General features: G+C 29.0%; 94 protein-coding genes and 1 riboswitch (2 of these 95 cut by a window edge). Of the genes, 10 read left to right on the top strand and 84 right to left on the bottom strand.

Annotation, left to right across the window (positions count from 1 at the left end; genetic code table 11):
- Nucleotides 1-538, top strand: partial view of a threonine/serine exporter family protein gene (locus tag IR151_RS10680; RefSeq protein WP_227434512.1) — the 3' portion only. It extends 251 nt beyond the left edge of the window; only the last 538 of its 789 coding nucleotides appear in the window; its start codon lies beyond the left edge, outside the window; its stop codon occupies nt 536-538.
- Nucleotides 538-1,011, top strand: a complete 474-nt coding sequence (locus tag IR151_RS10675; RefSeq protein WP_227434511.1) for a threonine/serine exporter family protein — start codon at nt 538-540, stop codon at nt 1,009-1,011. The genes IR151_RS10680 and IR151_RS10675 overlap by 1 nt, the downstream gene beginning before the upstream one ends.
- A gap of 88 nt (nt 1,012-1,099) precedes the next feature.
- Here IR151_RS10675 and IR151_RS10670 read toward each other — a convergent pair whose 3' ends face one another.
- The 6 genes from IR151_RS10670 to IR151_RS10645 all read right to left on the bottom strand — a co-directional run bounded on the left by IR151_RS10670 (nt 1,100) and on the right by IR151_RS10645 (nt 6,463).
- Complete coding sequence (locus tag IR151_RS10670; protein WP_227434510.1) at nt 1,100-1,540, bottom strand: SoxR reducing system RseC family protein; 441 nt, start codon at nt 1,538-1,540, stop codon at nt 1,100-1,102.
- Nucleotides 1,541-1,554: 14 nt separating this feature from the next.
- A complete protein-coding gene (locus IR151_RS10665; RefSeq protein ID WP_227434509.1) occupies nt 1,555-1,848 on the bottom strand; it encodes a metal-sensitive transcriptional regulator in 294 nt (97 codons plus the stop codon).
- 42 nt (nt 1,849-1,890) lie between these two features.
- Nucleotides 1,891-2,292: a hypothetical protein gene (locus IR151_RS10660; protein WP_227434508.1), complete on the bottom strand. Its 402-nt coding sequence runs from the start codon at nt 2,290-2,292 to the stop codon at nt 1,891-1,893.
- 373 nt (nt 2,293-2,665) lie between these two features.
- On the bottom strand, nt 2,666-4,093 hold the full coding sequence (locus tag IR151_RS10655; protein WP_227434507.1) for a cell wall-binding repeat-containing protein: 1,428 nt from the start codon (nt 4,091-4,093) through the stop codon (nt 2,666-2,668).
- Nucleotides 4,094-4,202: 109 nt separating this feature from the next.
- A complete protein-coding gene (locus IR151_RS10650; RefSeq protein ID WP_227434506.1) occupies nt 4,203-5,138 on the bottom strand; it encodes a DUF1177 domain-containing protein in 936 nt (311 codons plus the stop codon).
- Between the two features lie 263 nt (nt 5,139-5,401).
- Complete coding sequence (locus IR151_RS10645; protein WP_227434505.1) at nt 5,402-6,463, bottom strand: DUF917 domain-containing protein; 1,062 nt, start codon at nt 6,461-6,463, stop codon at nt 5,402-5,404.
- Between the two features lie 171 nt (nt 6,464-6,634).
- Here IR151_RS10645 and IR151_RS10640 point away from each other — a divergent pair, with 171 nt between their 5' ends.
- On the top strand, nt 6,635-7,504 hold the full coding sequence (locus IR151_RS10640; protein ID WP_227434504.1) for a LysR family transcriptional regulator: 870 nt from the start codon (nt 6,635-6,637) through the stop codon (nt 7,502-7,504).
- A 122-nt stretch (nt 7,505-7,626) separates the two neighbouring features.
- Here the strand turns inward: IR151_RS10640 and IR151_RS10635 are convergent, their stop codons facing one another.
- Entirely contained in the window at nt 7,627-8,433 is an 807-nt protein-coding gene (locus IR151_RS10635; protein ID WP_227434503.1) for a nitrilase-related carbon-nitrogen hydrolase, read from the bottom strand.
- Between the two features lie 13 nt (nt 8,434-8,446).
- On the bottom strand, nt 8,447-9,679 hold the full coding sequence (locus IR151_RS10630) for a cytosine permease (protein WP_227434502.1): 1,233 nt from the start codon (nt 9,677-9,679) through the stop codon (nt 8,447-8,449).
- Nucleotides 9,680-10,184: 505 nt separating this feature from the next.
- On the opposite strand from IR151_RS10630, the gene IR151_RS10625 reads away from it, so the two are divergent.
- On the top strand, nt 10,185-10,382 hold the full coding sequence (locus IR151_RS10625) for a hypothetical protein (protein WP_227434501.1): 198 nt from the start codon (nt 10,185-10,187) through the stop codon (nt 10,380-10,382).
- 6 nt (nt 10,383-10,388) lie between these two features.
- Here IR151_RS10625 and IR151_RS10620 read toward each other — a convergent pair whose 3' ends face one another.
- The 20 genes from IR151_RS10620 to IR151_RS10525 all read right to left on the bottom strand — a co-directional run bounded on the left by IR151_RS10620 (nt 10,389) and on the right by IR151_RS10525 (nt 32,587).
- Nucleotides 10,389-11,231 (bottom strand): PTS system mannose/fructose/sorbose family transporter subunit IID, encoded by an 843-nt coding sequence (locus tag IR151_RS10620; RefSeq protein WP_227434500.1) that lies wholly within the window; start codon nt 11,229-11,231, stop codon nt 10,389-10,391.
- Nucleotides 11,215-11,973, bottom strand: coding sequence for a PTS mannose/fructose/sorbose/N-acetylgalactosamine transporter subunit IIC (locus IR151_RS10615; protein WP_227434499.1), 759 nt, complete (start codon nt 11,971-11,973; stop codon nt 11,215-11,217). Before IR151_RS10615 ends, IR151_RS10620 begins: the two co-directional genes overlap by 17 nt.
- A 16-nt stretch (nt 11,974-11,989) precedes the next feature.
- Nucleotides 11,990-12,460, bottom strand: a complete 471-nt coding sequence (locus IR151_RS10610; protein ID WP_227434498.1) for a PTS sugar transporter subunit IIB — start codon at nt 12,458-12,460, stop codon at nt 11,990-11,992.
- Nucleotides 12,460-13,203 carry a BtpA/SgcQ family protein gene (locus IR151_RS10605; RefSeq protein ID WP_227434497.1) on the bottom strand — a complete coding sequence of 248 codons (744 nt, stop codon included), beginning with the start codon at nt 13,201-13,203 and terminating at the stop codon, nt 12,460-12,462. Before IR151_RS10605 ends, IR151_RS10610 begins: the two co-directional genes overlap by 1 nt.
- 3 nt (nt 13,204-13,206) lie before the next feature.
- Nucleotides 13,207-13,620 carry a PTS sugar transporter subunit IIA gene (locus IR151_RS10600; protein ID WP_227434496.1) on the bottom strand — a complete coding sequence of 138 codons (414 nt, stop codon included), beginning with the start codon at nt 13,618-13,620 and terminating at the stop codon, nt 13,207-13,209.
- 24 nt (nt 13,621-13,644) lie between these two features.
- A complete protein-coding gene (locus tag IR151_RS10595; protein ID WP_227434495.1) occupies nt 13,645-14,397 on the bottom strand; it encodes a GntR family transcriptional regulator in 753 nt (250 codons plus the stop codon).
- A gap of 333 nt (nt 14,398-14,730) precedes the next feature.
- Nucleotides 14,731-16,518 carry an aspartate--tRNA ligase gene (gene aspS, locus IR151_RS10590; protein ID WP_227434494.1) on the bottom strand — a complete coding sequence of 596 codons (1,788 nt, stop codon included), beginning with the start codon at nt 16,516-16,518 and terminating at the stop codon, nt 14,731-14,733.
- 73 nt (nt 16,519-16,591) lie between these two features.
- Complete coding sequence (gene hisS / locus IR151_RS10585; protein ID WP_227434493.1) at nt 16,592-17,854, bottom strand: histidine--tRNA ligase; 1,263 nt, start codon at nt 17,852-17,854, stop codon at nt 16,592-16,594.
- Complete coding sequence (locus IR151_RS10580) at nt 17,844-19,403, bottom strand: coproporphyrinogen III oxidase (protein WP_227434492.1); 1,560 nt, start codon at nt 19,401-19,403, stop codon at nt 17,844-17,846. The genes hisS and IR151_RS10580 overlap by 11 nt, the downstream gene beginning before the upstream one ends.
- Before the next feature lie 92 nt (nt 19,404-19,495).
- A complete protein-coding gene (locus tag IR151_RS10575; protein WP_227434491.1) occupies nt 19,496-20,110 on the bottom strand; it encodes an MBL fold metallo-hydrolase in 615 nt (204 codons plus the stop codon).
- 14 nt (nt 20,111-20,124) lie between these two features.
- The gene (gene dtd, locus IR151_RS10570) at nt 20,125-20,574 is read right to left on the bottom strand and encodes a D-aminoacyl-tRNA deacylase (RefSeq protein WP_227434490.1); all 450 of its coding nucleotides are present in this window, start codon (nt 20,572-20,574) and stop codon (nt 20,125-20,127) included.
- Between the two features lie 24 nt (nt 20,575-20,598).
- The gene (locus IR151_RS10565) at nt 20,599-22,806 is read right to left on the bottom strand and encodes a RelA/SpoT family protein (protein WP_227434489.1); all 2,208 of its coding nucleotides are present in this window, start codon (nt 22,804-22,806) and stop codon (nt 20,599-20,601) included.
- 73 nt (nt 22,807-22,879) lie between these two features.
- Complete coding sequence (locus tag IR151_RS10560) at nt 22,880-23,392, bottom strand: adenine phosphoribosyltransferase (RefSeq protein WP_227434488.1); 513 nt, start codon at nt 23,390-23,392, stop codon at nt 22,880-22,882.
- Nucleotides 23,393-23,404: 12 nt separating this feature from the next.
- Complete coding sequence (recJ, locus tag IR151_RS10555) at nt 23,405-25,855, bottom strand: single-stranded-DNA-specific exonuclease RecJ (protein ID WP_227434487.1); 2,451 nt, start codon at nt 25,853-25,855, stop codon at nt 23,405-23,407.
- A 12-nt stretch (nt 25,856-25,867) separates the two neighbouring features.
- Nucleotides 25,868-27,532 carry an ABC1 kinase family protein gene (locus IR151_RS10550; protein WP_227434486.1) on the bottom strand — a complete coding sequence of 555 codons (1,665 nt, stop codon included), beginning with the start codon at nt 27,530-27,532 and terminating at the stop codon, nt 25,868-25,870.
- Between the two features lie 301 nt (nt 27,533-27,833).
- Nucleotides 27,834-28,328, bottom strand: a complete 495-nt coding sequence (locus tag IR151_RS10545; protein WP_227434485.1) for a gamma carbonic anhydrase family protein — start codon at nt 28,326-28,328, stop codon at nt 27,834-27,836.
- Between the two features lie 28 nt (nt 28,329-28,356).
- A complete protein-coding gene (scfB, locus tag IR151_RS10540) occupies nt 28,357-29,736 on the bottom strand; it encodes a thioether cross-link-forming SCIFF peptide maturase (protein ID WP_227434484.1) in 1,380 nt (459 codons plus the stop codon).
- A 356-nt stretch (nt 29,737-30,092) separates the two neighbouring features.
- Nucleotides 30,093-30,239, bottom strand: a complete 147-nt coding sequence (locus tag IR151_RS10535) for a cyclic lactone autoinducer peptide (protein ID WP_227434483.1) — start codon at nt 30,237-30,239, stop codon at nt 30,093-30,095.
- A gap of 3 nt (nt 30,240-30,242) precedes the next feature.
- Nucleotides 30,243-30,851: an accessory gene regulator ArgB-like protein gene (locus tag IR151_RS10530; protein ID WP_227434482.1), complete on the bottom strand. Its 609-nt coding sequence runs from the start codon at nt 30,849-30,851 to the stop codon at nt 30,243-30,245.
- 305 nt (nt 30,852-31,156) lie between these two features.
- Entirely contained in the window at nt 31,157-32,587 is a 1,431-nt protein-coding gene (locus tag IR151_RS10525) for a DUF4116 domain-containing protein (protein WP_227434481.1), read from the bottom strand.
- A 343-nt stretch (nt 32,588-32,930) separates the two neighbouring features.
- Here IR151_RS10525 and IR151_RS10520 point away from each other — a divergent pair, with 343 nt between their 5' ends.
- Nucleotides 32,931-33,596: a hypothetical protein gene (locus IR151_RS10520; protein WP_227434480.1), complete on the top strand. Its 666-nt coding sequence runs from the start codon at nt 32,931-32,933 to the stop codon at nt 33,594-33,596.
- Between the two features lie 441 nt (nt 33,597-34,037).
- Here the strand turns inward: IR151_RS10520 and IR151_RS10515 are convergent, their stop codons facing one another.
- From IR151_RS10515 to IR151_RS10465, 11 genes are all read right to left on the bottom strand, one after another.
- Nucleotides 34,038-34,250 (bottom strand): hypothetical protein, encoded by a 213-nt coding sequence (locus IR151_RS10515; RefSeq protein ID WP_227434479.1) that lies wholly within the window; start codon nt 34,248-34,250, stop codon nt 34,038-34,040.
- 119 nt (nt 34,251-34,369) lie between these two features.
- Entirely contained in the window at nt 34,370-35,473 is a 1,104-nt protein-coding gene (gene tnpB / locus IR151_RS10510; RefSeq protein ID WP_413927358.1) for an IS200/IS605 family element RNA-guided endonuclease TnpB, read from the bottom strand.
- 31 nt (nt 35,474-35,504) lie between these two features.
- Entirely contained in the window at nt 35,505-35,843 is a 339-nt protein-coding gene (gene tnpA / locus IR151_RS10505; protein WP_227434478.1) for an IS200/IS605 family transposase, read from the bottom strand.
- A gap of 471 nt (nt 35,844-36,314) precedes the next feature.
- Nucleotides 36,315-38,027, bottom strand: coding sequence for a phosphoenolpyruvate--protein phosphotransferase (ptsP, locus tag IR151_RS10500; RefSeq protein ID WP_227434477.1), 1,713 nt, complete (start codon nt 38,025-38,027; stop codon nt 36,315-36,317).
- 261 nt (nt 38,028-38,288) lie between these two features.
- Complete coding sequence (locus IR151_RS10495) at nt 38,289-38,549, bottom strand: HPr family phosphocarrier protein (protein WP_003422895.1); 261 nt, start codon at nt 38,547-38,549, stop codon at nt 38,289-38,291.
- Between the two features lie 191 nt (nt 38,550-38,740).
- Entirely contained in the window at nt 38,741-39,952 is a 1,212-nt protein-coding gene (locus IR151_RS10490) for a patatin-like phospholipase family protein (RefSeq protein WP_227434476.1), read from the bottom strand.
- A 230-nt stretch (nt 39,953-40,182) separates the two neighbouring features.
- On the bottom strand, nt 40,183-41,916 hold the full coding sequence (locus IR151_RS10485; protein WP_227434475.1) for an Eco57I restriction-modification methylase domain-containing protein: 1,734 nt from the start codon (nt 41,914-41,916) through the stop codon (nt 40,183-40,185).
- A 39-nt stretch (nt 41,917-41,955) separates the two neighbouring features.
- Complete coding sequence (locus tag IR151_RS10480; RefSeq protein WP_227434474.1) at nt 41,956-42,354, bottom strand: RrF2 family transcriptional regulator; 399 nt, start codon at nt 42,352-42,354, stop codon at nt 41,956-41,958.
- Nucleotides 42,354-43,904, bottom strand: a complete 1,551-nt coding sequence (locus tag IR151_RS10475) for a GGDEF domain-containing phosphodiesterase (protein ID WP_227434473.1) — start codon at nt 43,902-43,904, stop codon at nt 42,354-42,356. Before IR151_RS10475 ends, IR151_RS10480 begins: the two co-directional genes overlap by 1 nt.
- 325 nt (nt 43,905-44,229) lie before the next feature.
- Nucleotides 44,230-45,054, bottom strand: a complete 825-nt coding sequence (locus tag IR151_RS10470; protein WP_227434472.1) for an N-acetylmuramoyl-L-alanine amidase — start codon at nt 45,052-45,054, stop codon at nt 44,230-44,232.
- A gap of 123 nt (nt 45,055-45,177) precedes the next feature.
- Nucleotides 45,178-45,822, bottom strand: coding sequence for an undecaprenyl diphosphate synthase family protein (locus tag IR151_RS10465; protein WP_227434471.1), 645 nt, complete (start codon nt 45,820-45,822; stop codon nt 45,178-45,180).
- A 138-nt stretch (nt 45,823-45,960) separates the two neighbouring features.
- Here IR151_RS10465 and IR151_RS10460 point away from each other — a divergent pair, with 138 nt between their 5' ends.
- Nucleotides 45,961-46,431: a DUF4358 domain-containing protein gene (locus IR151_RS10460; RefSeq protein WP_227434470.1), complete on the top strand. Its 471-nt coding sequence runs from the start codon at nt 45,961-45,963 to the stop codon at nt 46,429-46,431.
- Between the two features lie 205 nt (nt 46,432-46,636).
- Here the strand turns inward: IR151_RS10460 and IR151_RS20200 are convergent, their stop codons facing one another.
- Both IR151_RS20200 and IR151_RS10455 read right to left on the bottom strand, forming a co-directional pair.
- Nucleotides 46,637-46,768 carry a hypothetical protein gene (locus IR151_RS20200; protein WP_255621576.1) on the bottom strand — a complete coding sequence of 44 codons (132 nt, stop codon included), beginning with the start codon at nt 46,766-46,768 and terminating at the stop codon, nt 46,637-46,639.
- Nucleotides 46,769-46,789: 21 nt separating this feature from the next.
- Nucleotides 46,790-47,578, bottom strand: coding sequence for an HAD family hydrolase (locus tag IR151_RS10455; protein WP_227434469.1), 789 nt, complete (start codon nt 47,576-47,578; stop codon nt 46,790-46,792).
- A 368-nt stretch (nt 47,579-47,946) separates the two neighbouring features.
- Between IR151_RS10455 and IR151_RS10450 the strand changes: the two genes are divergently transcribed.
- Nucleotides 47,947-48,903 (top strand): LCP family protein, encoded by a 957-nt coding sequence (locus tag IR151_RS10450; protein ID WP_227434468.1) that lies wholly within the window; start codon nt 47,947-47,949, stop codon nt 48,901-48,903.
- Between the two features lie 335 nt (nt 48,904-49,238).
- Nucleotides 49,239-50,204: an LCP family protein gene (locus tag IR151_RS10445; protein WP_227434467.1), complete on the top strand. Its 966-nt coding sequence runs from the start codon at nt 49,239-49,241 to the stop codon at nt 50,202-50,204.
- A 241-nt stretch (nt 50,205-50,445) separates the two neighbouring features.
- Here the strand turns inward: IR151_RS10445 and IR151_RS10440 are convergent, their stop codons facing one another.
- From IR151_RS10440 to IR151_RS10340, 21 genes are all read right to left on the bottom strand, one after another.
- Nucleotides 50,446-52,560: a cell wall-binding glycosyl-hydrolase Cwp19 gene (locus IR151_RS10440; RefSeq protein WP_227434466.1), complete on the bottom strand. Its 2,115-nt coding sequence runs from the start codon at nt 52,558-52,560 to the stop codon at nt 50,446-50,448.
- Between the two features lie 299 nt (nt 52,561-52,859).
- A complete protein-coding gene (locus IR151_RS10435) occupies nt 52,860-53,564 on the bottom strand; it encodes an SH3 domain-containing C40 family peptidase (RefSeq protein ID WP_227434465.1) in 705 nt (234 codons plus the stop codon).
- A gap of 201 nt (nt 53,565-53,765) precedes the next feature.
- Nucleotides 53,766-55,679 carry a polysaccharide biosynthesis protein gene (locus tag IR151_RS10430; protein WP_227434464.1) on the bottom strand — a complete coding sequence of 638 codons (1,914 nt, stop codon included), beginning with the start codon at nt 55,677-55,679 and terminating at the stop codon, nt 53,766-53,768.
- A gap of 84 nt (nt 55,680-55,763) precedes the next feature.
- Nucleotides 55,764-56,855 carry a glycosyltransferase family 4 protein gene (locus IR151_RS10425; RefSeq protein WP_227434463.1) on the bottom strand — a complete coding sequence of 364 codons (1,092 nt, stop codon included), beginning with the start codon at nt 56,853-56,855 and terminating at the stop codon, nt 55,764-55,766.
- A gap of 5 nt (nt 56,856-56,860) precedes the next feature.
- Nucleotides 56,861-58,228, bottom strand: coding sequence for a UDP-glucose dehydrogenase family protein (locus tag IR151_RS10420; protein WP_413926633.1), 1,368 nt, complete (start codon nt 58,226-58,228; stop codon nt 56,861-56,863).
- A complete protein-coding gene (locus tag IR151_RS10415) occupies nt 58,182-58,934 on the bottom strand; it encodes a glycosyltransferase family 2 protein (RefSeq protein WP_227434461.1) in 753 nt (250 codons plus the stop codon). Before IR151_RS10415 ends, IR151_RS10420 begins: the two co-directional genes overlap by 47 nt.
- Nucleotides 58,935-58,981: 47 nt before the next feature.
- Nucleotides 58,982-59,890, bottom strand: a complete 909-nt coding sequence (locus tag IR151_RS10410) for a glycosyltransferase family A protein (protein ID WP_227434460.1) — start codon at nt 59,888-59,890, stop codon at nt 58,982-58,984.
- 21 nt (nt 59,891-59,911) lie between these two features.
- Nucleotides 59,912-60,661 (bottom strand): glycosyltransferase family 2 protein, encoded by a 750-nt coding sequence (locus tag IR151_RS10405; protein ID WP_227434459.1) that lies wholly within the window; start codon nt 60,659-60,661, stop codon nt 59,912-59,914.
- Between the two features lie 28 nt (nt 60,662-60,689).
- Nucleotides 60,690-61,865: a CDP-glycerol glycerophosphotransferase family protein gene (locus IR151_RS10400; RefSeq protein WP_227434458.1), complete on the bottom strand. Its 1,176-nt coding sequence runs from the start codon at nt 61,863-61,865 to the stop codon at nt 60,690-60,692.
- Nucleotides 61,866-61,879: 14 nt separating this feature from the next.
- Complete coding sequence (locus IR151_RS10395) at nt 61,880-62,719, bottom strand: glycosyltransferase family 2 protein (protein ID WP_227434457.1); 840 nt, start codon at nt 62,717-62,719, stop codon at nt 61,880-61,882.
- Nucleotides 62,720-62,721: 2 nt separating this feature from the next.
- A complete protein-coding gene (locus IR151_RS10390) occupies nt 62,722-63,879 on the bottom strand; it encodes a polysaccharide polymerase (RefSeq protein WP_227434456.1) in 1,158 nt (385 codons plus the stop codon).
- Nucleotides 63,880-63,894: 15 nt separating this feature from the next.
- Nucleotides 63,895-64,617 carry a glycosyltransferase gene (locus tag IR151_RS10385; protein WP_227434455.1) on the bottom strand — a complete coding sequence of 241 codons (723 nt, stop codon included), beginning with the start codon at nt 64,615-64,617 and terminating at the stop codon, nt 63,895-63,897.
- Between the two features lie 11 nt (nt 64,618-64,628).
- A complete protein-coding gene (locus IR151_RS10380; RefSeq protein WP_227434454.1) occupies nt 64,629-65,702 on the bottom strand; it encodes a mannose-1-phosphate guanylyltransferase in 1,074 nt (357 codons plus the stop codon).
- Between the two features lie 21 nt (nt 65,703-65,723).
- Nucleotides 65,724-67,430 carry a phospho-sugar mutase gene (locus IR151_RS10375; protein WP_227434453.1) on the bottom strand — a complete coding sequence of 569 codons (1,707 nt, stop codon included), beginning with the start codon at nt 67,428-67,430 and terminating at the stop codon, nt 65,724-65,726.
- A gap of 45 nt (nt 67,431-67,475) precedes the next feature.
- On the bottom strand, nt 67,476-69,032 hold the full coding sequence (murJ, locus tag IR151_RS10370) for a murein biosynthesis integral membrane protein MurJ (protein ID WP_227434452.1): 1,557 nt from the start codon (nt 69,030-69,032) through the stop codon (nt 67,476-67,478).
- Between the two features lie 115 nt (nt 69,033-69,147).
- Nucleotides 69,148-70,203, bottom strand: a complete 1,056-nt coding sequence (locus tag IR151_RS10365) for a cell wall-binding repeat-containing protein (RefSeq protein ID WP_227434451.1) — start codon at nt 70,201-70,203, stop codon at nt 69,148-69,150.
- Nucleotides 70,204-70,297: 94 nt separating this feature from the next.
- Nucleotides 70,298-70,984, bottom strand: a complete 687-nt coding sequence (locus tag IR151_RS10360) for a sugar transferase (protein ID WP_227434450.1) — start codon at nt 70,982-70,984, stop codon at nt 70,298-70,300.
- A gap of 219 nt (nt 70,985-71,203) precedes the next feature.
- On the bottom strand, nt 71,204-73,228 hold the full coding sequence (locus IR151_RS10355) for an N-acetylmuramoyl-L-alanine amidase (protein ID WP_227434449.1): 2,025 nt from the start codon (nt 73,226-73,228) through the stop codon (nt 71,204-71,206).
- 259 nt (nt 73,229-73,487) lie between these two features.
- Entirely contained in the window at nt 73,488-74,639 is a 1,152-nt protein-coding gene (locus IR151_RS10350; RefSeq protein ID WP_227434448.1) for a DUF5009 domain-containing protein, read from the bottom strand.
- A 108-nt stretch (nt 74,640-74,747) separates the two neighbouring features.
- Entirely contained in the window at nt 74,748-76,325 is a 1,578-nt protein-coding gene (locus IR151_RS10345) for a cell wall-binding repeat-containing protein (RefSeq protein WP_227434447.1), read from the bottom strand.
- 209 nt (nt 76,326-76,534) lie between these two features.
- Complete coding sequence (locus tag IR151_RS10340; RefSeq protein ID WP_227434446.1) at nt 76,535-78,946, bottom strand: cell wall-binding cysteine protease Cwp84; 2,412 nt, start codon at nt 78,944-78,946, stop codon at nt 76,535-76,537.
- A gap of 231 nt (nt 78,947-79,177) precedes the next feature.
- Between IR151_RS10340 and IR151_RS10335 the strand changes: the two genes are divergently transcribed.
- On the top strand, nt 79,178-79,576 hold the full coding sequence (locus IR151_RS10335; protein ID WP_227434445.1) for a GtrA family protein: 399 nt from the start codon (nt 79,178-79,180) through the stop codon (nt 79,574-79,576).
- Between the two features lie 35 nt (nt 79,577-79,611).
- Here the strand turns inward: IR151_RS10335 and IR151_RS10330 are convergent, their stop codons facing one another.
- The 22 genes from IR151_RS10330 to IR151_RS10225 all read right to left on the bottom strand — a co-directional run bounded on the left by IR151_RS10330 (nt 79,612) and on the right by IR151_RS10225 (nt 114,840).
- Nucleotides 79,612-81,756 (bottom strand): cell wall-binding repeat-containing protein, encoded by a 2,145-nt coding sequence (locus IR151_RS10330; protein ID WP_285894942.1) that lies wholly within the window; start codon nt 81,754-81,756, stop codon nt 79,612-79,614.
- Between the two features lie 32 nt (nt 81,757-81,788).
- Entirely contained in the window at nt 81,789-82,496 is a 708-nt protein-coding gene (locus IR151_RS10325) for a PIG-L family deacetylase (RefSeq protein ID WP_227434444.1), read from the bottom strand.
- A gap of 106 nt (nt 82,497-82,602) precedes the next feature.
- Nucleotides 82,603-84,474 carry a cell wall-binding repeat-containing protein gene (locus IR151_RS10320; RefSeq protein ID WP_227434443.1) on the bottom strand — a complete coding sequence of 624 codons (1,872 nt, stop codon included), beginning with the start codon at nt 84,472-84,474 and terminating at the stop codon, nt 82,603-82,605.
- Nucleotides 84,475-84,867: 393 nt separating this feature from the next.
- Complete coding sequence (secA, locus tag IR151_RS10315; protein ID WP_227434442.1) at nt 84,868-87,213, bottom strand: preprotein translocase subunit SecA; 2,346 nt, start codon at nt 87,211-87,213, stop codon at nt 84,868-84,870.
- A 264-nt stretch (nt 87,214-87,477) separates the two neighbouring features.
- On the bottom strand, nt 87,478-89,616 hold the full coding sequence (gene slpA, locus IR151_RS10310) for an S-layer protein SlpA (RefSeq protein ID WP_227434441.1): 2,139 nt from the start codon (nt 89,614-89,616) through the stop codon (nt 87,478-87,480).
- Between the two features lie 212 nt (nt 89,617-89,828).
- Entirely contained in the window at nt 89,829-91,418 is a 1,590-nt protein-coding gene (locus tag IR151_RS10305) for a cell wall-binding repeat-containing protein (protein WP_227434440.1), read from the bottom strand.
- A 216-nt stretch (nt 91,419-91,634) separates the two neighbouring features.
- Nucleotides 91,635-93,236 (bottom strand): cell wall-binding repeat-containing protein, encoded by a 1,602-nt coding sequence (locus IR151_RS10300; protein WP_227434439.1) that lies wholly within the window; start codon nt 93,234-93,236, stop codon nt 91,635-91,637.
- A gap of 368 nt (nt 93,237-93,604) precedes the next feature.
- On the bottom strand, nt 93,605-95,491 hold the full coding sequence (locus IR151_RS10295) for a cell wall-binding repeat-containing protein (protein WP_227434438.1): 1,887 nt from the start codon (nt 95,489-95,491) through the stop codon (nt 93,605-93,607).
- Between the two features lie 212 nt (nt 95,492-95,703).
- Nucleotides 95,704-101,634 carry a M60 family metallopeptidase gene (locus IR151_RS10290; protein ID WP_227434437.1) on the bottom strand — a complete coding sequence of 1,977 codons (5,931 nt, stop codon included), beginning with the start codon at nt 101,632-101,634 and terminating at the stop codon, nt 95,704-95,706.
- 122 nt (nt 101,635-101,756) lie between these two features.
- A riboswitch (cyclic di-GMP riboswitch) is annotated at nt 101,757-101,842 on the bottom strand.
- Nucleotides 101,843-102,046: 204 nt separating this feature from the next.
- A complete protein-coding gene (locus IR151_RS10285; protein WP_227434436.1) occupies nt 102,047-103,450 on the bottom strand; it encodes a cell wall-binding protein Cwp9 in 1,404 nt (467 codons plus the stop codon).
- A gap of 475 nt (nt 103,451-103,925) precedes the next feature.
- Nucleotides 103,926-105,815, bottom strand: a complete 1,890-nt coding sequence (locus IR151_RS10280; RefSeq protein ID WP_227434435.1) for a cell wall-binding protein Cwp8 — start codon at nt 105,813-105,815, stop codon at nt 103,926-103,928.
- Between the two features lie 312 nt (nt 105,816-106,127).
- Nucleotides 106,128-106,271, bottom strand: a complete 144-nt coding sequence (scfA, locus tag IR151_RS10275) for a six-cysteine ranthipeptide SCIFF (protein WP_009891067.1) — start codon at nt 106,269-106,271, stop codon at nt 106,128-106,130.
- Nucleotides 106,272-106,336: 65 nt separating this feature from the next.
- On the bottom strand, nt 106,337-106,699 hold the full coding sequence (locus tag IR151_RS10270) for a TIGR04086 family membrane protein (RefSeq protein ID WP_227434434.1): 363 nt from the start codon (nt 106,697-106,699) through the stop codon (nt 106,337-106,339).
- A 57-nt stretch (nt 106,700-106,756) separates the two neighbouring features.
- Complete coding sequence (yajC, locus tag IR151_RS10265) at nt 106,757-107,050, bottom strand: preprotein translocase subunit YajC (RefSeq protein ID WP_227434433.1); 294 nt, start codon at nt 107,048-107,050, stop codon at nt 106,757-106,759.
- Nucleotides 107,051-107,183: 133 nt separating this feature from the next.
- The gene (gene tgt / locus IR151_RS10260; RefSeq protein ID WP_227434432.1) at nt 107,184-108,305 is read right to left on the bottom strand and encodes a tRNA guanosine(34) transglycosylase Tgt; all 1,122 of its coding nucleotides are present in this window, start codon (nt 108,303-108,305) and stop codon (nt 107,184-107,186) included.
- Nucleotides 108,306-108,382: 77 nt separating this feature from the next.
- Nucleotides 108,383-108,868 (bottom strand): phosphate-starvation-inducible PsiE family protein, encoded by a 486-nt coding sequence (locus IR151_RS10255; RefSeq protein WP_227434431.1) that lies wholly within the window; start codon nt 108,866-108,868, stop codon nt 108,383-108,385.
- An 11-nt stretch (nt 108,869-108,879) separates the two neighbouring features.
- Entirely contained in the window at nt 108,880-109,905 is a 1,026-nt protein-coding gene (gene queA, locus IR151_RS10250) for a tRNA preQ1(34) S-adenosylmethionine ribosyltransferase-isomerase QueA (RefSeq protein WP_227434430.1), read from the bottom strand.
- Nucleotides 109,906-110,221: 316 nt separating this feature from the next.
- Nucleotides 110,222-111,241 carry a Holliday junction branch migration DNA helicase RuvB gene (gene ruvB / locus IR151_RS10245; protein ID WP_227434429.1) on the bottom strand — a complete coding sequence of 340 codons (1,020 nt, stop codon included), beginning with the start codon at nt 111,239-111,241 and terminating at the stop codon, nt 110,222-110,224.
- A 72-nt stretch (nt 111,242-111,313) separates the two neighbouring features.
- Nucleotides 111,314-111,916 (bottom strand): Holliday junction branch migration protein RuvA, encoded by a 603-nt coding sequence (gene ruvA / locus IR151_RS10240; protein WP_227434428.1) that lies wholly within the window; start codon nt 111,914-111,916, stop codon nt 111,314-111,316.
- On the bottom strand, nt 111,909-112,418 hold the full coding sequence (gene ruvC, locus IR151_RS10235) for a crossover junction endodeoxyribonuclease RuvC (RefSeq protein WP_227434427.1): 510 nt from the start codon (nt 112,416-112,418) through the stop codon (nt 111,909-111,911). The genes ruvA and ruvC overlap by 8 nt, the downstream gene beginning before the upstream one ends.
- Before the next feature lie 129 nt (nt 112,419-112,547).
- On the bottom strand, nt 112,548-113,798 hold the full coding sequence (locus IR151_RS10230) for a transposase (protein WP_227434426.1): 1,251 nt from the start codon (nt 113,796-113,798) through the stop codon (nt 112,548-112,550).
- A gap of 412 nt (nt 113,799-114,210) precedes the next feature.
- Nucleotides 114,211-114,840: a BofC C-terminal domain-containing protein gene (locus tag IR151_RS10225; RefSeq protein WP_227434425.1), complete on the bottom strand. Its 630-nt coding sequence runs from the start codon at nt 114,838-114,840 to the stop codon at nt 114,211-114,213.
- 202 nt (nt 114,841-115,042) lie between these two features.
- Here IR151_RS10225 and IR151_RS10220 point away from each other — a divergent pair, with 202 nt between their 5' ends.
- Nucleotides 115,043-115,343: the 5' portion of a DUF1540 domain-containing protein gene (locus tag IR151_RS10220; protein WP_227434424.1), read on the top strand. 23 nt of this gene lie beyond the right edge of the window; the window shows 301 of its 324 coding nt (coding positions 1-301); its start codon is at nt 115,043-115,045; its stop codon lies off the right edge, out of view.

Below are 115,343 nucleotides of genomic sequence, written 5' to 3'. Positions count from 1 at the left end.
GATTTCCTTATTAAACAGTTTTTCTCGAGAATTTGTAAATGATAAAGAATATGATATTGATACTGCTATTGCACGTCTTTATGAAATTCAAGAGGTAAAACCTTATCCTTTATGGTTGTTTTACTCTTGTACAGGAATTGCATCTGCTTGCTTTGCTTGCTTGCTTGGAGGGAATTATATATTAAATTTTATTCTTACATTTATAATAGCAATATTTGCTGCAATTACTTATGATAAAACCATGAAGATAAGTGCAATATCTGCATTTTCATGTTTAGTATCTTCTTTTTTAATAGCACTTTCAGGAGTTTTACTAGTTGAAATAGGTATTTTGAATGACCCTAAAATGCTTATAGTTGGAGCAATAATGCCACTACTCCCAGGAGTTGCTTTTATAAAAGCCATCAGAGATTTAATATCAGGTAATTTAATATCAGGAATTTCTCGTGCTTTCGATGCTGCTATGATTATTATTGCAATTGCTTCTGGAGTCGGTTTTGTCCTTGATACATGGTATAGAATTGGAGGTCCTTTCTAATGACTGATATGTCAATGATTTTACATTTTTTATTTTCAGGCATTGCAACTGCTGGATTTGCTGTTTTTTTTAATGCACCACTTTATCTACTTCTTCCAGCTGGAATAACTGGTGGAGTTGGTTGGATTGTGTATGTATATTTATTTAATTTCACTACAAACTCAATTTTTGCGGGTTTTATAGCTGCCGCTTTGGTTTCAGCATGTAGTGAGATATTGGCTAGAAAACTAAAGCAACCAGCTATTGTATTTGTAATTCCAGGTATTCTTCCTCTGATACCAGGAATTGGATTATACAATACAATGTTATCTTTAATTCAAAAAAATTATGATTTAGCTATGTCAAAAGGTACTGATGCACTATTTTTAAGTGCTGCAATATCGCTTGGTGTATTGGTTGTAACTTCTTTTGTAAGAACATTAAACCTTTTAAAAATACGAAAGAACTTTATTCCTCAAAGAAAATCAAAATAAAAATATAAAAATAGCAATGTACCCAAATCCTATAAATATACATTAAGTGTTTATAAGAGTACATTGCTATTTTTAAATTATAATCATTTTAAAGGTCAATTAAGATTCTTGTGATTACTGGTATAAATTCTCTACTATCTCTAAATTTTTTATCATTTTTCTTTAAATACAAATAACAAATTATTGTAAGACAAATCCCAACTAATCCACTTATCGCTTCAACGCCAGATGTCATGCCAATTGCTCCCAATATATAGTATGTTCCTATTGTTCCAACAAGAAGTGCTACAAGAGGTATTATATAAGCCATCACAGCTGCTTTTAATACATTCATGTTATCCATACTTACTTCTACATGGTCACCAACCTTCGCACCAATTGTATTGTCTACCTCTACTAATATCTCTTTTGACTCTGATGAGTCAGCAGTAGCACATTTTCCACAAGCAGCACAAGCTGAGTGTCTTTGCATTTTTAATTTTGCAGTTCTATCATCAACAATCTCCATAATAAATCCTTGTTGATTCATACCTAACCGCCCCCTTATTTTGTAAATTTATTTATGGTATCCATAAGTTCTTTTATCATCTCTTCAGTTTTTTCACTATCATCATGTTTGATACTTTCTGCTACACATCCTTTTATATGATTTTCCAAAATAATTGTACCCACTCTATTTATAGCAGACCTTATAGCAGATATTTGAACTAATATATCAACACAATAACGCTCCTCTTCTACCATCTTTTGTATCCCTTTAACTTGACCCTCTATTCTTTTTAATCTTTTTATAAGAGCTTCTCGCTCATTGTTTGGTGCTAATTTTCTTTCTTCCATAAACTCACCTCATACTCTTATGATGTTCTATACAATTATGATTTACTTACCAATTTGCTTAAAATATAATACAGTTATTACTATTATAAATGCTAAAATTGATATTGCTATAGACCTGCTCTGATGCTTAGTTTGCTCCATACTTAATTTACCATTCATCTTAAACCCTGCTAATGGAAATAAAAATATAACTAATGCGTCAATTCCAAGTACAATTTGGGCTGCAATAGTCCATTTGCTCAAAAAGCAAAATATTCCACCTACACCTAAAAGAACCTCCAATATATTTATAAACTTATAAGTAGGTTTTTTTATTATATATTCTTCAATTTTTTCCTTACATTCTGTACGGCATGGATATATATTGGTATTGTCATCGTATTTTATAGCCAATTTATTATTTGGTGACTTTATATCCCTATTACAGTAAAGACATTTTTTCATTTTATGTTCTCCTCATAGTATTTCTCTTAAGAAATTTTATCTAAATTATTATATGTTTCAATACTATTATACCAAATAGATACAAAAAACAAAAATAAAAGGACTCATTTTAGCTATTTCTTTTATATTACTACTTAATTTATAATAATAATTAGATAAAATTATTTATATTTAAATTATCTCATCATATTAATATGCAATTTTGGTATTAAGCATCGGATTTTAAGTATTTATATATTAATAATATCTACAATAATAACTTCTAAAGTTAGGTTATCAAAATATAAATCATTATTAAAATCTACATTTCATAACAATAAAGAGACTGTCATTAATATTAAGACAGTCTCTTTATTGTTTATTATCTATAAGTTTAGATAACTGGTGTATCAGATAGGTAATCATTACTTACATAACCATATCCACTATTGTATTTTATTTTTACCCATCCAGTAGCAAACATTTCTACAGTTTCTACCTTACTTCCATATGGAAGTTGTCCTATTTTTTCATCTTCCGTACTTGGTCCTTTTCTAACATTTAGACCATCTTTTTCTTTTACATATTTTATCTTAACATTCTCACTGCTGTTATTAGGTTTATTACTTGTTAGATAAGATCCACTGACATATCCAATATCGTCATTGTATTTTATCTTAACCCATCCCGTTTTTAGTACTTCTAAAACTTCTACTTCATCACCATTGTTTAGATAACCCACTACAGAAGCTTCTATTGTAGCATCACTTCTTACATTTACTTTATCTGTATTAGCTACATACATTACTTTCTTACCAGTACTACTCCCTTGTAAATCTTTTAGTTCTGCAAATGCATTTTCATTTCCACCACTACCAACTTGAGTTATAGCAGTCGCCTTTTTATTTGTAAATATACTCTTTTGAGTTGCACTCAATTTATCTCCTACTATAAGTACTGGAGAATTTTCTTTTGATGCCAATACACCTACTGCTAGAGCATCTATAAGTTGATTTTGTTTTTTCATTCCATCTTTAGCTACAAATACATTATCTAAGTCATTTGATGTATAAAATTTTTCTATTACCTTTCCATTTGTTTCATTTCTATCTGCTCCACCTATTCTTTCTGAATTTGGTAGACTTTGTTTTATTTTATCTGATACAGCATTAGTAGAGCCTATTATGTATGACTTACTTATATTTTTAGAAGCTATAAAATCCTTAAAACTAGACACTCCAGATGCATCAGAAACCGGAAGTATAACCATACCATTAGTAGCAGCTACAGAAGCTATACTAACTGCATCTGCAAGACCTGTATATCCATTTATCACAGCTATTTCTGATATGTCTTTTAAACCTTCTATCTTTTTAGCTATGTTTAAAGCTGTCTGATGTCTGTCACTACCACCAATTCTATCAACTGTTAAGTTATTAGATTCTAGTTGTTTTTCTACATTATCTGATACAGAACCAGATAGTCCAATTATATAGACTTTTTTAACACCTAATCTTTCTAATTCTTTCTTTGTTTGTAAATTTAAATTATTTTTTTCTGTAAGTAGTATTGGAGCATTCTTTAATTTAGCAAATGGTGTAACAGATAATGCATCTACAATAGATTCACTATTCACTATTACAGCTTCATTTGCGCTACTCCAACCCTCTTTACTTACTTCAATAGCTGTTTGATATCTATCTTTACCTATTAAAGTATTTTCTGTTGCCGTTCTACCCACTTCATTTGCATATGATATTGATGATAAACTTAAAACTAGAGATAAACACAATACTGATGATATTGATTTTGTTGATTTCATATTAACTCCCCCTAAAATTATTATATCTACAATTTTTATTTACTCTAAATATTATATCACAATAATTTAGCCTATATCATCCATTCTAAAACATCAATAAAAGACAACTTTATTCTTCTCCAAAAGTTTGAAACTTATCTAAGCTTCCATATCTATTCATTAAAATATTCCATTCATGTTCATCATAAAACTCACAATTTCCACCACAATAGTGTTTTGCTACTTCAACAACAAATCTTCCTGCACTCTCTAAATCAGAATAATTACTTGCTCCAGTTGCACATCCAGCAACTGTTGTCTCAGTTGTTATAGCAACTCCTACTACAGGTGCTTTTGTAGCTACAGCAGGCTGAAGAATACTATTTATATGGTATAAACCATTTCCATATGGAGTTATATCTTGTATTGACACTGGAAATACGTAAGGAAGTCTTCCTGTAGTAGTCTGCATTATGTCTAATAAATCATTACTTGTTTTTAGAATATACCCTTCTTTTATTGTGGGAGATATAGCAAAACCTCTTGTATTTATAACTCTATTCCCTTTAGTTGTATCTATTGATAATATAGCATCACAGCTTAAATCAACTTCATTTTCATTCATAGTTCTCATATCAATTGGAGAATCCATAAATGGAACTGGTTTATGTTCTTTAGTAGGTGCATCTGGACATATGTGAGTTGAAACTATTACATCTCCATCAATAAAATCTCCCTTATTCTGCATGTCCAATAATTTTGCTCCTACTGCTATTGCTACTAAAGCTCCATCAGCGTCAGAAACCATACCTATCATTTCTGGTCTTGCTCCAATTCCTCCTAGTCTTCCTAAAACACCTAATGTCTTAGCTGTTCCTCCTGATGATTTTCCATTTTTTCCTGGTATTGTAAGCTTTACTAAGTCAGTAGACCCTTTTTCCGTACCTAAAGTTTTTACTAATATATTCTTCCCACCATAGCTTTCCAAATATTTTTTTACACATTCTCCATCTACTTCTGCGCTATCAATAATATCATAAACTTCCAAAACTTGTTTTAACATCATATTTGCTCACCATCCAATTTTATTTCTTTTATTTATAGTTTTTGTTTAAATATTTTTACTTTTATTTTTATAAATATTACAGCATTTTTTATTTTATCTATATTTTTATAAACTTTTTCTTATTATCTTTCATATCTTATTTATTTTTTTATTTTTATAAACTTTTTCCTAAGTATTTGTTTTATTTATAGTTTTATAGGTATTATATTGCTCATTAAATTTAATCAATTTTAATTCTTCAATCAATCAAATTACTACATATCCTAATTAACTCCAATTATTTTTTTATTTAATATATCTTCTATATCTTTTAATAATTCTTCTTGTGTCATTGTTATTGAAAGTTTTAAATTTTCTTTAGAAGTTTTTATTAAAACTATCTCTTGCCCTTCTCTGATTTCTGCTGATGTAACAGGCATGCCTGTGTTTTTATCAAAAGTCATAATTAAGTCTGGAAATGTTGCTATTCTATTATTCTCTTTTTCTATTGTCATATATTCATTCCAAAAAGTTACCTCATAACCATTTACAATCAATTTACCTACATCAAATCCACCTGTAGTTTCTAACTCTAAAATTTCTATTGTTCCTTCTGAAACTACATCTCCATTCAAAAATTCGACAACGTTGTTTATTGCTTTATCTTTTGATATTTCTAAACCTAAGTAAAACTCTCTACCCAAATCTATTGCATGGCTTATACCTCCTATAGCAGCATTTTCTTTTACAACAGATGCTTTTACAGGATTTCTAGCTACAGCAACTAAACCTTCTGCTGCTACAGCACACTGTCTAACAAGTCCTGCTGTCTTATTTAAAGAACCCTCTACAAATCCCTCTATATGATTATCAAGTTCTGGATTTCCACCAGACACAGCTTGATAAGACTTATATGTTTTATCTCTATGTAATCCAAGGCTCCCCATCAGGCCTGTTGGATGGGCTCTACCATTGCAAGGTGCATCTATTAGTGGTATTTTAAGTACAGAAGACTGAATCCATCCATTTATTGTTGCACATCCTCCATTTTCATTTGTAATAATACCTTGTATATCTAATCCTAGTTTATCAATAAATATCTTGACTGTATTTATATAATCATCATTATCAGCATACTTGAGTGGTGCTGCTGGAGCTCCTACTGCTGATACATTTAAGACAATTGCATCATCATGTAATTCATCTATACTTATTAGATTTGGAAATCCATGTTGTAAGGCATATTCCCCCATCTCTCTTCCACTTTCCTTTGCACCACCACCTCCTCCACCTAAAATTGTACCTCCTATTAAAGCATATTCTAATATTTCCTTAGTTAATTTCATATTAAATATCTCCTTTATTAGTTAGATTATGTAAATGTATTAGTAAATATTTACATAACTTTATGCCATATTATAGTTTATTATACAAGCTTTGTATTATAATGTATAATATATAATTAATTATCAAATTTATATAATTCAAGTTATATTAAAAGAGGTGTATTTTATATTATGGATTTATTGCATCTTAAGTATTTTCAAACTGTCGCTAGAATGGAACACATAACAAAAGCATCACAAAAACTAAATATAGCACAACCAGCTTTAAGTAAAACCATATCTTCTTTAGAAAAAGAACTTGGAGTTCAGTTGTTTGATAGAAAAGGAAGATATATTGTACTAAATGAGTATGGTAGATTATTTCTAAAAAGGGTGGATAGTATTTTAGATTTAGTAGAAATGTCAAAAAAAGAATTACAAGATATTTCCTTAGAAAACTCTGGTGAAGTAAAAATATTAGCTACAGCAGCTGCTAATGTATTACCGCCACTTTTGAGCAACTTTAGAAAACTATATCCTAATATTACCTTTAATGTTTCACATACTCTACCATCGTCTTATAAGAAAAGTGATTTTGATTTGTATATATCTTCTTCATTTACAAAATTAAACTCAGAAAATAATATAACATTAACCTGCGAGGAAATATTATTAGGAGTTTCAATAAACCACTCTCTATCCTTAAAAGATGAGGTTTATCTAAATGAAGTTTCAGATGAAAATTTTATAGTTATAACTAAAGGTGAGAACTACAGAGAAATAATAGATATATTATGTGAATCAGCTAATTTCAAGCCAAAAATAGCCTTTGAATCCGATTCTCCATATACAATCTATGCTCTTATAAAATCACTTCAAGGAGTTGGATTTATATGTGGAAAATCATGGGGCTTATCTCGAGACCCTGAAATTAAACTATTACATATAAAAGATATTGAATTTAAAAGATATTTAAATCTTTCATGGTTTAGTGAGAATTATGCATCTAAAGCAGTCTTATTATTCAAAGACTTTCTTATGAACTATTTCAAAAATCTTTAAACCAAAGCTGGTATTATTAAAGAGGATATATCAAACAGAGTTAATAACTTTATCTTTAGCGTTTGACATATCCTCCTATTTTTATTTTTTATCAAAATTGTACCTTAACATATAATGTAAAATTATATATTGTAACAATTTTTTCTGTCTTTTAAGTATGGAATATCGTTCCTATATTTTTCTATTTCATCTAGGTCAATCTCTGCTAATATATATTTTTCTCTATATGTATCTAATTGACTTATTATAGTTCCTCTAGGATTGCATATTTTACTCTTTCCAAACAGTATCAAATTAGGGTCATTACTTACTAAATTTACTCCTACTGTATACACAGTATTTTCTAAAGCTCTTTGAGATACGTTTAAATCCCACATATCTTCATCTTGTATTCTCCATGCAGAAGGTATAAATATTATTTCAGAGCCTTTTAATGTCAACTCTCTAGCCACTTCTGGGAATCCTGCATCATAGCATATCATTACACCAAATTTACCAAAATCAGCATCATATACATCTACTTTTTCCCCTGCTTTAAAGTATACTGCTTCTAATGACCATAGGTGATTTTTACAGTATTCTCCCATCATATTACCTTGTCTATCGAATATAACAGCTGAGTTGAAAACATGTGTAGAGTCCTTTTCTAAAGTTCCATATGGAGATATTAGGTATACATTATTTCTTTTAGCTGCTTCTGACATTGATTCTTCTATGTATTTGTTATGTTCTCTTATTAGGTCTAATGTTTTAATTCCACCTAAATATTCTAAGTTATATCCTGTAGCAAATAATTCTGGCAAACAAATAATATCTGCACCTTGATTTCCCAAATCATCTATCATCTCTACTGCTTTTTCTATATTTTTTTTAACATCTCCAAGTACACTATGCTGTTGAATTATACCTATTTTCACTTTACGACTCATACAAATTCCCCCTTTATTTATCCTTACTTCCAAAACATTTCATTAGTATATAATAAAGAATCATACTTACTACAATTCCATTTATTGGTGGTATTAAGAAACTTATTTTTGAAGTATAATATGATGCTGCAAAACCAATTAACCAACTTATTACTGCAATCCAATTTATTCCTTCTCTGTGTTTATAAGTTCTTCCTTGTATAAAATAATATTCACACCACATAATTCCTGCTATAGCTGGAACTGCTATTCCTAAGAAAGATAAGAACGATTGGAATTTGAATATTATACCAGTAGCTGCTATTGTTGTACCTATTAGACCTGCAACTAAAGTTAATACATTTCTCTTTACATTTGGAAAAATAGTTTTTAGTGCCAATCCACCAGAATAGGCATTTGATACATTGGTTGACCAAGATGCAAGTATTAAAATAACAAATGCTATCCATCCAAATCCTAAATTAGCCAATACTTCTGTTATATCCCAAGTAGGAGCACCCATAGACATTACACCTGCTGCAACTTGTTGGAACAATGAAATAATACCTAATCCTAAAAAACCAATTATCCAAATATCTTTTACTCCCCTTGTATATCTTAATTGGTCAGGTGATATAATCGCACCAACTATGATAAGACCAACAACCATATTTAATCCTTCAACCATGCTCATTGTTGTTTGAGGAGTGTAATTGTAGATAGCTTCAACTCCATAAGTAGAAAAAGCTTTAAAAACTCCCCAAGCCATTAATATTATAAGTGGTGGTATAACTAAGTAATTAAACTTAGCCATTGCCTTAAAACCATACAAAGCGAAAACTACCATTAATAATCCAAGTATAACTGTGACTAGAGTTAAGTTTACACTTGGAAATATTTTTTGTACTGATAATCCCGCAACTCCTGCTTGTACACCAAACCAACCAAAGCTAGTTATTCCAAGCAATAGAGATATTAGATATTTTCCACCTATCTCTCCAAATGCCCCCTTAGCTAATACATATGTATTTAACCCTTCTTTACAACCAATATAACCTTGTATCATAATAATTGCGACTAATATTAAGTTCCCTATAATTGATGTAATAATCATATTGGAAAGAGTCATTCCTAAAATTAAGGTTCCTCCAACCATTAATTCTGATATGGCTATATTAGAGCCAAGCATATTAAATAATGGAGCTAACCATCCAACTCTTTCCTCTTTTGGAACTGGATTTAAAACTAATTCTTCTCTCTCTTGCAAGATTATCCCTCCCTTTCTTTGTAAAAGAATCTTTTCTACTTTTTTCTACATTTTTTTCACCCTTGATAGTTTTTTTTCTTTCTATAATTATAATTCTACTCTACAAAAAAGTATAATATATAGTTTATTATCAATTTGATATAATTTAAGTTATAGATAGATAAATAGTCTAAAATTATTATTTAAATTTAGACTATTCACACATATTTTAAATTTATTTCAGTTTTATTAGAATTATACTTATTTTATTAAAATTTTATAGTGTATAATTTATTCCCAAATATTTTTTATGAGGCTTATAAATACTTCAATTTTCACCTATTCTAACTTATTTTTAGTGAATTTATTACAACTTTACTAATCAAATTTAGTCTAAATTTTCTGATTATTATTATAAAAATAGTTTTTAAAACAAAATTTACTTAAAAACGAATTCATGATAAAATTTTAAAATACAGTATTTTTATTATATTGAATATGAATACAAAGGAGGATGTGTAAGATTATGGCTAGAAGACCAAAGATAAAGATAACTTTAATGGATAAAAAAGAAAAAGGTGCTTGCCACTATGGGCATAAAATTGGTGATTTATTTGAACTTAGTATTTACTTTTTATTCAAAAGGGGAATCGCCTATTTTTTAGTACGCCCCCCCTTTATATATTTCAATTGTAGAAAAGATTATCAAAAATCATATTCATAATTTTACTTATACTACCCCAATTGCAGCTAATATTATACAAATAATCATAACTGAAATTAATATCGTAGTTGTCTTGACTTTTTTTCCTAATAACCAATACATAATTCCAAATATCATAGCTGGAAGCATACATGGCATTATTTGGTCTAAGTAAGTTTGAATAGGCTCTGCCCATTCTCCACTCCCCACATTAACACTAAGTTTTAGTATTACATTAGAGGCGGTCATCCCTCCAATTACCATAAGTCCTAGCATTGATGCTGCTTCCATAACTTTTGAGACTATATTTGAACCACTTACATCTTTAAAAAATTGAGTTCCATACTTAAATCCTTTATCTAAACATATATAACGAATAATAAAGTGAGGAATATTTATTATTAGAAGGAATAAAATTGGACCCATTATATTCCCCTGAGAAGCTAAAGCTATACCAACTCCAGCTGCTATAAGCTTTAATGTTCCCCAGAAAAATGAATCTCCTATTCCAGAAACTGGACCCATTAAACTTGACTTAACAGCATTTATACTCTTTGCATCAAATTCTTCATTTTTTGCATTTTCTTCTTCCATAGCTCCAGATATACCAACTAAAAGAGTACTTATATGAGGTGTAACTGACATAAATTCAAGATGTCTTTTTAAAGCTTGAGATTTTTTTTCTTTATCATTTTTATATAATCTACGGATTATTGGTGCCATCGTATATGCATATGCTATATTTTGCATACGTTCATAGTTCCAAGATGAATCTAATGTTAAAGACCTTCTAAAACATTTCCAAAAGTCTTTTCTTGTTATTTTGCTATCTGGCGAAATTGTTTCTAATTTCTTAGAATTCGTTGTCATCTACTACTACCTCCTTTTCTCCTAAAAAGTTAACATATATTAAAGCTACTGCTAATCCAAATAATGCAACTCCTGTTACTGTTATTTTTAAATAAGCAACCATTATAAAACCTAATAATAAGAATGCTATCGTTTTCTTATTAAGCATCATTCTAGCTAACATGGCAAAACCTATTGCTGGTATCACGCCTGCTGCAACATCCATACCATGAATTACATATGATGGTATAAATGAAAGTATTTTTTCTATTACTGGAACACCTAATGAGAATCCTGTACCTACTATTATTGCTAGTATTAATTTATTGCCTATACCAAATAATAATTGTATACGTTCTACGCCTTCAATGTTACCATCTTCTGCATAACGGTCAGCAAGATGAGCTCCCCATGTAAGTACTACTGTCATTAAGAAGTTGTCTATAAGTAATACTAAAGTTGCTATAGGAACTGCAAGTACAACTGCTGCTGATACATCTTGACCAGTTAATATTACAAATGCTGTAGCAATAATAGAACCAGATACAAAGTCAGGAGGATTACTTGCTCCAACTGGGAATGCACCCATAAATACTAGTTCTAATGTTGACCCTATTACTATACCTGTACGTAAATCTCCTAGTGCTAAACCAACAAGTGGTGCAACAACTATAGGTCTATTATGCATTGTAGAACCTACAAAACAATGCATATATGCAAAGAATGCAATTAGAGTTATTAGAATAACTTGTGTAAATTCCATTTTTATCCCCCTAAAATTATATTAGTTTCATTACATTTGTAGCATCATCATCAGGAACTAATTGTACGAATACATTTACACCTTCTGAATCTAATTCTTTAATCATGTTTATATCATCCTTTGATACATGAACTGCTTTAGATATATTTTCACGATTATCATCTGATTTTGTTCCACCAAGGTTTATTGATTTAATAGATTTAACTTCTTTAGATAGTCTATAAACATCTTCTACAGATTCACAAAGTATCAAAAGATTGTATTTATCAGTTACACCTGAATTAAGTGCTTTTATAGAATCTGCTATACTTTTCATTACAAGTTTGACATTAGATGGCTTAGCCATTTTAAGCCCTGCCATTCTTAAATCATCCTTTAATAGTTCATCACTTGCTATTAATATACAATCTGTATTTAAAAACTTTGTCCATGTAAATGCTACTTGTCCATGTATAAGTCTGTGGTCTACCCTTACTAATTTAATCATTATAATTCCTCCCTAATTTTTTTTATTTCATCCATAAATGTTTTTACGTGTTCTGCACTAACATCTCCAAAGTCTTGGTAATTATCTTTGAAGTAACTTCCTATTATTGCCATATCCCCTATCTCAAGCTGCTTTTTTGCATTTTCTAATGTAACTCCAGCTGCAATAACTAAAGGGAAATCTCCTACATTTTTGCGGAATAATTCTATTTTTTCCATTGATGTTTCTTGCCCTGTAGCATTTTCTGTAACTGCTATAGCATCACATCTTGTCATTCCTATCTTTAAATCTTCTTCAACAGTATTTTCTGATAAAACTGGTTGATACTTAAAACGTACCCCTCCAATTAAATAAGCTTGACATTTTGAGCGGTGTAATTTGAAAAATTCTTCTAAAGTAGCCTCATCTCTAGGTTTGACATGACCTACTACAGAGTCAACTTGTACATAGCTTGCATTATATCTTGTTGCTAGTTCAAATCCCATAGTATCAACATTTAAGCAATTTACTCCATATGGTATTGACAAATTAGATTTAGATACATATTCAAGTATTCTTTCTAAATCATAGTAATTGCCATAGTAATTTTCTAACATTATTCCATCTACACCATTTGCTTCTAAGATACTAATTTCTTTTTTAGCTCTTTCAAAAATATCATCTGAAGTATCTCCCTTTAGGTGTATCATTGCTATAATTGGCTTTTTGTTTTTAAAAACTGATAATATTCCCTTATTGTCCATAAACTAAAATACCTCTTCTTCTTCATTTATTTGTAATGTTACATTTTGTATTCCCATTCTAGATTCTTTTGCTAACTGTTCTGCATCTTCAGTTGTTAATTTATCAGAAAATCTTGTAAGAAGCTCTAATACCATATTTAAATTCATTCCTGAAAATAGCTTAACATTATGTAACTTAGTTAACCTTAACATAGCAGTACATACACTTGCTCCGTATAAATCAGATAAAATTATATATTCACATTCTTTATCTTCTACTATTGTTTTTTCTAACTCTAAAGCAAAATCTGAAGCGCTTTGTCCAGGATATAAACTGTATGAATTAACGCAATTTGCTAAATCTCCTACTATCATTTTTACTGAATCTAAAAGCCCTTTTGAAAAGTCTCCATGAGACGCTAATATTATTTTTCTCATATTTATTCCTCTCCTAAGTGTAAATTATATTTCTGCTGATACTGCATATTTATACTTATCACTTCTTATAAATTGTTCATTGTAATATAAAACATCATTATTCTCTGTATATACTAATTGTCTTACTTTTAATAATGCCATATTGCTTGCACATTTAAGGTGGTCAGAATATTCTTTGTTTGAGTGTTTTACTTCAAATATATTTTCCACACGATTAGGTAGTGTACTTATATTATTAGATATAACTTCCATTAAAGACTTATCTTCCAGCTCTTCTTTTAATAAAAACATGTAATCTATTCTAAAGTAATCAACTTCAAAAATAACAGGTACTTCATCTATTAATCGAAGTCTTTTAATACATATTATCTTCTCTTCTAGTTCAATATTTAAAGCTTCAGCCACCTGCTTATCAGCTTTTTTTATCAAAATAGAGATTATCTTAGTACTTGGTTTTGCATTAATACGATGACAAGAATTAGTAAAACTATTTCCTGCACATGTTGCTTCTATTCTCTCTGGAATAGTTACATAAGTTCCTTTTCCACGCTTTTTACATAATATATCTTCTTTTACAAGTTCATTAAGCGCATTTCTCACAGTTATACGACTTATATTAAACTCCTTACATAGGTCTACTTCAGATGGAAGTTTATCTCCTGGCTTATATATACCAGCTGCTATTTGTTTTTTTATGTTGTCATATAGTTGTTGGTACAAAGGAATAAATGAATTTACCTCTAAGTCCATTTCTTTTTTTTGCTTTTTTTCATCCATTTTACTCACCCCCTCATGTAGTATTTTTATAACATTATATAACAAGTTCTTTATTACATATTATAACAACTCGAAATCGTTGTCAATTTATTTTTAAATAATTTTTAATTTGGTAATTTTTTAATTTTTTTGTCTAATATAGTATTTTATTGTTTGTAGTATCAGGTAGGAATAGTTTGGATTATTAATCTAACAGAATTCTTTTTTAGAATTGTGTAAATAATAATTAATGTTACTTTTAATTGACAATTATTACTATTAAATAGTACAAAAAAAAGACGTCACCCTATTTTTAGTGCGACAGTCTTTTATATATTATTTCTTATTCATATATTATTCTTTATCTTTTATATCAACTTTTATACTTAATTCATCCAATTGCTCATCATCTGCTACTGTAGGAGCATTTGTCATAGGACAAACAGCATTTTGATTTTTAGGGAATGCAATAACTTCTCTTATATTTTCAGCTCCCGCAAGCAACATAACAAGTCTATCAAGCCCAAAAGCTAGACCAGCATGAGGAGGAGTTCCATATTTGAATGCTTCTAATAAGTAACCAAACTTCTCATTAGCTCTTTCTTCTGTAAACCCAAGTGCCTTAAACATTCTTGATTGAACATCTGAATTTGATATTCTAACACTTCCTCCACCTATTTCATATCCATTTAATACAATGTCATAAGCTTTAGCTCTTAAAGATGCTTTATCTCCATCTTCTAGTTTATCTAAATCTTCATCCATAGGTGATGTAAATGGGTGATGCATTGCTGCAAACTTACCTGTTTCTTCATCTTCTTCAAAAACAGGGAATTCAGTTACCCATAATAAATTATATACATTCTTATCTAATATATTAAGTCTATTTGCCACTTCAAGTCTAACTTGTCCTAAAGCATCAAATACTACTGAGTTTTTATCAGCTACAAATAAAAGTAAATCTCCTGCTTCTGCATTCATTCTTGTAAGTATAGCATTCATTTCATCTTCGCTAAAGAATTTTGCTATTGGAGAAGTTACTCCATCTTGACCTACTTTCATCCAAGCAAGCCCTTTTGCTCTATATGTTTTAGCATGTTCTTCTAATGATGATATTTGTTTTCTAGTAAAATCGTCAGCTTTTCCTTTTACATTTATACCTCTAACGCTTTTTCCTGGTTGTGTAGCATCAGCAAACACCTTAAATCCACAATTACAAACGACATCAGATATATCTGTTAGTTCATAACCAAATCTAGTGTCTGGTTTGTCTGAACCATATCTAGCCATAGCTTCTGCATAAGTCATTTTAGGAAGTGGAAGTGTCAATTCTACATTTAAAACTTCTTTAAATATAACTTCAAGTAATCCTTCAATCATACTCATAACATCTTCTTGTTCAACAAAAGACATTTCACAGTCTATTTGTGTAAATTCTGGTTGTCTATCAGCTCTTAGGTCTTCATCTCTAAAACACTTAACAATTTGGAAATATCTATCCATACCACTTACCATTAATAATTGTTTGTATAATTGTGGTGATTGTGGTAATGCATAAAATTTACCTGGATTAACTCTACTTGGTACAAGATAATCCCTTGCTCCTTCTGGTGTTGGAGCAATTAAAAATGGTGTTTCTATTTCACAAAATCTATTATTTGATAAGTAATTTCTTGTAATATTCATTACTTTATGTCTTAACTTTAAATTTCTTTGCATAGATGATTTTCTCAAGTCTAAGTATCTATATTTTAGTCTTAGTGCTTCTGAAACATCATCATCATCTTTTATATAAATAGGTGGAGTTTCTGATTTATTTAAAAGTCTAAGTTCAGTTGCAAATATCTCTATGTCCCCAGTTGGCATGTTAGGGTTTTTAGACTGTCTTTCGCATACTTTTCCTTTTACTGCTATTACAAACTCAGCACCTAATTTTTCAGCTTTTTCAAAAGCTTCTTTATCTACATCTGTATCAAAAACTATTTGGCATAATCCACTTGTATCTCTTAAATCAACAAATACAAGTCCTCCTAAGTTTCTTTTTTTCTGTACCCATCCCATAAGTACAACTTCTTCATTTATGTTTTTTTCTCTCAACTCTCCACAGTAGTGAGTTCTCTTTAAACCCTTTAAAGTTTCCAAGATACTACCTCCATTTTATTTAATTTTAATGCTATATATTTATCTAATACACAAAACATCATACTTTCTTATTTTACAGCTTTTGCTTTAATTCTTCAACTAATGTACTTAATTTTACAGTAGTTTGCTCTGATGTTTTCATATTTTTTAATGTTGCAGTGTCATTTTTTAGCTCGTCATCACCAATTACTATTGTAAATTTTGAATTTATTTTATCTGAATACTTAAATTGTGCTTTTACACTTCTTTCTATATGGTCTTTATCCGCACTTATATGATTTTGTCTTAAATCTTTCAACAATTTAAAGCTTCTTGTATTTGCTTCTTCACCTATAGTTACTATAAATATGTCTGTAGATTGAGGGTTTTCTATTTCAATTCCATTACCTTCAAGTGTAAGTAAAAGTCTTTCAATCCCTAGTCCAAATCCAATTCCACTTATACCTTTTGGACCACCTAGTTGTTCAACAAGACCATCATATCTGCCTCCACCACATACAGTACTTTGAGCACCTATATCATTAGATATAATTTCAAAAGCAGTTTTTCTATAGTAATCTAACCCTCTAACTATTGTTTTATCAATTACAAAGTTTATATTCATTTCCTTTAAGTATTCTTGAAGTTTATCAAAGTGAACTTTACAATCATCACACAAATGGTCTGCAATAAATGGTATATCTTTGATATTTTCTTTACATGTAGGGTTTTTACAGTCTATAACCCTCATTGGATTTTTTTCTCTTCTCTCATTACAAGTTTCACATAATATATCTGCTTTTGAATCAAGATATTCTTTTAATAAAGCATTGTACTCTTTTCTACAAACTGGACAACCCACTGAATTTATACTCACTACCAAATCATTTAATCCAACTTCATTAAAAAATTGAACAGCTAGTGCTATTATTTCAGCATCCATTGAAGGAGTATCACTTCCAAGTGCTTCTATACCAAATTGATGAAATTGTCTCTGTCTACCAGCTTGTGGTCTTTCGTATCTAAAACAAGGTGTAACATAAAATAATTTTGTTGGTTGAGTATCTGCATATAATTTATTCTCTATAAATGCTCTTACTACACCAGCTGTACCTTCTGGCTTTAGAGTAATTTCTCTATCCCCTTTATCTTTAAAAGAATACATTTCTTTTTGAACTATATCTGTAGTATCTCCAACACTTCTCTTAAAAAGTTCTGTATGTTCAAATATAGGAGTTACCATTTCCTCATACCCATATAAAGCACATATTTCTCTAAATTTATTTTCTACATAACGCCATTTATAAGCCTCTTTTGGAGTTATGTCTTTAGTTCCTCTAGGAGCTTTAGTCAACATTTTTATATACCTCTTCTTTCTTCCTTTTTATCATTTCATCTACTCTATCAATGTATTGTTCAACATTCTTTACATTTTCTACTCTTTCAATTCTATCTTCATCTACATAGACAAATTTTGATATAGCACCTGCACCCAAGGCATAGTTGCTTTGTTTTTCCTCCATAATTTGTATATTGTAAATACACTCATATCCTTCTTTAGCATAACCTATATTTTCTAAGTTACCTAGCATATGTTTTTGTCTGTACATATAATATGGATTAAGTCCCATATCCTTGGCATATTTCATTGATAAATCTATCATTTTTATCATTTCTTCATACTGAGTTAAATGTTCTTTGTACTTATCCATATTTATATTTAGGTTAGAAGCTCTTTTTATAGCTAATGTATGAACTGTAAGACTTTCAGGAGAAAGCTTTTTTATTTCCTCTAATGTATTTCTTACCATGTCTAAGTCTTCATCTATAAGACCTAAAATTATATCCATATTTATATTGTCAAATCCCATATTTCGAGCCATATTAAAACATTCTACTAAATCAGAAACTTTATGTTCTCTTCCAATTTTAACTAAAGTATCATCATTCATAGTTTGAGGATTTATACTAATTCTACTTACATTGTGTTTTTTTAATACACTTAATTTTTCTTTGGTAATAGTATCTGGTCTACCTGCTTCTACCGTAAATTCTTTAATTTTGCTTAAGTCCAATTCTCTAAAGAGAGCATTTATAAGTAAATCCAATTCTTCCTCATCCAATGTAGTAGGAGTTCCACCACCGATATATAGAGTTTCAATTTCTTTATTAGTATCCTCAATAACTTTGGCAAACCCTTTAATTTCTTCAATCAATTTATAGACATATTCTCTTTTTAAATGGCCAAATTGCTTTAACGAGTTTGAAGGAAATGAACAGTATACACATCTAGTTGGGCAGAATGGAATACTTACATAAAGAGAAATTTTATTTTTGTCTATCGGATACATAAATAAGCGTTCTCTTTTAGCTATTTCAAGAGCTAAATCTATTTTCTCATCCATTATAAAATAGTTCTCTTTTAGAATAGTTCTTATACTATCATCATCTAGTTTTTCATCCATCAGATTGTGGACAATTTTGACTGGTCTGATACCAGTCAAAATGCCCCATGGAACATAAGAATTAAATATTTGTTTAAGTACTATAAACATACTTTTTTTAATACTTTCTTTGCATAATTTTCTAATCTTTCTCTTACTTTCACTGTCTAGTCTATCTAAAAACTCTTCAATCGTATTATTATTACAAAATCCATTTAAAAACTCCGTATTTATATCTTTGATATTTTGTATTGATTCATACTTTAAGTTACCACCTTCATAATATTCAGTAATTGAAAGTAAAGTATCATTTTCACAAATCAATCTATTTATTAAATATCTTGACTCTATACTATTGCTACAATCAGCAAAGTCATTAAATTTAAATTCACTAGTAAACAATTTTATAAGTTCTGCTACTTCATACTTATAATCATGTCCTTTTAAAAAAACATCCAACATCAACTTAACTCCTTCTATTTAAACACTAGAAGAACCCCATCACTGATACATTTATTAAATATTTGATACTATTTTTAAATATTAATATAAAATTACATGTAAGGATTTGTCTTCTTTTCAACACCTAAAGTACTAGTTGGCCCATGACCAGGATATACTCTAACAGCATCTTCATATTTACATAATTTTTTAAGTGATTTCTCCATTTGGTGGAAATCTCCACTATATAAATCAGTTCTACCAATACTTCCAGCAAACAAAGTATCTCCTGTGAACATGTCATCTTCAACTCTTATACACATACATCCTTGTGTATGACCTGGTGTATGCAAGAAAGTCATTTTTAATTCACCAAGTTCCATTTTATCTTTATCATTTACATATATATCTGCATCAAATTCTTGTGCGCCACATCTCATTGTGTAACTTAAGTTTTTATTTTTATCATTTAATAATTCTTTTTCATCAGTATGTGCAACTACCTTAGCACCAGTCTTATCTTTAATATCTTTAACATACCCTATATGGTCACCATGTCCATGAGTAAGAATTATATATTCAACATTCAATCCATTTTCTTTGACAAAGCTTAATGTATCTACTAAACTTCCTCCTGGGTCTATAACTGCACATTTTTTAGTTTTTTCATCACCTAACACATAAGTGTTTACTCCAAAATAACTGTCTACAAATTTTTTTATAACCATTAAAGTTTTCCCCCTTAAAAAGATTTACTTGAGTCTAATAGTATTGTTACTGGTCCATCATTAGTTAATTCTACCATCATATGAGCTGCAAATTGACCTGTACCTACTGTTACACCTTTATCTTTGGCTTTTTTTACAAATTCTTCATACAAATCATTTGCAAGTTCTGGTCTAGCTGCGTTACTAAATCCAGGTCTTCTTCCTTTTCTACAGTCTCCATATAAAGTAAATTGAGATACTACTAAAAGTTCTCCACCTATGTCCATTAGAGATAAATTCATCTTATCATTTTCATCTTCAAAAATTCTTAGGTTTAATATTTTATCAATCATGTAGTCTACATCACTTGATTTATCATCATGAGTCACTCCCAACAGTACTAGCAACCCCTTATTTACTTGACCTATAATGTTTTCATCTACTGTAACTTTAGATGAAGATACTCTTTGTACTACTGCTCTCATATTTTCCTCCCTATTATTTTAACTCTAATTTGTCATTCTATAAATACTTTCTACACCAGGAATTGCTTTTAATTTTTTCATTAGAATTTTCAATTCCTCAGTGTCATTAACTTCTACAAGTAGATTTATACTTACAATACTATCTTTTCCTTTTCTTGCATTTATTCCATTTAAGCTAAGTTTATCCATTGCAACAATATGAGTTATTTCATTAACAATTCCTCTTCTGTCGACAGCCTTTATTTGAATCTCTGCTTCAAACTTGCCTTTACCTGCTGAACTCCATGACACTTCCACTAATCTATTTTGGAAGAAGTCTCCATTGTTATTTGCATTTGGGCAATCCGCTCTGTGTATAGCTACACCTCTACCTTTAGTGATATATCCTACAATCTCATCTCCTGGAAGTGGATTACAACATTTAGCAAACCTTACTAAGATATTATCAAGTCCTTTTACTACAATACCTTGTGATGAATTTTTCTTTCTCTTTTTGCTGTATTCTGTTTCGCTCATATTGTGTTTATTTAAATCTTCTTCTTGCATCTGTTGTTCTTTTTTTACTTTTTTAATTTCTTTTAAATACAAGTCTTTTACTTTAGATACAACTTGAGATGACATTATACCACCATAACCCACAGTGGCAACTAAGTCTTCAACACTTGGCTGATTAAACTTCTTGGCAACTAATGCCATGTATTTTTCAACAAGAGGGTCTTTCTGTGGTATATCATGTTTCTTAAACTCTCTTTCTAATATGGTATTCCCACGGTCAACATTTTCTTCTCTTCTTTCTTTTTTGAAAAATTGTCTAATTCTACTTTTTGCATTTGGTGTTTTTACTATGTTAAGCCAGTCTCTACTTGGACCATTAGAATTAGATGATGTAAGTACTTCAACAATGTTACCATTTTGAAGCTTATAATCAATAGGTACTATTCTTCCATCAATTTTTGCTCCAACACATTTATTTCCTACATTTGTATGGACTCTATAGGCAAAATCTATAGGAGTTGATTCTGCTGGTAATTCAATTACATCTCCTCGTGGAGTAAATACATAAACCTGACTATTAAATACATCTTCTTTAAGTGCATCCATAAATTCTTGTGGGTCTTTTAAATCTTTTTCCCACTCCATCATTTGTCTTAACCACTGAAGCTTTTCTTCAACTTTTACTTCTTTGCCAGAAATACCTTCTTTATATTTCCAGTGTGCTGCAATACCATTTTCTGCTATATTATGCATTTCATGAGTCCTTATTTGTATCTCTAAAGGCTCTCCATCAGGCCCTACAACAGTAGTGTGTAATGATTGGTACATATTTGGCTTTGGCATTGCTATATAGTCTTTAAATCTGCCTGGGATAGGTCTCCATAATGTATGAACTATACCAAGTACAGCATAACAGTCTTTTACATTATCTACCAGTATTCTTACAGCCGTTAAATCAAAAATTTCTTCAAAAGTCTTATGTTTTTTCTGCATCTTTCTATAAATACTGTAAAAATGCTTCGGTCTACCATATACATCACATGGTATACTTAAATCTTTAAACTTATCTTTAAGAAGCTCAACAATCCCTTGTATATAGTCTTCTCTTTGACTTCTCTTCATTGACACTCTATCAACTAATTCATAGTACCCTTCTGGGTCCATAAACCTTAATGCTCTGTCTTCTAATTCCCACTTTATCTTAGATATACCTAATCTGTGGGCTATACCTCCATAAATCTCTAAAGTTTCTTTTGCTTTATACTTTGCTTTTTCTGGAGGCATGTATTTTAACGTTCTCATATTATGCAATCTATCAGCAAGCTTTATAAGTATAACCCTTATATCTTTTGCCATTGCTAGAAACATTTTTCTTAAATTTTCAGATTGAGTTTCTTCTTTTGAACGATATTTTATCTGACCAAGTTTTGTTACTCCATCAACTAAATCCGCTACTTCTTTTCCAAATTCTTTTGTTATGTCTTCATAGGTATATTCTGTATCTTCTACAACATCGTGAAGCAAACCTGCTGTTATAGTTTCAATATCTAATTCCATCTCTATTAAAATATTTGCCACTGCCAATGGATGAATAAAGTATGGTTCCCCAGATTTTCTATATTGTCCATCATGCGCTTTTTTTGCAAGATTGTAGGCTTTTTCAACCTTTTCAAAATTTGCATTAGGTGCATAAACTTTTATCTTTTCAATTATTTCTTGTAATTCTTTATCATGCATATAACCACCTATTTTGTATAAAATTTTAATATATATGAAAATAGTTGGTGCTATACCAACTATTGTAAAAGTACTAGTATTTTATAAGAGAATTAACATCATAGTTAGATAACTTTTCTCTCCCATTTAAGAATTCTAGCTCAATTAAAAATTGCATAGAAACTACTTCTCCACCTAATTTTTCTACAAGCTTAGCAGCAGCTTCCATAGTTCCACCAGTAGCCAATAAATCGTCTACTATTGCCACTTTTTGACCTTTTTTAATTGCATCTTTATGTATTTCTAAAGTATCCGTACCATACTCTAATCCATACTCATAACTCTCAACTTCTCCTGGTAACTTTCCAGGTTTTCTAATTGGAACAAATCCTACTCCTAGTGCATATGCTACAGGTGTACCCATCAAAAATCCTCTTGCTTCTGGACCTACTACTAAATCCACACCCTTGCTTTTCAATTCTTCAGCCATAGAATCTACTGCATATTTAAATGCCTCGCCGTCTTTAAATAGAGTTGTAACATCTTTAAAATCTATACCTGGCTTTGGGAAATCATCAATATTCCTTATAAAGTTTTTTAAATCCATGGGAAACGCCTCCTAATAACTGCTATTGTATTGTTTTTCTAATTTTTTTAAATTATTGAGTATTAAACTCTCATTTAAGTCTAATTTTTTCTGTGGTTTTGGCAATATTCTTATGAGTACAGAATTTTTTTCATAATTTAAATTAAAGTCAAGTAAATTTAATTCTCTAAACACATTCAATATCGTAAAAAACTTTAATGGAATTACATTAAAAGTTCCCTTTATATTTACCATATCCAAATCAATTTCTTTTTTTATAAGTGCTTGTTTATAAATTGTTATAAATTCATCTCTTGATGGAACTATATTACTAACTACATTCTTTAAATATAATAGGTCTGTTTCATTATAATATTTTATAATTTCACTTTCTTCTCTTTTATTCTCATATATATACGAATATTCGCCTTTATTGTATAAATAATCATAAAGAATAATATTATTATATCTTTTTAAGTCTATTTTATCAATATTAGGAGAAAATATAAGCTCTAATTTATCAGTATTTTTGTTAATATCTTCAATAATATTGTAATTTATGTTAAAATCCAAATCTATAAGTGATACATCTGATATTGCTCTATAGAATCCATTTATAGAATTAGATATTATCAATGTCTCTTTTTCAAAATAATCAAATATATTTATATCTGTATTTCCATCAAATAATTCAAAACCAGACTCAGATATATTATACAAGCTTTGTGAATCTTTTGGTATTATTTTTGACATTAATTTTAGCGAAAGTTTGTCATTACTTGCACTTTTAGGTCGAGCTAATCTAATATCTTTAAGTAGAAACTGCACTTTTCTATTTCCCATATAGTTGTTCTCATCTAGTTGGAACAATACATCTACTTTATCTCCTACCTTGAATAATGATTTTAAATGACTCATGTTAAATCCTATACATTCATAGCACTTTTCATTTTCTATGCTTAATTTCAAATGTTGTTGATTTTTACCTATGATTTTTAAGTCTTTTAGAATATAGTTCCTAACTATAAATCTAGGATTAGGATTATTTAATCCAAATGGTTCTAACTTATGTAATTCCTCCACAAGATTTAAACTTATTACATTTTCTTGTAGTTCAAATTCAACATTTACATTTTCTATCATATCATCTTCAGTCAAATTATAATCTGCAAACTTATTTATTTCATTAGCCAAAGCTTCCACATTTTCTGAATTTAAAGACAATCCAGCTGCTTGCTCATGTCCACCAAACCTAGTCATTAAGTCTTTGCACTTTACAAGAGCCTCAAATATATTAAATCCTTTTATTGACCTTGCTGAGCCAGTAGCTTCTCCACCTTCTACACCTAAAAGAATCGTTGGTTTATAGTATTTTTCAGTCAACTTAGATGCTACAATTCCTATTATCCCATGTTGCCAACCTTCTTTAGCTAAAACCAATACTTTATCTTCATTATATCTACTATTGGACTTTAATATTTCCTCAGCTTCATGATACATCTGAGCCTCAATCATCTGTCTTTCATTATTTTTTTCTTCCAATATATTAGCTATTTCAACAGCTTCATCTTTAGATTGAGTAGTAAATAACTCAACACCCAAATAAGAATATCCTAAACGTCCTGATGCATTTATTCTAGGCCCAATTGCAAAGCCTATATGAGAAGAACCTATTTTTTCACTTTCTACACCACAAACTTTTATAAGCTCTCTTAATCCAATATTTTTGCCTTCTTTCATTAATTTTAAACCATTTTTTACAATTATTCTATTTTCATCCACAAGTGGAACAATATCACAAATAGTTGCCAATGTTACTATTTCTAAATAATCATACATACTAGTCTTAAAATCTTCTTCTGGAGTAAGTGCTTGTATCATTTTAAAGGCTACACCACATCCACATAATGCATCAAATGGATAGTTACAATCTTCTTGCTTTGGATTTATTACTGCAAAAGCTGAGGGAATTTCATTTTGGCATTCATGATGGTCTGTTATTATAACATCTATACCCAAATTATTTGCTAGGTTAACCTCAGATACTGATGTAATTCCACAATCAACACTTATAATCAAGTCACATCCCCTAGAGCTTATAAGCTTTATAGCCTCTTCATTTATACCATAGCCTTCTTCTAGTCTATTTGGAATATAGTAATCCACATGATATCCTATACTATTAAAATATAAGCATAAAATAGAAGTAGAAGATACACCATCAACATCATAATCTCCATAAATCCAAATTTTTTCTTTTTTATCAATAGCTGACTTTATTCTATCTACAGCCTTTTGCATATCTTTCATTAATAAAGGGTCTCTTAAATAGTCTAAAGATGGATTCATGAATATTTCTGAATCTTTTTCAGTATATATACCTCTATTTTTTAAAATTTGGCAGATTTCCGGGGAAATATTAAGTTTTTTGCTAAATTCACTTTCCTCTATCTTCCCTTTATATTTCAGTGTCCATTTTTTCAAATTTAATTCCCCCTAATCTTTTTTGTATTTTGACCTAATACTTCTTATAACTAAGCATAGCCCTATTATAAAAGAAATAAAGAACCCTGCTATAGCAGTAAATTTTATCCATATATTATTTTCTATATTTGGTGATGCAATTATAAGTGAAGAACCTACTATGATGGATGCTAATACTAAACTTAATGACATTTGAGAAGTTAATTCTGTTATACAAATTTCTAATTTTGTCATTTTAACATCTTCAATTTGCATTTTTATATTATTTCTTTCTACATTTCTTAAGATTGCTTTTAACTGTTTTGGAATAGTTTTTACATCAAGCAATATCTCTTCCACATTTTGTCTTGAATTTAAAACTACATTCTTAGGATTGAATTTACTTTTATAATGATGCTTCATAAACTCTTTTCCCATAGAGCCAAGAGAAAAATCTGTATTCAAGGTTCTACTTGTACCCTCTAATGTTATAATAGTCTTTGCAAGTGTTACAAACTGTGCAGGCATAATTATCTTATACTGTCTAAAAAATCTAAACAATTCATTTAATATATCTGTCACATTTATCTTTTCTATAGAGATATCATAGTAGTAATGTATTAGATACAGTAAATCCTGTCTAAGACCTTTAACATCAGCTTCTCCATTTAATGCATCCATTTCTATTAATAAGTAAATTATTTTATCAACATTTTTTTCTACACCTGCTAATGCAATTTCATTTAATTGGTTCAAAGTTCTATTATCAATAATTCCAATCATTCCAAAGTCTATATATGCTATCTTGTTTCTGCCAACTATAAATATATTACCTGGATGTGGGTCTGCATGAAAAAAACCATGTGACAATACCTGTATAAAAAAAGACCTAACACCTATTTCGACAATAGTTTTTGTATTGTAGCCTAATTTTCTTATTTTTTCTACATCACTTAACTTTGTGCCATTAACTTTCTCCATTACTAAAATTCTCTTACTGTTATATTCTGAATATACTTTTGGTATATATACTTCATCACTATTTTTAAATATCCTAGAAAATTTAGTTGCATTTATAGATTCAAAATTGTAGTCAAGTTCTCTCATTAATTGAGTTTGAAATTCTTCTATCATTTGCTCTAAATCTAAATTAAAATCTTTTTTTAAGTCTTTTAATGTATGTGCAATAGTTCTAAGAATCTCCAAGTCAGATTTTATTATCTTCTCTATATTTGGCCTTTGAATTTTTACAATCACTTCTTCTCCTGTTTTAAGTATTCCTTCATAAACTTGACCAATTGAAGCTGCTGCTATTGGTTCTTCTTTAAATTCTGAGAATACTTCTTCTATGCTTAAGCCTACTTGTTCTTTAAATATTTCAATGGCTATATTTGAATCAAATTTTTCTACATCATCTCTAAGCTTTGATATTTCATCAATTATATCTTGGTCTAACAAGTCTTTTCTTGTACTCAATATTTGACCTATTTTTACATATGTAGGTCCTAGTTCTTCTAAGACTCTTTTCATTCTCTCACCAGTTGTCATATTTTTTATTTCTTCTGGTGGGTCAAATAGTGGTATTTTATATGCTATGCCCTCTATATTTAATCTTTCTACAATAAAACTAAAACCATACTTTATCAAAATATATCCAATTTCTCTATATCTCTTTAAATTCCTATAACTTATTCTCAAATTTTTTCACTCCTAGAATAGGTATACCCAAAAACTTACACCTTAATTTATCTCTGTCTACGACATTATTTTACTAATTGATACTCTAATATCTTATATCCTCTTTAATATTTAATTTTATCACATATACTAGTAATTTTATTAAATTTCTTTAACTCAGTTAATTTTTATTTTTGACATTTCATACCTATTCTAAACAACTGCTTTCTCAAAATTAAAATACCAACTAACCTAATAAAATAAATTAGTGGTTGCCTCAAAACAAATTTAAGCATGTTTTGAAACAACCACTCTTTAATTGTTATTTTTGATTTTGTGCTGCTTCTAAATACCATTGATATGACTCATCAATATATTTTTTATCTTCTTCAGTAAGTTCTCTAACTACTTTTCCGGGAGAGCCCATTATTAAAACTCCTGGTGGGAACTTTTTATTGGATGTAATTAATGTACCTGCTCCAATTAAAGTGTATTCTCCTATTTCAGCATTATCTAGTATTATTGAACCCATTCCAATTAAAACATTGTCACTAATTTTGCAACCGTGAACTATTGACCTATGCCCTACTGTTACATTATTCCCAATTACAGTATTTTCATCTCCATGTACTATTGAACAGTCTTGTATATTAGTATTTTCTCCAATAGTTATTGGTCCTTCATCTCCTCTAACTACTGCATTGTACCATACACTTGAATCTTTACCGATTTTAACATTTCCAATTATATCTGCTGATTTTGCTACAAAGACACTTTCATCAATTAAAGGTTTATCTTCTAAATACTCTCTAATCATATATAAACAACTCCTTTAAGATATAAATTTAATTATTTGCTCCTTCTAACATTAATTTTGCTTGTATCATAATAGAACATTCTGTACGCTTTCTTTGCATTTCACAGCCCAACTCATATGGTTTTGATATATCATTGTTGAAGTTTATTGCATTTGCATGACATCCACCTGAACAATAGAACTTATTCCAACATTTTTTACACTCTTCCTTAGTATATACATGAGCTTCTCTAAATGTATTTTTTAACTTTTCTGGAAGTACAATTTCTTTATCCAATATATTTGCCATTTTAAATTCTTCATTTCCAACAAATTGATGACATGGGTATATGTCTCCACTTGGTGTTACAGAAAGATACTCATTTCCAGCACCACATCCAGTTATTCTCTTTATTACGCATGGTCCTTGATTTAAATCTATCATAAAATGGAAAAATTTAAATCCATCTCCTTGTAACTGTCTATCTGCATACTCCACCGCAAATTTTTCATATTCATCAAATATTTTTGGTAAATCTTCCTCTCTAAGTGCATATGGATTACTTTCATCTCCAACAACTGGCTCTACAGATGTTAATTTAAACCCTAAATCTGCAAAATGCATAACATCTTTAGAAAAATCTAAGTTATCTCTTGTGAATGTACCTCTTATATAGTAATACTTATCTTTTGCTCTTCCTTCTACAAGTTTTTTAAATCTTGGCAATGTAATATCATAACTACCTTTGTCATTTAAAGTTGGTCTCATATTATCATTGACTTCTTTTCTTCCATCTAAACTTAAAACTACATTATGCATATTTTCATTTATATAATCTATAATTTCATCATTTAACAGAACACCATTTGTAGTTATTGTAAATCTTATATTTTTATTATAATCCTTTTCAATACTTTTTCCATATTCAACTAATTGCTTTACAACTTCAAAGTTCATTAGAGGCTCTCCACCAAAGAAATCTATCTCTAAGTTTTTTCTACTTCCAGAATTGGCAATCAAATAATCTATTGCTGCTTTACCGACTTCAAAACTCATAAGTTCTTTTTCTCCACCAAAATCCCCTTGAGCTGCAAAGCAATACTTACATTTCAAATTACAATCATGTGCTACATTTAAACATAATGCTTTTACTACAGGCTCTCTATGTACAAAGCTTGGATGATATTGATATGTATCTTCTGTATATAAAAGACCTTCTTTTTCTAAATTTAATATTTCTTCATATGCTTCATTTATTTTTTCTTCTTGATATTTAGATTTTAATATATCTAGTACTTCTTCTTTACTTTTTTCTTTATAAAAATCTAATAAATCGTATGCAACATCATCTAATACATGAACAGCTCCTCCATTCACATCTAAAACGATATTATATCCATTCATAGAAAATTTATGTATTATACTCATAACCTACCTCCTAAACTACTATCTATACTAAAGTTTTTTACTGTTTTAATTAAACTTTACCCTTCATTATATCATACAGTTTGCTTAAAATACATACAATACAAAAATGACTTACTACTCGTAAGTCATTTCAATGGATACACTATATCCCCCTAAATTAGCACACTTATACATTAAAAAATAAAGTATATTATGTACTCATAAAATAAAATTTTTGTATCTAATTACTTATTTTATATTTATTAAAAGTATAATAAGTTCTTTTTATAATAATTCTATATAAATAATTTGCTTATTTTGTATTTATTAAACCATAATATTTCTTATAATTATTTCATATAAATAATTGCTTGTTTTTAATTTATCTTTTTTAAATTCTTAATTTCTTTTGGTACCTTGGGTTGATGTATAATCCATGGACAAGTGCTATTTGCTGACAAAATTGCAGTACTCAGTGCTAATGAACTAGCACACTTCATAATTTTCACAATAAACTTTTTCATAATTTAATTCTCCCTCGTACACATTTTACTTATATTCTTTTTAGATTTTAATTTACCTAATACTAGCATTATACAAATCCAAAACATTGCAAAAGCACTATATATAAAGTAATCCATAAATACATTTGATGAAAAACTTGAAACTGTCATTAACAAGACTACTGTAGACATAGATATAGCAATTTTTTTATAAGTTAACTTTTCTATCTCACTTATAGGATTACTTTTATGCTCTACTGGACACATGATGCAAATTCCAATCCAACTAATACTAGCAATAATCATAATAATATTTTTAAATAAATATACATTTAGATTTTCTATAATAAATATTGTAGATAAGATTATAAAAATAAAGGTTAATAGACATCTAAAATAGTTATTTGCATGATACCCTCCAGAAAATTGCCTTATTGGACAGTAACATATTAAAAAAAATAATATATATGTAAATTTCCCAAATAAAAAACCTAAGAGTAGTATGGTCGTTATATTAACTATAAAAGCAATTAATATTTCAAATCCATAAGAATACACCCTAGATTCATGGTTATCTATCATGTTGTTATAAATTAAAACAGATGTCATTTTATCAGCATATCTCTTAAACATTATAACCTCCAGAAAAAAATTTTACATATATAGAATAGCGTCTTTTTTGAGAAAATTCAATATATTTTTCAAAACTAGTTATTGAAATTGTAAAACTGGTCAAAAAAAGACCTATATAATCATTTTGTTATTTTTTATATAATAAAAAAGTTATAATAAAAGAGTTTTATTAAGCTTTATATGCATAAAAGCACATAACTTATAGCATATAAGTTATGTGCTTTTATTTTTATTATAAATCCTTAATTTTATATTTATTTTTATGATATACCTTAGTTTTGCTTTTATTTTCGTAATATATATGTTTAACTTTGTTTTTGCTTCACATATTGAAGTGCTTTTCTATTCTGTTTTACTGCCTCTAAACAAACTTTTTCTGTTTGATTTTCTACATATTCCAAAGCTCTATAATTCTGTTTTACTGCTTCTAAACATATCTTTTCTGTTTGATTTTTAACATATTTTATCATTCTATAATCTTGTCTTACTGCCCTTAAACAAATATCCTCTGTTTGTTCTTTTACATATTTAAGTGCCTCAAAACTTTGATTTACTGCTTCCAAACAAACCTTTTCTGTTTGCTCTTTTACATATTGTATAGCACTGTAATTTTCTTTTACCGCCTCTATACACATTGATTCTGTTTGCTCTTCTATATATTTAAGAATATTTCCATTTTGCTTTACTGCCTCTAAACATACTTTTTCTGTTAGTATCTTTATATAGGTCAATATTTCTTTTATTTCAAAATCTTTAAATGAGCCCCTTATAGCTTCTATACATATTTCTTCTGTCTGTTTCTTTACATATTGTAATACTTTCCCATTTTGTCTTACTGCCTCTAAACAAATATTCTCTGTCTGCTCTTTTACATATTGTAGTGCTCTTCCATCATTTCTTACTGCCTCTAAACAGATTTCTTCCGTCTGCTTATTTACATATTGAAGAGCCATATAACTTCGTCTTACTGCTTCTATACATATTTTTTCTGTCTGTTCATTTACATAATACAAGGCAAAATCATTTTGCTTTACTGCTTCTATACATATTTCTTCTGTCTGTTCTCCTACACAAGGCAATGCACTGTAGTTTTCCTTTACTGCTTCTAAACATATACTATTATTTTGTTCCTTAACATAAGCTAAAGACTTTCCATCTTTTTTTACTGCTTCTAAGCATATTGTTGGAGTCTGTTCTTTTATATCCTTTAATATTTCTGCCACATCATTTTTTGATGCCCTTTCTATTAATTCTAAGCATACCTCTTCTGTCTGCTCTTCAACAAATCTAAAAACTTCCATAACATCATGAGTTGATGCACTTCTTATAGCTTCAATTAATATATTTTCTGTCTTGTCGTTTACATAATATAAGGCTCTATAATTCTGTTTTACAGCTTCTATACATATAGCTTCGGTTTGATTTGTTATGTATTTGAGAGCTTTATAAGTCTGCTTTACTGCCTCCATGCACACCCTATCATTCTTATCTTTTACAAATTCTATTATTGTACCATCTTGCCTTACTGCTAGTAAACACATTTCTTCAGTTTGATTTTCTATGTCTTTTAATTCTCTATAGTCATATTTCACTCTGCTTAAGTCATTTAAATGTACATTATTATCTTCTTCTGAATTATCCTCATTAATTTTTATATCATCCTCAAATTCTTCATCATCTAAATAGTCATCTTTATCTGGCAAAAACATAGATTTAATTTTATTTTTTATATCCATAAAATTAACCTCCTTTAATACGATTTTATCATTAAAGTAAATCATTTTTAAGTATTTATTTAATTAATTTTATATTAAGTTCTTTTAAAAGTCCATTCATTGTCGATAGATTCTATTTTATATTAATAATTTAATTATAAACATGCGGGGTAATAAAGTTAATAGTGGACATTTTTCATCCCATTAGTATATACTATTTATATTTAATACTCATTTATAGTTATTTTTTTCAATTTTTTCATCATTTACTATATCATATTCATTTAATTTATGATATTATTTAAGTATAATATAAGTTTTATAAAGTATATTAAATATATTATAAGATGGAGGTTGAGTAATTTTGAAAGGAAACATAGTACAATATAATTTTGCAGATATAGAGGAAGAAGTATATTCATTGGATTATGCTATAGCATGGAATATAGACGAGGAAAACGTAAACATTATACCATTTACAAATAAATTCTGTAAAGAATCTATAGAATCTTTTTGTTTAGGTAAAATTGACAACTTTGTTGAAATATTAAATGAAGGCTTTGTTGAAAATCATCATTATGTACATTTGGATAAGATGGTAAGTGTTCCTAAGAAAAAAGTTAATTTAGTATATCAACAAGACACATATGGTTCTCTTTTAAGAGATAGCAATAGTAATCTTATTCCTGTAAAAATAACTTCAGAACAATCTAAGTCTATATCAAATAAGGTTGATTTATTTTGTGCTGGTGAAGAAAAATGTTTAATTAATATATTACTAAAGGCTGACCCATCATATGTTTTGGATGTAGATAGCATAAAAGATAAAAACATCTTAAATTTAGGTTATGAATCTATTGATAGATACAAAGAATATAACTTTGATGATGATAAGATTTTAATATTTTTTATAAATAAAAAGCGTTATTCTGTAATTATGAAAAAAACAAATAATTCTAATGGAGATTTAGCTACTAGAAACAATGTTATTAAGGAGTTATTTGCTAATAAAGCAGGAAATATCAACTAATCTTAGGATTTTAATGTGATAATTTTTGATTAAATAATAATATACAAAGTGGGAGTAGAAAAATCTACTCCCACTTATTTATAATAAACAAATAAATCCCTGAATCTATTGAGTGATTATAATTTTTAGATTGTACTAGCTTACATTTTTAAATTTACATTTTAAAATTTAAGGTGCACTTTCTACTCTAAACTTTAATCTCTACATCAATATCATCAACTGTAACACTTACAATTAAATCTTTAATAATCAAACCTTAGACCATATATATTAAAACTCAAATTAAATTCAGGATTTATCTGGATATCACATTAGAATTATACATTCATATTCAATATCTTAAGTTCTTAATTTATTTTACCCTTAATTCTATTATTAAATACTTTTAATTATTTTTCAATACAATATCAAATTTTAACATTAATAATTTTAAGTTTAAATTTATTTCGTAAATCCAGATACTTTCCACACTCCACCATCATTTATAACATCAATATTAATGTCAGAAAAACCTAATTTTCCACCAGCCTTTTCTACCCCATCATTGGCAAATATTACATTATAACTTCTTTTATCTTTTTCTTCTTCTTCTCCTAAATCCATTTTTTCTATATATACAATTGTATCGCTATTAATATAATCTGGTAAATTCATTTCAAATCTAGTATCAGTGAACTACCATCCACTTAACTACCTACGGTAATGTTTGAAGTGGTGGCTTCTTGGTCAAGATAACTATTGTTATCAGTATCTCCAAGCTATTGGGCTAGTTCCTAACCCTTATGATTACCATTTATATGGCTAAGTTTAGTAGATTGATACTTGCTATCTCTATCGTGGAATGCTCCACACTCTGGACATTCCCATTCTCTTAGTCCTAAGTTCTTCACTAATGGATTTTTATATCCACATTTAGAACATAATTGACTAGATGCGAAATTCTTATCTGCTACTATTATTTCTCTACCATACCAATTAGCTTTATATTCTAACATTCTTCTGAACTCCGACCAACTTGCTTCGCTTATAGCTTTCGCTAACTTATGATTTTTCACCATATTCTTTACCTTCAAGTCCTCAATAACTATAACTTGGTTTTCGTGTATTAGTTTAGTTGATAACTTATTTAGGAAATCTGCTCTTTGGTCTGATATCTTTTGATGCAACCTTGCTACCTTCAATCTTGCTTTATATCTATTATTGCTTCCTTTTTGTTTTCTTGATAAGTCCTTTTGTAGTTTAGTTAATCTTTTCTCTGATTTTCTAAAGTGTTTAGGATTATCTACTCTAAATCCATCGCTACATATTGCAAATTCTTTCAATCCAACATCTACACCTATTTTCTTATCAATAGTTTTTAGTTTCTCTATTTCAGTTTCTGCTAATATAGAAATATAATATCTATTACCTGGTGTTCTCGATATAGTACAACTCTTTATTTCTCCATCAAACATTCTATGTTGTTTTATCCTAACCATCGATTTTAGTTTAGGTAATTTTATATATCCATTTTCAATCCTTACAGTACCTTTTTGGTTGTTAGTAGTATAACTATGGTAGTTTATTTTCTTAGATTTGAATTTAGGAAAACCTACTGATTTATCTCTAAAAAAGTTTTTATAGGCTTTATCTAAATTCATTTGTTCATTTGCTAGTGCTAAACTATCAACTTCTTTTAGGAACTCATATTCCTTTTTGTAATGTGCAGGTGTAGGATATTTTATTTTTTTAATATCTAAGTCCTTGTTTTCCTCATATGCTTTAATCCTATAGGATAACATAAGATTATATATAAGTCTGCTACATCCAAAAGTTTTAGCAAAATATTCTTTTTGTTCGCTATTTGGATATAATCTATATTTATATGCTCTTAGCATATTATCCCTACTTTCCTTGATTTTCTATGTATTATTTTACAACATCCAATGGAGCTCCACCAGTTGTTACTAGACAATAATTTTTGCTCCAAAAGTATTCTTTCCATAAGGACTTACGAATACTTAGAAATTCATTCTTTATTCTTCTACTTGATGCTGATTTATAAGCATTTAGGAGTTTAGATATCTCTGTATTTGGTTTTGCTTTGAATAACAAGTGCACATGGTCAATATCATGATTCCATTCTAGCAACTCCACTCCATAATTTGGGGAGATATCTACAAATATATCTTTTAGTCTATCTGATATAGAGTTATCTATTACTTTTCTTCTATATTTTATACACATAACTAAGTGATAGTGTAACAAAAATACTTAATGATTATTACTATCTAATTTCATTGTAGTTACTTCCTTTCAGTTTTTACTACTGATTTTATAATACAATACATTTTTTGAAAATCAAGTAAAATAAATAACCTATCGGTTAGGCTTACATCCTCCATCTCCTATGACGAGGAAGAGGAATTTCGCCATAGGAGGTTAAATATATACTCTTTAAACCATTCACCCTTAATATATATTACCATATTTCAAAAGTACATCCACATAACATTAATACATATTCAGGTGCAATTACCTAAAAAATAAGTCTACAAAAAACACAAACTATAATTAAAGTATTATAAATTTTAATTTATAATAATAAAAAAGCCATAGCGTATAAAATAAACTATGGCTTTTCTTTACTTATTGAGTTATTCATATTATTTATAACATATCTACATGGATATTTTATATAATATAAGTTTGTAAATTACATATTATATATTTTATAAATTACATGTTAAAAGTTGTTTCAATATATCTTTTTATTTCTTCCGCAGTACCCATATTAAGTACTTCATCAGCTAATTTTTTCATATCCGCTTCTTTAACTGAAGTTATTAATTTTCTAGCAGGAAGTATTGATATTGGAGACATAGAAAACTCGTCTAATCCCATACCTAAAAGTATTGGTATCATTTTTTGGTCTCCAGCAGATTCTCCACACATACCTGCCCATTTACCTTCTTTATGTGCATTATCTATAACTGTCTTTATAAGTCTTAAAACAGCTGGATTAAATTGATTGTAAAGATAGCTTATCTTTTGATTCATTCTATCAACTGCACAAGTATATTGTATTAAATCATTAGTTCCTATTGAGAAGAAATCTACATGTTTAGCAAGTATATCAGATATTACAGCAGCAGATGGCACTTCTATCATCATACCGATTTCTACATCTTTAGCATAAGCTATACCTTCAGAATCAAGTTCTGCTAAAACTTCTTTTACAACTTCTTTAGCTTGTAATAATTCTTCTAAAGATGAAATCATAGGGAACATTATTCTCAATCTTCCATGAACACTTGCTCTATATAAAGCTCTTAATTGAGTCTTAAATATATCTGTTCTATCTAAACAAAGTCTTATTGCTCTGTAACCTAAAAATGGATTCATTTCAGGTTCCATAGTCAAGTAACTTAACTCTTTATCTCCACCTATATCTAATGTTCTTATAACTATAGGTTTACCTTCCATTCCTTCTAATACAGCTTTATAAGCTTCATATTGTATTTCCTCAGTTGGGAAAGAATCTCTATCCATATATAAAAATTCTGTTCTATAAAGACCAACACCTTCAGCATCATTCTTTATTAGACCTTCTATATCATTAGGAGTTCCTATATTACCAGCTAATTCCACGTGTTTCCCATCAAGAGTTACTGATTGCTTTCCTTTTAATAATTGTAATGCTTTTCTTTCCTCTTCATACTTAGCTTTTAACTCAGTGTATTTGCTTATAGTTTCTTCATCTGGATTAACGATTACTTCACCAGTATCTCCATTGAAAACTACAAAATCTCCATCTTTAACATTTGAAGTTATATCACTTAGTCCAACGATTGCAGCGATTTCTAAAGTTCTAGACATTATAGCTGTATGAGAAGTTCTTCCACCTATGTCAGTTAAAAATCCTAAAACCATTTTTTTGTTCATAGTTGCTGTATCTGATGGAGTTAAATCATGTGCTATTAATACTACTTCTTCACTTAAAGCAGATAAATCAACAACTTTGATTCCTAGTATATGTCTAAGTATTCTATTTGTAACGTCCTTTATGTCTGCTGCTCTTTCTTTCATATATTCATTGTCCATAGACTCAAACATACTAACAAACATTTCTTTTATTTCATTTAAAGCATATTCTGCATTTACATTTTCAGTTTTGATTTTATCAATTGCAGAACCAATTAACTCTGGGTCTTCTAAAACTAATAAATGTGCTTCAAATATTTCTGCCTCTTCTTCTCCTAATTCTTGAGAAGCTTTTTCCTTAACTTTTATTAATTCTTCTTTAGAAACTACAACTGCATTTTCTAATTTAGCAACTTCCGCTTCAACATTATCTATAGTTTTTTTCTCAATTACTAACTCACTATGCTCAACTACTAACGCTTTCCCTAAAGCAATACCAGGAGAAGCTCCTATTCCTTTGTAAGCCATAACCCTACCTCCTAAAAATATCTTCTGTATTTTGATTCCAAATTTATAATTAAAAATATCTTACTTATTTCATCATTTAAAATATTTATATTTTCATACCCAATTAATAATAATCTTAATCTTCTGATTAAATAAACATGAAAGTAACAAAGAAACTAAATATTTACAAACTTTTGTCTGTATATTTTTAATGTTTCTCTGTTACTTTTACTCTAAGCAATGATTAGATTATAAATACCAAATTTTTAGAAATTATTATATCTACTCTCCAAATCCACTTTCAACTAATTCAACCATTGCTGCTAAAGCTACTTCTTCATCTTCTCCATTTACAACTAATTTTAATTCTTCTCCTTGAGCTAAACCTAAACTCATTATTCCCATGATTGATTTTGCATTTACAGTTTTGTCTTTTGCCACAACTTCTACTGTTGATTTAAACTCAGCAGCCTTCTTAACAAACATTCCTGCTGGTCTAGCATGTAATCCACTTGCATTTTTGATACTAACTACTTTTTCCATTTTTTAAATCCTCCTATAAACCTAACATTTTATATTTTTTAAAATTGTTTTCCTATTTTTTACTTTAATGGCACTTAGTGGTACTTTTTTGTCCTATGGTCATTTTTTGTTCCCACTAGTGCTACAAAAATATTATACTACTAATATACACTTTTTTCGAGTATAATTACAAATTTTTTTTTGTTTTTTATTTAACTTTGACTTTTTAAGTCTTTTATAATACAATTTGTCAATAATTTTGTGTTTTTGTTCTTTTTAATACTGATTTTAGGTCTAATTTCAAAATTTGATGCTAAATTCTTATTAGAATCAATATTTGTATTTACAACATCTATAACCTTATTAAAATCATATAATTTTACCCTATTTATACTATTTTCTTCAAGTTTTTTCTCATATACACAGTAAAATAAATCTTTATATGAAAAATTTTTGGGTAAACCAAGTGTCTCACCAAGCTTTGGTATTACATTTTCCATAACAGTTCTAAGCGAAACATCTCTTTTTATATTCAATAAGTTACAAATACATTGTATTGTTTCATTACTCATTCTTCTAAATCTATCAAAACAATACTCTTCATCATACTTATACTCTACATCAAAGTAATACTTAATACCATCGCATCTTTCATAAGCTTTCATGGTATCTAAATATCCTAATCGAATATTTTTTTCTACATTATCTCTATCTTTATTAAGAGAACCGCCTAAATATTCTGATGGTATTATGGTTTTTATATTTATATTTTGATGTTTATTTAGGTTCATTTTTCCAAGAAAATCATCAATTAACCTAATTACAACAACATCTTCATATCCTTTATCTTCTAAAAGCCCTATTGGCATATTATCACAAAACATTCCATCCAAATACAATTTATCATCCATTACATTTGTTTGGAAAATAGGCAAACTAGAACTAGCAATTAAATAATCAACCAATCTACCTTGTGGCATATCTTCTATATACAATGGATGAGGATTAATTTTTTTATCCCACCAAACCGTAACAAGTCCAAAGTCTTTTTTTGATTTTCTTATTATATCTTCATTTAATGTAGTTTCCATCAAGTGTCTTAATGGGCTTATATCTATACCTTCATTTTTTCTGGCTTTATTTATAAGTTCAAAAACTGCATTGATATTTTTCGTAGTAAAATCTACATTTTTAAATCTCTCATAGCTTTCTTTGTCAATATTCATAAAATGAGTATAATCATAGTTTAGCCATATATCTTCCATTACCTCAATATCGTTTTGAATTATATATGCTCCATTCAAAGCCCCAATTGATGTTCCTGTTACTCCTTGAAATTCTATACCAAGTTCTCTTAAAGCTTTATACGCACCTATTTGATAAGCTCCTTTTGTTCCTCCACCTTCTAAAACTAATCCTTTCATATTATCACCTACTATTTAAAGCGTTCCTAATTTATATTCCTCAGCAAATATTAATTCAAAAAACTACTTTTAGCTATTGGAGAAAAATAAAATTGTACAAATTTATTTTTATTTTATCAAAAAAATATTCAAAAGTATATATTTTTAATATTTTTTATATGGTTAACTTTTTCTTTATCAATTTAGATAAATTATTAACATTCAACATATTTTTTCATATCCATACTTATTTATATTCCCAAAGAATCTATTACTAATTTATCTATTTTTATCTGCAATTTTTCTACTCTGTCTTTGTCTATTGTTTCATTTAATAAAATTGATATTATTTGTTTTGATAAATCCTCTATTGCTTCATAATTATTATCTCTAAAAATTCTTATCTTCATAACCTTATTAGGATAATAATCATATATATTTTTACTCATTTTTTTAGCTGTTATTTTAAAGTATTTATCATATACACTAGAATTTAAAATTCCAACTAAATATTCATATGAAAATTTATCTAAATACTCATCTTTTATGAAAAAAGAATATACATCTGCACTTGAAAAATTATTATCATAATCTATAGCAAACCTATTTTCTTTGGATTTATATGGATACATTATCTTTTTTCTTTCGAAAAAAAGCTTTTCTCTACCCCATTGAAGCTCATACCACTTTCTTATTCCACTTTTACATTCTCTTCTGTTTTCTAATTTAGTCTTATACACACCTATAATTTCATCAAGTATTTTTTTGTTTTTAACCTCGTCATCTATATCATTTGAGTATATTAACTTATATTTACTTTTCTCTACTACATACTTGTTTATATTTTTGCTTTTTATCCAATCTTTTAAAAGCTTCTCATCTACAAAATTTAATTTTAAATCCCCTTCACTTAAAATAAAAGCCTTATCACATCCTGTAATTATGCCTTGAAAGCTTACAGCTATGTCTTCTAGGCTATATTTACCTTTTTCTTGTATTTTATTATAAAAAGATTCATTATCCTTATTTACAATTATCCATTCATCAGAAAGCAAGTTTTGATTTATATTAAAATATTCAAATTTACTACTATTTAAAAGTTCTTCTAGTGTTTCAAATTTATTTATAGATACATCTTCATTCTTTATTCTAAATATATCTATAGGCGTATCATTCAATTTTTTTTTATTAAAAGTAAGAATACAACTAGAAACACCTATATTTTTAAATATATTTGCACCCAAAAAATCTACTATTTCTTTAATATTAACATTTGACTTAATATAATCTCTCAAATCTTTTCCTGACAAACTTTCTAAGAAATATCTCGGCGTTATAACACTTCCAGTTCCTCCACATTTTAAGATATCTATAATCTTTTTATAAAAACAAAAATATAAGTCAGCTTTATCTTTATAAACTTCACTGTACTTTTCTAAAAGAAATTTTTTATATTTTTTTTCAAGTTTTTTATGTCCAATATACGGAGGATTACCAACTATGTAATCAAACTTATATCGCCAGTTTTTCTTTAGACTATCACAACAAAATAGGTTGATTTTAATACCTTCATCTTCTAAATCATTCGTTGTCTTTTTGTTTTTTAAGCTATCCTTTAGTATATTTATAGCATTTTCATCGATATCAGCACCATATATACAATAGTTCAATATATGATTGTGTATATTATCAATCTGCCAATAATTTTCATCATATTTATTTTTTAATTCATAAATATTTTTTTCAAATAAGTCATATAAAATATCATATACTTCCAAAAGAAAGTTCCCACATCCACAAGATATGTCAAGAATTCTCGGATATGGATTTTTAATTATATCGTGATTTCTCAAGGTTTTTTTAACAATATAATCGACAATGATTTTAGGTGTATAGTATATTCCACCTGCTTTTTTAGTATCTACATCTAAACTATTCTCATACTCTTTAGATAATAGAAAATTATCTTGAGATATATCATCCATAACTGAAAACCTCCAACTATTAGCTAAGCTAAAAATTTATTATTCTAATATCTGTCTTATAGATTTTCTTGATAAAAGTTTATAGATTTCTTTTTCTATCTCTAGTAATTCCTGATTTACCTTGCAACCTTTTAAACAATTACTACAATTAGATACATATCTAGTACATTTATTTATATATATTTTCCCATCAATTATTTCTACAATTGTTCTCAAACTTATTGTATCCAATGATACATTTAACATGTATTTCTTTCCATCTTCTTTATTAAAAGTAAGTAAATTATTTGCACAAAGTTTTCTAAGTAGTTTATATAGTGTTAATATTGGTATATCTTCATTCTTTAATATTGTTTTGACATCTATTGGATTATTTTCTCCATTATTAAATATAGCTCTTACAATTCTTATTGCATAATCTACGTCTTCTGAAATCATTATTCCACCTCCTCAACTGCCATATATTCTTTCAAAAGACTCTCTTCTAAACTTATATTACTTCTTCCAGTAAGAAGTTCCTTGTAACTACATTCATCTATTGGCTTAGAAAATACATAACCTTGTATAAAATTACATCCCATATTATTTAAAACTTTAACTTGTTCCATATCCTCTACACCTTCACATATAACAGCTAGATTTAAATCGTGCGAAAGATTAACAATGGCTTTTATCATAACCTTTGTTTTTGAGTTGGTTACTATATCTAATATAAGTGACCTATCAATTTTTATAACATCTACTGGTATCCCCTTAAGATTGATAAAATTTGAGTTCCCTATGCCAAAGTCATCCAATGATATATTCATACCTAAAGATTTAATTTCATAAAGTCTCTCACTAATAAATTTTACATCATTTAAAGCTGTTGTTTCTGTTATTTCTATTTCTACAAGTTTTCTAGGAACATTATATGTATCAAACATCGACTTAAAAAAATCTACTAAATCATTCTTATAAAGTTCTACTCTAGATAAATTTATTGAAACTGGTAAAACATTTATCCCTTCTGAAATCCATTTATCAATAGTAATAAAAACTTCTTCAATCACCCATCTACCAATATTATTTATCAAACCACTTTTCTCAGCTATAGGTATAAAATTATTTGGAGCAACCATACCTAAGGTTGGATGAATCCATCTTATTAATGCTTCTGAACCTATAATTTTATTTGTACTTGAATCAAATTTAGGTTGGTAGTGAATTATGAACTCTTTGTTTTTAATAGCTAAAAATAAATCTTGTTCTATTTTCATAAGTGATTTTATTTCTTTTTCCATAGCATCATCAAATTCAACATATTCTATATGCTTTAATCCTTTTGATTTAATTCTTGCCATATCAGCATTATCTATGGCTTTTTTTATGTCAATTTCATCATTATTAAATTTATAAATACCAATAGAAGCTTCAATGTTTATATTCATTTTAAAACTATCTATCTGACTCAAGGTCACAATTTTATTTTTAATAAGGTTTGCCAAATTAGGAATCTTTTCATCTCTATCTTCAAGTTTTATTATTAATAAAAAGACATCGCTTTTTAACTTTCCATAAATAGCTTCATTTCCAAAATAATTTTTTAAGTTGTTTGAGATATTGTCTAATGCTTCATCCCCTAGCTTATAACCATATATCTCATTTATAAGTTTAAGTCTGCATAAATCAAAGCATGCTAACACACAATTTTCTCTCTTATTAGCAAATATATAACTTTGAATATGTTGTAAAAAGTCATCATCCTTAGTGATGTTTATAAGTTTATCCAAATTACTTGTGATATCTAAATTAATTTCGTCTTCATATGCCTTAACCTTAAGGTATGAAATAAACATACTTATGCTAAATAAGATTAATAAAAGCAAAATTTGACTCTTAATGTCTATTCCAATATGCTTCGTAAGTAAAACTATTCCCAAAACACCAATTATAATAAAAACTATTTTATTTAACCAACAAATTTTCATTATACTTTTTTTATTCATATAAATTCCCCTATATTATTTTTTAAATTATTTTACAATCAAACTTTTTTTATATTATATATTAATTATAAGGCACAATTGCTAGTAAATCAATCTAACTTAAAATCACATATAAATAACTCCATTTCTACGATTTTATTTCTCTATTTTTTTCAAATACCAACTAATTTTGACAAAAAAAACTATGAAGACAGACATACATAAAACAGTCTGTAGTTTCATAGTTCTTGAATCTAAATAATCTTTTCAGTATGAAATCATACTTTTAATATAATTCACACCTTTGCATTTTTAATTTAACTTTTACATTTAGATAATAATTAAATCATTTGTTTCCCTTAGAATCCAAATATGAAAGTATACCTTGAACAATTCCCTCTGTAAGTTGCTCTTGATATTTCGCATTTATTATTTTTTGCTCTTCTGAAGGCGTTGTTAAAAAACCACACTCTATTAATATAGCTGGCATATTTGATTCTCTAAGTACTTCAAAATTATTTTCAATTATTCCCCTATCCCTTACTTTAACATAAGATGCTATTGTACTTTGAACTGTTTGTGCAAATTCTTTTGAGCCATCTGTAGCTTTATTTCTATACCATGTTTCTATACCCGTTGCTGTATTTCCATTTTTTTCTGCATTTAAGTGTATAGAAACAAGTACATCAGCAGAGCTATTTTTTGCTAAGTTTACTCTATCCATTAATGATACATATGTATCATCAGTTCTAGATACAACTACTTGAATGTCCTTTTGCTTAGCTAATTTATTTGCTAATTTCTTTGAAATTTGTAAAGTGAGGTCTTTTTCATATCTGTTACTAGTTTTACTTTGAGTTCCTTTATCATTTCCTCCATGACCTGGGTCTATAAAGACAGTATATTTTTTGTTTTTATTTTCGTTTTCATCACCAAGGTCAAATTGTTCTGAGTCAACTTTTTGTTGTTGATTTGCTTTATTATTTTTATCCATCCCTTTGACCAAAGCTACTACACCTTGAGTAGCCTTAAATGCAATAAATAAAAATAACGCTGTAAAGCAAATCAGTACTACTAACTTTTTTTTATTTATTTTTCTTTTTTTTCTATTTAGATAGCTGGTATTTTTAGATTTGTTTCTTGAATTATTGTTATTATTGCTTTTCGACATTTCTTCACCCTTCTTGGTATAGATTTTTACATTTTTTCATATTATTAGTGTTATTTTACCACCAAGAAGTTTTTTTTTCAATAATTTAAAATACTCTACAATCTAAAAACTGAAATTTCTTAATTATCCGCCTAAAGTGACATCTTGTGTATCATACCAACTAAAGGCATCTTTTATATCATCACCTCTGAAATCTGGCCAATAATTATCTATAACATAAAAGTCTGCATAAATTGATTGCACAGGCAAGAAACCGCTTAATCTGCGTCTTCCTCCCCATCTAATTATCAAATCCAGTCTTGACACATCAAATGACTGTATGTAATCCTGTATGTTATTCTTATTTACATTTTCTACTCCTGATATATTATTTAAATCCCAATACCATCCATAATTTACCAGTAAATTTGCTCTTATCTGTCCATCTTTAGCTTGAATTCGATTTGTATATGGTAATAATTCTTCTGGGAACATTGGAGATTTTGTGTTTCCAACAACTAGTAAAGCTGCACCTTCTTCTATCAATATATTTGCTGCATCAATACATGCTTTTGTAAACGCTTTTGTCTGAACTGATGGACGTCTTGTATTATCAGTTGTAAATCCATAAAAAGTTACTTCTTCACAACCTAAATCTCTACATAATCTATAAGATTCTAGTCCAGGATTTATTCCACTTTCATATCCTCTATCCTTTGTCATTCCATTTTGACTTGCCCATCTTCTGTTTCCATCTGGGATAATTCCTACATGTTTTGGTACTCTCATTTTTAATCACCTCTTAATAGGTATTATTATCAAATTCTTACATTATTAATCAAAACTGTAACATTAAATACATTTATTTTTATATAATTATGTAGTAAACTAAATTAAGATAGAGTTAAAAAAACTTGGAGGTTTCTCATGAAAAAAATTTTAATGTTGTTTTTTTCAATAATCTTATCCTTTGGAATGGTTAGTTGTTCTTCAAGTAGCGATTATAAAAACGTTTCTACATCAAAAATTGAAAAAGCATTAAAGTCTTCTGATTTGCTTATAAAAGAATCAAAATTTTTTGATGCAAAAGAATTTAATTATTTTAACGATGTAGAAGAAGACATTACACAAGGTTTTGTAATCAATTCTTCTGAAAAATTATATCTAGAAGATATCATTGTCATAAAAACTGACGATGTAAATAAAATCTATAAAACTCTAGAAAATTATAAAAGAGACATGATTCAAGCACCTTTTGGAGAAGGACATGGAGAAAAAAACAATTCTGAAATAGCAAACAGTACTATTGTTGAAAAAGCAGGTAAATATGTTTATTTGATTTCCGCAGAAAATGTATCTCAAATAGAGGACAAAATACTGAGTATCATAAAAAAATAAATATCTTTATTGATGTTTATTAAATATCAATGTAATTTTTATATAAATAAATTTATTTTATCAAAAATTACATTGATATTTTTTATTTATTCAATTAGTATCATTTAACTCTCTTTGATATTTATATTTTTCTTTTTTCCTAAAACTAAACTTATTAATATCAAATCGACCATAATTACAGTCAATACTAAGTATGTCATCCATGCTAATGTATATCCACCAGACATATCATATAGTTAGTTTCTATTTCTGCAATTTCTCCCAATACTTCTTCAAGCTGTAATTTATATGCTTCCTTTAACTTATCATTTATACCAGCCAAAATAATCTTTTTCATTTAGACCACCATCATAGATGGCTATCCAATTTTTATGACTTCTTTTATCTTATCTACAACACCATTTTCAGTATTTCTTTTTGCTCTAAATCTAGCAATTTCTTTCAAATACTCATTTGCATTCTCCATGGCATAGCTATGATAAGCACTCTTCATCATTTCCACATCATTCAATTGGTCACCAAATACCATAGTTTCTTCATATTTTATATCTAACATTCTTTGTACTTTTTTTATGGCACTTCCTTTATTCGCACCTTTTGCAGTTAAGTCAAGCCACTCTACCCCAGAAATACATACTTGAGCTCTATCAGAAAACTTATCAAAGTAGATACTATTGTTATGTTCTGCACCTTTGAAATCATGTATAGCTATCTTTAATATATCACCTTCTACTTCAGTCAAGTCATCTACAATTTTAAACTTTGCATAGTAAGTATTAACTTCTTCTATAAAAGCTTCATCTTTGCTCTCTATATAGGCGTATTTTTTACCACTCATTACAATTTTTTTCCCTTTTATACTTCTTGTTGTCTCTATGATTTCATTTACTAACTCTTTATCCAAAGGATTTGATAATATTTCTTCTCCTTTATATACTACTAATGTTCCATTCTCTGAGATAAACATCATATCATCTTTTATATCTTCAAATTTTTTTATAAGATTTTGATACTGCCTGCCACTTGCAGCAGAAAACATTATTCCCCTCTCTCTTAATTTTTTAAATACTTTATAAAATTCTGGATTTATTTCGCTCTTTTCATCTAACAAAGTTCCATCTAAGTCTGTTGCTATTAATTTTATCATACATTTCCTCCCCCAAATTATATAATTTATGATTATTTTTTATTAATTTTTATCAGTTTAAATTTTCAATTCCTATTATACACCAAAAATTCTAAATTACAATTTACACCTTTTGTAAGATGATATAACTACAATCAGGAAAATATTTTTTCCAATATATACAGTAATTTATAAAAATTTAAATCTTCATATAATTATATTCCAAGAAAATTAATAATAACTACACACTTCCTTCTATAAAATATTATAAAAATAATTATATTATGACAAACTTATGCTAATTTATTGTGTTTTTTATTGCTTATGTAACAATTTTTTAATATAATTAACTATGTGTAATTAAAAAATTTAGAAAGTAGGGGATATTATTGTCAGGACTCAAAAAATTTGTTATATTTCTAGCCCTTTTAGTCATAGCATTTCCTGTCAGTGTATACGGATATGTTTTTACTAAATTAAAAACTATCCAAGATGATAGTATAAATACAGAGGCTCTTAGCAGTAATGACTATAAAAATGAAGAAGATATTACAAATATATTATTATTAGGTACAGATGCAAGACCAGGAGAAGAAGTTTCTCGTTCTGATGCCATGATGATATTAACTATTGATAATAAAAATAAAAGTCTTAAATTAACATCATTAAATAGAGATACGTACGTTAATATACCAGGACATGGAGAGCAAAAATTAACACATGCTTATGTATATGGTCAAGCTAATTTATTAATAGAAACTATAGAAGAAAATTTCCAACTAGATATACAGAATTATGCTGTAGTTGACTTTTTCTCTTTTATGGATATAGTTGATGCTCTAGGAGGGGTTACTGTTACAGTTGATAAGAGTGAAATAAGAGAATTAAACAAATTTATACCTGAAACTTATAAATGGCATAAAAATTCTGACAAAGGCTCTCTTGAGTATATAAGAAGTTCAGGTGAGCAAAAACTAAATGGATATCAAACACTTGCATTTTCTCGTATAAGAAAAAATGATAGTACAGATGAGAGAGATAGAAGACAAAGAAGTGTTATACAAAGTTTAATAAATGGTGTTAAGGATTTACCAGTTACCAAATATCCTAATCTAGTTAATACTATACTTCCATATGTTAAAACTAATATGAGTCCTAATGAAATAATTTCTCTAGGAACAAAACTTTTAAGTATTGGAAACTTAGACTTAAAATCAATGGAATTCCCTCTTTCTACTGAAAATGGTAGAAAAATTGGTAGTGCAGGCTATGTAATTCCTTTTGAAGAATATGAATTAGATGCAATGCACGACTTCATATTTGAAGATATTATGGTTGAAGAGTAAAATATTTATTTACATTAATAAAAAGTTATATACAGAATTTGACAGTAAGTGCATGCCTTTCAAGAAGCAAATTATTTTGTAATTGATAGGTGTGTACTTATTTTTATTGTAAAAAAACATATAAATCTTATTTTTCTTTAAAAATTTAATTAATTTTTTAAAGAGTATACTACACATACTTTTAATTATATATAAATTGACAAATTTTCTTATAAATTATGCCATTGTCTTTTTTTTGTAACTGAAACAAGTATTGAATATATCTCAATACTTTAATATAATTAAGTGTATGCTATTAAAAAATATACAGGAAAAAGAAGAAAGAAGGGGTACTTTTGTCAAAATTAAAGAAATTTGTTATACTACTGGCTTTCTTGGTAGTAATATTCCCTATAAGCGTCTATGGATATTTTTATTATAAATTATCTACTATTCATGACTCAAGCATAAATAGTGATTTATTAGATAATAATGACCATAAAAATGAAAATGGGATAACTAACATACTACTTATGGGAACAGATGCTAGACCAAATGAAGATTCTTCAAGGTCAGATGCTATGATGATATTAACTATTGATAACAAACATAATGATATCAAACTTACATCATTAGCTCGTGATAGCTATGTAGACATCCCTGGTCATGGTAAACAAAAACTTACTCATGCCTATGCTTATGGACAAGCTGATTTGTTAATACAAACAATTGAAGAGAACTTTAATGTTGATATTCAAAATTATGCTTGTGTTAATTTCGAATCATTTATGTATATAATTGATGCTATTGGTGGCGTTGAAGTTACAATTGAAAAAGGAGAAATACGTGAATTAAATAAATTTATTCCTGAAACTTATGGTTGGAATAAAAGTGATGATAAAGGTAGCATACAATATATTAGAAAATCTGGAGTACAAACTTTAAATGGATATCAAGCATTATCTTTTGCACGTATCAGACATAATGATACAGCTTTTGCAAGAGATGGAAGACAAAGAGAGATTATACAAGCTATAATCAAGAAAACAGAAACGTTACCTGTTACTAAATATCCAGGTTTATTAGATGCTGTTCTTCCATATGTTAAAACTAATATGAAGCCTAATGCAATACTTTCTCTAGGAGCTCAAGTTTTAAAAATGGGTGACTTAAATGTTAAACAATTTGAATTCCCTATTGATGATGAAATTCATAGTACAGGTGGTATATATGGAAAAGCTGGTTGGGTTCTTAGATTTGATCCAGATACTTTAGATATATTACATGATTTTATATTTAATGATATAGAATTTAAACAATAATAACACTAAAAAACATTTAATACAAATATTATTATAAAATATAAGATTAAATATAGAAAAAGAACTATATTACATAATTATTTTCAAGTTATTATCCATGCTTGATTATAAAATGTATATAGTTCTTTTTTTAATTTCTACTTTTATTTAATACTTTTTAATTTAACATTTTCCAATTTAATACTTTTATTTTAATTTGCCTTTATAGAATTTATAATATAGCATCTTTATTAAATTCTTACTACTGAACTAAGTTTAATAAACTGTTTAATGCAGTTTGATTTATGCCATCTCCAGCTTCATATACTAGGCTTGTCTTTTTAGGCTCTAGAGCAGTTTTCTGAGCAGATGTTACACTATTTCCAAGCATAACTACTGGTGATTTTAATTTTGCTGCTAAAGGTCCTGATGTTAATGCATCTACTAACTGATTACTCTTACTTACAAATATTGATGAATATTCAGCATTTGGATAGAATTTCTGTATTACTTTTCCATTTGTTTCTTCTCTATTTTCTCCAGCTATTCTATTTTTAGATACATCATTTGTAATAACTTTATCTAATTTACTTATTACTGAATCAGATATACTTAAATTACCACCGATAAAGTATGCATCTTTTACATTTAAGTCTGATACCCAGTTATAGATTTCATCACTTACATTATCTTTTGATACTAATACGATTGGCTGTTTTTCTTCTCCTGCTTTTGAAGCTATAGAAAGAGAATCTGCTTCACCTGTACCACTTGTTATATATAGTTTGTCTACTGGATTAGTCTTAGCTAATTCTTTTGCTATTAAAAGAGATGTGCTATATCTATCTGAGCCACCTACTCTGTTTATTGATACATTTGATAATGTATCTTTTATCTCACTTTCAATTTTATCTCCAATAGAACTATTTCCTCCTATTAAGATAACTTTACTTGGATTAAGTCTTTTTATTTCATTTTTGGTAGATGTTGGTATGTCACCCTTATTTACTAATAATATAGGTGCATCATTTGCAGTAGCAAGTGGAGTTGATGTTATACCATCTACTATAGAATATCCATTTACTAATACTACTGTATCTGAATTTGTAGCCCATCCTTTTTTACTTATTGCAACTGCTGTATCATATCTTTCAGCACCTCTTAATTTTTCCACCTTGACATTAGATGGTGGAGTCACTGGCTGTTCATTGCTGTCAGAGTACAAGCTCTTTAAATCATTTTGTATAGATGTACTATTTGCTATATCTTTAGCTGAAAAATACATACTACCCTTTATTTCACTATATTTTCTATTTAATGTTACTTGCTTAACTATTTCTTTTGCTATGTTTTGCCCATTATAACTTGATTGCCCTTGCTTATATATACCTTGTCCTATGTATAAATCTACATTTGTTCCTTTTACTTCATTTGCCCACCATGCTACTAATTTAGAGTAATCTGCAGCTTTAAGACCAATTGGCCAGTAAAGTTGTGGAACTACGTAATCAACTAATCCTTGTTTTATCCATGCTCTTGTATCTGCATATGTACCTACATAACTTTCATTACCTGATGTATCTGAACCTGTTGGGTCACTACTCTTATTTCTCCATATTCCAGCTGGACTCACACCAAACACAACTTCAGGCTTTATACTCTTTATAGATGCCTTTACATCTCTAAGTAGAGTATTTACATTTTCTCTTCTCCAATTGTCTTTGTTTTGTCCTTGTCCATATTTTTGATATGTAGCAGTATCATTGAAGCTTACTCCTGGATAGAAATAATCATCGAAATGAACACCATCTATATCATAATTTTGAACTACCTCTGCTATACTATCAACTATGTACTTTCTAACTTCTGGTAGACCTGGGTCATAGTAATACTTATTTCCATGTTTAACTACCCAACTTGGGTTTTTCTTTGCTGGATGGTTTGCTGGCAACTTATCTATGCTCTCATCTGCCATAGTTATTCTGTATGGATTAAACCATGCGTGAAATTCCATTCCTCTTTTGTGTGCTTCTTCTATTAAAAATGGTAATGGGTCATATCCAGGGTCTTTACCTTGAGTACCTGTAAGATATTCAGACCATGGATTTATATTTGATTTATATAAAGCATCTGATTTTGGTCTTACTTGAACCACTGCTGTGTTTATCCCTGAACTTTTTAATTTGTCTAATAGGTCTGTGTATTCCTTTTTTTGCTTGGCTTCATTATTTTTAGTCTTAGGCCAATCTAAGTTATAAACTGTAGATATCCAAGCTGCTCTCATTTCCTTATCATTTGACGAATCAGCAAATGAACTTACACTACACATTGTAAGTGTCATTACCAACGATAATAGTAATATACTTATCTTTTTCATTTCATCCCCCTTAATTTCTTAAATTTATTTTTTTCTACAATATACTCCTTACTAAGTATATCTAAAATTCATATTATCTGTCAAATATTGAATAATATAGTTAATATTTATATTTAATATTTGATTATAATATGAAATAATTTATTATAAAAAAAACAGCAAAGAAATTTATCTTCTTTGCTGTTTTTATAACGTTCATCACTATTTTAATATTAATTAATACTTCACTCTCTATGTAAAACATTAAACATAACTGTATTTAATGTTAATATTCAATCCTATGTAAATTAAATCTATTATTATTGTAAAACACGTGTAGCAGTTATAAGTCTTCTAGCATAATTAGTTCCTGGAGCCATACTAGTAACTTTTACTACATCTCCTGTTTGTGGTGAATGTATAAATTTAGAATCTCCTATATACAACCCAACATGATTTATTGAACCACCTGAACCAAAGAAAACTAAATCTCCTGCTTTTAATTCTGCTCTAGATACTTTCTTTCCTACTGTTGCTTGTGATCTTGATACTCTTGGCAAATTAACTCCTGCTCCATTTTTGTAAACATAAGAAGTGAACCCAGAACAATCAAAAGAGTTTGGTCCAGTTGCTCCCCATCTATATGGTTTACCTTGTTGCTTAAATGCTAAGTTTAAAACATTTTGTACCTTTGCGTCTACATTTCCACCTTCAATAGTTAAATAATCTCCATTTACCCATCCTGTAACATTGTCAACTGTTTTTATTTTTATCCATCCATTTGAATGTAATTCTAAAACTTCAACTTTGTCACCTGTGTTTATCTTTCCTACTATTGCATCATTTGCACTAGCTCCACTTCTCATGTTTAAGAAGTCACATTGATCTACTGTCGCAGTCATAGGTGAATTAGATAACTCTGCTGCACTAGCTGTTATTGCTCCCGCCTCCACTGTAACAACTCCTGCTATTAACACCATCGCTATAAATTTTTTCAATATATGTTTTTTATTTTTAATATTCATCATAATCTCAAATACCTAATCCTTTCGAAAATTTAACATTTTGTTCCTTCGTTTCCAATTCCTAATTAACATTCTAACTTACATCAAAATAAATTGCAACCTTTTTTGTAATCTTTTTGTAATCTTTTTGTAATCTTTTGTTTCTTTTTAGTCTCTATTTGTTTCTTTTTGCTCCCCCTGGTTACAAATTAGAAATATATTCTACTTATCTCGAGTTATTGCAATTTCCTTGATATTAGCATCTTCTGGTTTAATGTAAGTTGGTACTAATTTTCTCATTACACTATCTATTTTTTCAGTTTCTTCATTGTTTGTAATTTCTTTTAAAAGTTTTAAGTATTTTGTTATTTCTTCTCTATCAACATCTATTGGCCTACCAATAAAAATCTTTTTATGCTCTGTATCTAACAGACCTTCTTCTGACATAAGAAGTTCTTCATACAATTTTTCTCCTGGTCTAAGACCAGAAAATTCAATTTTTATATCAACATCTGGTTCAAACCCACTAAATTTTATTAAATTTTTTGCTAAATCCAATATTTTTACAGGCTCTCCCATATCAAGCACAAATACTTCTCCACCTTTAGCCATAGCTCCAGCCTGTATAACAAGTCCTACAGCCTCTGGTATCGTCATAAAATATCTAATGATATCTGGATGTGTAACAGTTACTGGTCCTCCATCTTCAATTTGCTTCTTAAAAAGGGGAATTACACTTCCATTACTTCCAAGTACATTTCCAAATCTAACTGCAACAAACTCAGTCTGACTTTCATCATTCATTGTCTGTATAATCATCTCAGCAGCTCTTTTAGTAGCTCCCATTATATTTGTAGGATTTACAGCTTTATCTGTAGATATAAGGACAAACTTCTTAGCTTTATATTTTGAAGATAAACCTGCTATATTTAAAGTTCCAAATATATTATTCTTTATAGCTTCACCAGGGCTTGACTCCATAAGAGGAACATGTTTATGAGCTGCTGCATGGAACACTACTTCTGGCTTATATTTATTAAATATTTCATCCATTCTTTTTTCTTCTCTTATTGAAGCTATTATTGCTTTTAAATCCAGCTTGTTTTTATATTTTCTAAGCAATTCTTGTTGTATTGCATAAGCATTATTCTCATAATTATCAACTATAATAAGCTCTTTAGGATTAAATCCTGCAATCTGTCTGCAAAGCTCTGAACCAATTGAGCCTCCTCCTCCAGTTACAAGGATTACTTTTCCTTCAATGTAGTTACTTATCTCTTTTAAATTTGTTCTTATAGGCTCTCTACCCAATAAGTCTTCTATTTCTACCTCTCTAATCTGTTTTATGTCAACTTTTCCATCTATAATTTCATAAATCCCTGGTATTGTCTTTATTTTACAATTAGTATTTTTACACATATCAATAATTTCTTTTTTTCTGCGTTTTTCTATGTTCGCAATAGAAAAAATTATTTCATCTACTTTATATTCTTCAACTATATCATTTATCTTTGAAGTTGTTCCTACAATCTTTACATTATGAATTATTCTTCCGATTTTATTTTTATCATCATCGATTATAGCTACTGCGACTTTTTTAAGTTCTGGATTTCGCTTTAATTCTTGTATAACCATCTCTCCAGCATCTCCTGCTCCAATTATAAGAATGTTAGAAACCTTCCCTCTAGAATAGGTTTTATTCATGACTATTCTTATAGCTCTGTACCCTATTCTCACTCCACTTGTAAACATTATAATGAATATCGTATTTAATACATAAAGCATTATAGGATAATCGAGTCCCAATATTCTATTTATCACATAAGCTGGAATTAGATAAGCTAAAGTTGCAATAAAAATCGAAATAATTTCTTCTTCTCCTGCATATCTCCACAATGTGTTGTAACACTTAAACAATCTAAATGATACTATATGGAGTACAATATATATACAAACTGAAATTATTACATTATTAACATTGAATACATCTAAATTTCCTGTCAAACTCAAAGACATTCGAAATGCTACTAGCACGCTACAAATATCTAGAATTAATAATGTTAGTTGTCTAAATTTATATTTTTTAAAAAGCTTATTAAAAAAGCTTTCTTTCTCTAAATCTATACTTTCTCGCATAACTAGAAGCCCTCCATTAAACAGCAAAAGCTACGCACCTAAGCATAGCCAACAACATCTATCTTTTGCTGTATTTTTCAATTCTTATTTTTTATATTTATCTAATATAGAGTCGTATATTTTTGCTATATCATTAAAGTTTAAATTAACTTCATAATTTTCTCTAACAAACTGACGCCCTTTTTTACCCATATTAAGTCTAAGTTCATCATTTTCCATTAGCTTTATTATAGCATTTTTTATTTCTTCTGGTTGCTTTGGCTCTACAATTAGCCCAGTTTCATTTTTCAATACAGATTCTGGATGTCCACCTACATTTGTAACAATGACAGGAACTTCACAAGACTCTGATTCTATTGCAGCTACACCAAACCCCTCTCTCAAAGAAGGAAATACAGTTACATCAAAAGAATTAAAAGTCTTACTGACATCCTCTGGAGATATTCTACCTAAAAATTGAACATCTTCTTCTAGTCCTAATTCCTTAGTCAAATTCACTAAGTTATCCATTTGACTTCCAGAACCACCTATTTTTAAAATTATTTTCTTTTCTTTATATTCATCTTTCAACATCTTAAATGCTTGTACTAAATATTCAATTCCATATTTTTTTTCCAAACTCTTTATAATTCCTATTACAAAAGCATCTTCTTTTTCTACTTCCATAGGTTTAAATCTATCCATATCTACTCCGAAAAAGGTTACATCTACATGCTTAGTTGTATATTTATTAGCTTCTTTAGCCATGTCTCTACTATTTGAAAATATATAATCTGCTTTTCTAAAGTTATGTTTTATAATTTGTTTTTGTATAAAACCATTGTTTGGGAAATCGTAAATATCAGTACCCCAAACAGAAATAATATATGGATGATACCCAAGTAAACTCCCTATAAATCCATAGCTACTTGCATATTGTGCATGAAGTATATCTGGCTTTATTTCATTTACTAGTTTCTTTATTTGTTTTATTGAACCTAAGTATCCTGTTTTTTTAGAAATATTTTCATTTTTCAGTTCTTCTACGTTAGAACCAAAATCATATATTTTAATTCCTTCCATGTGACCTCCATTTAAAGAGATTACATGAATGTCATATCCTTTATTTTTAAAAAAACTACACCATTTCAAAGTATGAGGATTTGACCCATCAGCCAAATAACAAACAGTCTTCATAATATTTACCTTCCTATCGAATAATACTCAATACCTAGTTCTTTCATATCTTCAAGCTTGTAGCAATTTCTTCCATCTAGAACTAAAGGATTTTTCATCTTTTCCTTATACTTATGTATATCATAATTTAAGACATCTTTCCACTCTGTCATTATAAAACATATCTCTGCATCTTCTATTGTATCATCTATAGATTTAGCATAAAGTATAGAATCTCCAAATATTTTCTTAGTATTTTCAACTCCTATTGGGTCAAATGCAGTAACTTTTGCTCCTCTTTCAAGCAAATATTTTATATTTGGGATAGATGGAGCTTCTCTTATATCATCAGTATCTGGCTTAAATGTTAGTCCTAAAACAGCAACTTTCATATCTTGAAAACTCTCTACTAGTTTAGATGCCTTTCTAACTAATTTAAGTTTTTGGCTTTCATTCACTTCTATAGCAGCTTTTACTGTTTTTAACTCATATCCATTATGTTCAGACAACCAGTGAAGAGCTTTTGTATCTTTAGGGAAACAAGAACCTCCATAACCTATACCTGCTTTTAAGAATTTACTTCCTATTCTATCATCATAACTCATTCCTAAGGCAACATCTTCCACATTAGCTCCTGCTATCTCACAAAGATTTGCAATATCATTCATAAAAGATATCTTAAGTGCTAAAAAATTATTTGATGCATATTTTATCATTTCAGCACTATTTCTATTGGTTACTATTATAGGTTGATTAAAAGGTTTATAGATTTCTTCCAGTATTTCTCTTGCCCACTCACTTTCCACTCCTATAACGATTCTTGAAGCATGTAAAGTATCTCTTACTGCGCTACCTTGTGATAAAAACTCTGGATTAGATGCAAGTTCAACTTTCACATCATTTTTTAAGTTTCTATTTATATAATCTTCTATTTCTTCATTTGTTCCAATTGGTACTGTAGATTTTATTACTACTAAAGTATCTTTTGTTACAGTTTCAGCTATTTGCTTTGCAACTGCCTTTATATAATCTAAATTAGCTGAACCATCACTTCTTTCAGGAGTTCCCACAGCTATTAGTATTATATCTACATCTTCATAAGCTTTTTTATAATCTGTAGTATAATTTATTCTTCCTTTTTTATAATTTCTAACCATAAGTTCTTCTAGGCCTTCTTCATATATAGGTGCTATCCCAAGTTGCATCGATTTAACTTTGTGTTCATCTATATCAACACAAATTACATTTTCATTGCCTACCTCTGCTAGACAAACACCTGTTACTAGCCCTACATATCCAGTCCCAGCTATAGCTATTTTCATTTTTTTACCTCCAAGTATATAAAACTTATACTCTTTTTTTAATGGCATTAAAAACATAGAAACAAAATACATATAGACTTTTTGGTAAACTTAAATTTTCAACATTTCTATAAGTATTCCAAGTTCGTTTTAATGCTTTTATCTTATTGCTTGATATAGAATTCCCAACTAGCCTATAATTCACTAAAGCTTCTTGAATTCCATATGCATATTTTTCCTTTTTAAGTAATTGTAACCAAGTTGCAGTATCTTGTCCTCTTCTTACTAAAGGCATACTAAATTCACCTATGACATCCTTATCGATGACTACAGTAGAACACCCTATTATAGTATTTCTAAGTAATCCTTCATAGTCAATCTTTTTAGGTGCTCTTGCAACTTTACTCGTTTTTGTTCCATCTTGTCTCATATATCTATAAGATGTAAAAGAAAACCCGATATTTTCTTTTAACATATATCCTATCTGAATTTCTAACTTTTTACTCTCCCATAAATCATCACTATCTACAAATGCAATAAATCTACCTTCCGCATTTTCAATACCAACATTCCTAGATACTGCAGCTCCAGAATTTTTTTCAAGCTTTATATATTTTATTCTAGCATCTTCTTTTTGAAAACTTTTTATAATTTCACTTGAATTGTCCTTAGAACAATCATCCACTAATAAAAGCTGCCAATTTTTATAAGTTTGATTTTGGATTGACTTTATTGTCTCTGATAAAAACTCTTCTGAATTATATACAGGAGTAATTATCGATACTAAAGGCTCATTCATATTTTTACTCTCCTTATATAGCAACTAGCAGTACTATACCAACAAGTTTACTTAGATACTAACTTTTTTTGTCCAATATATTTGTAATATCCTAATGGGAACAACACTAAATACAATAATTTATCAGATATTTTTTTGATTTCGCCAAAATAATGACTCTCAGATAACAATGAGTATCTAGCTAAATTTATGTAATTCTTTATCCACATATATGGATATCTACCTAAAGGATATGTATTTTGATTTATTAAATATAAAAACTCTAATGCTCTACCTTTTAATGCATTTTTATTTAATATATTCTTAGTCAAACCATCATCCAAATAATCTCTTATTATCATAGGTTTGTTTACACATTTAACTTTATAGTATTTAGACATTTCATTCCATACTACACTTTCTGGTAAAAATCTCACTTCTTTTCTTTCTGGAAAAGGAAATTTTATAAGCTCATCAGTTACAAATACTATGCTTTTATCTCCCTTAACACCATATTTAAAATATAGGTCTGCAAAGTGACATATTTTTTTATCCTCAGGCATTTCTGTGCCTATTAAATCTCCACTTGGGTATACACAAAGTCCAACAACCCCACTAAATCCTTCTTTATTTTCTACAGAATTCCATTCATCATTAGCAATTTCAAGAGAATCTTTAATTAAACCATCATCACTATCTACAATGAAAAATAGTTCTCCATCTGCATTTTTTACACCTAGATTTATTGCAGTATGCTTTCCTCCATTTTCTTTGTATATATATCTTATATTTAATTTATCTTCTGATATAAATTTTTCAACTAATTCTTTAGTACCATCACTACTTCCATCATCAACAATCAACCATTCAAAGTCGTTGAAATCATATGTTTGAGCTTTTAAATCATTATACAAATTTTCAAGTAAATGTGCTCTATTATATGTTGGAGTAAATACAGTAAATTTATATTTATACATTAATTAAATCTTCCTCTCTATCTAACTTTTTTTAATTCCATTTATTCCATAATTAATAAAGTAGTATATAGCTTTGTATAGAGGTATTTTTTCTATATTTCTATATATATTCCAAGTCCACATAGCAGCCTTTATCTTATTACCACTAAGGGAGTTACTAGATTTTCTATATAATGCTAAAACTTCATTTATTCCATGAGCGATATGTCCTCTTTTCAATATAGATAACCACAAGACATAATCTTCATGTCTTACACCACTCATTTTAATTTCAAAATCCAATTTAGACTTATCAATTACAACAGTAAGACATCCCAAAATATTTCCCTTTAATAACCTTCTATAATCTACATTAGGTGGCACTTTTATTACTTTATTTAACTTTTTATCATTTTCGTCCATCAGTTCATATGAAGTAAATGAGATTACATAGTCATTTTCTAACATAAAGTTTACTTGTTTTTCTAACTTACTACTATTCCACTGGTCATCACTATCTAAAAAAGCTATAAATTGTCCTGTCGCATTACTTAATGCTAGATTTCTAGCATTAGAGACACCCTTATTAGTCTCAGTCTTTATGCATTTTATTCTACTATCTTGTTGCATATAAGATTTGACTATACTAGGACTATTATCTGTTGAGCAATCATCAATAATTAACATTTCCCATTCTTGATAAGTTTGGTTTAATACTGATTTTATGGTTGCTTCAATAAATTTTTCAGAATTATACATGGGAGTAATTATAGATACTAAATTCTTCTTCATATTACCTTCCTCATCATTTATAAAATATTTATTTAATTTTACTTAATACACAATCATATATCCTCTTGCAGTTCTTATTGTCATTATATCTGAAAAACTTATTTCTTTCATTTTTTTGGTTACCCATAACCTCAAAATTATTTTCAATAATATCAATAAGTTTATTCACAGCTTCATCATTATTATAAGCCAAAGACCCAAACATTTCGCTTTTTAAATCTATATACGAGTCAACTTTTTCCATATATTCATCTAAATCAAATTGATAAAATAAAATAGGTCTGTTCATATAGAGAAAATCTATGGCAACACTTGAATAATCAGTTATGTTTGCAGCTGATTTTCTTATTTCATTTGCTAGAGTTACCCCTTTATCTAAAAATACAATTCGTTTACCAGTTATGTTTTCTTTTATGTCATCTATAAACTCATGCATAAGATGATGCATATAAATTTTTACATTTATATCTTTCTCATCTAATATTTTATTTAATTTATCATCATTCAAGAAATTCATTATATTTTTAAAATAATCTGTATCTGTAAATTTTCCTGAACTAAATTTTATCCAGTCTCTCCATGTAGGAGTATATAATATATCTCGTGTTTGTGCAACTTCATTTGTTGGTAAATTGTCATATCTTGCATTTCCAATTATATAAACTGAGTCATCTAACATTCCCCAATCATTTACCATGACATCTCTTTCAAACTCAGAACTTGCTGTAACTATATTATAACTTTTATATAGGTTATCTATAATATTTTTAAACTTTTTATTCATTGGCTTTCTCTTTTTAAAACTTATCGTTCCATGATTTAAGAATACTTTTATCGTCTTTTTATGGAAATAATTAAGAACAGGTACAGCAAAGTTATAAGGTGCTATATCTGCTGATGGCGCATGTGAAAATACTATAGCTTTTGAATTGTAATAATATAGATAGTTTTCTACACTTCCTCTTATTAATTTCTTGCCTGGAATTTTATTGAATACTTTACTGTCTTTATTTACTACCCAATAAGTTTCTACATCATTATGTTCTTTCAACATATACTCATAAAAGAACTTGGCATTATCATTGTATATATCTCCTGAATGTCCACCTATAAGCCAAATATTTCTACCATTAAACTTATGCTTACTAAATGGATACATAAAAAAAGCCAAAAGCATATTTATTAAAAATTTAACCTTGTCCATAAACACCATCCTCATTATAACTTATACTGTCTAAATCCATTAATTCTTCCTTTTATAGTGGCACTATGATAATCTTTGTTGGAACTCAATATAAGACCGCCTATATTTCTTACAAGCTTTGATGCCATAACCTTTACAAACTTATAATTCTTTCTATAGACTATTTCTTTTTTGCAAATGGCTCCAAAACCTCTTCCATAGTTATAATCTTTTTGATACTTTTCTTTAGATTTAGAATGTTTTTTTGCAGGATGGTAAATTATATCATTCCCAAAGTATTTTCCTTTAAATCCTAAACTCAACAGGTTTAAAACATAATCTATCTCTTCACCAGCACCAAAATCTCCACCAACACCTAATTTTTCGTCAAATCGTGTATATTCTTTTTCTCCAAAATCAACAAAAAAAGTTATGGATGTTATAGTATTTAAAACGTTGGAACTTGTGATATCACAAGTTCCATCATACATTTTCTTAAATGCATCAATTTTATTTGCATCCATAGTTTTACAACTGTATATTTTATAATCTTTATTTTTATTAAAGAAGTTTGTAACTTTTTCTAATGTATCATTTTCGTAGACACAGTCATCATCAGGAAAACCTATAATTTGTCCTTTAGCATTATCTATGCCTACATTTCTGTTATAACTTAATCCTAGCTTATCGCTTTTTATATACTTTATATCTAACTTATCAACGTATTTATCAACTATCTCCTTAACTTTGTTATTATCATTTTGATCTATTACTATAAGTTCAAAGTTCTTGTAAGTTTGATTTTCTAAGCTATCCATAAGTAAGTATATATCATCATATCTATTTAATGTTGGCATTATTAATGATATTAACATTACTACCTCCTACTTTTCATTTTCCACAAATCTACCTCTCTTTTATCATTTAATATTACTTCTTTTATTAGTAATACTATTGTGAAACTAAATGAAGCTTCTAATAATAAATTTTCTGCAAAAGAATATAGTAAAAATATGAATAAAGCTACTAAATACTCTTTTTTATCTTTTTCTATAAAGCTTTGTATACCTTTATACATCAAAAACATAAATAAGATGCAAGCAATTACTCCTAGTACACTAATTATATATATATAAGAACTGTCTAATGGATTAGTTGCTTTTATAGCAGCACTATATGAATTTCCAAAAGGTTTCATAAAATTTCCCTCTTGAGCTAAGTATACATTCCAGAACTTAGGTCTACTTGCTAATAATCTATTTAGTACACTACTTTTAGAAAACATCATACCAATAATTACACTAAATAAAGTAAGTATTATCGGTGATGTCTTTATAAGCATTGGTAGTACTTTTATTTTTTTTAGGTCTATCACTCTTATTATCTCTACAAATATTAATCCTGCTAATATAGTAAAAAAGCCAGTTCTACTATATGTAGTTTGATAAACAAAGAATGCAGATCCAAATAAAATTATTCTATCCCATTTATTATAGTTTTTATATCTTAAGAATATATATGCTGCATATATAGTAACCATATAATAAAATACTCCATTTGGATTACCAAGTCCAAAATCCATTCTTGTAACAAGCGTATCTAATTTTCCTATATATCTATAGTGGACTTCCTGATTAAATACTAATGAAGGAAATAAATTAAATAATAATATAGCTCCTATTAAAAAACATACAGATATTATTAAATAACTTTTAACTATACATTTATCATCTATTTGTTTAGCTGATACAGCTAACAAAACAATTAATAATATAGCTCCTTCTCTATTTAATATATAAAGTAATACACAAGCTCCAACTAGCACCATTTCTGTTATACTTTTTCTCTTATCAAATAAAAAAAGTAGCATTAGTATTCCTATTGAAGAATAAAATAACGCTGATTTAATTATCCCTATACTCATATCTGGGTCAATAAATGATATCATATACTTTCTAAGTACTATGATAAACAAAACAAATATATAAAGATATTTTTTAATCATAATATTTCTATCATCGTTTAAAGTCTTCATTTCACTTTCTCCCTTTTAGCTTCTTAAAGTATTACTTGCAAATATTTTACAACACTTCCATATCTTATTTACACCTGTTAAGTGCTTGCTTTCTAAGAAATAATTTCTTTTCTTAGCCCAACTTTTTCCCCACCAATGTATTCCATAAGTATTTTCTGTAATACATTCTGGTGTAAAGTCTTCTTTAAATCCAAAAGGATAAAAATATTCTTTATCGTAGACACGAATGCCTTCTTCATAGTTATTTTGGTCAATCTTTTTATAATTTTTTTCCATAAGATAAGTCATAACCTTTGGTATTGTAAACAATGAAGAAGTAAGCACCTCTTTTTCGTAGTACTCTAATAAATCTTTAAAGAAAGGATGTCCTTTTTCTACACCTACTATGGCTGCATTCATGTATTCTCCATCATCTTCATATCCACATATAAGCCTATTATTTTCTAAAAGAGGAGTTATATCCTTTAATATCTGCATATCTGTATCCAGATAAACTCCACCTTGTTCATAGAGTACCCTTACTCTTGTATAATCTGATATGAATGCCCAAAGCTTTCTTTTATAACATTCTTCCAAAAACTTATTTCCTTTTATTTCTTTCTCTATATCAAAGTTTTTTTCATTCCACTCTACTATCTCATATTCTGGAAGTTTTTCTTTCCAGGAATTTATACATATATTTTCTATATTTCCTTTTGGACCACCAAACCATACATAATGTATTTTTTTAGGAATCAAATGAACACCTCCTACATATATTCTTGTCTATCTTCTTCTTTTAATTGCTCTACTATCTTTTTGACATCTTGAGCTTTATCTTTTCTACAAACCATAACTGCATCATTCGTAGATACTACTATCAAATCACTAATACCTATTGTCGATATTAATTTGTCATCTGAATATATAATTGAGTTTTTAGTATCTATAGTAATATTTTCACCTCTTTTGATGTTACCTTCATCATCAGTTGGATATATCGCACCTAGGGAGTCCCAAGAACCAACGTCATTCCAACCAAAATCACCAGGAACTACTATAACATCATTACTTCTTTCCATAATACCATAATCTATAGAGATTGATTGTATTGTTGGATAGATTTCTTTTATTTTTTCTATTTCTTCTTCTGTTCCTAAGTAATTACTGATTTCCTCTAATTTTTCATATACTTTTGGTAAGTATCTCTTAAAATCTTCCAATATCTTGGATACCTTCCATACAAACATCCCACTATTCCACACATATTTCTTAGAATTTACATACTCTTTAGCAATTTCATAGTTTGGCTTTTCTACAAACTCCACTACTTCATATGCAACATTTTCTATTGTATTTTCTCTACTAAAGTTTATGTATCCATATCCTGTTGATGGGAATGTAGGATTTATCCCAATAGTTACTAGTTTATCATTATTTTCTGCTATATAAATAGCTTTTTCTAAAATAGCTTTAAATTCTTTTTCATCTTTTATATAATGGTCAGCTGGATATACACACATAACACCATCACCATATTTTTTCATTATGTTAAAGGCTGCAAAACCTATAGCTGCTGCCGTATTTCTGGCACATGGTTCTGGTAAGATATTACTGTATAAACATTTATCTTTCACTGTATCTTTTAAAGCGTCCATTTGCTTCTCATTAGTTACTATAAATAAATCCTCTTTGTTTGCTAGAGAATCTATTCTGTTTATAGTTTCATTTATTAAAGCATCTTCTCCACTTAAATTTATAAGCTGCTTAGGTACTTCTTGTCTACTAAGTGGCCAGAAACGAGTTCCGCCTCCTCCAGCCATTATGACATTATATACTTTCATCGTTTATCTCCCCTTAGCTCTTTATATAGAATCCACCACATTTAATATATAAGATATTAAATTATTCAACTTAGATTCTACATCTTCTTGGTTATCTGAATTTGCTCCAAAGTAAAATTTAATTTTAGGTTCTGTACCTGAAGGTCTTATAGCTATCCAAGAACCATCTTCAAGTAAAAATTTAAGTACATCTGATTTAGGTAAATCATCTACTCCATCTTTATAATCTAAAATCTTATCTACTTTTACATCAGCCACATTATCTATTTTAACACTTCTAAAGTAAAGCATCATCTCTTTTATTTTTTTTATTCCTTCTATGCCTTTTAAAGTCACTGACTTTAATTCCTCTTTGTAGTACCCAAATTTATTATATGTATCTATCAAGGCTTCATACAAGTTCATACCTTTTGAAAAATAGTATGCTGCCATTTCACATATCATAAGCGAAGATACAACACCATCTTTATCTCTAGCATGAGTTCCAATTAAGTAACCATAGCTTTCCTCATATCCCATTATAAAGCTTCTATCATTACTTTCTTCAAACGCTTTTATTTTTTCTCCTATAAATTTGAACCCTGTTAAAGTATTTAAACAATCTACATTATAAGCCTTTGCTATTTTTGCACCTAGTTCTGATGTAACTATAGTTTTTATTATTGTAGGATTGTTTTTAGGAAGTTTATTTTCTTCAACTAAACTCTCTACTATATATCTAACTAAAAGTGAGCCAACTTGGTTTCCATTTAAGACTACATACTCACCACTAGAATCTTTTACAACAACACCTACTCTGTCACAATCAGGGTCTGTCCCTATTATCAAATCAGTACCATTACTCTTTGCCATTTCAATAGCTATATTAAATACTGACTTTTCTTCAGGATTAGGATACTTAACTGTTGAAAAATTAGAATCTGGCAATTCTTGCTCCTTAACCACCATTACATTTTCAAAGCCACATTCATTTAAGACTCTTCTTACTGGTTTATTTCCGGTTCCATGAATAGGTGTATATATTATTTTTAATTTTTTTCCATATTCATCTATCGTGCTTTGTCTTAAAACTTGCTTCTTAACAGCCTTTATAAACTCATCATCTATTTCATTATCTAATATAGTTATTAAATTTTTAGATAAAGCTTCTTCAAAATCTACACTTTTAATGATACTGTAATCATCAATCTTATTAACTTCTGCAATTATATCATTGGCCATATCTATACAGATTTGACCTCCATCTGAGTCATATACCTTATATCCATTGTACTCTTTAGGATTATGACTTGCTGTTATTACTATTCCCATAGCACACTTTAAATGTCTAACAGCAAAAGAAAGTTCTGGTGTAGGCTTTAACTCTTCAAAAATATAAGCCTTTACACCATATGCACTTAAAGTTTTAGCTACTTCTATACAAAACTCTCTTGACATGTATCTACTATCATGTGCTATAACAATTCCTTTTTGCTTTCCTTCTGCACCTTGCGTCTTCATAATATAATTTGAAATTCCAAGTGTTGCACGTCTAACAGTATAAATATTGATTCTATTAGTTCCCGCTCCTATTATACCCCTTAGACCACCTGTCCCAAATTCTAAATTTTTATAGAATCTATCTTGTATTTCTTTGTCATCATCCTTTATACTTAATAGCTCTTCTTTGGTTTGTTCATCAAAATAAGGAGAATTTAACCACATCTCATAATTATTTTTATAATCCATATTTTCATCCTTTCTGACTCTATTTTAATTTTTTAAGGTAAATGTCTATCTTTTAAGTAGTTTTTGCTTTCCTTTTTTTAAAAATTCAAAAGCTAAGTCCATCTCTTCTACCTTAAATAAAACTATCAATATCGTATATACAGAAGCCCCACCTAATACTCCAGTTCCAACTGCTATAATTTCTTTAATTGTTCCTGCACCTATAAATGCATATAGATTGTTATATATCAATAAAGTGACTACTGCCATCACACCTGATGCTACCAAACTTTTAAGACCAGTCTTTATGATTTTATCTCCTCCAAAATATCCAGTTTTCTTTTTAAGAGATATAAACAATAATATAACTGTAATTATATTAGACGTACTAGTTGATATAGCAATACCTGCATGACCAAGTGGTCTTATCAATATTAAATTAAGAACTATATTTATTATTAAAGCTATACTTCCATTTATCATTGGTGTCTTTGTATCTGAAAGAGAATAGAATGCTCTATATAAAACATCTCTTACCCCACAAGCCAATAAACCTAACGAATATAATCTAAGAGCTATAGATGTAAGGTCTGTTGATAATGCATCAAACTTACCCCTTTGGAATAGTATTCTAACTAGAGGTTCTGCTAGTATAATAGCTCCTATGGATATTGGAAGCACTACCAATATAATACAATTTGATGACTTTACAATAGTACTTATAAATCCTTCTTTATTATCTTTACCTGACATTTTTGCCAGCTTAGGATATATAACGGTTATTATAGATGTAACAAATAATGCCATAACAAACTCATTTAGTCTATTTGCATAGTTAAGAGCGGACAACTTCCCATCCCCTAAAGTAGTTGCCAATAACCTGTCAACAAATATATTTAACTGTCCAACAGCTACACCTATTAACATAGGCAAGACTAGATTCACTAATTCTTTTATGGACTCATCCTTTAAATTTATATATGGTTTATACTTGTAGGACTTCTTAAATGCAAATGGGAGTTGAAACAATAACTGACTTGCCATGGCAACCAATGCTCCTGCTGGTAGTATCCATACATTTTTACCTGCACTTAGTGCTATTGCTGCTATTATTATGATATTATATGGAATTCCTATAAGACCTGGAATTACAAAACTCTCATTCACCTGTAAAAATGAACTAAATATTTTACTTCCACTTAAGAACAAAACTCCTGAAATCATTATTTTAGTAAATAGTATTGCTGCTTGAAACTTAGCAGGGTCACTTCTAAATCCTGCTGCAAATACTGTAACAAATTGCTCTGTAAATAAAAGCCCAAAAATAGCTATTATTATAGCCATTATATAGCATATATTTAAAACATTGTTAGTAAATTTTAAGGCACCTTCATCTCCGAGTCTTTTCTTTGTCTCAAAGTACATAGGTATATAAGTTGTAGCAATTGCAGAACCTATGACTGCTATGATTAAACCAGGTATATTTAATGTTAATACAAATACGTCTGCATACATACCTGTTCCATAGAAATTTGCAAGTACAAGTTCTCTAAGGAAACCTAATACTTTTGAAAACATAGTGGCCGCCATAATCCACAATGCTGCTTTAGCTGTTTTTGACATTTTCTTTCTCCTTCTCTAATTTAAACTCTAAAAGTAGAACTTTTAAAACTGCTTATAAACATTATTCTGATTAAGTAAATTTAACCTATGAAAAGCTTCCTTAATAAATTAAAGACTATCTTGACTCATATCTAAGCGCTCTAAATACAATCAATAGTAATAATAGTATTAATATTATACAAGATAAGGATGTTAAATTAAGTATACTCTTTAACAGACTATAATTACCTACTGTATATCCAACTTCAATTACATCACTTATGTTGTTATCTTTCAAGAATTTATCTTGTGCATGACTTAAATTATCACTACAAATCAGTATTGGCATATTTTCTTTGGCCGATACTACTCCCAAAGAAATATATTCGTTTACATCAGATCTACTTCCAAAATCTAATTTAGCAGTATAGATTTTCTTTATATCTTTTTCATCATAAAACTTCTTTATTAAATCGACATTTGTGCTTGACTTATTTATTTGCTTTATACCTTCTATATTCTTTAAGCTAGAATCAATGTCTGCAATAAACTCTTTTGAATCACCTAATGCATATATTTTTTCAAGGTTTTTACTTTTTAAGAAGTCAATTTGTTCTTCAAAACCTTCATCTTGAGCCCATATTATTGGCATTCCATTTTTAGCTGCATAAGAATATACAGATATGGCATTCTCTAATCCTGTAGTTGAGCTAAGTAAAAATGCCTTATCGAATCCTACTGTTCTGTACATTTCTCTAGCTATCTTTAAAGATGTATCATATCTGTCTTTTCCTCTTATTCTTTCTACTTTAATTCCCATTTTCTCTATATTACGTTCAGCATCTTTAGATACTGCCTTTAAACCACCTATTATCGTAACCTTCTCTGGACCTAGCTCTTTTAGATAATTTCTTGTTACTCTACCAACATTTTTACTCTTAGTTACAACTATCGGAGCATTTTTTACATATGCCAAAGGTGTTGCACTTATACTATCTACAATTGACTCTTCATTTACAAGAATTACTTCTTTAGAATTCTTGAATACTCTTTTATTTAATTCTGTTGAAATCTCTGGTATACTACCTTCTATCAACTCTTTTTTAGGACTTACATCTGCAAATACCCCCACTGTACTAGAAATAGAGATTAGCAAAACTAACGATAATATAGTAGAAATTTTTTTAATCATAAGTTCTCATTCCTTTTCTTTTTGTATTTTTTGACAATAAAAAAGCTCTTTTTTAAAGAGCTTTTTCATTGATTAATAATCTAATATTTTAAAATTATCTAGCTCCGTCTCCTGTCAATACTACTTTAACAGTTTTAAAGAGTATCTTAAAGTCAAGTAATATACTCCTATTTTTTATATAGTAAATATCTTCTTTAAGTTTTTCTTCAGGAGTGATTTCGTATCCACCATTTACTTGTGCCCAACCTGTAAGTCCAGGTTTTATAGCAAGCCTGTTGATAAATCCAGGTATTTCCTCATTAAATTGAACAGTAAAGTTTGGTCTCTCTGGTCTAGGACCTATTAAGCCCATGTCCCCCTTTAATATATTAAACAGCTGTGGAATCTCATCAATTCTAGTTTTCCTAATAAACTTTCCAACCTTAGTTATTCTAGGATCATCTTTTTCAGCCCATTGTGCGCCAAATTTTTCTGCGTCTGTTCTCATAGATCTCAATTTATATATATAGAATCTTCTCCCGCATTTTCCTAGTCTTTCTTGCTTATAAGTTATTGGTCCTTTGTCCTCTATTTTAATAAGAATTCCAAATATTGCTATTAAAGGTAAACCTACTACAAGTCCTAATATAGATAAAACTAAATCCACAACTCTTTGGTACAAGTCAAACAACACTGTGCCTTTTACTATGCTATAGTCAATCTCACTTGCAATTTCTTTATCTGCCCCTGGATAGCTTGTAACTTTAGGTATTTCACATTCATCATTAGTATATCCAGACATAGTTACCTCCATATTGGAATAAAAAATTTTTAAATTCTTAATTTCAACGTATTTCTATCTTATTTTTGACTTATTTCTATATTATACTCAATAATGAGAAGTTTATCAATACAATAAACGTCATTGTAAACAATTTGATTCTTTGCAAAAATATATCATCTCTTGCTATATTTTACATTATAACAGGAGATGATATATTTTGCTTTAATATTTTTTATTTTATTTTACTGTATCTTCTATTCCTATTCCAATTTGAGTTCCCATTGTCTTTACTTTTTCTGCTGTATTTAACTTATCCATGTCGCTCTTATTGTCTATAAATGCGCATTCTACAAGTATTGCAGGATATTTATTGTTTCTTAATACATATAGGTAATCATTTCCATTAGCAAGTGTTCTTGTCTTGATTCCTCTATTTTGCATATTAAATTTCTCTAATATTCTTTTTAATATATTTGATGCAGCAGTCTTAGTTGTTCCACCATTTTTATCTTTTACTTTGTAAAAAATTTCCACACCATTACCAGCTCCATTAGATGCATTGTAATGTATACTTGTAAATAAATCTGGCTTTATAGTGTTTGATAATGTCGTTCTTTCTCCTAAAGCCATTGTTTTATCTGTATCTCTAGTCATAACAACATTTATACCTTTTGAACGTAAATATTCAGTAGTTGCTAGTGCTGTATTAAGAGTATATTTCTTTTCTTGAGCTCCACCATTTAATCCACTTGTTGCTCCTGAGTCAGAACCCCCATGACCTGGGTCTATCACTACAGTTTTTCCTGCTGCTGAACCTGGATTTTCTGGTTCTGTTGGTGCATTGTGTTTTGATAAACTAGATGCTATAGAACTTATAACACTATCCTTCATTCCATCACCAATTTGATATACTGTTCCTGCTGTTTTTTCTGATAAGTTTGTACTATGGTATGCAGAAACGTAAGTTTTTGGAGTTATAAGTATTGGAGATTTCAACTTAGCTGCTAAAGGTCCTGCTGTTATTGAGTCAACTATTATATCAGATTTTGCAACTAACATTGCGCTCAATTCTTTATCTGGATAGAAAGTCTTAATTACCTTCGCATTAGTTTCATGTCTATCAGCTCCAGATACTCTGTTTTTTGAAGTTGCATTTTTTGCTATCTTAGATATTTGGTCTATAAGTTTTGATGATAGACTTTGGTCTCCACCTATGTAGTAAGCTTCTTCCAAACCTTGTGAAGATAGCCAATTATATGTACTTTCTGGTACAGAATCTTTATTAGCTAATATTATAGGTTGTTGGTCTTCACCTGCTTTTGATGAAATATTAAGAGCATCGTACTCACCAGCATATCCATTTGCTATATATATCTTATTAACATCATGATACTTATCGATTTCTTTTGCTATAAGTAAAGATGTTTCATGTCTATCAACTCCACCAATACGAGTTACATTTACATCTACAGCAGATTTTATTTGAGATACTGCCTTTTGTGAAACTGAACCATCATCACCTATGATTATTACATCACTTGGGTTTAGACGTTTTAATTCAGCCTTTGTACTTTCTGGTATATCATCTTTATTTGCAAGTAATATTGGTGCATCATATGTAGAAGCAAGTGGAGTAGCTGTGATTCCATCTGCTGCTAGTTCTCCATTAACTATTACAACCTTACTAGCTCCATCTTTCCATCCTTGTTTACTTATCTCAACTGCTGTCTCAAATCTAGTAGCTCCTGCAAGTTTTTTTACTGGTGCAGAAGTTTTTCTCATATATTCATTCACTGCTTTTGTTGAGTTAGCATCACTTATTATAAACTCTTGTGTAACATCATAATCTTTAAGATTTAATCCCATAGATTCTAAATCTTCTTTATTTAAAACCTTCTGTTCATCTTTACCATTTACTTTTATGCTTTGAAGTTCCCATACATTTAAGTATTCTGGGTCTTTGTTATAGTTTATTACACCTTCATATGTATCTGTTTTTTCATTGTAATTTAAAGTAGCTTCAAGTGGCATATCATAACACATAAAGTTTAATGTTATTGAATCAGCATTTAATTTTTCTTTAAACTTTACACTTGCATTCGATTTACTTCCTAACACAACACTTTTTCTTTGTAAATTTATATTAATATCTGAATTAGATTCTGTATTTGCAGTAGTATTTTCCGCTGCTAAAGCCACGTTTGGTGCCACCATTGCTATAGACAACATTCCTGTTGCTAATAATTTTGTTCTCTTTTTCATCGTATCCCCCCTAGATTTTTAGATCTTTAAATCTTATTTAATTCTTATTTAATTCTTCTTGAACTTGTTTTATATTACATAAATTCAATATTATGTAAATCTTTTTTCATTATAGCACAAAAGATTACAAATTGTAATCTTTTTGTAATCTTTTATGGCATGTTTTTTTAATTTTCGCTAGGGAAAAACTGGATTATAACTGAGAATTTCTGCATATTTAAACAAATTGAATAAATATTTTTTTAAACAAAACACTACATTAAATTTTAATAAATATTTTCTTTTTATACATAAACGACATTATTATAACCCAAAACAATACATACAAGAGAGAAAATACAAGAGAATCCCATGTTGTACCTGCCCAAGGTGTTATAAATTCATATGTAGTCCATTCCACCAAAGTAGTAGGATAATCTACTTTATCAGTAAGTTTTGGTAAATTCCAAAACACATGGCTCAATATTTCAAGACACATATATGTAAAAATAGGGCTACTTCCAAGTGCTATTATTGGAGTAAATATTTTGCTTTTATTTTTGATGTCACATATAAAGTAAAATATCGCCAATAAAATACCATAACTTCCAGCCATTAAAAGTACGAATGAACTTGACCATAATCTCTTATTAAATGGAAAATATTGATTAAAAGCAAAAGCACATATAAGTAAAATGATACTCATAATTAATATTTTAAAGAATTTTTTATACTGTCCTATATTTTCTTTTAGAAGTACACACCCCATAGTACAGCCTAACATACCTGAAGAAATTGCTACTATACTCGTTAAAAATCCATCTGGTTCAAACTCTGGCTTGTACAAATGTCCTTTGAAAAAATGGAAATCCACTAATTGTGCAAGAGAACCTTCTAGCTCAAATCCATATGGTTTTGCCACTATATAATATCCCACTATGATAAATGCAGATATACATAAGAAAGTAATTATAGTTGCAGTGCTTCCTACATTCAGTTTTTTTAGTAGTAAATACACTAGACTAGTTACAAGGTATACTAATCCCATACGTTGAAGCACCCCAAGTATTCTTACAGTACTTAAGTCATGATTTCCTAGGTAATTTAAGAAAAATCCAAACAACATTAGTAAAATACTTCTCTTAAATATACTTAGTATTATTCGTATTGTAGATTTATTATTCTTTAGTTTACTGTTTATTGATATTGGAATTGTAACACCTAAGGATATAACAAAGAAAGGAAATGCAAAATCTGCAAGTGTTACACCATGCCATATAGCATGTCTAAGTTGTGGATACATTCTCATCCAAGTCCCAGGATTATTGCAAACTATCATGAGGGCTATTGATAGCCCTCTTATTATATCAATTGATTTAACTCTATTTTTCATAATTTTTGTATCTAATTTACTTTCAAATCCACTCTCCATATTACCTCCCCAAGATTTAATTGTATATTTATCTTTAGCTATGAATCAATCTAACTATATATTTTCAAATATAAATATAAAATATAGCTTTCTTAAATATACATCTTTTTAGTTAAGAAATTTCTTTAGAAATCCAAGTTTATCTAATATATCTTGTATCTTATTAATTTTCTGGCTTATAGAATCTATAGCTTTTTCAATTGAATCAACCTTAGCTTCTAAATCTTCAACCTGATTTACTTTTTTGTCTATAGTACCATGATTAGTGATGTCACTATTAGATGAGTTATCTATAAGCTTTCCTATATAACCATCATTAATCAATTTTGTATCATTAGCAGATGCCAATATCATCATTGTTTCTATATCTGAATTTCTAGTATTTTCTATAACTCTACCATTTTTGTCACGAACTGACAATATAGTTATTGTATCATGATTGTTAAATCCACCTTCTCCAATATTTCTCACTATAACATTTACTAAAGTAGCATAGTTATTTACCTCACCATTAGGCATATCAATAGTGATAGTCTTTGAACAATCACCTTTTATATTCACAGTTATTGGCTTATTTGTTATCATTCTAAAAGCTTCATTTACAGTATCCTCTTTTGGATTAAAGTTAATAATGTCATTAGGACTTGCAATATTTATCATATTAGTTAATTCCTCAACGGTTTTAGCTTCAAAGATAGTTTTATCTTGTAAAGTCTTAATTTCATTAAAAGCTTCTTCATTTCCATTTCCACCAACTTGTGTTACAGTACTTAATTTTTTAGTACTAAGTATATCCCTTTGCTTTGTATTTAGTTTATCACCGACCAAAACAACAGGTGATTCATTCTTTGCTGCCAATACTCCAACTGCCAATGAATCAATAAGTTGATTTTCATTTTTACTTCCATCTTTAGTTACATATAGATTGTTTAAATCTACATCAGAATAAAACTTTTCTATAACCTTGGCATTAGTTTCATTTCTATCCTTTCCACTCAATCTTTCTGCATTAGGGAGGCTTTTTTCTACAGCTCTTGAAACAGAATTTGTACCTCCAATTACATATGCCTTTATAACTTTCTCATCTTTTATAAATTTCTCAAATGCTTCTACTCCATTCTTTGGACTAGATAATACTACAGGCATATTATTTTGAGCAGAAGGTGCCCCAACACTTACAGCATCACTTAGCCCTTTTTCGCCATTTACAACAGCTACCTCCTTAACATCTTTAATATCTTTTAGTTTATTTGCTAAAAGTAATGAAGTTTCATATCTATCATTACCACTAATTCTTTCTACATTTAATCCATCACTTTTTAATTGATTCTCTATATCCTTGTTTAACACAGCAGTCCCACCAATTAAATAAATATCCTTAGCTCCCAAACGCTTTAGCTCTGTTTTGGTTCTATCATCCAGTTTATTGCTTTCTGTCAAAAGTATTGGAGCTCCTTTAGATTTTGCAAATGGTGTAGCTGAAAGAGCATCAGCCAAAGAGCTATCATTGACTAATACAGCATTATTACTAGAACTATATGCTTTTTGGCTTATCTTTACAGCAGTTTCATATCTCCCTTCACCTATTAATTTTTCCTCTGTAAGTGCATATGATGAAGTTATAGAAATCCCACTTAAAGTAAGCGCTATTGTCAATATTGTTAAAATAGTTTTTGGTGCTTTCATTTTATTACCCCCTTATTTCGTTTAAAATCTTACTATATTATATTATAGAATATCTTTACACTATTTTACAGTTTAAAATTATTACATTTTTATCTATAAAAATTTCTCAAGAAATAAGCCCCAACCATATTAACGGTTAGGGCTTATTTCCTTTATATATTTTTAAAGCAATATTAAATATTTTTTAAACTATAAAACATTTAACATTATTATTTTCCTAAAAGATTATTTAATTCATTAAAAGCACTTTCATTTCCATTTCCACCAACTCTAATTGGAGTTTCTATTTTCTTAGATTTAAGTACAGTTTTTTGACTTTCATCTAATTTATTTCCAACTAGAACTACTGGTGAATCAGTTTTAGCACCTAATGCTCCTACTGCTAGTCCATCTATTAAGTCACCTTGACTCTTTGAACCATCTTTAACAACAAAAGCATATTTTAAATCTGAATTAGTATAGAACTTATCTATTATCTTAGCATTAGTTTCATTTCTATTATTTCCTGCAAGTCTTGTTGGATTTGAAAGCTTACTTTCTAAGCTTGATGATAAAGTAGCTGTACCACCAATTATATAAGACTTAGTTATTTTTGATGAATTTAAAAACTCATCAGCCCCTTGTAACTCACTCTTTTCATTAGTAAGTATTATTGGCATATTGTTGTCAGCAGCTGCTGCACCAACACTTATTGCATCTGCAAGTCCATTGACACCATTTGCCACTGCAACTTGTGAAACAGATTTTATACTATTTAGCTTTTGAGCTAATGATATACTAGTCTTGTATCTATCACTACCACTAATTCTCTCTATTGATATGCCCATATTGCTAAGTTTAGTTTGTATATTCTTACTTAGAGAATTTTCTCCACCTATTAGATAAACTTTTTTAGTTCCTAATCTTTGTAACTCTGCCTTAGTTTTTGAATCTAAGTTATCTTTTCCTGTTAAAAGAATTGGAGAATCAATTGCTGCTGTAAATGGTGTAGCTGTTAAAGCATCCACTATTGCATTTCCATTTACTAGTACTGCATTTTGTGAAGAAGTCCATCCTTTTTGACTAACTTTAACTGCTGTTTCATATCTGTCAGCTCCAGTTAAAGATTCTCCTGAAGTAGCCTGTCCAGAAGATGTTTTTGTTATAGCTTTTATAACAAAGTTACAAGGAGAGAACTCGCTATATGTATTTATATCCTCAAATTTATTATTTTGAAGTATGTAACTTTCACCTAAGTTTGCTTTAGCTTCATACAAATAATATGCATCTATATCAGTTTCATATGCTAAAGTAGATTTTTCTCTATTAGGATTTGCTGTGTTGTCTATAACTACTACTATTGCTCCTTTTCCTTTTGGTAGGTTATAAGAGTTAGTAGGTACATTTATGTATCCAGAATATGATACTGTTCCATTTGCAAGTTTTGTCATTGAGTTGTTTTGAGGAACTCCATTTACTACTGGTGCATAATATACTTCATATTTTGCTCCTACAGAGTCTGTTTCAAACATAACTGAGTCAAGTTTTTCAGAGTCTCTACTAAAATCAAATACATTTGCTGCTGTTATTTTATTTGACATTATCTTGCTAAGACCAGCATATTCAAGTTGATACATTTTTTTGTCACTGTCTGGTTTTGATACTGATTTCATTGCATAGTTATCTGTGTCTGTAAGTAGAGTTTTATCTTCATAAGAAATCCAGAAGAACCCTTTCATAGAATTGAACTCTCCCCAGCTACTTTTTACTAGCCATGCTCCATTTGATTCTGGCTTAACGTCTGAAGCAAAGTTATCTTTTGAATAATTATCATCCCATCCTACAATTGCCACAGAGTGATTTAAAGTTGCTCGTTTATTTGTACAGTTATATGCTGTTTCATCTTTATTAAAATATGTTGAATAATGAGCATACCCTGATGTCACTGAGCCATATTGCATTATAGCATTTTTTACAGTTTCTTTGTCTTTATTAAGACGTACAACATCTGTCACATTAAATTGTGTAGGTGCAGTATCCATATTTGAAGGTCTAGTTGCTCCTTGCTCTTCAGATTTAAGATTATATGGTATATCTTTTTCTAATTTAGGCCCTGCCCATGCTGTCAAATATCCTATAGCTGTTACATTTGAACTACCTGTCATATCTGTTAAGTTCCATCCATGTGTTCCACCAGTTGACCACCATCTAAAGTGTTCTTCTGAAAGGTCATAAGTTCCATATCCTTTTAACTTTAAATATGATTCTAAAGTTGACATACCAGAAAATGCCCAGCATGTATTAAGGTCTCCCTGATTTTTTGCTGGTGTAGTCAATCCTAAGTTCATTGGATTGTATGCTGCACTTGCTTTGTATGATGATGGAAGACTGCTTCTTCCCTTATTTTGAAGTGTTGTACCTTCCATTTCATGTGGAACTGGTATTACTCCATTATATTTTGCTGTGTCTCCATTTTTGACATCTTCTAGATATTGAAGATAGCTTTCAGAATACTCTGCAGTTTCTACTCCATCTAGAGTTTTATTGTTTTCTGCTGAGACAGGTATTGTTGACACTATTAAAAAGCAAACTGTCAACAATGCCAGTAGGTTTGACAATTTTTTTGATTTGTACTTTCTCATATTTACCCCCTTGTATGTATTTAATTTTTATTATATCAGATTTCTAAATCGAGGTCATATTTTATTTTGATAAAATATGGATTGTAGGTGTATATTAATTGTATAATGTTATAATTTTATTTTTTATGATATTTTATAATGTGTTGATTTATTAATTAATGGATATGTTATACTAAAATATGTTAGAATCTTCAAGAATAGTTATATCTGATTAGTTTGGGAGGGTTATATTTGATTTTTAAAAAGCATAAGGAGACAATATTATATTTATTTTTTGGAGCATTTACTACCCTTGTAAATATAGTTTCTTATTTATTTTTTACTAGAGTTATTTCATTTAATTTTATGGTTGCAAATGCTTTGGCATGGATACTTGCTGTTTTATTTGCTTATGTTACTAATAAGTTTTTTGTGTTTGAAAGTAGAAGAGTTGAGTTAAAGTTCTTATTTAAGGAATTTTTGTCTTTTGTTAGTTTTAGGTTGATTTCTGGTATTATAGAAATGGTTATTATGTATTTAATGATTGATTTGCTATTTGTAAATGATATTATAGTGAAAGTCTTTACTAATGTAGTTGTTATAGTTTTGAATTATTTATTTAGTAAGATGATAATTTTTAGAAAAAAATAAAGTAGTCTACACATATGTCAGACTACTTTATCTCTTTATATATTAGAACTTGGTGTAACTATTTTTTCAGTTGTACCCCATCTTGTTACTAAATCAGTAGAATTTTCTAACTCTACTAATTCAACATATTTTCCATTTACTTCTGAAGATTCTAATTCTAAACTAATGGAACTAATTTTTTCCCAACTAGATAAAGTAATACTACTTCCAACATTCATTGCTGTTGGTTTACTAGATGTAATTCTATAGTAAATTTCACATCCAGAATTTGCTCTTGTTGTTGTTAGTTCAACCTTATCACCATCTATAAATACATTTGCACTCAAACCTTTTGCCACTTCTGTTGATTTAAAACCATCATCTGTTGAATCTGACCTACCCCATTTAGAAATTTTATTTGTTGAAGTATTTATCTCAACAGCTTCTATATAAAACCCATTTCTTGCTTCAACTTCAAATGATGTACCTGAATAAGGTGCATCATCCCACTCACTTACTTTTATTTTATCTCCAACATATTTAGATGTGGGTTTTTTAGAAACTACTTTATAGTAGATTTTATAATTTGAATTTTTAGGCTCAGTAACTATTTTAACTTTTACATAATCTCTTTTAGGTATAGAGCAAGGCTCAACTTTAACATTTATACCACTAGCTTTTTCATCATCTTTATCTGTATCGTCAACTTTCGGCTTTGACCCACTTATTGCTATCTCTTTACTTCCACTTAAAGTATCAATATTTCCTGAATTTTTTATTGTTACACTAGAACAACTATTAGATATTTTACTTATATCTCCATCATTTTCTATATGTACATCTTTAGATTCATTAGATATAGTTACTAACCATATATCTCCATCTCTTTCATTTTCAACTCTGCATCCATTATTATCATAAATATCAAGATAATTTATTTCTCCCTTATTAACCAACGTACTAGACTTAATATCCATTATTTTTATGGTACCATCTACATCTCCAATATTAGTTATGCTACCATTTGGCATATTTATACTTATTGTTTGAGTATATTTACCTTCCAACTCTATGCTTATAGATTTATCTGTTTCTATTTTAAAAGATTCAGTGATATTTTTTTCTTTTTCAGGCTTAAACTTTATAGTATCATTAGCATCTGATTTCTTGATGGCAACATTTAATTCATCAGTATTTTTAACTGTATATGTGGTTTCTTCTTGTGAATCAATTATACTTTCCACAGCATTTTCATTCCCCAGTCCGCCAACTTGAACAATATTTTTAATAATCTTAGTATTTAGTACATTAGTTTGAGTAAAATCAAGTTTATTTCCTACTAAAACAACTGGTGAGCTATTCTTAGCTGCCAAAACCCCTACTGCTAAAGAATCTATTAAGTCACTTTGCTTTTTCATACCATCTTTAGTTATATATACATTTTTTAAATCTGTATTTTTATAAAACTCTTCTATAACTTTTGCATTTGTTTCATTTCTATTATTCCCAGCTATTCTTTTAGAATTAGGTAGACTTCGTTCTACAGAATCAGAAACAGAATATATACCTCCTACGATATATGATTTTTTTATATTTTTTTCTTTTATAAATTTTTCTGCATCTTTTATCCCAGTTGTTGTATCAGAAAGTATAATTGGCATATTTTCTTGAGCTGCTGCAGAACCTACACTAACTGCATCTGCTAAACCTTTCTCTCCATTAACCACAACTATATTAGAAATTTCCTCTTCTTTGCTTAATTTCTCAGCTAACTTTAGAGAAGTTTCATATCGATTATTTCCTGATACTCTATCAAAACTTATCTTTTCTGCTTTCAGCTGTTTTTCTACATTAACATCTAATGTATTTGTTCCTCCTATTAAATATACATTTTTTACCCCTAACCTTTTTAGTTCTATTTTCGTTCTATCATCCAATTTATTACTTTGAGTTAATAATATAGGTGCATCTTTTGCCTTTGCAAATGGAGTAGCTGATAAAGCATCTGCTATTGAATTATCATTTACCAATACTACATTATCAGATTTTGTCCATCCAGATTGACTTATTTTTATTGCAGTTTCCCATCTACCAGAGCCTGTTAGTGTATCTTTTGTAGACGCATTAGATGTATTTCCACACAATGTAATAGATAAAAATGTTATAGTTAATAATGACACTATCTTTTTTGATATTTTCATTAATTCTTGCCTCCTAATTCTTTAATAATATTTTATGGAGCATGTACATACTGTATTTTACTTGTAGCTAATTCATCAAAGTGAGATTTTACTGAATGGTATCCTATAGCATAATGTCCACTTTCTGGATTCCATTTCTTATATGAATTCATTGCACTTAATAACTTCTCTTCTTGGCTAGGTAATACCTCCCATACTTCTACATTTGGATTAACTTTTTTAAAATCGTTGTAGTCATATGGTTCTACATAAAATCTTAAGTCTTTTATTTTACCTTCTTTATATAACTCTAATGCAGCTTCTCCTAATGCTCTATGGTCTTCATGTATTCCACTAGCCTTAAACGGAGTAACAGTCTTTACTTTTGCATCTGGATATTTTTTTAAGTACTTAAGAATTATTTCCCTTGCTTTTTCTTTATTTAGCTCACCATCATGAGCTCTATTATCTTCTATATGTATATTACTTTCTTTTACACCCATTGCTTCACAACTATCCTTAAATTCTTCATCTCTATCTTTTGAAAATTCACTTTCTGATAGAGAATACTTATGTACATCTTTAATATGATAAGAACAAGACCCTCCATCATCTAATACTTTTCTTATTATTGATTTGCTACCATCTGTACATAATATAACATGTGTATCACTTTTTTCAACATGTTCAATTATGGCACTACCCATACTTAAGGTTTCATCATCTTGATGTGGTGTAAAAAATAAAGTTGCATCTACCACTACTATATCCTCCTATTTCATAAAATGTTATAATTTACAATAAACAGCATAACTATAGAAAAAGATTCCTCTGTTTATTAAGGAATCTTTTCCACAGTATAAGTTATTACCAACCTAGTATCTTAGATATCTTTTGTATTACTGTCAATTCAACTCCATTACCTATTTGAGTTACTTCTGCACCAAGATTTAATTTTTTATCAAGAGCATTTTTTTGTGAGTCTGTTATATCAGTTTTAGCTAGAAGTATTGGACCTTTACCTGCTGCTAGAGGTCCTGCTGCCAATGCATCTACTAGCATACCATTATTTCCATATCCATCTTTTGCTATATATAATTTATCTAATTTATCATAGTATGTCTCTATAACCTTAGCATTAGTATCATGTCTTGTTTCTCCTTCAACTCTTTGCACTTTTCTATCTTTATCAATATCAACAAGTTGATTTTCAATTTGGCTAGATATATTATTAGAACCACCAACTATGCCAATCTCTTTTCCATCCATCAACTTGATAGCTTCTGCTGAGAGATCATTCCAACCATTTACTATTATAGGAGCCTTAAGTTCAGCAGCTTTTGCAGCTATACTCATAGCATCAGCTTCCCCTTTTGCACCTACTACAAATGCATCTTTAAAAGAGCCCATAGCTTTTGCTACTGCTACAGAAGTTGTATGTCTATCATCTCCAGCTAATCTTTCAACATTCTTAGATATTGATTCTAATTGCTTTTTAGCTGTATTTGATACTGCTGACTCTCCACCTACTATATATATTTTAGCAGATGGGCTTTTCTTAATTATATCTTTTATATAATCTAAAGTTACTTTTGGTATTTCACTATCAGATGCTAATAATATAGGAGCTTTTTTAGATTGAGCTAGTGGTGTAGCTGCTAACCCATCAACTAATTTATTTGAATTAACTATAACTACATTATCAGTGTATTTTGTTTGTTTTGCTATAGCTACTGCAGTTGCATATCTATCGTCTCCAGCTATTAATTTAACTTTTGAATTTCCTTCTAATGCTGATTTAGCATCTTTTAACTCTTTTTCATTAGTGCTTTCTACAGTAAGTTCTATCGCTTTTCCAGATGCATCAGTATACTTAACAGTAAATTTATATTTTCCTGTTTCTGAATCTTTTTCTGAAATATCACTAATTGATTTTGATGTACCATTTACTACCATATTCCCTTGAACAGTTAATCTATATCCATCATATAAATCTTGTGGTGAAACTGTATTTAGGTCACTATTTTTTATAGTTATTTCAGCTAATTTAGCATCAGCAATGTCTTTAGTTCCTGCTAGACCTAACTTATTTATTTTATTTACTTTAAATCCTTCTACAGATGGGTCTAGGTTTGTTCCAGTTGAATCAACTGGATTTGCTACTAAATCAATTTTTTCATCACCAATACTTACCTCTATAGTTTTAGAAGTTATTGTTTCTTTTTTATCCCTTAAAGTTATAACTAGTTTGTCTTTAGCACTGTCATATGAAGCTTTTACATCTGCAACTCCATAAATTCCATTAGTTTCAGTTTTAGCTTTTTCTGTTATAGAATTAGCTTCAGCTGAAAGGTCTGCTGAGTTTTCATATTTTTCAATTGCTTCAGCAACTACTTCATTTGCACTATTTGTTATATGCCCTTTATCTGTTATAGTTACAAGAAGTTCTTTATTTTCTCCCAAAGCATTTACTAATTTTTCTAACTCATCTATATTAGTTATTATTTTTAATTGTGATGAAGTTTCACCAACTTTTATTTCATATATTAGTTGTCCAACTTGAGAACCTCCAGTATATTTTTGAGACATTAGGTCTCTAACTTTTGAAACTAATTCTGTAGCTTCTTTTTTAGTTATTGTTTGTTTTTTTACCTGTGTAGTTTCCGCAGCAAAAACTGGAGCTACTGATGTAATTATCATTGCAGCTGCCATAACTACTGAAAGATTTTTTCTATTCATGGTATTTTCCCCCTAAAAAATTCAGTTTTTTATCAATTTTTCCTTATTTACCAATTATAATATATATCTGACATTATTTCAATAAATAGGATGTATTGTAATAATTAACCATTCACTATAAAATTCCTTTTAGTGCTTTATTTTATAAATATTTGTGTATACAAAAAAGTAACAAAATTGTAATTTTTTTTTTTAATCCAGTTTATAACTAATAGACTTTTCATCTTCTTTATAGTATAATATTAAATGGAAGAAAGAAATTTCAAGCATCTCTTTTTTCCGTATTTCTCACACAGAAAAAGAAGCTGATTTTCAGCTTCTTTTTCATTTGTATATATTTAATTATTCAATTGTAATTAGAATATAAAAAGTCAAATACTTTATTAATGTTTTTTAGTTAAATTTATATAAGTATTGTACTGTTGCTTCCCTTATATTTTTATTCAAAGCTTCAAACATATCATATCCTTCTAAAGCATATTCTTTAAATGGATCTTTTTGTGCATAAGATTTAAGACCTATATATTGTCTTAACTGTTCCATAGCATCTATATGGTCTATCCAGTATTGGTCAACCACTTTTAAAAGAACTGTCTTTTCCAACTCTGCAACCTTATCAATACCAATCATCATCTTCTTCAAGTCATATACTCTTTTTGAAATTTCATAAGTAGTATCAACTATATCTTGAACACTTTTTTTATCTATACCAGGTATTAGTAATGTATCTGCGGGCATAAATGTACTATATAAATGTTTAAAATATCCATAATAATCTCTTTTTCTTCCAACTAAATAAGTTTCTCCTGCTTCTTGTATAATGTCCTTAACCATTTTTTGAATATCTTCTTGGATATCCTCATCATTTAATACTTTATTTCTTTCATTATATATAACTTTTCTTTGCTCATTAATAGTATCATCATATTTAAGCACATTTTTTCTTATTTCAAAGTTTTTACCTTCTACACCTTTTTGTGCTCTTTCTATAGCTCTTGTAAGTGCTTTACTTTCAATAGCTATATTTTCCTTTGAGCTCGTTCTATTCATAAGTTTCTCTATAGTTTTTCCACCATAAAGTTTTATTACATCATCTTCAAGACTTACAAAAAATCTTGATGTACCTGGGTCTCCTTGACGACCAGAACGTCCTCTAAGCTGATTATCAATTCTTCTTGATTCATGTCTTTCTGTCCCTATAACATAAAGACCACCTAAATCTTTAACTTTTTGTTCCTCTTCTTTATCTCCTGCACCTAAAGAAATATCAGTTCCTCTACCTGCCATATTTGTAGCAATCGTTATAGCATTTAATTTACCAGCTTTAGATATTATTTCTGCTTCTTTATCATGTTGTTTTGCATTTAATACTTGATGCTTGATACCTTGTTTTTTAAGCATTTTAGATATCTTCTCTGACTTTTCAACAGAAACTGTTCCTACAAGGATTGGCTGTCTAGTCTTATGTATTCTTATTATTTCTTCTATAACAGCATTATATTTTTCTTCTTCTGTTTTAAATACTTTATCATGTAAATCAGCCCTAATAACTGGTTTATTAGTTGGTATTTGAACAACATTTAGTTTATAAATTGACTCAAATTCCCCTTCTTCTGTTTTTGCAGTGCCAGTCATCCCAGAAAGTTTTTCATATAGCCTAAAGAAATTTTGGTAAGTTACAGTAGCCATAGTCTTAGACTCATTTTTTATCTCAACACCTTCTTTAGCTTCTATAGCTTGATGAAGCCCATCTGTATATCTTCTTCCATCCATTACTCTTCCTGTAAATTCATCAACTATCATCACTTCGCCATTTGATATAACATAATCAACATCTTTTTCCATAAGCTTATGACCTCTTAATGCTTGGTTTATATGATGATATAATTCTATGTTCTTTATATCAGTAAGATTTATTATACCAAAAAATGACTCAGCTTTGCTTATACCAATTTCTGTTAATGCTATCGTTTTATCTTTTCTATCTATCTCAAAGTCTTCTTGTTTAACAGTTTTTATAAAGCTATTTGCTAACTCATAAAGTTTTAAATCTTCGTCTCCATCACCTGCAATAATAAGTGGGGTTCTAGCTTCATCTATTAATATTGAGTCAACCTCATCCACTATAGCAAAATTTAATTCCCTTTGTACTTTATGAAACAAATCTGGTACCATGTTATCTCTTAAATAGTCAAATCCAAATTCACTATTTGTCCCATAAGTTATATCACATTTATATTGTTCTTTTCTTGTATTTGGTTCTTGATTAGCTATAATTACTCCCACTGTCATCCCAAGAGATTCATAAACAGGTCGCATAAGTTCTTTATCACGTTCTGCTAAGTAATCATTTACTGTTATTACATGTACACCGCTACCTGTAAGAGCATTTAAATATACTGGTGCTACTTCAACCAAAGTTTTACCTTCCCCAGTTTTCATTTCTGCTATCTTTCCTTGATGTATTACTATACCACCAATTAATTGAACTCTATATTGACGCATTCCTAATTTTCTTTTTGATACCTCTCTCACCACAGCAAATGCTTCTGGAAGTATATCATCCAAACTTTCTCCCTTTTTTAGCCTATTTTTGAATATTGTTGTTTTATTTTTTAATTCTTCATCTGATAAGTTTTCCATACTATCTTCTAGTGCATCTATTTTATCTACTATAACATTTAATTTCTTTATTTCTTGTTCATCTGCTTTGTCAAGTATCGCATCTATAACTGACATATAAGTACCTCCTTTTCTATTGTCCAATTACTATTATACATTAAAAAGTCATAATAGTAGACAATTATTTTAAATTATAGTATAATGATTTTACTTAAATAATCAAACATCTTTTTATTTAAGTATTTCTCACATATTAATTGCTACAAATAAAAAACTCTTAACAATTATTAAAACAGTTGTTAAGAGTTTTTTATTTGATAAATATTACAACAATAAAAAAGACTCTTCATTGAAGAGTCTTTTTGTTATATAAAATTTTAATTACATATTTAATAAATCTTTAAGTTTAGTTACAACTGAAGTTGCTATACCTTTACCAACTTGAACTAAATTTTCACCATCATTATCACCAATTGCCTTACTTATTGCTACACTTTGGTCAGAAGATAATGAATCTGTAGCTAATACTATTGGAGCTGAGCTAAGTTTACTTGCATCTGTACTTCCAGTAGCACTAAACTTACTTCCAAAGTTTCCTGCTACTGCTGCTGCTGATAGGGCATCAACTAATTGATCTTCTTTAGTAGAACCATCTTTAGCTAAGAAGAAATTCTTAACTGTACCTTTTCTATAATAATCAGTGTTCTTGATAACTTCAGCGTTAGTAGCTTGTCTATCATCACCACTTACTCTCTCAGGAGCTTTTCCAGTAGCGTCATCTATATCTCTTTCAATGTCTTTAGATACACTATTTTCTCCACCTATTATGTCAACTTGTGCACTTCCTAAGAAGTCAGAAGCATCAGTACTTAAAGTTTTAGCTTTTCCATCAACAACTACTATAGGAGTAGCATCATCACCATCTAATTTAGAAGCAACTGGTGCTATACTCATAGCATCTGCTAAACCTGTTCCACCAACAACAAAAGCTTTATCATTATCTAAACCTATTTCATCAGCAATTTCTAATGAAGTTGCATATCTATCATCACCAGATAATCTTGTAACTTTAAGTCCCATATCTTTTAATTCATTTTCAACATCTTTAGATATAGAGTTTTCACCACCAGCTAAATAAACTTTTTTAGTAGAATTTACACCAGTCGTATTTTTTAAATTCATAACTCTTTTTATTTCAGACTTAACATTAGTATCTAGTTTACCTTTTGATGTTAATAATAAAGGTGCTTTCTTCTCTGCTGCCAAAGGAGACGCTACAAGGCCATCAACTATAGCATTTGAACCAACTAAAACTATGTTATTCACTTCATTTTCAAATAATGCATTATCATCATCTGAATTGTAGTATTTTTCACTTAATGCTATTGCAGTTTCAATTCTATCATCTCCTGAAACATTTGTAGAATTTGAGTATCCATTATCATACATTTTTAAATCATCTATATAATCTTTTAAATCTTTTAATTTATCAGCTTTAATTATTACTTTAGCTGAAGAATCTGGATCTGCAATTGTTGCTTTTGCAGCTGATAAAGTATTTAATCTCTTCCCATCTGCAAATACTACAGCTTGATACTTACCATTAACTCTTTCTATATTTCCAGCTTCTATTTGATCATATATTCCTTGTAATCCAGCATTTTTAAATACATATTTCTTAGCTAGAGATTCAGCAGATTCATATGAACTTGCATCAAGGTCTATTGTTATTTCTTTTGCATTTACAATTCTAACTTTTTCTGAATCTGGAGTTGGAGTTGTATTAGTCATTGAAAATCCTGACACATCACCACTTGATTCAGTAAGTTCATAAGAGGCAGAAATATCTAAAGTTTTACCTTTTACTAAAGCTTCTGTGCCTTTTGCTGTTATAGCTACAGCTGTTGCATACTTACCAGAACCTATTTCCCCATATTTTACATCACTTATTGTTTTTGGAGTTATAGTAAGCTTATATCCACCATTATCTGCATCTGCTACAACTTCAGTAGTATATAAATCAGAACCTTTAATATCATTGTCTGCTGCTTCTGCTTCATCAGTAGCACCAGCTTTTTCTTTTACTGCTCCCTTATTACTTGCATTAGCCTTAGCAATTACAATTTTATTATCTAATAATTTTTTATAATTTTCTAATTCACTTTTTGAATATTCTTCTATTCCTTTATTGTAGTTTATTTCAAAATCTACAAACTTACCATCACCTAAGCTATCTAATTTTCCTTCTACTGCATTATTTAAATCGTCAGCTAGTTTTGCTCTTGCAGTTTCATCCCCTGCAACAGTCACAGTTGTAACTTTACTTCCATCAAAATAAACAACAATTGATGTTATAATATTTTTCTTTATACCATCTTGAAGTTGTTTTATTACTTTCTTATAATCTTTTTGTGATACTGTATATCCTTCTTGCCCAGTTGCTACCTCAGCAAATACAGGTGCTGCCGAAGCTAACACTGTTAATCCTGACATAGCTATTGCTATATTCTTCTTATTCATTTCTTAAATTCCTCCCAACATTATATTAAAATTACATCTCTTTATTATGTACATAGAATAATCATCCATATATTCCTAATATTTCTCACATCTCTATAATAATCCATTTTAATTCTTTTTGCAAGGCATTTTTTTGAAATTATTATTTTTCCCAAGCATATGAGTTTTTATACCCTTAAGTTTCAATATTTAATAACTTAAAAAATTTAATTTTACTTATTTAAAAATTCTTGAGTAGCATACACTTCTCCATTAGACAATATATATAATCCAAATCCAGTATATATAAAATCACTATTTAACATGTTTTCATTGTATTTATCAGACTTTTTCCAAACTGTAAATATTACATTTGCTACTTCTCTAGCATCCTTTGTTGTATAAGTACTTTTTGTAGTAAGTGGTACAAAAGCTATATTTTCTTCACTTCTTAATCCATATCCAGAGAATGCTTCAACAGAATTTTTACCATCTATTACATGTGAAAACTGGCCTTTATCTGCCATGTACTTAGACCATGAATTAGAAAGACCTTCTAAATTTTTAGATACTTGTAATGATTCTTTGCCTTTTTCTTCTCTATAAGAATTTACCAAACTATACATTTCACTAGAAACCATTCTTTTAAATTCTGTACTATTCATATCATTAGTCTTATATTCAAGTACATTTATTTCTACACTTACTGATGTAGTCTTCCCACCAATATCAGTAGCTTTTATAGTTACTTTATATTTACCAACTTTATCAGTATTAATATTTCCTATAAGCTCTGGTGTTAAATCGTTATCGTTGCTATCTTTTGCAACTATATTTAATTTACTTATATCAAACTTATCTCCTTGATATACATTTAAATTACCAACTGTTATTGTTGGTGCACTTGCATCCAATGCTGATGCACTTAAACATTGTTCTAGTGTCTTTTCATCTATTCCTCCTAGTGCTGTGATTTTATCAGCACTTCTAAGTACAGACTTATCACTACTTCCATCAACCAATACTATTGGGGCATTTTTAGCTATAGAAGATCCAGCAACTGCATCCACTAATTGGAATCCTTTAGAAAGATAGAATTCTTTTGCTGAACTATAAAAATGTTTTATAACTTTTTTATTAGTCTCAAATCTATCTTCACCAGCCAATCTAACTGCATTAGTTTTTTTAACTAAATCATTACTTATTATCTCTTCTGAACCAAGAGCATAATATCTTACACCTTCTTTTGTAACAAATGGCACATCTTTTCCATTTGTTAAGATAATAGGGACTCCATCTCTTGATGCCACAGATGATGCACTCATAGCATCTGCCTCACCTGTATAAGCATTAGTTATAAAAACCTTATCTATAGATTTCATTGAAGCTATCTCTTTTGCTATAAAATAACTAGTTTCAATTCTATCATTTCCACCTATTCTTTTTACATCTATTCCCTTTTGCTTTAACTTGTTTTCAACTGATTTTCCTATTGAGTCTTCAGTCCCTATTATATAAGCCTTCTTTACATCTTTTAACATATTTTCTGTATCTGATGGTAAGCTATTTTTTTGTGATAATAATATAGGTGCTTTAACCGCTCCTGCTAATCCACTTGCACTAAGTCCATCTGCTAAAGTATTGTCTGTATTTACTAGTACTATATTTTCATATGTTTGCTTCTGTGCAATTTTGGCAGCTGTATCATATCTATCCTTCCCTTGTATCTTTTCTATACTTGAAAGTGCATTGATATTTATTGACCCTGCCATTATTAATGATACTGTCAATCCTATTGATAATATTCTCTTATCTACCTTCATAAAACTCCTCCTACCAATTTTTTAATAATTCAACTCATTATAAATTACATCCTCAGTAGTTATTCCCTTAAAATTTATAAATGTCTAAAATAAAAAACACCTAAAATACCATAATCTATAAAGCAACAACAAAATAGATTACAAAAAGTACTTTAGATGTGATTTTTATTTCATGATATCAGTAAATTAATAAAAAGACAAGATTTTTGGAATTTTTTACAAGCTACCCTCATTACCATTTAAAAATTCTTGAGTAGCATGTACTTGACCATCAGACAATATATAAATTCCAAACCCAGTGCTATAAAACTCACCACTAAGCATATTTGCATTATACTCAGGAGACTTCTTCCACACTTCAAATATAGCCTTCGCCAAATCTTTTGCATCTTGAGTAGTTTGAACATTTTTAGAATCTATATAAATATAAGCTATATTTTCCTCACTTCTCATTCCAAATTCAGAAAATACTTGTGGAGCATTTTTACCATCTATATAGTGTGCAAAAACTTTATTGTCCATCATATACTTAGACCATGCATTTGCCATTCCTTCTAGCCTACTAGACACTACTAAAGAATCTTTCCCTTTTTCTTTTCTATAAGAATTAATTAGGTTATACATTTCAGTAGACACCATCTTTTTAAACTCTGGGCTATTGTAGTCATGAGTTTTATCGTCTAGCACTTTTATTTCTACCCTTTTTTCTGTGCTCTTCCCCCATTCATCTGTAGCCTTTAATGTTAATATATATGTACCTACTCTATTTGTATCTATAAATCCATCAATTTCTATTGGTAAAACCCTCCCAGTATTATCTTTAGCTACTATATTCAACTTAATCCTATCAAACTTTTCCCCTTTATATATCTCTGTAGCTCCTATTGTGATTGTTGGAGATTGCCCATTTGATTTTGATGCACTTATACATTCTTCTATTACCTTATTACTTAACTCTCCTATAGAAGTTATATGCTTAGCTCCTTCTAATACAAGCTTACTACTACCATCATTAACTAATACCATTGGAAAATCTTTAGTTAATGGTGCAGCTGCTATAGCATCTACTAATTGATAGCCATCTGATACATAGAACCTATCTACATTTTTATAAAAATAGTCAATTACCTTCTCATTGGTTTCAAATCGGTCAGTTCCTTCTATTCTTACTGAGTTTGTATTTTTAACTAGAGCACTACTCATTATTTCTTCTGAGCCTATACAATATGATTGTATACTTTTAACATCAAAGGGTATACTCTTCCCATCTGTAAGTATAATTGGAACACCATCTCTAGTAGCTACTGATGATACACTCATAGCATCTGCTTCTCCACTATATGCATTAGTTAATAGTACCTTATCCACTTTTTTTATAGTTGCTATTTCTTTAGCTATTAGATAACTTGTTTTTAGCCTATCTTCTCCACCAATTCTCTTTACTTCTATATGTTTAGAATCTAGTTCTTTTTCTACTGATTTACTTATAGTATCTTCTGTACCTATTATGTATGCTTTTTTGATATTTTTTAGACATCTATTTGTCTCTGTTGGTATCTTATTTTTTTGTGTAAATAATATTGGTGCTTTTGTTGCACCTGACAACCCACTTGCACTTAATCCATCTGCAAGAGATTTTTCTGTATTTACTAAAATAACTGTTTCATAAGTTTGTTTGTCAGCTATCTTTGCTGCTGTTTCATATCTATCTTTGCCATATATTTTTTCTACTACTGATGATGCATTTACACTTTTGAAGTTTACCAAGATTAATGATACTGCTAGACCTAATGATAATATTTTTTTATTCATTTTCATATCCCCCTGATGATTTTTATGTTTTATATTTATATGGTTTTTACTTTTTTTTATTATTTTGTTATTTTTTGTATATTATAAAGTATATCTTATATAAATATATTACGTCTATATATTAATATTTTATTTAATTAAAAATTCAAAAACTATCTCTAGTTATATTTTAAATATTTGTAAGATATATTTCATTATTAAAAATAATTTACATCACTTTACAAATTAAATTTAATTCTACTTAAATTTTCACATATATTCCAGCATAATATTATTAAGATAATATAAATAAAAATAAGAATGCACTTAGACATATGATTTATATCTAAATACATTCTTATTTTAAGCTTACTTACTTATATTTACTTTGATATTTATTTTGATTCAATTAAACTCTTAATCTTATCTACTACAGATGAAGCTATTCCTCCACCCACTTCAAACAACTTAGATGAATTTTTATTTTTTAATGATGATTCTTGTGATTTATCTAACGTATTTGTGGCAAGTACAACTGGTGAATTATTTTTAGCTGCCAATGGACCAACTGCCAAAGCATCTATAAGTTTATCTTGATTAGCAACTACAACCCCATCCAATTTGGAATGAGAATAGAATTTATCTATTACTTTAGCATTTGTCTCTTGTCTATTTTGACCTGCAACTCTATTTTTTGATACATCTTTATTTGTTATTTTTCCAACTTGCTCAATAGCCTTGTTAGATATTTTTTCTACTCCACCAATAAAGTATACATTTGACACTTTGTTTGATTTAATAAATTGTTCTGCTTCATTATCTACACCATCTTTTTGTGTAAGTACTATTGGAGTTTTTTCCTTTCCAGCTAATGATGCTATTGATAATGAATCTGCTTCTCCATTTCCTGCTCCTATATACAACTTGCTTACATTATTTGTCTTATCAATTTCTTTTGCTATATTAATAGAAGTTTGATATCTTGTTTCTCCACCTATTCTTTGTACTGATATCTTTGAATTTATGCCTTTAATAGCTTCAACAACTGAATTTGGCATTGAGTTATTTCCACCTACTACAATTACTTTTGATGGATTTAATCTTTTTAGCTCTTCTATAGTTTTTTGAGGAAGTTTATCATTTGAAGATAAAAGAATTGGTGAATTTTTTACACTAGCAAGTGGTGTAGCAGTAAGCCCATCCACCATACTTCTGTCTTCTCCATTTACTATCACAACTGTATCTGACTTTGTCCATCCACTTTGAGATATTTTAACAGCAGTTTCAAATCTATCTGCACCTTTTAATTTTTTTACTGTAACATTAGATGTAGAGTCGCTTGAACTTCCTCCACTAGAAGAACTACTACCTCCAGATGAACCACCTGAATTATTATTTCCACCATTATTATTGTCATCAGAATTGTCTGGTGGTAATTCATCTGGTTTAGCTAACTCATTATCAACTACATACTCTAAACTTTTTGGAAGTGTAACTTCAACATACTTACTTATTGTAGCTTTTCTTCCTTTACTTGATTTTTGTGATAATCCAAGCTTTAATATTATATTTGAACCACTTTCTTCGGTTTCTTTACTAACAACAGAATAGTTTATTCTAATATTATTTAATAAATATTCAAGTGATTCACTTTTCTCAACCTTATATTTTTCAGGATCGTTTTTACTAGTTCCAGTTCCTCCTATTGGTTTTACTTCATTCTCATTGATAAGAGTAAAGTTTAAACTTTCACTAGAATCTATACTTTCATAATCAACGGTTTTATTGTTGTAAGTTACAATTTTTAAAGCTGGTTTGGAATTTTCCCCATTACCCAATATTTTATACTTAGCACTTGAATTACTTCCAGATTTTTTTACTGATATTCTTCCTATATTTAATGTATTTCCATCTAACAAATCTTCATTTGATGTAACATATATATCTAATGTTGTTGTATTACTTGCTTTATCATATGTTGAAACACAATTGGCATTTGCATTTCCACTTTTTATCTGAGCTTCTATATTATCAGACCACTTAATCTTTTGGCCTGGCTCATTATCTAGTACTTCAACCTCACCTTGTACTTTTATACTAGCTTGAAATGAATATACTATATTTTCTACTGAATCCACAGATATATCTATAGTATTTACTTTTTCATATGTCTTTGTTCCTTGTAACACTGGAGCAGCATATGCACATGTAGCACTACCAGTTACAGCTACTGTCATAGTTGACACTGCAATAGTTCTTATAAGAAATTTTCTTTTACTCATTAACACCCGTCCTTATCTACCATCAGCCAGATAGATAAAATCCTTTATCTATCTGGCTTTTATATTTAATTTATAAATTACCCTAAACTTATAGTTACATTATATATACTTCACTTTTAACATCTTACTCTTTTAAAACTTTTCTAGTACCTAATCATACTAAATATCCACTATTTGCACTAGCATGTTTATTTTTTTTAGATTTCTATTACTTATTTATCTCTGACAATATTACCTTTTACTTTATTATTTATAGATATAACCTTCTTATTGCTAACATCAATAGTATTCTTTGTAGCTTTTCTCGCTTTACTATTACTATCAGTAAGACTTATCGTCTTTAACTCATCATAAGTTTTAGCTTCCACAGGAACATACATTGTATCACTTACAAATCTTTGACCTATTGGAGTATCTCCTTGAAGGTCATTATATCTATATAATTCTGCCTTAACTTTATCACTTAAAGAATCAAAGCTTTCTTTTGGCATATAGTAAACCCATGTACCTTTGCTTATTTCACCTAATTCACCTTTTTCTGGTACCTCTGCAAATAAAAGTGCTTCCCCAGAGATAGTTTTATTATTTTTATCTATAAGTAATGGTAAATTAAATGCTGGATTTCCACTGTATTCACCTGTAATTACTATTGAACCTGCTGGAATCTTAGCTGTTTCATCTTCACTCGTATTAGTGTCATCCTTTTGATATACATAGTCTTCTGCTAATTTTCCAATTCCATTAGTGCGAGTTTGGTCTACACTATTTACTGTTCCAATCTCTATATTGTCACCTGGAGGTCCTATTACATCAAGCTCTGCAACCTCTATATTAGACTTATTGTTTGATATTAGTTTTACATATCTAGCTTGGTATGTCCAAAGCTTACCATCTTTATTAAATGTAACTCTAGCTTCATTATCTTGGTCTTTTCCTCCACCAACTAAGTCTTGTCCGTATTCAAAAGTTCCTTGGCTAACATCTTCCCAATTCTTTTTATCATTACTTACTTGTATTTTATAATTAGTTAAAGGATTGTATGTTGTACTAGTATCCTTTCTAAGGTTGAATAATCCTTTTAATGAGAACTTTCTAGCTTCAGTTTTTGGCTTTGTATATTTTAACCCTACTATAGGTAATGTCTCTTTCATATCTACTATTATATATGGATTTTCTTCTACATTTATATCTGGGTCTTTTTGTGGGTCTTTGTTCCACTCAGCTTTACTAATTCTCTTTCCTTTATATGTAGTACTTGCATCATTATCCTTGATGTTATTAATCTCTGGATTTTGTAGTGGTCCATGTGAGTCATTTTCAGTTCTAACATCACCATCAGAAACAGTGTTTGTTATAAATGACCATGCTGACTTATTAATTTTCCCTTCATCTGATAATTTTACAGTACCAATTTCAAACTCATCTGTTGGATTTAGATGATAATCGTATGCAACTACTTTATATGTAAATGCTCTATTATTAAGAGGAGATATATTATCAGTAAATTTAGCTTGACTATTTCCTTTTGCATCTACAAACCCTACTGTTCTATATTTTACTTGAGTTCCATTTTCACCATCTAAGTAGTTTCCATCACTTCTTATTATCTCGTATCCCAATATCTTGTCTTTGTCTTTGTCAACATCTAGGTCTATAGATATTTTATTAGATTTAACTAGAGAACCACTTTGTACTCCATCAGCAAAACCAGCACTTACTTTAGTATCTTCTGCCATACTAGATATATTTTCATTTAAAATCTTTCTTCTAGCTTCATCATTTATATATTGTATCTTTCTAGACTCTTTTTCGTACTTTTTACCATCCATTATACTGTTTAACTCTGGTGTAATTTCTACTCCCCATGCTTTAAAGTAATCTCTTAAATCTTTTTCAACAACACTTGATGCCATTGCTACTAACATTTGGTCTTTTGGTAAATTATTTATTGGGTCATCACTTGAAAGTGCTCTATATTTTCTTGAAATCTTAGCATAGAATGTGTCATTGCTTAAATCAGCATCTGAGTTATTCTTTAGCATTGAACCAGTAAAATCATTATCATAAGCTAAATGTAGTTGCCACAACATTCCAAGTCTCTCAAATACATTACTTGGTATACCTACACTGTTTGAAGTTACATGTTCATATATCTTGTCCATTGTTGAACCTTCAAGTCTTGAATGTGTCTTATCATCAAATGTTTGAGCAAGTAAAGCAAGTACATTGTTACTAGTTTCGCTATATGTCATCTTCCCAATGTCTGTAACATGTCCTATCTCATGACCTATTCCCCATCCAAACAAACTTCCTCCTGTAGCTTTTCCAGTAGCATCTATTTGGAAAGGTACTCCATTCATAAGTCCTGGAACTGAACCGTATTCTACTCCTACATGTAAACCAGAAGCATACATAAATGCTCCAATAAACATTCTTTGATATTTTATATTCATACGAGATTTAGGAGCCATATCATTTTTAGTTATGTCAAATTCATTATCATCTACAGTTCCATTTCCATCTAAATCTTGTGTCTTAAATACTCCTCTTTCTGAGTATATTAAGTCCATTATTTGTTCCCATGCAAGCATACTATTGTATAATCTATCTACTTGTGTATTTAAATCAGAATTTCCACTTGATATTCCTTGGTATACAGCTGTTGCAGGAACATTTAACGTAACTTTATCACTTTCAATATCTGTAGTGTTTAATACACCCGTTGTTTCTGAATATCCATATGAATTGCCAATATTCGTTCCTGGATAATATGGCTCTCCCTTTATATCATTCTTATATTTAGCTAATTCTTCTATATAGGTTCTTATCTTTTTCTTAGATGCAGAAACTCCTTCAGGGCTCTTATCATTTATCATTCCATTTAAGTTAAGATGTGGTATCTTAGTAGCTCCTGCTACACGTACTTTTATATCTCCACCACTTGGAGCATCATAAGGGTATCTTATATACAAGCTTCCTCCACGTTCTACATCTAGACTATGAAGCTTACTTAACTGAATTACATTTTTACCAGTGTTAAGATTTATTTCTCCACTCTTATATGCACCCGACTCTCCATAGTATTGTGTATATATTAACTTAGGAGTTCTACCACTTTTACTTCCAACATATACTGTGATTTCATCTCCAGCTCTAGCAGCTACACCCAATGCTTGCCAGTCATTTCCCATACCTAGATTATTAGACTTAACAGTATAGTTTCCACTCTTATCTTTGTATTTTCCTGAAACATTTATATCTTGATTTACAGTTGTTACATCAGCAAGTATAGCTCTATCATTATATAAGTCTTGAGCTAATTTTAATTCTCTATCAATAATTGTCTTGTATGGATGATATTCCCCACTCACTTTATCAGGAGTACTAATTCTATCTTTTAATTCCGTTATTTTTTCTTGAGTTACATCTTCTTTTAATTCAACTTGTAAGTCATCTACAAATAGATTTCTTACATCTTTTTCTATACTGTCATATTCATAGAATTTAAGTTCTGATATATTAGACTTATATGAATAAGAAGAACAAACACTTACTTGTATCTTAGTAGCATTTATTGGTTCCTTTAATCTTACCATTACATATATATTATTATTTACAGGGTCTGTTTTTGTTTCAAAGGGTACATCTCCTAAATTATGTACTTGACCATTTTCATCCCAGTATTTTATTTCAAAGTCATTGATTGTCTTATCAGAAACATCAAAACGAGGGGTAGCCATAAAAGTATCCATCGTATAAGCCTTATCAAAAGTTATGATTGGACCTCTATTTGTTCCCTCAGCAGCATTATATTTTGGGAATGTCCAATGTGTTGTAAAATCTCCATCTACTATATTAAATTTATTAAATGGATTTTTGTCACTATATTCACTTTTATCATATCCAGCTGGATAAGTAACATCTACTATATGATTTGTTGGTATCCCAAAACCTGCATCTAACTTAGGAGTATTAATTAGTCTATAGTTAGGTGTTGTTGGAGCATCAACACTCTCAGTTGTTCCTATATATGTTTTAGACATTCCACTCGTACCTAAATGGTTCGTAGCTGTCATTCTAACTTCATATGTTGTATTATCCTTAAGCCCCTCTATTTTTAAACTTGTTCCACGAATAAGTTTGTCATTATATTTTATCCAAGAGCCATTAGAACTTTTTTCTCTATAATATAAATCAAAGTCTTTAGCTTGCTTATGATTTTTCCAGCTTACATCAAGAGCCTTAAATCTACCTTTGACATTTATACCTTCTGGTGGTTCTGGTTTTGTATCTGGAACAACTTGAAATTCTATTATACTGTCTGGACTAAATTGTATAGGCTTATAGTTTGAGTCTACATTTTCTGGGACTCCATCTAAGTTTTCTGCTGTTGCCTCTTTATATCCACTAGCCCAATCTCCATTTAAAGACTGTATGCTCACTCTATATAATCCATATGCTTGTATATCTCTTACATCTATAGTGTTTTTACTCGTTTGTAATTTTTTAGTCGATAGTACTTTTCCTTTACTGTCAATCGTATCTAATATAAGTTCATATGCAGATACATTTACTTCATTATTCCAATAAAAAGATACTTTTTCGTTTCCAACAGCAGTACTAGTCGATATTTTATTGATTTTAGGTATATTCATATCTGGTTTTGGTATTTCTTTATAAACATTATTTAAAAATTCAACTTTAGATATTTCTGCAAGATTTCTATCATTTGCTGTCGTAGCTGTTATTTTTATTGTTATCTTTTTTACTGCTACTTGTTTACCAAGATTTATTACTATATCACTATTTTGAACTTCTGCATATGTTTCTACTGCTGACCTACCATATGTAGATGTTGTAGAATTATCATCTTTGCTGATATTGTCTTCTTGTTTTGATGTATCTTTGTCTGAATCAGACTTATCTGTTGATGAATTTTCTTTATCGTTGTTTTCTTTATCAGTTGTATTTGAATCTTCTTTATCATTTTTTTCTTCTTGATTATTGTCTAAATTATTGTCAGACTGCTCTATATTTTCATCTTTATTATTTGTTTCTTCTTGCTCATTATTTACTTCCTCTTGCTTCTGCTCTTCTTTTAAAGTTTCTACATATTCTTTATTTTCATAAGGAATCTGTTGAACATTACCATCTTTATCTGTAACTTCAACTATTCCTTTTGCTGGAGCATTCCCTTCAGGTGCTTTTATATTTATGACTTCCATATCAAGTGCTTCTGATAAAGCTATATCCATTACTGCTGGTTTTTCTTCTGATATCTTATCATCTGCATTTGCTGGAGATATTTTAACTCCACTATTATCTCCACTGAATAAATCCTCTACAGTACCTTGAATATTTGTATCACTGTTTTTTTCTAATGTTACTTTACTTGTATCTACTATAGGATTGGTAGATACTATACTCTCTAGGCTTTTTTCATCTTCACTTTGCCCTAAATTTTTCTGAACATAGTCTAAGTCAGCAATATCTACCTTTCCATCTCTATTTAAATCATATTCACTTTTATTTGAGTTTATATTTTTCAATACATCCTCATAATCCTTCTTATCAACTTTCCCATCATTATTCACATCACCCATCAAGAATAGTTCATAGTTTAGAGGTTTATTTTTATCATCTACACTTGCTCTATTACTTAACAAAACTCTTTGTGAATAACTTGATATATCAATGTCCTTAATTTCCTTACTCTTGAATCCTCCTCCAGAGACTTCTACATTGTATTTTCCAACAGGTAAATTATTAAATACAATATTATAATATGATATATTTTCATCTTTATTTTTTATTTCACTTCTACTTGCAGATAGTTTTTTTATAGTATACTCTATGTTATCTGCCCCAATATTTAATGTTCCTGAATCTTTTTCTCCAAGCTTTATTATTCCACTGTTATTACTATCATCTTTTAATTCCAATTGTGTATTAGTTATACTTTCTGATTCATTATTTTTTATTGGAAGTGAAAAATTTAAATCTACTTCAAGATTCCCCTTTAACTTCTCTGTAACTGATTTTTCAACTGCCCTTAACTTCCCCTCTAAGATAGGTTCTGCAAAAACGTTTAGTGGTGCACTACACATTGATACTGCTAGTACACAAGATATTGCTTTTTTCATGAAACAACAATCCTCCCTCAATAAATTTCTAATTTCTCATGAATTTAAATACTATAGTTTCAGACAATAAAAAAAGACACTCAAAGAGAATCTTAATTATAAAATAAAAAGACTTTACTCTTTTTAGCAACTGGCTGATATGGCTTTAAAAGCTTTAACCCCTATAGTTTTGCGTCATTAAGTTTCCCTAATTTTGCCATTTAATTTTCACTACTTTCTTACCCATTTTATACTATATTTAAACTTTTTGATACAATTTTTTCACTAAATTTTAAAAAAAATAACATTTATATTATTGTATTAATATAAATGTTATTTTCCATTATAATTTTATTATTTATATATTATTTTCTCACAGCTATCATTTTGTGTGTAGTTACATTTTGTAAGATACCTAAATCATAACAAATATTTATTCTTTATATCTTCCATAAAACTCATGTGTTGCGTATATAGTCTTATCCCCCGTTATGGCTATTCCAAATCCCATTATTTCATATCCTTTATGTAGCATATTGGTACCTTCTTCAGGATTTGTCTTCCACTCATTGAAAATAAAATTTCCTATATCATCTGCATCTCTATTTGTATAAACGGGTTTATCTGGAATTTTATATTTAATTATATTTTCACCTTGAACTGCAACATATCCAGATTTAATCTCACTCCAATCTAAGTACTTTAGAAAAGTAGAGTATGAGTTTTTGCCATTTATTGTGTGAGATAAAGTCTTCTTATTTGCCATTAAATTAGACCAATCATTTGCTAATCCCTCTAATCTACTTGCTACAGATAACTCTTTTACTCCGTTTTCTTTTCTATATTGTCTTATATGAGCATACACTTTTCCCTTTATTCTGTCCTTAAATGCTCTATCATTTGGATTATAATATAGTCCTTGTTGATTTGGAGAAGCTTGATTTATACACTGTTTGATTACATTCTGATTTATCCCTCCAAGTACTGTAAGTTTATCTGCTCCACTTAAAATACTCTTATTGCTACCATTTTCTACTAATACTACAGGAGCATTTTTTGCTATTGTAGAAGCAACTAATGCATCCGTTAATTGTAGACCCTTGCTTAAGTAAAACTCTTTACTGTTTTTATAAAACTCTTGTATAACTCTCTTATTGGTGTCAAACCTATCTGTTCCACCTAACCTAACAGAATTTGTACTTTTGACCAATTCATCACTTATTATTTCACTAGTACCAAGTGCATAACTCTTTAATCCTGTAGTATCAAATCCTACACTATTTCCATCTGTAAGTATTATAGGTACTCCATCTCTTGCAGCTACTGGTGATGCACTTATTGCATCTGCTTCTCCTGTAATTCCATTAGCTATAATTACCTTATCAATAGGCTTGATTTCTTTGATTTTCTCAGCTATTTTTACGCTCGTATCAAATCTATTTTCACCAAATATTCTTTGTACAACCTTCTTTTTAGAAAGTAATTGATTTTCAATATTTTTACTTATTGTCGATTCTGAACCTATTATATATACAGTGTTTGCTTTGTTCAGTCTTTCCATAGTAGTACTTGGAATTTGATTTTGTTTTGTCATTAAAATAGGCGCATTTAAAGCTCCAGCTAAACCACTTGCACTAAGACCATCTGCCAAGCTATTATCTGAATTAATTAGTATTGCTGTATTATAGCTTTGTTTATCTGCTATTTTTGCTGCTGTTTCATACCTGTCATTACCTTTTATTTGTTCAACGGATGTCAACGCATTTACTATAGGAGTATTTACCATTACTAAAGATAGTGTAAGTCCTATAGCTAATATCTTTTTACTATTCTTCATATTATTATTTACCCCCAATATATTTTTCGTATTTTTTATCAATAATTTTATCCATTCTCAATAAAAAGTTACAGTTTTGTTACCATATTTTATATATAATACCATAGTTATCCATATAACTCAAATACTATAATTAAAGTCTTTATTCTCCGTAAATTCAAAACATTATAACTTATTTTATTTAATTAAGTAATAAATTCAAAATAATATATGTTAATAAGATGTTTAATCATTATAAACAATATCTTTTATAATATGAATTTTACAGTATTATAATCAAAAAATAAAAAAATAAGATATCTCAAATTAAATCTAAATGAGATACCTTATTGTTATTCTTTTTATTTCATTATTTATATATATTTTATATTGTAGACATCATATCTTATCTAAGCATCTTGTATAAATGTACATTATAGACATTCTATATTATCTAAACAAACTTATAATATCAATTTTTATATACTATTAGTTCTTATTTAAATAAGTTTATTTTTTCTGCTATTTTCTCAATAGCATTTTTAGCTATTCCTTCACCTATTTGTACTAACTTAGTAGCATTTTTAAGTCTTAACTCAACTACTTCTTCCTGTGACTTAGAAAGTTCTTCTGTAGTTAATACTATTGGTGCTTTTGAACTAGCTGCAAGTGGTGCTGCTGTAAGTGCATCAACTAATTGTCCATTTCCACCTACATAACCGTCTTTTGCAACATATGCTTTAGTTGCTCCTGCATAGTACTTGTTGATTACTTTAGCATTAGTATCTTTTCTGTTTTCTCCAGCTAGTCTTTCAACTTTGTTGTTTAAATCTATTTCCACTAATTTATCTTCAACTTCTTTTGATACAGAATTCTCTCCACCAACAATTTCTAATTCTTTTCCTTTTAATAATTTTTCAGCACTTGCATCTAACTCGTTACCTGTAACTATTATTGGAGCTCCAAATTGAGCAGCTCTAGCAGATATACTCATAGCATCTGCTTCTCCATTTCCACCTACTACAAATGCAGTTTTAAATGTATCTTTTAATTGTTTTGCTATTTCTAAAGAAGTTTCAAATCTATCATCTCCAGAAACTCTCTCAACTTTACTTACACCCAATTTAGAAAGTTTTTCTTCAGTTTCTTTTGATATTTTAGATTCTCCACCTACTATATATATTTTCTTAGAAGATAAGTTACTTCCAAGTACTCTTAATATCTCAGCTTCTATTTCTGATGGTAATGAATCTTTTTTAGATAATAGTATTGGTGCATTTTTTTGAGATGCAAGTGGTGCTGATGCTAATCCATCAACTATAGCATCTTCTCCAACTAAAATTATTGAATCTGCTTCTCCATCTTTGAATCTTTCCTTACTAACTTCTACTGCTGTTGTAAATCTTGAATCTCCAGATAAAACTTCTACTTTTAATTCTTTTCCGTCTTTTACATCAGTTAGTACTTTGTGTAAATCTCTAACTAATTTATGGTTTTTACTTGATATACTTATTGTTTCTGGCTTTTCATTTGTCTTACTTAAAACCATATCAAAGCTTGACTTTTCTGGCTTATCTTTGTCATCACTATTTTCTTGTTCTTGAGTAAGTATTGCTTCATTCTCAAATGTTAAAGTATATCCATTTTTAACTTTATTAACTATTTCTCTACCTAATGTAGTTAATCTAACTCCATCAAATAAATCTTCTGCTGATATGTCTTGTAAATCTGCATTTTTAACTGTTATTGTATGTAATTCTTTTGATTCTATATCGCTGTAACGCTTTTCATAGCCTTCAAAAGTACCTTCTTCTGATGTTACTGGTTTTGCAAAGTCTAAATGTTGGTCTCCTACATTTACTGTAATTGTATTTTTTGAATCTTTCGCTCTTTTTACTTCAACTGTGCTAGTAGACTTTATAGTTGCTGTTAACTTGCTATCAGAATCTTCTGCTAAAGTTGCATTGAAAGCATTAACTGCATCTACTATTTCTTGAGCTGTTTTGTAGTTTTCAATTTTATAGTCAACTACTTTTCCACCTATAGTTTGATGACCTTTATCTTGTATAGTAACTTTTAAACTTTGTCCTTCTACTAATGAGTTTATCTTGTTTTGTAATTGAGTTGCATTAGTTAAGTTTACATTATCTACTTTTATATCATAAACTCTATCATTTACATTTGCTCCTGCTTTTGTCTCTTCAAACTTAATCTCTAATGCTTTTCTAACCTCTTCGATTAGTTTAGTAGAATCTTTTGCACTTACTGTGTAATTTTTATCAACATTTTCTGACACAGTGTTGTCTGCGAATATTGGTGCTGCTGCACTCATAACTGTAGCTCCTGCCATTACTATTGCCATACTTCTCTTTTTGTTACTTAACATATTTATGTCCTCCGAATATTGTATTTAATTTTTTATATTCGTATTTCCCACATATAGATAATATTATATATAATATTATTTATCAATACATTTTATAAGTTTACATAATTTACTAATGCATATATTAGAAATATAAGAATAAAAAGTTAGATTTTGAATATATAAAAAATTAAACACTAACAAGTCAAACCTTATTTTTTATAAACATATTAAACATTTTATATGGAGACAAAAAATAAAAAAGGATACCTCATTAATGATAAAAGAACCATTTTGAGATACCCTCTTACAAACAACTAAATCAATAATTTTCTATCTTTCACACTCTTGATTTGCAACTGTACAAGAAGTTTTACAAGCTGATTGACAAGAAGTTTGACACTCTCCACATCCACCTTTTGCAGCACTTTGCTTTAAAGTAGCTTGAGATAAAGTTTTTACATGTTTATTTTCCATTTTCAACGCCTCCATTTCTAATTGTTTCCTATTGATTATATCACAAAACCACTTTAATATAAACTCTATTTAAAATTGACACCTAATACGCCTCCAATACCTCCTGCTGCTGATATAAGCAATAACTTATAAATCATTCCTACTTCAAATATGAAGCTCTCTTGTGCTAAAAACACAGTCAAAAAAATACACACTATGTACAAAAGTCCAACTAAAAGTCCATACATAAGTCCCTTTTCTTGCATGTGTTTTGAAGTGTAAAAACCGCCTATAGCTGCAGAAATAGTAGTTATAAATGATGCAACCATAGTTATATTATCTCCACCAATATCTGTAAATGTCAAAAATAAGTTATACACTAATAAAACAGCCAAAGTTATTATATATGCATATCCCAAACCTTTAAAAATATAATTAGATTTTCCCATAAAAAAACCTCCTCTCAAATTAATATATATTCGAGAAAAGGCTTTTAAATTACTATTTTACTGTTCTTCTATTTCTTCTTTTCTAGATTGAACTGTCCCTATAGCCCATTTTTCAAATGGAACTTTAGTTCTGTTTGGTCCTAATTCTAATATTACAACATCATCTTCAACTTTAGCTACATTAGCTACTATTCCACCTATTGTAATGACTTTGTCTCCTACACCTAGGCTACTTCTCATTTCTTTCAATTGTTTGTCTTTTTTCTTTTGAGGTCTAATCATTAGGAAATAAAAGATTGCAATTACTACTACCCATAGACCTATACTCATCATTATTTGTTGCTGTGGCATTAATTTTTCACTCCTTTGTAAATTATACTCTTTTGCAAATCGTAATAAATGTTTATACAACAATTTACTTTCTTTAGCTTTGAGTACTATTGAATATTATATATTAAAATGATTATAATTAATAGTGCAAAACCTATATTTCATATCCATATTTTGCAAAAAATTCATTTCTAAAATCAAGTAATCTATCTTCCATTATTGCTTGTCTTATTTGTTTCATTAAATTTAGTAAAAAGTGAAGATTATGAGTAGTTATCAATCTTGCACCCAGTATTTCATTTGCTTTTACAAGATGTCTTATATAGGCTCTTGAATAATTTTTACAAGCATAACAATCACATTCAGGGTCAAGTGGAGTAAAGTCTTCAGCATAAGTTGCATTTCTAACTACTACTTTACCTTGACTAGTCATTGCAGTTCCATTTCTAGCTATACGAGTAGGTAAAACACAGTCAAACATATCTACTCCTCTTATAACACCTTCCACTAAATCATCTGGACTACCAACTCCCATTAAGTATCTTGGTTTGTCCTTTGGCATAAATGGAGTTGTGTGTTCTAGTACATCGTACATAAGTGGCTTTGGTTCTCCAACACTAAGTCCACCAATCGCATATCCAGGTAAATCAATGCTTGTTATTTCTTTCGCTGATTGCTCTCTTAAATCTTTATACATTCCACCTTGTATTATACCAAATAAAGCTTGCTTGTCTGTATTATTATGGGCATCTTTACATCTTTTTAACCATCTTGTTGTTCTTTCTAATGAATTCTTTACATACTCTCTATCTGCTGGGTATGGCGCACACTCATCAAATGCCATCATTATGTCTGAACCTAACGCATTTTGTATTTCCATAGCTTTTTCTGGAGTTAAAAAATGTTTTGAACCGTCTAGGTGTGACCTAAATTCTACACCTTCTTCTTTTATCTTTCTCAAAGGCCCTAAGCTAAATACTTGAAATCCTCCACTATCTGTAAGTATTGGCTTATCCCAGTTCATAAACTCATGAAGTCCACCAGCTTTTTTTATAAGTTCATGTCCTGGTCTCATATATAGATGATAAGTGTTACTAAGTATTATTTGTGAGCCAATCTCTTTTAATTCTTCTGGTGTCATAGACTTTACTGTTGCTTGAGTCCCAACAGGCATAAATATTGGTGTTTCTATAATCCCATGTGGCGTGTGTAATCTTCCAAGCCTTGCACCACTTTGTTTACAAGTTTTTATCAGTTCGTATCTTACTGCGTACATAAATATCTCCTTAATAATTTTTATTTCTAGTTATTCATAACATATATTTTCACTAATCTAAATATCTAATATATTTTCTAAATAGATTTATCTTTATCTTCTTTACTTTGTTGTTCTTTGATTGCTTCTTCATCATGAATACTCGTTATATTAAGAGTACTCTTGTCTTTTGTTACTAAAAACTTTTTTATAGCAAATAGTCCTGCAATAGCTATAACTCCAATTAAAACATCTATCATTCCTTCATTTTTAGGAAGCAATAACATTTTTCTAGCTATAGCATATAGTAGTGCCTCAATAAATGCTCCTGGTATATGAAGTGATAGCATTACTACAAGCTCAACACCTATCACCAAAAGTAATATTTGTGCTAAGAAATCATTAAGCTGACTGTATTGTACTGGGTTTTGAAAATCAACTATATATGCTCCCCACATAAGTCTTAATACATCTATTGTACCTAAAAATACTGCTATTAAAACTACTACTGCTAATACACGTTCAAAGATAAAAGCAATCTTTAATATAGGGTTATTCTTTTTTTGTTTTTGTAAGCTATGCATCTATTCCCTCCCTACTTTATAATCATAGCATCTCCAAAACTGAAGAATCTATATCTTTCTTTTACTGCCTCATTATATGCATTTAAAACATTTTCTTTTCCACAGATAGCACTTACTAACATGATTAAGGTAGACTCTGGTAAATGGAAATTAGTTATAAGTCTATCCAAAACCTTAAATTTATAACTTGGATATATAAATATATCTGTCCATCCACTAGTTTCTTTCATCTTGCCATTTTCATCACAAGCTGATTCTATAGTCCTACAACTAGTAGTTCCAACACATACTACATTGTTCCCATCTTTTTTTGCTCTATTTATTTTGTCAGCTGCCTCTTGACTAACCATATAATATTCTGAATGCATCTTATGATTTAAAACATCATCTACTTTTACTGGCCTAAAAGTACCTAAACCAACGTGTAAAGTTATAAATGCTATATCTACACCTTTTTCTTTTATTTCATTTAATAATTCTTCTGTAAAGTGTAGACCTGCTGTAGGTGCCGCTGCTGAGCCATTATGTTTTGAGTAAACAGTTTGGTATCTTTCTTTTTCCTCTAATCTAGCAGTTATATATGGAGGAAGTGGCATATTTCCAAGCTCATCTAAAATCTCTTCGAAAATTCCATCATAATGAAACTTTATAATTCTTGAACCTTCATCTGATAAATCTACAACTTCTCCAATTAATTTCCCATTTCCAAAAGAAAACTTAGTTCCCACTTTTGCTCTTTTACCTGGCTTTACTAAAGCTTGCCAAGTATCTTCCTCTGTTCTTTTTAATAATAAAAATTCAATTTTTCCACCAGTCTCAAGTTTTTCCCCTATTAATCTAGCAGGTATAACTCTAGTATTATTTAAAACTAAACAATCTCCTGGATTTAAATATTCTATTATATCTCTAAATACTTTATGCTCAATTTCTCCTGTTTCTTTATCTAATACCATCAATCTTGAACTAGCTCTATCTTCTATAGGAACTTGAGCTATAAGTTCCTGTGGTAAATCAAATTTAAAATCACTTGTTTTCAATGTCAAACTTCCTCTCTTAAAATTTCTCTAGCTACAATAATATCAAAAAAACAACTTATTTTCTACAATATTACCATAATCTATCAATAAATCTCTATTTTTAACATACAGCATATCCACAATATATAGATATTTTTCCACGTTATACACGTCTTATCCACAATATATAGATACAATACACACATTTTTCCTTGTATTTATCCACAGTATCTACAGATATAATTACCATTTTGTGGATATGTTTGAATTTTTGCCCATTTTAGAAATATTTTAATTTAATGATTATTTTTTTAATTGATACCTCTTTCTTCTATTCTTATCTATCGCTAGGATAAGGTATTTTTAGATGTTCATAGGCTAATGGCATGGCTACTCTACCTCTAGGCCCTCTATTTATAAACCCTAGTTGAAGTAAATACGGCTCATACACATCTTCTATTGTATTCCTATCTTCACCAATTGAAGCTGCTAACGTATCAAGACCTACAGGACCACCCCTAAATTTTTCTATTATAGTTATAAGAAGCTTTTCATCCACAAAATCAAGACCTAAATTATCAACTCCTAAAAGTTCAAGAGCATCCTTTGCAACTTCATCAGTTATCCTTCCATCAGCCCTAACCTGTGCAAAATCTCTAACTCTTTTTAGCAATCTATTTGCTATTCTTGGAGTTCCTCTTGAGCGTTTTGCAAGCTCTAAAGCTCCTTGAGATTGTATTTCTGCATCTAAAATATTTGATGACCTAAGCACTATTTTTGAAAGTTCATCAACTGTATAATAATCTAATTTACAAATAACACCAAATCTATCTCTAAGTGGATTTGTAAGCATACCAGCTCTTGTAGTAGCTCCAATAAGTGTAAACTTAGGAAGGTCAAGCCTTATACTTCTCGCAGATGGTCCTTTTCCTATTATTATATCTAAACAAAAATCTTCCATTGCTGGATACAATACTTCTTCAACACTCCTATTGATTCTATGTATCTCATCTATAAATAAAACATCATTTTCATTCAAATTTGTAAGTATAGCTGCTAAGTCTCCGGCTCTCTCTATTGCAGGTCCTGATGTAATCCTCAAATTTACTCCCATCTCATTAGCTATTATACTTGCTAGTGTAGTTTTTCCAAGCCCTGGTGGCCCATATAAAAGTACATGGTCTAACTGCTCATTTCTTGATTTTGCTGCCTCTATAAATATACTAAGTTGCTCTTTGGATTTTTCTTGACCCAAATAATCTTCTAGTGTTTTTGGTCTTAAACTATTTTCTATATCTATATCTTCCACCTTCATAGTAGAAGTTATTATCCTATTTTCATCTTCAAAATCTTGCATTTATACCCCTCCTTCCGTAATTTTGCAAATCTACTTTATTTTAAATATTATTTTACATTCACAAATTAAATGCTACTTCATAGATTTACTCATTATATATGTAAGTGCTTTTTTTATAATGTCTTCTGTATTCATACCATCTTTTTTACATTTTTGAACTGCCTCTTTTGATTCTGCTAAGGTATACCCCAAAGCTACAAGTGCATCTATAGATTCATCTTGAGATATGAAAGTAGGTTTTTGTGATAATAATGTTGGTTCAAATTCTATATTATTTTTATCTACTTTATCTTTAAGTTCTAAAACGATTCTCTCTGCTGTCTTTTTACCAACGCCTGGAGCTTTAGATAGTTTCCCAACATCTTCGCTTAAAATATAAGCTCCTAGTTGCGCTGGTGATGCAAATGATAGTATTGAAAGCCCCACCTTAGGTCCTATTTTTGATACAGATGTAAGCAATTCAAACATCTTTAATTCTTCCCTGCTTGCAAAACCGCAAAGACTCATATCATCTTCTCTTACTATTAGTTTAGTATATATTTTTGCAGTATTCCCTATTTGCAAATTCATTATTGTATTGGATGACACATTTATCTTATATCCTATATCATTGTTTTCAACAACTATACTGTCTATATAAATTTCTTCTACTGTACCTTTTATATAACTATACATACTTCCCACCTATATTCTTTAAAGTTTTTTCAAGTTTATTTGAATGAGCATGGCAAATAGCCACAGCTAGAGCATCTGCAACATCATCTGGCTTTGGAACTTTTTTTAAACTTAAAAATGAGGTTACCATCTGTTGAACTTGTGCTTTGTCTGCTCTACCATATCCAACTACACCTTGTTTTACTTGAAGCGGAGTGTATTCATATATTGGTTTACCATTATGTGCACAAGCAAGCATAGTAACCCCTCTAGCCTGTGCTACTGTTATAGCAGTCTTTACATTCTTGTTAAAGAATAGTTCCTCCATTCCAACTTCATCTATATTGTAATTCTTTACTATTGTATCAATTCCTTTATATACAAGTTCTAACCTCTTAGAGATATTCATATGCGCAGGTGTTGTCACTGCTCCATAATCTATTACTTTAAATTTACTATTTTTATATTCAATTATACCATATCCAACTATGGCTATACCTGGGTCAATCCCCAATATCATCATTTTAAAAAATTCCTCCTAAAAATAAAAGAAATACCAAAATGTATTTCTCATAAAAACTTATGTTCTAAATTATTATACCCTGAACCTCCCACGACTAAAATCGCAGAGTTCGATTACGTTCAAAATAACCTAAGCTACTTTGATACGTACAGGCGTGTCCAGTTCGCCCCTACTGTATAGTCCATCTAAGGACACAACATTACTTTTTCTCAAAATATTTAATGCACCATTGACATCAGCATTTAAAATCATTCCTTTTTTAGTTTGATACAATCCTCTTTTAATTCTTTTTCCAGAGAAATCATACTCCTTTGGATTATCGTCATTATAAGCTGGTATAATATCTTTATCAAAAAAGCTAGCTTTGGAAGTATAACTTTCTTCTTGTTTTAAAAAAGTAATTCCATATAGTTTACATAGATATTCTAATTTATCACGTAATTTACCAAAAGGAATATGTACAAATGTTTGATTATTAACTTTCCCGATATTACTTCTGTATTGAAAAGTTTCATTATACCCACAAACTAAAATACCAATATCATTTTTTAAACAATAATTAATAATAATACGAGCTGTTTTAGCCATATAATCATTTACTTTATTGTTTCGATTGCGAGTATTCGATTTTTGTCGATTGGTATTTCGTTTTACATACCCCTGTAAATCTTTAATACTTTGAAGTCGTGCATTTTGTTTATTATACCATTGATTTATTGATTTTAAACGCTTTCCATCAACAATAAAACTTTCACCAGTAGAAGTAATACAAGTTGCTAAATTATTAATTCCAAAATCAATTGCTAGTACTTTGTTTTTATTTAATTTTCTTTGTTCTTCTTTCACTTCGTAAGTGTATTGAATTTCAAAGAACCTAGCTTTTGCTTTTGGTATAATACGAATTTCCTTAATTTTCTTATCTTTAAGAATTGGCGGAATCGTTATTATAACTTTTTTATGTTCTTTTCCAAATTGACGTGAATATGGAATTATTAATTGATTATTATTTAATCGAACAAAACCAATGACAAGTGTAGTAAATCCATCTTTTGGAAGATAATGTGGTAATTTTATATCTTTGAAAGAATATTTACCTTTTTTCACTAATTTAAGCAGTCCAAAAAAAGACTTAAATGAACCATCTACTTCCTTCAAAATTTGTTGAGCCATATTGGAATTTAAATTTTTGTAATTAGGACTATCTTTCAGAAGAACATAATTCTTTTCATAATTTAGATATTCGCCTTCTTGGAAGTAATATTGCCTAATATTATAGATTGCTTCATTAGCTAAATTTTTAGCTATACGAGAAAGCTCTTTAATATTCTTATAATCTTCCTTTGAAAGATGTTTTACCTGCTGTTTTACAGTTAAATACATGATATATATCACTTCGCTTTCTAAGATGATTATAACATATCTTTACTGTAAAGCCAATGTTTTGGTAAAAAACAATGACAGTAGAGAAAATTTAACCTGTAGCTAAATTCTACATTAATCGTATTAGAGGTTGTCGTTCACATAAGCTTTAGGGGTTTCCAGCAATTCAAGTGGTATATTGGATAGATTGTTTACTATCTCTACATACAAACTTCTCTATACGCTTACTATTTCCCTAATTCATCTCATGACTAAAGTCACGAGTATTCTTAGAGATTTAATAAAATCAAATAAAAAAGTTATATCAAAGCGAACTTCTCACTCCAATATAACTTTTATATTTAGTACAAATAAATTATTGTATTTTAATAGGCATTAAATATGTTTTGAATCTTAATATCAATTTGAAATATTAACTTGCAAAATCTTCTAATCTTGAATAGGCCTCTTCCTCTGTATCCATAACTACACCTTTTTTAAGTTCATCTTGAACAGTCTTAGGAAGTGAATCTACTCTTATTTTAGTTTTTTCTACTAATGTTTTATTTCCACTATCATCATATTTATACAATGCTATATTTCCATTATCATTTTCAATTGTATATTTACCTTTTATAGTAGTGTTCATTGCTTGTACATCTTTATTATCACTGTTTTTAGATTCTACTAATATGATTTCATTTTTATCCATACTCTTTATTGTTTTAGTTGGATATTCTTGCTTAAAATATGATACTATTTCTGATTTTGTCTTATCTAATAATGACTCTGGAACTACTCCAGCCATCGTAAGTACTCTCTTATAGTTAGTTTCATTCTCACCTTCGCTTTGAAGCCAAACTTCACAGTTTTTATTTAATCCAAAAGCTTCTTTTGATTCTTCATTCATATTCGCACTAGCACTTACAACTTTACCAGTTTGAACTCCATTATTTTTTAACTTTGTTCCTATATAAACTCCACTACTTAATACAAATACTCCTACTAGTACTAATGCAGATATTTTCCAAGGAAATAATTCTTTTTTCTTCTTTTCAAACATTGATTACGCCTCCTTTTTCTATTATTTTCTCCAAGCTGTAAGTTTTTATACAATTTAGGTAAATTTTAGAAGAAAATATATCTGTATTTCAAATTAATCTAAAAATAGATATCTTCTAAAAGGAAGTTTTCTCTTAAATGTTATATTCTTGCAATTATATGGACATAATTTATAATAAATAATAGTTTAGGAGGTAATAACTTTGGAAAGAATCAATTGTAATGTAACTAACTGCTCACATAATAACAGCCATATATGTTATGCAGATAAAATTTTTATAAATGGTGAACAAGCTCATAATGATAGACATACTTGCTGTAGTTCGTTTTTAGATGAATCTATTTATAGTAATCTATCTAATAATGTTAACAATAGAAATTGTGAAGAATTAGTTTGTAGTGTCAAGACTTGTAAGTATAATAAAGATGGTAGCTTATGTAATCTTGATAATATAGTAGTAGCTCCTGAAACTGATAGAGTAAATCTTTACACTGAAACATGTT

The organism is Clostridioides sp. ES-S-0006-03 (assembly GCF_020662275.1).
Taxonomy (GTDB): Bacteria; Bacillota; Clostridia; order Peptostreptococcales; family Peptostreptococcaceae; genus Clostridioides.
The sequence above is the reverse complement of the archived record's forward strand: the minus strand, read 5'-3'. Positions and strand labels throughout refer to the sequence as shown.

Excerpts from the sequence above, each read along its gene's own strand:
- IR151_RS10675 (WP_227434511.1), top strand. The coding sequence starts at position 538 with ATGACTGATATGTCAATGATTTTACATTTTTTATTTTCAGGCATTGCA.
- IR151_RS10670 (WP_227434510.1), bottom strand. The coding sequence starts at position 1,540 with ATGAATCAACAAGGATTTATTATGGAGATTGTTGATGATAGAACTGCA.
- IR151_RS10665 (WP_227434509.1), bottom strand. The coding sequence starts at position 1,848 with ATGGAAGAAAGAAAATTAGCACCAAACAATGAGCGAGAAGCTCTTATA.
- IR151_RS10660 (WP_227434508.1), bottom strand. The coding sequence starts at position 2,292 with ATGAAAAAATGTCTTTACTGTAATAGGGATATAAAGTCACCAAATAAT.
- IR151_RS10655 (WP_227434507.1), bottom strand. The coding sequence starts at position 4,093 with ATGAAATCAACAAAATCAATATCATCAGTATTGTGTTTATCTCTAGTT.
- IR151_RS10650 (WP_227434506.1), bottom strand. The coding sequence starts at position 5,138 with ATGATGTTAAAACAAGTTTTGGAAGTTTATGATATTATTGATAGCGCA.
- IR151_RS10645 (WP_227434505.1), bottom strand. The coding sequence starts at position 6,463 with ATGAAATTAACTAAGGAAATATTAGAATATGCTTTAATAGGAGGTACA.
- IR151_RS10640 (WP_227434504.1), top strand. The coding sequence starts at position 6,635 with ATGGATTTATTGCATCTTAAGTATTTTCAAACTGTCGCTAGAATGGAA.
- IR151_RS10635 (WP_227434503.1), bottom strand. The coding sequence starts at position 8,433 with ATGAGTCGTAAAGTGAAAATAGGTATAATTCAACAGCATAGTGTACTT.
- IR151_RS10625 (WP_227434501.1), top strand. The coding sequence starts at position 10,185 with ATGGCTAGAAGACCAAAGATAAAGATAACTTTAATGGATAAAAAAGAA.
- IR151_RS10620 (WP_227434500.1), bottom strand. The coding sequence starts at position 11,231 with ATGACAACGAATTCTAAGAAATTAGAAACAATTTCGCCAGATAGCAAA.
- IR151_RS10615 (WP_227434499.1), bottom strand. The coding sequence starts at position 11,973 with ATGGAATTTACACAAGTTATTCTAATAACTCTAATTGCATTCTTTGCA.
- IR151_RS10610 (WP_227434498.1), bottom strand. The coding sequence starts at position 12,460 with ATGATTAAATTAGTAAGGGTAGACCACAGACTTATACATGGACAAGTA.
- IR151_RS10605 (WP_227434497.1), bottom strand. The coding sequence starts at position 13,203 with ATGGACAATAAGGGAATATTATCAGTTTTTAAAAACAAAAAGCCAATT.
- IR151_RS10600 (WP_227434496.1), bottom strand. The coding sequence starts at position 13,620 with ATGAGAAAAATAATATTAGCGTCTCATGGAGACTTTTCAAAAGGGCTT.
- IR151_RS10595 (WP_227434495.1), bottom strand. The coding sequence starts at position 14,397 with ATGGATGAAAAAAAGCAAAAAAAAGAAATGGACTTAGAGGTAAATTCA.
- hisS (WP_227434493.1), bottom strand. The coding sequence starts at position 17,854 with ATGTTGACTAAAGCTCCTAGAGGAACTAAAGACATAACTCCAAAAGAG.
- IR151_RS10580 (WP_227434492.1), bottom strand. The coding sequence starts at position 19,403 with ATGTTGGATGTTTTTTTAAAAGGACATGATTATAAGTATGAAGTAGCA.
- IR151_RS10575 (WP_227434491.1), bottom strand. The coding sequence starts at position 20,110 with ATGGTTATAAAAAAATTTGTAGACAGTTATTTTGGAGTAAACACTTAT.
- dtd (WP_227434490.1), bottom strand. The coding sequence starts at position 20,574 with ATGAGAGCAGTAGTACAAAGAGTATCTTCATCTAAAGTTACAGTAGAT.
- IR151_RS10565 (WP_227434489.1), bottom strand. The coding sequence starts at position 22,806 with ATGCATGATAAAGAATTACAAGAAATAATTGAAAAGATAAAAGTTTAT.
- IR151_RS10560 (WP_227434488.1), bottom strand. The coding sequence starts at position 23,392 with ATGGATTTAAAAAACTTTATAAGGAATATTGATGATTTCCCAAAGCCA.
- IR151_RS10545 (WP_227434485.1), bottom strand. The coding sequence starts at position 28,328 with ATGATTAGAGAGTATTTAGAAGATAAACCTTTAATTGATGAAAGTGTC.
- scfB (WP_227434484.1), bottom strand. The coding sequence starts at position 29,736 with ATGAGTATAATACATAAATTTTCTATGAATGGATATAATATCGTTTTA.
- IR151_RS10535 (WP_227434483.1), bottom strand. The coding sequence starts at position 30,239 with ATGAAAAAGTTTATTGTGAAAATTATGAAGTGTGCTAGTTCATTAGCA.
- IR151_RS10530 (WP_227434482.1), bottom strand. The coding sequence starts at position 30,851 with ATGTTTAAGAGATATGCTGATAAAATGACATCTGTTTTAATTTATAAC.
- IR151_RS10525 (WP_227434481.1), bottom strand. The coding sequence starts at position 32,587 with ATGGATATAAAAAATAAAATTAAATCTATGTTTTTGCCAGATAAAGAT.
- IR151_RS10515 (WP_227434479.1), bottom strand. The coding sequence starts at position 34,250 with ATGAATTTACCAGATTATATTAATAGCGATACAATTGTATATATAGAA.
- tnpB (WP_413927358.1), bottom strand. The coding sequence starts at position 35,473 with ATGCTAAGAGCATATAAATATAGATTATATCCAAATAGCGAACAAAAA.
- ptsP (WP_227434477.1), bottom strand. The coding sequence starts at position 38,027 with ATGGCTTACAAAGGAATAGGAGCTTCTCCTGGTATTGCTTTAGGGAAA.
- IR151_RS10495 (WP_003422895.1), bottom strand. The coding sequence starts at position 38,549 with ATGGAAAAAGTAGTTAGTATCAAAAATGCAAGTGGATTACATGCTAGA.
- IR151_RS10490 (WP_227434476.1), bottom strand. The coding sequence starts at position 39,952 with ATGAAAGGATTAGTTTTAGAAGGTGGAGGAACAAAAGGAGCTTATCAA.
- IR151_RS10485 (WP_227434475.1), bottom strand. The coding sequence starts at position 41,916 with ATGGATGATATATCTCAAGATAATTTTCTATTATCTAAAGAGTATGAG.
- IR151_RS10480 (WP_227434474.1), bottom strand. The coding sequence starts at position 42,354 with ATGATTTCAGAAGACGTAGATTATGCAATAAGAATTGTAAGAGCTATA.
- IR151_RS10475 (WP_227434473.1), bottom strand. The coding sequence starts at position 43,904 with ATGAATAAAAAAAGTATAATGAAAATTTGTTGGTTAAATAAAATAGTT.
- IR151_RS10470 (WP_227434472.1), bottom strand. The coding sequence starts at position 45,054 with ATGTCGAAAAGCAATAATAACAATAATTCAAGAAACAAATCTAAAAAT.
- IR151_RS10465 (WP_227434471.1), bottom strand. The coding sequence starts at position 45,822 with ATGAGAGTACCAAAACATGTAGGAATTATCCCAGATGGAAACAGAAGA.
- IR151_RS10460 (WP_227434470.1), top strand. The coding sequence starts at position 45,961 with ATGAAAAAAATTTTAATGTTGTTTTTTTCAATAATCTTATCCTTTGGA.
- IR151_RS20200 (WP_255621576.1), bottom strand. The coding sequence starts at position 46,768 with ATGAAAAAGATTATTTTGGCTGGTATAAATGATAAGTTAAAGGAAGCA.
- IR151_RS10455 (WP_227434469.1), bottom strand. The coding sequence starts at position 47,578 with ATGATAAAATTAATAGCAACAGACTTAGATGGAACTTTGTTAGATGAA.
- IR151_RS10440 (WP_227434466.1), bottom strand. The coding sequence starts at position 52,560 with ATGAAAAAGATAAGTATATTACTATTATCGTTGGTAATGACACTTACA.
- IR151_RS10435 (WP_227434465.1), bottom strand. The coding sequence starts at position 53,564 with ATGAATATTAAAAATAAAAAACATATATTGAAAAAATTTATAGCGATG.
- IR151_RS10430 (WP_227434464.1), bottom strand. The coding sequence starts at position 55,679 with ATGCGAGAAAGTATAGATTTAGAGAAAGAAAGCTTTTTTAATAAGCTT.
- IR151_RS10425 (WP_227434463.1), bottom strand. The coding sequence starts at position 56,855 with ATGAAGACTGTTTGTTATTTGGCTGATGGGTCAAATCCTCATACTTTG.
- IR151_RS10420 (WP_413926633.1), bottom strand. The coding sequence starts at position 58,228 with ATGTATTTTGTTTCTATGTTTTTAATGCCATTAAAAAAAGAGTATAAG.
- IR151_RS10415 (WP_227434461.1), bottom strand. The coding sequence starts at position 58,934 with ATGAATGAGCCTTTAGTATCGATAATTACTCCTGTATATAATTCAGAA.
- IR151_RS10410 (WP_227434460.1), bottom strand. The coding sequence starts at position 59,890 with ATGTATAAATATAAATTTACTGTATTTACTCCAACATATAATAGAGCA.
- IR151_RS10405 (WP_227434459.1), bottom strand. The coding sequence starts at position 60,661 with ATGAAGAAGAATTTAGTATCTATAATTACTCCCATGTATAATTCTGAA.
- IR151_RS10400 (WP_227434458.1), bottom strand. The coding sequence starts at position 61,865 with ATGGACAAGGTTAAATTTTTAATAAATATGCTTTTGGCTTTTTTTATG.
- IR151_RS10395 (WP_227434457.1), bottom strand. The coding sequence starts at position 62,719 with ATGTTAATATCATTAATAATGCCAACATTAAATAGATATGATGATATA.
- IR151_RS10390 (WP_227434456.1), bottom strand. The coding sequence starts at position 63,879 with ATGAAGACTTTAAACGATGATAGAAATATTATGATTAAAAAATATCTT.
- IR151_RS10380 (WP_227434454.1), bottom strand. The coding sequence starts at position 65,702 with ATGAAAGTATATAATGTCATAATGGCTGGAGGAGGCGGAACTCGTTTC.
- IR151_RS10375 (WP_227434453.1), bottom strand. The coding sequence starts at position 67,430 with ATGGATTATAAAAATAATTATGAGATGTGGTTAAATTCTCCTTATTTT.
- murJ (WP_227434452.1), bottom strand. The coding sequence starts at position 69,032 with ATGTCAAAAACAGCTAAAGCAGCATTGTGGATTATGGCGGCCACTATG.
- IR151_RS10365 (WP_227434451.1), bottom strand. The coding sequence starts at position 70,203 with ATGATTAAAAAAATTTCTACTATATTATCGTTAGTTTTGCTAATCTCT.
- IR151_RS10360 (WP_227434450.1), bottom strand. The coding sequence starts at position 70,984 with ATGTCTGGATATACTAATGATGAATGTGAAATACCTAAAGTTACAAGC.
- IR151_RS10355 (WP_227434449.1), bottom strand. The coding sequence starts at position 73,228 with ATGAAAAAGAGAACAAAATTATTAGCAACAGGAATGTTGTCTATAGCA.
- IR151_RS10350 (WP_227434448.1), bottom strand. The coding sequence starts at position 74,639 with ATGGAGAGTGGATTTGAAAGTAAATTAGATACAAAAATTATGAAAAAT.
- IR151_RS10345 (WP_227434447.1), bottom strand. The coding sequence starts at position 76,325 with ATGAAAGCACCAAAAACTATTTTAACAATATTGACAATAGCGCTTACT.
- IR151_RS10340 (WP_227434446.1), bottom strand. The coding sequence starts at position 78,946 with ATGAGAAAGTACAAATCAAAAAAATTGTCAAACCTACTGGCATTGTTG.
- IR151_RS10330 (WP_285894942.1), bottom strand. The coding sequence starts at position 81,756 with ATGAAAATATCAAAAAAGATAGTGTCATTATTAACTATAACATTTTTA.
- IR151_RS10320 (WP_227434443.1), bottom strand. The coding sequence starts at position 84,474 with ATGAATAGAAAAAATCTTTCAGTAGTTATGGCAGCTGCAATGATAATT.
- secA (WP_227434442.1), bottom strand. The coding sequence starts at position 87,213 with ATGTCAGTTATAGATGCGATACTTGACAAAGCAGATGAACAAGAAATA.
- slpA (WP_227434441.1), bottom strand. The coding sequence starts at position 89,616 with ATGAATAAGAAGAATATAGCAATAGCTATGTCAGGATTAACAGTGTTA.
- IR151_RS10305 (WP_227434440.1), bottom strand. The coding sequence starts at position 91,418 with ATGAAGGTAGATAAGAGAATATTATCAATAGGATTGACAGTATCATTA.
- IR151_RS10300 (WP_227434439.1), bottom strand. The coding sequence starts at position 93,236 with ATGAAAATGAATAAAAAAATATTATCATTAGGTCTAGCAGTATCATTA.
- IR151_RS10295 (WP_227434438.1), bottom strand. The coding sequence starts at position 95,491 with ATGAGTAAAAGAAAATTTCTTATAAGAACTATTGCAGTGTCAACTATG.
- IR151_RS10290 (WP_227434437.1), bottom strand. The coding sequence starts at position 101,634 with ATGAAAAAAGCAATATCTTGTGTACTAGCAGTATCAATGTGTAGTGCA.
- IR151_RS10285 (WP_227434436.1), bottom strand. The coding sequence starts at position 103,450 with ATGAAGAATAGTAAAAAGATATTAGCTATAGGACTTACACTATCTTTA.
- IR151_RS10280 (WP_227434435.1), bottom strand. The coding sequence starts at position 105,815 with ATGTTAAGTAACAAAAAGAGAAGTATGGCAATAGTAATGGCAGGAGCT.
- scfA (WP_009891067.1), bottom strand. The coding sequence starts at position 106,271 with ATGGAAAATAAACATGTAAAAACTTTATCTCAAGCTACTTTAAAGCAA.
- IR151_RS10270 (WP_227434434.1), bottom strand. The coding sequence starts at position 106,699 with ATGGGAAAATCTAATTATATTTTTAAAGGTTTGGGATATGCATATATA.
- yajC (WP_227434433.1), bottom strand. The coding sequence starts at position 107,050 with ATGCCACAGCAACAAATAATGATGAGTATAGGTCTATGGGTAGTAGTA.
- tgt (WP_227434432.1), bottom strand. The coding sequence starts at position 108,305 with ATGTACGCAGTAAGATACGAACTGATAAAAACTTGTAAACAAAGTGGT.
- IR151_RS10255 (WP_227434431.1), bottom strand. The coding sequence starts at position 108,868 with ATGCATAGCTTACAAAAACAAAAAAAGAATAACCCTATATTAAAGATT.
- ruvB (WP_227434429.1), bottom strand. The coding sequence starts at position 111,241 with ATGCAAGATTTTGAAGATGAAAATAGGATAATAACTTCTACTATGAAG.
- ruvA (WP_227434428.1), bottom strand. The coding sequence starts at position 111,916 with ATGTATAGTTATATAAAAGGTACAGTAGAAGAAATTTATATAGACAGT.
- ruvC (WP_227434427.1), bottom strand. The coding sequence starts at position 112,418 with ATGATGATATTGGGGATTGACCCAGGTATAGCCATAGTTGGATATGGT.
- IR151_RS10230 (WP_227434426.1), bottom strand. The coding sequence starts at position 113,798 with ATGTATTTAACTGTAAAACAGCAGGTAAAACATCTTTCAAAGGAAGAT.
- IR151_RS10225 (WP_227434425.1), bottom strand. The coding sequence starts at position 114,840 with ATGTTTGAAAAGAAGAAAAAAGAATTATTTCCTTGGAAAATATCTGCA.